The organism is Actinomadura kijaniata NBRC 14229, from assembly GCF_001552175.1.
Lineage (GTDB): Bacteria > Actinomycetota > Actinomycetes > Streptosporangiales > Streptosporangiaceae > Spirillospora > Spirillospora kijaniata.
In genome coordinates this window covers 1-110,078 of record NZ_BCQR01000005.1, presented here as the reverse complement: position 1 = coordinate 110,078, position 110,078 = coordinate 1, and the positions used below count along the sequence as shown (strand labels likewise).

The window sequence follows — 110,078 nt, the reverse complement described above, 5'->3', positions numbered from 1 at the left end:
TGGAGCACCGAGATAGCAGACCAAATCAGTCAACAATATAGAAAATTGGCCTCGGAAACGGTTAGCGGCCGGTAAGGCGGTCGCGAGTACGGTTTTGAGCCGTCGCCCCCGCCCCGAAGCAGCCGGCCGGGGAAGCCACCGGCTGAGCATCGGCAACCGAGGTAACCATGCGCCTGTCCGCACATGACCATGCCCAGATCAGGGCGCTGCTGGGAAAGGCCCGGCACGAGATCCTCCTCCTCGCTCCCTCCTGGGCGCCCGCGCTCCACAGCGCCTGCGCCCTTCCTCCCCTCACCGCTCCCCGGACCCGCGTCGTCGTCTCCCGCTCCTTCCTGGCGCAGGCCCCCTCCCTCACGGGCCGGCACGTCCAGGTGCGGCTGGGCGGCGCGACCCCCCTTCTGCTGGTGGTGGACCGCAGGAGCGCGCTGAGCCGGCACGCCGACGACCGCTCCGTCCACGCCCCGGTGCACCGGCACACCGAGGTCGAACGCCTCGTCCACGTCTTCGAGCACCACTGGAAGCGGGCCTCCCCGGTCGTCCCCGCCGGTGAGGCCCCCCTCACCGACCTGCAACGGAGCATCATCCGGAGCCTGGCCATGGGGATGACCGACAAGGCCACCGCCGGGGCGTTGCAGATCTCGACCCGCACCGTCCAGCGCCAGGTCAGCCAGCTGATGCAGCAGTGGGGCATCCAGAGCCGCCTGGAGCTGGGCGTCCACCTGGCCGCCACCGGCCTGGTCCCGACGCGGGGCCCGGCGCCGGAGGCCCGGACCGGGAGCACCCTGGTGGCCTCCCTGTCCGGCGCGTGAGGCCGCGGTCATGAGCCTTCGGCACGCGCTCCTGGGACTGATCGCCGAGCTGGACGGCGCCAGCGGCTACGACCTGCTCAAGATGTTCGAGATCTCGCTCGACGGCGCCTGGTCCGCCACCCAGAGCCAGCTGTACGGCGAGCTGGGCAGGCTCACCGCCGGGGGACTGATCGAGGTGACCGGCGAGGGCCCGCGCGGCCGCAGGGAGTACGGCATCACCCGCGCGGGCCGCGCGGAGCTGGAGCACTGGATCACCGAGGTGGAGCCCCGGACCAACCACCGCGACGACACGCTCCTGCGGGTCTTCCTGCTCGGCCGGGTCGACGGGCACCGGGCGCTGGCGTTCGTGGAACGCCGGCGGCGGGCCCTCGACGACCAGGTCGCCGACCTCGACCGGATCGAGGAGTCCATCTCCTGGAGCGACGAGGACGACCTGTCCTTCCACGGCCGCCTGGCGATGGAATGGGGCAAACGCCTGTTGCGGGCCCGCCGCGACTGGTGGGAGTGGGCCCGGGAGGAGATGGCGGACCGCGACGAGAGGGAGGGACGCGGTTGACGACGGGACGGGGGCGCCGGCCGGTCCCGCCCGGCCGGCGCCCCCCTCGGGTCAGTGCCCCAGGCTGCCCCCGCCGTCAACGGTGATCACCTGGCCGGTGACCGCCGCCGCGGACGCGGAGGCCAGCCACACCGCGGCACCCGCGACCTCCTCCAGGGTGGCCGTGCGGCCGAGCGGCACCTCGGCGAGGATGCGCTCCCTGTAGCCGTCGCTGAGGCCGCTGGTCATGTCGGTGTCCAGCAGCCCGGGCGCGACCACGTTCGCGGTGACGCCCCGGGGGGCCAGCTCGCGGGCCAGCGACCGGGCGAGCCCGATGAGCCCGGCCTTGCTGGCGGCGTAGTTGGCCTGGCCGGCCACGCCCTTCAGCCCGGTGACCGACGAAATGAAGATCATCCGGCCGCGGCGCATCCTGATCATGTCGGTCACGGCGGCCCTGGCCACCCGGTACGCCCCGGTCAGGTTGGTGTCGATGACCTCGGCGAACATCTCCTCCCGCATCCGCAGCAGCAGGGCGTCCCGCGTGATCCCCGCGTTGGACACCAGGACCTCCACCGGTCCCTGCTCCTGCCTGACCTCCTGGAAGGCGCGCGCGATCTGGTCGGGGTCGGTGACGTCGCACTTGACCCCGAGCAGCCCGGGGGGAGCGCCGCCGCCCCGGTGGGTCACCGCGACGGCGTCGCCCTCGGCGGCGAACGCCCGGGCGATGGCCAGACCGAGACCGCGGTTGCCCCCGGTCACCAGCACCGAACGGGTCATGACACGCCTCCCACGGGGTTGGCCTTCACCAGGGCGGCGGTGGCGTCGCCGTCGCCGTGCGCGGCGATGGGGCCGTTCCACCACAGTCGCGCGGTGGGCGCGAACACGTACGGGGTGAGCCGGTGCCGCACGCGCTGGCCCGGGTCGTACAGGACGTCCCAGTCGGGATCGAGGCCGTCGCGGTAGAGCGCCGCGACGACGTCGAGGACCTCGCCGCCGCCCGCGCGGCCGGGAAGGAGCCGGGTTCCCTCGGTCCGCTCGCCGACGATCTCGACGACGCGGGCCGGTACGGCCTCCAGCGCCGTCCGCAGGGCCTCGTCGAACCCGCTCCCGTCGTCCACGAGGTGCAGCCGCGTCACCGGCGGGCGCGACCCGGCACCGTCGGCCTCCCCGGCGGTCGCCTCGACCGACGCTCCCGGGCCGTCCGGCGCGGCGACGGCCCGGGCGGCCTCCTCCAGCTTGCGGTCACCGGCCAGCACGGCGGCGGCGTGCGCGCCGACGCCCTCACCCACGATCCACGCGGGGGTGACGCCCGCGTCCAGGAGCATCCGCCCGAGCGCGTAGGCGACCGCGAACACGACCGGGCCCCTCGCGGCGGGTTCCGCGCCGGACCGCGACATCTCGACCACCGACCAGCCCAGCTCCGTCCGGAGCGCCGCGTCCGCGGCGGCGAGCGCGTGCCGGTAGGCCGCGTGCCGCTCGTACAACTCCAGCGACATCCCCGGACGCCAGGCGGACTCCCCGGCGATCGTCCAGCCGACCGCCGGCGCGGTCCCGGCCTCCCCGGACAGCGCCGCGAGACGGTCGTCGTCCGCGGCCGCGGCGCGCAGCCCCGCCACCGCCTCCTCGCGGTCCCGGGCCGGCAGCGCGAACCGGACGGGCCCCGACGCCTTGACCTTGTTGGAGGTCCAGGCCACCGCGGCGAACCGGTCGGCGGGCGCGGCGGCGACGTCGTCGGCCAGCCGCCGCACCGCCCCGCGCAGGCTCTCCCGGTCGCGCGCGGACACCGTCAAAAGGCCCCCGCCGGGGCGTCCGGCGTAGGGGCGGCGCGCCTCGGGGGGCGCGGTGGCCAGCACGATGTGGGCGTTGGTGCCGCCCAGCCCGAAGCCGCTGACCCCGGCCAGCACCTCGCCCTCGGACGGCAGCGGCATCGGCTCCTTGACGAGCTGGAGCCCGTTCTGCGCCAACCGCAGCCGCGGGTTCTCGGAGGCGGCGTGCGGGCTCGGCGGGATGACCCGGTGGTGCAGGGCCAGCGTCGTCTTGATCAGCCCCGCGAGGCCCGCCGCGCCCTCGGCGTGCCCGATGTTGCCCTTGATGGACCCGATCGCGCACGGGCGCTCCCGGGGGACGCCGTGCACCTGTCCCAGGGCGCGGACCTCGATGCGGTCGCCGAGCATGGTCCCGGTGCCGTGCGCCTCGACGTAGGAGATGTCCTGCGGCCGGACCCCCGCGCGCTCGTAGGCCTCCACCATCGCGGCCCGCTGCGCGTGCGGGTTCGGCGCGGTCACCGTGGTGCTCCGGCCGCCGTGGTTGACCGCCGCGCCGCGGATGACCGCGTAGACCGGCAGCCCGTCGGCGAGCGCGTCCTCCAGCCGCCGCAGCACCATCACCCCCACGCCCTCGGCGCGCCCGAAGCCGTTGGCCTCGGAGCTGAACGGCCGGCACCGCCCGTCGGGGGAGGACAGCTTGGCCTGGGTGAGGAAGACGCCGAACACGGGCGTGACGAACAGGTTGACCGCGCCGACCAGCGCCTGGTCGCAGGTCCCGGCGCGGAGCGCGGCGCACGCCTGCTCGGTCGCGACCAGGGAGGAGGAGCAGGCGGTGTCGATGGCCATGCACGGGCCGCGCAGGTCGAGATGGAAGGAGATGCGGTTGGCCGCCATCGCGTAGCCGTTGCCCGACCCCACATGGGGATTGATCCGCTGGAAGTCGGTCATGAGCAGGTTCAGCCACTCGGCGGCCATGATCCCGACGTAGACGCCGGTCCGGCTTCCGGCCAGCGAACGCGGATCCAGGGTGGCGTCCTCCACGGCCCGCCAGGCGGCCTGGAGCAGCAGCCGCATCTGGGGGTCGCTGACCTCCAGCTCGGCCTCGGAGAAGTCGAAGAACTCGTGGTCGAAGACGTCGGGGTCGTCGATGAAGCCCGCGCTGCGGGTGTTGACCTTGGCGCGGCCCCCCTCCGGGTCGTAGTAGTCGTCGGCGTGCCACCGGCCCCTGGGGACCTCGGACACGCCCTCCTCGCCGTTGATCAGCAGGTTCCACAGGCCGGGCACGTCGGGTGCCTTGGGGAACCGGCAGTCGAGGCCGACGATGGCGATGTCTGTCATGTACCGGTCTCCTTGTTGTCTCCTTGCCGGCGGGTCCGCAGCAGGCAGCAGCCGACATGCCCGTCGGGTTCGACCGCCGTGACGAGCGCCAGGCGCCCGTCGCCGTCCCCGGTCCCGGCGGCGTCCGCGACGATCGCCGCGGCGACCTGGAAGGCCGCCGCGGCGCCGTGGGTGTCCCCGATGAGTTCGGCGGGGCGCACGACGCGCGCCTTCCCGAGCCCGGGCAGACGCGCGTCCTCCCGGCCGGCGGGCACCAGCAGGCCCACGTCGGAGGGGGCGGCCCCGGCGGCGCGCAGCGCCCTGCCGACGGCGGCCCCCAGCACGTCGAACGCCTCGCCCGGGTCGGCGAACACGCCGGTCTCCAGGGCGAGCACCTCCGCCAGCACGGCGCGCCCGTGCTCCCGCGCGCGTTCCCCCGGCTCGACCAGGAACGCGCAGCAGCCCTCCGCGGGAACGCCCCGGGCGCCGGCCGCCTCGGCGATCGCCACGCGGCGTTCGTTCAGGTCCTCGTAGGCGCCGCACACCACCGCGTCGCTCCGGCCGGCGGCGAGCAGCCGCCGCGCGTACCGGAGGGCGGCCAGGCCGGTGAGGCGGCCGGCGGTCACGGTCGCGTTCGGTCCCCGCAGGTCGAACTCGATCGCCGCCTGCGCGCTGGCGTAGTTCATGACGCACGCCGGGACGAGCGCGGGGTTCACGTTGTCGGGCCGGGGCCGGGTCAGGGAGTCCCGGGTGAGGGTCATCGACTGGTCGATGCCCGCCGCCGCGCTGCCCAGGACCAGCCCGCGGCGCGCGGGAGGACACCGGTCGGCCGCGCCCCCGTCGAGCAGTGTCCCGATCGTGGCCAGCGCCATCGCCGAGGGGCGGTCGGCCAGCCGGACCGCCCGGCCCGTCGCCGGGGGTTCGGCGACGTGGAAGTCCCCGACCGGCCCGCCGGGCACCGCCGTGCCGGTGCGGACCGCCTCGCGGAACGGGCCGACCCCGACCCCCGCGGGGGACATCAGGGACACCGCCGAGATCACCGTGTCCATCACGGCCTCCTTCCGACCGGAGCCGTCGCGTCCGCGCCGAGGTGCGCGGGGTGGCGCAGCACGACCACCGCGTTGTTGCCGCCGACGCCCAGGGAATTGATCACCGCGGTCCGCACGCGCGCCGGGCGCGCCGTGCCCGGCACGCAGTCGACCGGGCACTCGGGGTCGGGCGTGACGAAGTTGACGGTCGGCGGGATGAACCCGTGCGTCATGCCGAGCACCGCCGCGATGCAGGAGTGCGCCCCCGCGGCCCCCTGCGTGTGGCCGACCATCGACTTGAGCGCGGTGACCGGCGGCGGCGCGGCGCCGAAGACCTCGCGCACCATCGCCGACTCCATCGCGTCGTTGATGCGCGTCCCGCTGCCGTGCGCGAAGACCACGTCGACCTCGGACGGCTCCACGCGGGCGTCCCGCAGGGCGGCGGTCACGCATTCGGTGACGCGCTCGCGTTCGGGCCGGGTGGGGTGCGTCGCGTCGCAGTTGAGGGCGAACCCGGCGACCTCCGCCAGGATCGGCGCGCCGCGCCGCCGCGCGTGCCCCAGGGTCTCCAGCACCAGCATCCCGGCGCCCTCACCGAACATGAACCCGTCGCGGTCCAGGTCGAACGGGCGGCACCGCTCCCGGGCCCAGGCGCGCAACCGGTAGAAACCGGCGAACGCCATGCGGCTCACCGAGTCGGCGCCCCCGCAGAGGGCATAGTCGGCCTCACCGGCGCGCAACGCGTCCAGCCCGTAGCCGACCGCGTAGTTGCCCGCGGCGCAGACGGTCGGGATCGTGACCGCCTCCACGTTCGTCAGCCCCAGCTCCGCCGCGACCGCCACCGGCAGGCGGCCGGGATGCACCCGCCGCGCCAGCTCGGCCGGCAGGCCGCTCCCGCCGTCCCGCCCGGCGGCCACCTCGGCCGCGGCGAGCGCGTCCACGTCCAGCGACTCCCCGCAGGTGGTGCCGACCGCGACGACGCCGCGCTCGTCCCGCACCGAGGCGGGGTCGAGACCGGCGTCCCGCATCGCCATCCGCGCGGCGACCGCCGCCTGGGCGCCGACCTTGCCGAACCGGCCGGGCTCCAGCCTCCGCAGATGCGCCTGCGGGTCGAAGCCGGGGACCTCGTGGGCGTTGGCGTACCGGAAGCCGGTGGTGTCCCACCCGCTGATCGGCGAGACGCCGCACCGGCCCGCCCGCAACGCCTCCAGGAACTCGTCGCGGCCGATCCCGATGCTGGAGATGACACCGAAACCGGTGACGACGACGCGGAGATCGGGATCGGAGCGGTCTCGGAGTGCGGCTTCGGTCCCCATGCAGCTCACCTCGGCGCGGTCTCGGCGGCCGTCGACGGCGGATCACCGGCGGCGGGCCCCCAGTGTGCGGAGCCCGCGCCCGCGACCCCAAGATCCGTCGGTGCGCCCCATCGCGCTGTCCCGATGGGCCTGCCCGCATCGGCAGGGCGGACGAGCGGGCCCGACCGGCGACCGAGGGCGCAGGAAAGAAGGACCAAATGGGCGTTCACCCGCCCGGAGAGCCGAGCCTAGGGTGCGGCGACCGGTGCCCTTCGTGATGGATCCAGGTGATGACTTTGAGACCGACCGCGCGGATATTCGCCGACCCCCGGGTGGAGGCCCGCCACCGCCCCGACGGCACGGTGCTGCTGTCCTCGACGGTACCCCTGGAGCCTCACGACACCGACCTGGTGGGCTCCCTGCGCCGCTGGGCGGCCGAGCGCCCCGAGGCGGTGCTGGCCGCCGAACGCCGGCTGGGGTACTGGGACCGGCTCACCTACGCGCAGGCACTGCCGCGCGCGGAGTCGCTGGGCGAGGCGCTGCTGCGGCGCGGCCTGGACCGGGACCGCCCGCTGGTGGTGCTGTCGGGCAACTCGCTGCGGCACCTCCAGCTCATCCTCGCCGGGTACGTCGCCGGTATACCGGTGATCTCGCTCAGCCCCGCCTACTCCAAGAGCCATGGCCACCGGCGCCTGCGGCGGGTCGTCGAGATGGCCGCGCCCGGCGCGGTGTACGCCGAGGACGGCCGCGAGTACGCCGCGGCGCTGGAGGCCGTCGCCGACCTGGCCCCGGCCGCGGTCGTCGGGCGGGGCGGCGGCGGGGAGCCGTTCGGCGACCTGCTGCGCACCGGACCCGGCGAACGTCTCGGCGCGGCCCGCGCGGCGGTCGGCCCCGACACCGTCGCCAGGATCTTCTTCACCAGCGGCTCCACCGGCGATCCCAAGGCGGTCCCCAACACGCACCGGATGCTCTGCGCGGTGCAGCAGATGATGCGGCAGGTCTGGCCGTTCCTGTCCGAGACCCCGCTCAGCCTGGTCGACTGGCTGCCGTGGAACCACACCTTCGGCGGCAACCACAACCTGCACATGGTGCTGACCAACGGCGGCACCCTGCACATCGACGACGGCGGCCCCACCCCCGCGCTGTTCCCGCGCAGCCTGCGCAACCTCGCCGAGGTCTCGCCCAACGTGTACTTCAACGTGCCCGCGGGCTTCGCGCTGCTGGCCGACGAGCTGGAACGCGACTCGGTGCTGGCCAAGAAGTTCTTCGTCCGGCTGCGGCTGCTGTTCAGCGCGGGCGCCCCGCTGCCGGAGACGCTGCGCACGCGCATGCTCCGGCTGGCCGAGCGGTTCGCCGACGACCGGGTCCGCTTCACCTCCTCCTGGGGACTCACCGAGACGGCCTCGGCGATCACCTCCGCGCACCTGGACACCGAGGAGCCCGGCGCGATCGGCGTTCCGCTGCCGGGGATCCGGCTCAAGCTCGCCCCGGTCGGCGGACGCTGGGAGATGCGGGCCGCGGGCCCCACGGTGATGCCCGGCTACCTGGGCGACCCCGCCCTCACCGCCGCCGTGTTCGACGAGGAGGGCTTCTACCGCACCGGTGACGCCGGGCGGCCGGTCGACGAGGAGGACCCCTGCCGGGGTCTGGTGTTCGAGGGCCGCATCGCCGAGGACTTCAAGCTGGCCACCGGGACCTGGGTGCGCGTGGGCACGCTGCGCGCGTCGCTGCTGGCGGCCCTGGGCACGCTCTCCGAAGCGGTCATCACCGGATCGGGCCGCGCCTGCGCCGGGGCGCTGGTCTGGCCCCGCCGCACCGCCGACCCCGCGTCACTGCGGCGCGACCTCGCCCGGGCGCTCGCCCGGTTCAACGCCGGGCAGCGGTCCTCGCGCCGCGTCGAACGGCTGCTGCTCATGACCGAACCGCCCGACCCCACGGCGGGCGAGGTCACCGACAAGGGCTCGGTCAGCCAGCTCCAGGTGCTCCGGAACCGCGCCGAGCTGGTGGACCTGCTCCACCGCGACCCGCCCCCGCCCGAGGTGATCCTGCCCGCCGACGAGAAAGGCGCCCGCTGATGGAGACCACCCGCCACACCGTCGCGTTCTCCGCCCCGCACACCGCCCGCAGCGGCCCCCTGAGCTGGGCGCAGCTGGAGGTGTGGCCCGAGGCGCTGCTCAGCCAGCAGGGCCTGGCGACGTACGTCAACATCGTGGGCGGCGGACCGCTCCCGCCCGGCCTCAAGGCCCAGGACGTGGTGGAGGCGCTGGGACGGCTGATGGAGCGGCACGAACCGTTGCGGACCCGATTCCGGACCCGGCCGGACGGGCACCCCGAGCAGGTGGTCGTGCCGGAGGGCGAGATCGAGATCGAGGTCGTCGACCTCCCCGCGGACGAGGACCCCTTCGAGGCCGTGCACGCCTGGCTGCCCGCAATGGAGGACACCCCCTACGACCTGGCCGCGGGGCTGCCCTTCCGCGCGCGGATCGGAGCGGTGGAGGGAGAGCCCCTGCTCGTCATGTTCGGCACGACCCACCTCTCGGCGGACTTCCTCGGCACCCGCGTGCTGTACGGGGAGCTGGTCAGCCTGCTGGAAGGGCGCGAGCTCGCGGGCGCGCCGCCGCTCCACCCGATCGACCTGGCCGAGTCCGAGCGGGCGGAGGCGGGACGGCGCGTGCTGAACCGCTCGCTGGACCACTGGCGCGCCGAACTGTCCGCCGCCCCACCCGCCATGTTCCCGGCCCCCACCGGCCCCGGGCAGGCGGAACGGTACTGGCGCGGCGGCATCAACTCGCAGGTGGCGGCGCGGGCGCTGCGCGAGGCCGCCGCACGCTGCGGCATCGGCACCTCCTACGTGCTGCTGGCCGCGATGACCGCGCTCGTCGGCCGCCACACCGGAAAGGACCGGTGCTCGCTGCGGGCGGTGGTGGGCAACCGGGGCCGGCCGGAGACCCGGCACAGCATCGCCAACCTGAGCATGGAGGCGCCCCTGGTGGTCGACCTGTGCGCCGACACCCTCCAGCAGGTGGCGCGGACCGCGCGGACGGCCTTCCTGCGCGCGCAGCGGCACGGCCGCTGCGACCCGGAGGCCGCGGCGCGGCTGCTCACGGAGCACGGCGTCGAACTGGACGTCGTCTTCAACGACATGTGGACCCCGGCGCGAGGCGCCGCGGGAACCGGGACGCCGACCGGCCCTCCGGCCGACACCTCCTTCCGCTGGGAGGAGAGGACCGACCGGGCCACCGTCGCCTTCTTCCTGGAGGCGTTCGAGGTCATAGGCGACCCCGAGGCGATGCGGCTCAGCCTGCTCGCCGACACCCGCCACCTGCCGCCCGAGCGGATCCGCGCGTTCCTGTACGCGATCGAACGGCTGCTCGTCGTGTTCGCCGAACGCGACGTCCGCCTGGACGAGATCGACCCCGTCTCATGAGCCGTTCCGCGACGAGCCTGTCGCCCTCCCAGTTGGACGTGCTGGAAGCCGAGTCGATCCACATCATCCGTGAGGTGGCGGCCGAGTTCGAGCGCCCGGTCCTGCTGTTCTCCGGTGGCAAGGACAGCATCGTGATGCTGCACCTGGCCAAGAAAGCGTTCTGGCCCGCCCCGGTCCCGTTTCCGGTGATGCATGTGGACACCGGGCACAACTTCCCCGAGGTGATCGAGTACCGGGATCGGCGCGTCGCTGAGACCGGGGTGCGGTTGGTGGTGGCCTCGGTGCAGGCCTCCATCGACGCCGGGCGGGTGGTGGAGGAGAGCGGGCGGCGCGCCTCGCGCAATCGCCTGCAGACCACCACCCTGCTGGACGCCATCGAACAGCACCGTTTTGATGCGGCCTTTGGTGGGGCGCGCCGGGATGAGGAGAAGGCCCGCGCCAAGGAGCGGGTGGTGTCCTTCCGTGATGAGTTCGGGCAGTGGGATCCCAAGAACCAGCGCCCCGAGCTGTGGAATCTGTACAACACCCGGATCCGCCAGGGCGAGCATGTGCGGGTGTTCCCGCTGTCGAACTGGACCGAGCTGGACATCTGGGACTACATCCGCCGTGAGCGGCTGGAGCTGCCCTCGATCTACTTCGCCCACACCCGGCGGGTGTTTGAGCGCGATGGGATGCTGCTGGACGCCCAAACCGGGTTTGCCAACCGCGGCGAGGATGAGCCGGAGTTTGCGGCCAGCGTCCGGTATCGCACCGTCGGGGACGCCTCGTGCACGGGGGCGGTGAAGTCGACGGCGGCGACGCTGGATGAGGTGATCGAGGAGATCGCGGCCACCCGGGTGACCGAGCGTGGGCAGACCCGGGCCGATGACCGGGCCAGCGAGGCCGCCATGGAGGACCGCAAGAAGGAGGGCTACTTCTAATGGCCTCGACCACCCCCGGTATCACGGGCACGGGCAAGAGCATGGACATCCTGCGGTTCGCCACCGCCGGTTCGGTGGATGACGGCAAGTCCACCCTGATCGGGCGGCTGCTGTTCGACTCCAAGTCGATCTTTGAGGATCAGCTGGAGTCGGTGGAGCGCACCAGCGCTGATCGGGGTGAGGAGTACACCAACCTGGCGTTGCTGACCGATGGGTTGCGGGCCGAGCGCGAGCAGGGCATCACCATCGATGTGGCCTACCGCTACTTCGCCACCCCGCGGCGCAAGTTCATCATCGCCGACACCCCCGGCCACATCCAGTACACCCGCAACATGGTCACCGGCGCCTCCACCGCCGACCTGGCCATCATCCTGGTCGACGCCCGCAAGGGCATCCTGGAACAGTCCCGCCGCCACGCCTTCCTGACCACCTTGCTGAAGGTGCCGCACCTGGTGGTGGCGGTCAACAAGATGGACCTGGTCGACTACGACCAGCAGGTCTATGAGCGGATCGTCGACGAGTTCGCGACGTTCGCAGCCCGGTTGCACGCCAGGGATCTCACTTTCATCCCGCTGTCGGCGCTGCACGGCGACAACGTGGTGGAGCGCAGCGGCAACATGCCCTGGTACGAGGGCTCCTCGCTGCTGCACCACCTGGAGCATGTGCACATCGCCTCGGACCGCAATCTGATCGATGTGCGGTTTCCGGTGCAGTACGTCATCCGCCCGCACAAGTCCACCGATCCTGAGCTGCACGACTACCGGGGTTATGCCGGGCAGGTCGCCGGTGGGGTGCTCAAGCCCGGTGATGAGGTGGTGCACCTGCCGTCCGGTCTGACCACCACCATCACCCACATCGACGGCCCCAACGGGCCCGTCCAGGAGGCGTATGCGCCGATGTCGGTGACGTTGCGGCTGGCCGATGACATCGACATCTCGCGGGGGGACATGATCGCCCGGCCGGGCAACCGGCCCGAGGTCGCCCAGGACCTGGAGGCGATGGTGTGCTGGATGACCCCGGACCGGCAGCTGTCGCCGCGGATGAAGTTGCTGGTCAAGCACACCACCCGCACCGCCCGCGCGATGGTCAAGGACCTGCACTACCGGCTGGATGTCAACACCCTGCACCGCGATGAATCGGCCACCGGGCTGGGGTTGAACGAGATCGGCCGGATCTCGTTGCGGGTGACCCAGCCGCTGTTCGTCGACGACTACGGCCGCAACCGGCTGACCGGCGGGTTCATCCTCATCGACGAGGCCACCCACAACACCGTCGCCGCCGGAATGATCACCGGCGCCCGGTAGGGCGGAGTACGGCGCTAGGCGTCGAAGTCCACGGTGACCGGCTCGCCGACGGCCTCGGACTGGCAGGTCAGCACGAAGCCCTCGTCCACCTCGGCCGGGTCCAGCGCGTAGTTGCGGCGCATCTTGACCCGCCCCTGGGTGACCTTGGCGCGGCAGGTGCCGCACACGCCGCCCTTGCAGGCGAACGGCAGGTCGGGGCGGACGCGCTGGGCCCCGTCCAGCACGGTCGCGCCCGCCGGGAGGTCCACGGCGGTGGTGCGGCCGTCCAGGACCACGGTGACGGGGGTGCTGGGGCCGGTCGGTCCGGCGGCGGGGCGCTCCCGCACCGGGGGCGGGACGTCCTCGACGTAGAACAGCTCGCGGTGGACGCGGTCGCGCGGCACGTCCATCCCGGCCAGCACGTCCATCGCGTCGGTGACCATGCCGTGCGGGCCGCACAGCCACCAGTGGTCGACCTCGTCGACCGGGACCAGCAGCGGCAGCAGGGTGCGGAGCTTGGCCGCGTCGAGGCGGCCGGTGAGGATCTCGGGCTCGCGGACCTCGCGGGACAGGACGTGCACCAGGTGGAGGCGGTCGGGGTGGGCGTCCTTCAGGTCGGCCAGCTCGTCGGCGAACATGACCGTGTCGCTGGTGCGGTTGCCGTACAGCAGCGTGACGTGGGTGCCGGGGACGGCGAGGGCCGAGGCGGCGACCGACAGGACCGGGGTGATCCCGGACCCGGCGGCGATCATGACGTGGTGGGAGCCGGGCTCCAGGTCGGCGGTGAACGAGCCGCCCGGCGGCAGCACCTCGATCTCGTCGCCCGGCCGCACCTCGCGGACCAGCCAGGAGGAGAACAGCCCGTCGGGCACCTCGCGCACGCCGACGCGCGGCGCGCCGCCCGCCGCGGAGCAGATCGAGTAGGAGCGGCGCTCGTCGCGGCCGTCCACCAGGCGGCGCAGGGTGAGGGACTGGCCGGGCCGGAAGGCGTACCGGTCGGCCAGGTCGCCGGGGATCTCGAAGGTGAGGGCGACGGCGTCGTCGCACAGGCGCTCGACGGCGGCCACGCGCAGCGCGTGCGGGGTGCGGTTCGGCACGGCCAACGTCAGATCTCCTTGAAGTGGTCGAAGGGTTCGCGGCAGGAGCGGCAGCGGCGCAGCGCTTTGCAGGCGGTCGCGCCGAACTCCGACACCTCCTCGGTGTCGGTGGAGCCGCAGCGCGGGCACGCCGCGCGGCGGGTCGGGCCGAGGGTGAGCGGGATCGGGCCGCGCGGGCGGCGCGGCGCGGGGCCGGGCGGCGCGATGCCCGCGGCGGCGAGCTTGCGGCGGCCCGACTCGGTGATGTGGTCGCTGCTCCACGGCGGGCTCAGCGTCACCCGCACCTCGACGTCGCGGTACCCGGCGCCGGTGAGGCGGTGCACGAGGTCGTCGCGCATCGTGTCCATCGCGGGGCAGCCGCTGTAGGTGGGCGTGATCGACACCACGACCCGGTCGCCGTCCTCGGTCACCTCGCGCAGCACGCCGAGCTCGGCGAGGGTGAGCTGCGGCAGCTCCGGGTCGGTGACGGTCTCGGCGATCTCGCGGGCGCGCGTCGCGGTGGTCACCATGTCGCCTCCGGGAGGGCGCGGGCCACGCTCTGCAGTTCCTCCAGCAGCGGGTGGAGGGCCCCGGTGTGCTCGCCGCGCGGGACGGCCCTCCCGGCGTCCGGGGGCGCCGGCAGCGTCGCCTGTCCGAGCACCTCGGCGATCACCTGGTCGAACTCGGCGCGCACGGTGGCGGGGTCCACGGCGAACGGGGCTGACTCGACGGGGTCGGTGGCGAACAGGTCCGCCGTGTACGGCCACACCTCGTCCAGCGCGCGCCGCATCCGCCGGTGGGACTCCTCGGTGCCGTCGCCGAGCCGGACCGCCCAGCGGGCGGCGTAGTCGCGGTGGTAGGTCAGCTCCTTGACGGACTTGGCGGCGATGGCGGCCAGCACCGTGTCGGAGGACAGCCGCAGCCGGTCCATGACGGCCAGCCGCCAGGTGGAGAACGCCAGCAGCCGCACCACCAGGTGCGCGAAGTCCCCGCCCGGGATCTCGGCGAGCCGGACGTTGCGGAACTCGGCGGCGTCCCGGTGGAAGGCCAGCTCGTCCTCGTCGCGGCCGGTGCGGGCCAGCAGCAGCCGGGCCTGGCCGAGCAGGTCCAGCGCGATGTTGGCGATGGCGACCTCGTCCTCCAGCTCGGGGGCGCGGGTGATCCACTCCTGGAGCCGGTGGGACATGATCAGCGCGTCGTCGCCGAGCATCAGGCAGTACCCGGCCAGCGCGTCGTCGGCCGGGGTCATCTCGACCCCGGCCAGGGGGTCGCTGAAGCCGGTGCCGAACGCCCAGCGGGCGTCGCCGTCGCCGGTCAGGGCCGCGTAAACGTTGTCGAAGCTCATCGGAAGGGCCCGTCAGATGTGGGGGACGTCGTCGGGGATGGAGTAGAAGGTCGGGTGCCGGTACACCTTGTCGGCGCTGGGGTCGAAGAAGGCGTCCTTCTCGTCGGGGCTGGAGGCGGTGATGTCGGCGGACCGCACCACCCAGATGCTGACGCCCTCGTTGCGGCGGGTGTACAGGTCGCGGGCGTTGTGCAGCGCGGTCTCGGCGTCGGGGGCGTGCAACGATCCGACGTGGACGTGGTTCAGGCCGCGCTTGCCGCGGACGAACACCTCGTACAGCGGCCAGCTCATCGGGCTGCCTCCTTCTCGCGGGCGTGCTTGCGGGCGTGGGCGAGGGCGGCCTCGCGGACCCAGGCGCCGTCCTCGTGGGCGCGGCGGCGGCGTTCGAGGCGCTCGGCGTTACAGGGGCCGTCGCCGGAGATGACGCGCTTCAGCTCGTCCCAGTCGGGCTCGCCGAAGTCGTAGTGGCCGCGTTCGGGGTTCCAGCGCAGCTCGGGGTCGGGCAGGGTGACGCCGAGCTTCTCGGCCTGCGGGACGGTCATGTCGACGAACTTCTGCCGCAGCTCGTCGTTGGTGTGCCGCTTGATCTTCCACGCCATGGACTGGGCGGTGTTGGGCGAGTTCGCGTCGGGCGGGCCGAACATCATCAGCGACGGCCACCACCAGCGGTCCACCGCGTCCTGCACCATCTCCCGCTGGGCGTCGGTGCCGCGCATCATCGTCATCAGCAGCTCGTAGCCCTGCCGCTGGTGGAAGGACTCCTCCTTGCAGATGCGGATCATCGCGCGGGCGTAGGGGCCGAAGGAGCTGCGGCACAGCGGCACCTGGTTGCAGATGGCCGCGCCGTCCACCAGCCAGCCGATCACGCCGACGTCGGCGTAGCCCAGCGTCGGGTAGTTGAAGATCGAGGAATACTTCTGGCGGCCGGTGATGAGGCGTTCGGTCAGGTCGGCGCGGTCCACGCCGAGGGTCTCGGCGGCGGCGTACAGGTACAGGCCGTGCCCGGCCTCGTCCTGCACCTTGGCCAGCAGGATCGCCTTGCGGCGCAGCGACGGCGCGCGGGTGATCCAGTAGCCCTCCGGCTGCATCCCGATGATCTCGGAGTGGGCGTGCTGCGCGATCTGCCGGACCATCGTCTTGCGGTAGCCCTCGGGCATCTCGTCGCGGGGCTCGACCCGCTGGTCGGCCGCGATGATCTCGTCGAAGCTGCTCACTTGTCCGTCCGTTCCTTCGCGACGAGGGTCAGCACGTCGTACTTGGCCACCGAGGCGCCGTCCTGGTTGGCGACGTCAGCGTCCCAGCGCACCTCGCCGTAGTCGGCGTTCTCGCGCGGGGTGATCTGCTTGGCGGTCAGGGTGACGGTGAGGCTGTCGCCGACCTTGACGGGGGTGAGGAAGCGCAGGTTCTCCAGGCCGTAGTTGGCGAGGACGGGGCCGGGCTCGGGCGCGACGAACAGGCCCGCGGCGAACGACACCACCAGGTAGCCGTGCGCGACGATCCCACCGAACAGCGGGTTGGCGGCGGCGGCCTCCTCGTCGGTATGGGCGTAGAAGGTGTCGCCGGTGAACTCGGCGAAGTGCGCGACGTCCTCGGCGGTGACGGCGCGGGGCCCGGCGGTGACCGAGTCGCCGACGCGCAGCTCGGCCAGGCTCTTGCGGAACGGGTGGACGCCCTCGGAGCGCCTGGCGCCCGCCGTCCACCGGCCGGTGACCGCGGTGAGGACGTCCGGGGACCCCTGCACGGCGGTGCGCTGCATGTGGTGCAGGATCGCGCGGACGCCGCCGAGCTCCTCGCCGCCGCCCGCGCGGCCGGGGCCGCCGTGGGTGAGGGCGGGCATGGGCGAGCCGTGGCCGGTGGACTCCTTGGCGCAGGACCGGTCGAGGACGAGCACGCGGCCGTGCCAGTGGGCCGCGCCGAGCACGATCTCGCGGGCGAACGCGGGGTCCTCGGTCACCACCGAGGCGACCAGGCTGCCCCGGCCGCGCCCGGCGTAGTCGATGACCTGCTCGGTGGTGTCGTACGGCAGCAGGGTGCTGACCGGCCCGAACGCCTCCACCTCGTGCGGCTCGGGGCGCTCGGGGTCGCCGAGCAGCAGCAGCGGGGACAGGAACGCGCCGTCCTGCGCCCGGTCCCCGGCGATCTCGACGCGGTCGGGGTCGCCGAACACGATCTCGCCGCCGAGGGCCTTGAGCTGGCGACGGACCTCCTCCCTCTGCTGGAGGCTGACCAGCGCGCCCATCCGCACGCCCTCCACCGACGGGTCGCCGATGACGATCTTGCCGAGGCGTTCGCGGGCCGCCGCCACGACCTCGTCCAGGCGGTCGCGGGGCACGAACGCGCGGCGGATCGCGGTGCACTTCTGCCCGGCCTTGACGGTCATCTCGGTGACGAGCTGCTTGACGAACAGGTCGAGGTCGCCGTCCGGGCCGAGGACGGAGGCGTTGAGGGAGTCGGCCTCGGCGTTGAACCGCACGGCGCGCTCCACGATCGCCGGGTGGACGCGCAGCCGCCGCGCGGTCGTGGCCGAGCCGGTGAACGCCACGACGTCCTGCTCGGTGACGTGGTCGAGCAGGTCGCCGGGCTCGGCGCAGGCGAGCTGGAGCGCCCCCTCGGGCAGCAGCCCCGACTCCAGGATCAGCTCGACGAGGCGGGCGGTGAGGTAGGCGGTCTGCGGGGCGGGCTTGACCAGGGAGGGCATCCCGGCGACGAACGCCGGGGCGAACTTCTCCAGCGGCCCCCAGACGGGGAAGTTGAACGCGTTGATCTGCACGGCGACGCCCCGCAGCGGCGTGCAGACGTGCCGCCCCACGAACGTGCCGCCCCGGCTGAGCCCCTCGACGTCGCCGTCCACGTAGACGGTGTCGTTGGGCATCTCGCGGCGGCCCTTGCCGGAGTAGGCGAACAGCGTGCCGATGCCGCCGTCCACGTCGATCCGGGAGTCGGCGAGGGTGGCGCCGGTGCGGGCCGACAGCGCGTACAGCTCCTCGCGGTGCTCGTTCAGGTACGACCCGAGGGCCTTGAGCAGCGCGGCGCGCTGGTGGAACGTCAGCTCGCGCAGCGCCGCGCCGGACCGGCGGCCGTACTCCAGCGCGGCGGCGTAGTCGAGGCCCCCGGTGGAGAACCGGGCGACCTCCTCGCCGGTGACGGCGTCGTGCAGCGGCGCCCCCTCGTCGGTGGGCGTGCGCCAGGACCCCGAGACGTAACTGCGCAGCACCGCCATTGGCCCGTCCTCCCAGAATTACTGACCGTACGTTCGGTAAGTAATTCTAGACCGGGACGCCCGCCGGGAACAGCCCCGATCACTTGATCCTTCCCCCTACCCTTCCAGTAGCCCCTCCCCGACCTGCCTTCACTGCGAACAGTGACGGAACTCTTGCTTTCCGGAGCCACCGGGTTCTCGTCCCAGGCCCCGTGACACGGCCGTTCAGCCGCCCCTCCCGGCCCCGGCTACACTCCGGCGTCCATGAACCAGGCACACGAGATGTTCGACGCCGACCTCGCCTCGCGGGCGCTCGGCATCGAGCTGCGCTCCGCCGAGGGCGGGCGGGCCGAGGCGGCCATGCGGGTCACCGAGGCCATGGTCAACGGCCACGGCATCGCGCACGGCGGCTACGTGTTCCTGCTGGCCGACACCGCGTTCGCGCTGGCCTGCAACAGCCACGGGCCGGTCACCGTCGCGGCCGGGGCCGACATCACGTTCGTGCGCCCGGTCCGGCTCGGCGACCTCCTCGTGGCGGTCGCCGAGGAGCGCACGCGCTACGGGCGCAGCGGGATCTACGACGTGACCGTGCGCCGGGACGGCGAGGTGGTCGCGGAGTTCCGGGGACGCAGCCGGGAGTTCCCTCCGCGACCGGAAGCCTAGTCACCGGAACCCGGAGCCCGCCCCGGCCATCTCAGTGGGGTGATGACCGGTCAGCCTCCGCCGGAGCGGCCCGCCGCCCGCACCTTCGACGTCGACCTGCGCGGGATCGTGGACCTGCTCAGCCGCCACCTGTACAGCAGCCCCCGCGTCTACGTGCGCGAACTGCTCCAGAACGCCGTGGACGCCACCACCGCGCGCGGCGGGCCGCCCGGCCCGGTCCGCATCGAGGCGGGGGGCGGGCGGCTGCGGATCGAGGACGCGGGCGTCGGGCTCACCGAGCCCCAGGTGCACGAGTTCCTCGCCACCATCGGCAACTCCGCCAAGCGCGACGCGCTGGGGTTCGCGCGCCACGACTTCCTCGGCCAGTTCGGGATCGGGCTGCTGTCGTGCTTCCTGGTCGCCGACGAGATCGAGGTCGTGACGCGCAGCGCCGCGCAGGACGCGCCCGCCGTCGTGTGGCGCGGGCACGCCGACGGGCACTACACCGTCGCGCCGGGCGTCCGGGACGAGCCCGGCACCACCGTCACGCTGCGCGCCCGCCGGGACTTCGAGCACTGGCTGGAGCCGTCCACGGTGCGGGAGCTGGTGCGGCACTACGGCGCGCTGCTCCCCTACGACGTCCGGGTGAACGGCGAGCGGCTCACCGACGGGGTCCCGCCCTGGGAGGCCGGGCGGGAGGCGATGCTCGGGTACGGGACGCGCCTTCTGGGGGCGGTCCCGCTCGACGCGATCGACCTGTCGGTGCCCGAGGCGGGGCTGCGCGGCGTGGCGTACGTCCTGCCGCACGAGACCAACCCGAGCGAACCGGCGACCCACCGCGTCTACCTCAAGCGGATGCTGCTGGGCGACCGCGTCGACGGGATCCTGCCGGAGTGGGCGTTCTTCGTCCGCTGCGTCCTCGACACCGACGAGCTGCGGCCCACCGCCAGCCGGGAGCAGCTCTACCACGACGAGCTGCTGGTGGTCGCGCGGGAGGCGCTGGGCGAGCGGCTGCGGTCCTGGCTGGTGCGGATGGCCGCGACCGAGCCCGAGCGGCTGGGCGCGTTCCTCGGCGTGCACCACCGCGGGGTGATGGCGCTGGCCGTCCACGACGACGAGATGCTGCGCGTGGTGGACGAGTGGATCCCCTTCGACACCGGCGAGGGGGCGGTCACGCTCGCCGAGTTCCGGGCGCGGCACCGCGCGATCCGCTACACCGCGCGGACCGAGGAGTTCCGGCAGCTGGCGGGGATCGCCGCCGCGCAGGGCGTCGCCCTGGTGAACGGCGGCTACACCTACCACGCCGAGATCCTGCACCGGCTGCCGCGCCTGGACCCGGGCCTGGACGTGCGGGCGCTCGACCCGGCCGAGCTCGCCACCCGGTTCGACCGGGTCGGCCCGGCCGTGGAGTTCGCCGCCCGCGACCTGCTCGCCATCGCCCGGCGGACCCTCGCCGACCGGGGCTGCGCGCCGGTGCTGCGCGCCTTCTCCCCGGTCGCGCTCCCGGCGCTGTACCTGGAGGGCGAGCCTCCGCGCCGCGCCGCCGCGGCGGAGGCGGCCGAGGGCGTGTGGGCGGAGTTCACCGACGCGCCGCCCGCCGCCGAGACCGAGGCGGGGCCCGAACCCGGTCCGCTGCTGGTGCTCAACCACCGCAACCCGATGGTCGCCCGCCTGACCAGCACCGCCGACGCCCGGGTCGTGGAGCTCGCGGTCGAGGCGCTGTACGGGTACGCGCTGCTGACGGGGAACCGCGCGCTGCGCCCCGGCGACGTCGCGGGCGTGAACCGCGCCTTCCTCGGCCTGGTCGAGCACGCCATCCGCGCCGAGAGCTGAGGACTGGGGGCACGATGATCGTCAACGGGGATGACCTGCGGCGCCGCCTGGACGCGGCGTGGCGCCTGGATCCGGAGGAGTCCGGGGGCGGCCCGGAGCCGTTCATGGCCGAGATGCGGGCGCTGCTGGCGGACGCCGAGGCGCTCGGCGAACCGGAGAGCCTGTTCCGGGTCCTGCTCGGCTACACCTACTCGCTGGGGTTCCGGGGCTGGAAGGACAGCTCCCGCGAGGTGACCGGCGAGTGGCTCGGTCTCCTGCGGCGGTGCCTGCTGATGTGGCACGCCGAACCGCACCGCTACGACGAGGACTACGTCACGGCGATGTGGACGCAGTTCTACCGGCTCCTCGACGTGTTCATCCGGATCTTCCCCGAGCCCGCCGACCGCGTCCGGCGGCTGATCGACGAGCTGGAGCGGTACTGCCCGCCCACCCGGCCCGGGTCCCGCTACGCGCTCGAGGACGCGCGGCTCCACCTCGCGGCGCGCCGGGGGGACGTCGCCGAGGTGGAGCGGCGGTGGACCCGGCTGAGGACGCGGGAGGCGCCCCGCGAGCACCTGTTCCCCGACGGCCTGGCCTCGATCGACGCCACCATGTGGGCCCGGCTCGGCCACCCCGACCGCGCCGTCGCGGCGCTGGCCCCGGTGCTGGCCGGGCTGATCCCCTCCCGCGACGGCGAGGAGCACGAGGACGTCCTCCTGATGCCGTACCTGCTCACCGGCCGGGTGGGGGAGGCGGTGGCGGTGCACCAGCGCACCTACACGCGCTCCGGGATGAAGCTCGGGGAGGTCGCCGCGCACCTGGAGTTCTGCGCCCGCACCGGCAACGAGGAACGCGGGCTGGACGTCCTGCACCGCAACTTCGCCCGCATCGGCTACCACTGCGACTCCGTCGACGGCATGTGGACGGCGGCCGCGGCGGCGCTGCTGTGCCGCCGCGTGGTCGCCGCGGGGCTCGACCGGGAGTGGGTCTGGGAGTGCGGCTGCGCCGACCCCGGGTGCGAGACGCTGCCGATCTACACCTACGCCAAGCTGGGCCAGGACCTGCGCTGGCACGCCACCCGGTTCGCCGAGCACATGGACGGGCTGAACGGCACCCCGCACCTCGGCGAGCGGATCGACGCGCTGCTGCACGCCGAACCGGTCGTCGACCGGCTGGAGCTGCCGCCCGCCGCCGCGCCCGCCCGGCACCGCGCCGACCCGCCGCGCTCCCCGCACCTGGACGCCACCGACGACGCGGGCCTGCTGCGGGCCCTGGACCTGGCGCGCGCCGCGGACTCCGGCACCTCCCGGATCGTCCTGACCCAGCGGGTGCTGCAGAACGCGCTGGTGGGCGGCGCGACGCGGGCGCTGGTGGAGGCCCGGTTCGCGCTGCTGGACGACCTGCTGCCCGACGGCTGGGAGCTCTGGAGCACGGACCTGTTCTCCTGCCTGGTCGAGCTGTTCCGCCTGCACGAGGCCCGGCCGACGCTGCTCGGCGCGGACCGGGTCGCGGCGATGTGGCGGGCCGTCCCGGTCGCGCTGGACCGGGCCCTGGCGCTGCCCGGCACGCACCTGCGGCAGGTCCGGGCGTTCCTGGACACGGCCGAGCGGCACCAGCGTCCCGGCACCGACGACGCGCGGCACGTCCGGTGGTTCCGGACCGGGGCCTGGGCGCGGGCGGGCGACCCGGAGGCGGCCCGCGCCGCCTGGGAGCGCTTCCTGGCCCTGCCCCCGGCCGAGCGCCGCACCACGTCCGGGGACGTCCTGCGCGCCGCCCAGTGGTGGCTGGACCTGGGCCGCGACCGGTGGGCGCTGGAGACGGCGGAGACGCTCCCGGCCGGGGGCGACCGGAGCCGCCTGCTGCTCGCCCTGCTGCGCGCCGGTCGCGCGGACGAGGCCCACGAGCTGCACGAACGCACCTACCGGACGGTGACGGGGGCGCCCGAGGTGGCGGCGCACCTGCAGTTCTGCGCGCGCACCGGGAGGCTGGAGCACGGGCGGCAGATCATCGGGCGGGTCCTCGGCCTGTACCACGTGGCCGACGACGAGGAGTTCGCGTTCGACCGGCTGCGGGCGTACGCCGGGGCGGTCCTGGTGGGCGAACGCCTGGCGGCGGCGGGCCTGGACGAGCCCTGGACCTGGCCCGCCGACGACTGCTGCCCGTCCGAGGACGGCTGGAGCCACGCCCGGCTGGCCGCCGCGTGCCGCAGGCACCTGGCCCTCTACGCGCGCCGCTGGGAGGAGCTGGTCGGCACCGACTTCCACACCCGCGCGGTCACCGCGCTGGCCGACGGCCGCTGACCGGCCGGGCGGTCAGACGCGCAGGCCCTCGAAGGCCGTCTTGCGCACCAGCGCGGCCAGGTCGCCGACGTCCATCCCGCCGCCCGGCCGGTACCACTCGGTCAGCGAGTTGACCATGCCGAACAGCAGCCGCGCCCCGACCGCCGGGTCGATGTCGGGGCGCAGGTCGCCCTCCGCCACCGCGCGCTCCATCAGCTCGGCCACCAGGTGGTCGAACGCCCGGCGCCGCTCCACCGCCCGCCGCTCCACGTCGGTGTTGCCGCGCACCCGCAGCAGCAGGGTCACGAACGGCAGCCGCTCGGCCAGCACGTGGACGCTGCGCTCGGTGAGGAACTCCAGGCGCTCGATCGCCCGGCCGTCCCGGGCCCGCGCCTGCTCGGCCGCCTCGAACAGGCCGTCCAGCGCGCGGTCGGTCGCCATCCGCAGCAGCTCCTCCTTGCTGGCGACATGGTGGTAGATCGCCGACTTGGTGATCCCGAGGCTGCGGGCCAGCGCCTCCATGCCGGTGGCCTCGTAGCCGCGCTCGTTGAACAGCCGGACGGCCGCCGCCAGAACGGATTCGAGATCGTGGCCGGGCCGCCCCCGCTTGGCGGGCGGCCGGGCCGAGACGCTGGAAGACACGGGATCGAGTATCGCAGCCGGAACGTTCCGGTCAGCCCAGCAGCAGGTCGTCGGCGGACTCCTCGAAGATCACCAGGGTGCGGGTGCTGCGCACGCCGGGGATCGAGTGGAACTCGTGCAGGACCAGGGCGCGCAGCTCGGCGGCGTCCCGGACGCGGACCAGCGCGAGCACGTCGAAGTCGCCGCCCAGCAGCGCGAAGTGCCGCACGGCGGGCAGGCCGCGCAGCCGGTCGCACACGGTGCGCCAGGAGTTCTGCTCGATCTTGAGGGTGACGTACACCGAGGTGCCGAACCCGGCCTTGACCGGGTCGAGCCGGACGGTGAAGCCGCGCACCACGCCGTCCTCCAGGAGCCGGTCCAGGCGGCTGTAGGCGTTGGCGCGGGAGATGTGCAGGCGTTCGGCCAGGGCCCGGACCGACACGCGGGCGTCCCGGGACAGCTCCTCGACGATCCGCTGGTCGATCTCGTCCAGCGCCGGTGCCGAAGGTCTGCGTTCCGGGCGGCGCGGGCCGCCCGGAGTGGACGTTCGTTCATCGGAATCCATCGGATCGCTCCAAATGTCTTGTCTTTCCGGTCCGCTCTGGACGGTTGGCCCTGGTCGGAGCACTGTATCGGGCAAATGGCCACGAACGGGAGAAACGCCGTGACGACGAGGTCCGGTATCGATCTGCTGCCCACGTCCCGACCGCTCCAGCTCCTCGACAAGCGCGGCCGCCGCGCCCCGAAGACGCGCGGCGGCGGGCTGGCGATGCCCGACGACGAGACGCTGCTGGCCGCGTACCGCGCGCTGGTGGTGGGACGCCGGTTCGACCGGCAGGCCACCAACCTGGTCAAGCAGGGACGGCTCGCCGTCTACCCGTCCTCGCACGGGCAGGAGGCCAGCGAGGTGGGCGCGGTGCTGGCGCTGCGCCCCACCGACTGGCTGTTCCCCACCTACCGCGACAGCGTCGCGCTGGTCACGCGGGGCATCGACCCGGTGGAGGTGCTGACGCTGCTGCGCGGCGACTGGCACAGCGGCTACGACCCGGTCGCCCACCGCACCGCGCCGCAGTGCACGCCGCTGGCGACGCAGGCCCCGCACGCGGTCGGGTTCGCGCACGCGGCGCGCCTCAAGGGCGAGGACACGGTGGCGCTGGCGTTCCTGGGCGACGGCGCGACCAGCGAGGGCGACTTCCACGAGGCCCTGAACTTCGCGGCCGTCTTCCGGGCCCCGGTGGTGTTCTTCGTGCAGAACAACCAGTACGCGATCTCGGTGCCGCTGGCGCGGCAGACCGCCGCCCCGTCGCTGGCGCACAAGGCCGTCGGGTACGGGATGCCGGGCGTCGGCGTGGACGGCAACGACGTCGCCGCCGTGATCGCGGCCGTCGCGCAGGCCGCCGACCGCGCCCGGTCCGGCGGCGGCCCCACCCTGATCGAGGCGCACACCTACCGGATGGACGCGCACACCAACGCCGACGACGCCACCCGGTATCGCACCGACGAGGAGGTCGCCGCCTGGCGCGACCGCGACCCCGTCGACCGGATCACCGCCCACCTGCGCGGCGCCGGGCTGCTGGACGACGCCCGCGTCGGCGCCGTCGCCGCCGAGGCCGAACGCGTCGCCGCCGACCTGCGCGAGCGCCTGCCCGAGCAGACCCCGCCGGACCCGGCCGAGCTGTTCGCGCACGTGTACTCCTCCCCCACCCCCCAGCTGCGCGAGCAGGCCGACCTGCTGCGCGCCGAACTCGCCGAGGAGGTCTGACCCATGGCCCCCGTCTCGATGGCCCAGGCGATCAACGCGGCGCTCGCCGACGCGCTGGCCGACGACGACCGCGTGGTGGTGTTCGGCGAGGACGTCGGCGCGCTCGGCGGCGTGTTCCGCGTCACCGACGGGCTGACCGCCAAGTTCGGCGAGGACCGCTGCTTCGACACCCCGCTGGCCGAGTCCGGCATCGTGGGGATGGCGGTCGGCATGGCGATGAACGGCATGCGGCCGGTGGTGGAGATGCAGTTCGACGCGTTCGCCTACCCGGCGTTCGAGCAGATCGCCAGCCATGTCGCCAAGATGCGCAACCGCACCCGGGGCGCGCTGCCGCTGCCCATGGTGATCCGCGTCCCCTACGCGGGCGGGATCGGCGGCGTGGAGCACCACTGCGACTCCTCCGAGGGCTACTACGCCCACACGCCGGGCCTGACGGTGGTCACGCCCGCGACCGTCGCCGACGCCTACGGCCTGCTGCGCGAGGCGATCGCCTCGCCCGACCCGGTCGTGTTCATGGAGCCGAAGAAGCTGTACTGGGCCAAGGAGGAGGTGACGCTGCCCGCGCGGACCGCGCCGTTCGGGCGGGCCGAGGTGCGCCGGACCGGCACGGACGCGACGCTGGTCGCCTACGGCCCGGCGGTGCCGGTGGCGATGGAGGCCGCCGCCGAGGCCGTCGCCGAGGGCTGGGACCTGGAGGTCGTGGACCTGCGGACCATCGTGCCGTTCGACGACGACACGGTCATGGCCAGCGTCGCCAGGACCGGGCGGGCGGTCGTGGTGGCCGAGGCGCAGGGGTTCGCCGGCGTCGCCTCCGAGATCGCCGCGCGGATCTCCGAACGCTGCTTCCACGTGCTGGAGGCCCCGGTGCGCCGGGTCACCGGGTTCGACGTGCCCTACCCGCCGCCCAAGCTCGAACACCACCACCTGCCCGGCGTCGAACGGGTGCTGGACACGGTGGCGACCCTGCAGTGGGAGGACCGATGACCGCGCGCGAGTTCACGCTGCCCGACCTCGGCGAGGGCCTCACCGACGCCGAGATCGTGCGGTGGATGGTCAAGGTCGGCGACCCGGTGGAGATCGACCAGCCGGTCGTCGAGGTCGAGACCGCCAAGGCCGTGATGGAGGTCCCGGTGCCGTTCGCCGGGGTCGTCACCGGGCTGAACGCCGCCGAGGGCGACACCGTCGCGGTCGGCTCGGTCCTCCTCGTGGTCGGCGACGAGGCCGCTCCCGAGCCCGCCTCCGAGCCCGTCCCCGAGGCCAGGGCCGCCCCCGGGCCCGAGGCCGCCCGGTACATCGAGGAGGAGCTCGCGGGCTCCGGCAACGTCCTGGTCGGCTACGGCACCGCGCGCACCAGGGAGCGCCGCCGACGGCGGCGCGGCCGCCCCGTGCCGGTCGCCCCGCCGACCGACCGGCCCCGCACGATGTCCCCGGTCGTGCGGAAGCTGGCCCGCGACAACGGCGTCGACCTCACCCGGCTCACCGGCACCGGGCCGGACGGCCTGATCACCCGCGCGGACGTGGAGAAGGCGATCGAACGCCCCGCCCCGCCGCCCGCCCCGGAGCCCGCGCCCGCCCCGCGGGCCACCGCGCGGCCCGCGCCGGAGATGCTGCCGGAGCTGGAGCGGATCCCGCTGCGCGGCGCCCGCAAGGCCGCCGCCGAGGCGTTCGCCCGCAGCCGCCGGGAGATCCCCGAGGCCACGACCTGGGTCGACGTGGACGCCACCGCGCTGCTGGAGCTCCGCCGGGAGATCAACGCGAGCGGGCGGCACGCGCCGGTGAGCCTGCTGGCGCTGTTCGCGCGGTTCGTGACGGCCGGGCTGGCGCGGCATCCCGAGCTCAACAGCCGCGTCGACACCGAGGCCGGCGAGATCGTCCGGTTCGACGGCGTCAACCTCGCCATCGCCGTCCAGGCCGGGCAGGGCCTGGTCGCCCCGGTGGTCCGCGAGGCGCACCGGCTGAGCGCGCGCGGCCTCCAGGCGGAGATCACCCGGCTCACCGACGCGGCCCGCGCCGGTTCCCTGACCGTCCCCGACCTGACCGCGGGCACCTTCACGCTCAACAACTACGGGGGCTTCGGCGTGGACGGCTCCGCCCCGATCATCAACCACCCGCAGGCGGCGATGCTGGGCGTCGGCCGCATCATCGACCGGCCGTGGGTGGTGGACGGGGAACTGACCGTCCGGAAGGTGGGGCAGCTGTCGCTGGCGTTCGACCACCGCGTCTGCGACGGCGCGCCCGCCGCGGCGTTCCTGCGGTTCGTGGCCGACTGCGTCGAGAACCCCCACGACGCGTTCGCCGATCTGTGAGAGGACGTATCACCCGGTGAAACCGCGGGTGCCGCGCTCGCGCCGCACGGTCCGCATGCCGCCCGCGCGGCGCGACATCCGCATGGCCGCCCTCCGTCATCACGAGAAGACGGATCGCATCGTCGCCGAGAAACGCCCCGCCTGATCCGCACGCACACGGGGGCACCGTTCCTTGCCTTGACGCCGGGGGCAACGTTTAGCGTCTGTGTCATGCGCATCGGCGAGCTGGCGGAGCGGGCGGGGGTCAGCCCCCGCACCCTCCGGTACTACGAGGCGCGCGGGCTGCTGCCCGCGCGCCGCGCGGTCAACGGTTACCGCGTGTACGGCGAGGACGACCTGCGGCTGGTGGAGCAGATCCGCGCGCTGCAGGACTTCGGGTTCGAGCTGGAGGACACCCGGCCGTTCGTGGAGTGCCTGCGGGCGGGCCACCCGGCCGGGGACTCCTGCCCGGACTCCGTGCAGGTCTACCGCGCCAAGCTCGCCGAGCTCGACGCGCTGATGGAACGGCTCGGGCGGGTGCGCGCCGAGGTGGCCGCGCAGCTGCTGCGGGCCGAGGCCGAGCTGTCGCCGCCGGAGCCGCGGTGCGAGACGAGGGGATGACCATGACACGGACGACGGGTGCGACCGGCACGGTGCCGGAGATCACCGACGCCGACTTCGCCGCCGAGGTGCTGGGGGCCGACCGGCCGGTGCTGGTGGAGTTCACCGCCGAGTGGTGCCCGCCGTGCAGGCAGCTTGCGCCGGTGCTGGCCGAGCTCGCCGACGAGGAGCGCGACCGCCTCAAGGTCGTCGCGATCGACGTGGACGCCAACCCCGTCACCACCGCCGCCTACGGGGTGCTGGCGATGCCGACGCTGATGGTGTTCCGGGACGGCGAGCCGGTGGTGTCGGTGGTGGGCGCGCGGTCCAAGCGGCGGCTGCTCCGGGACGTGGAGCCCGCGCTGTCCTGACCGCCCGGCCCCCTCGGGATCAGAGCAGGACCACCTCGAGGGTGCGGGGGCCGTGGACGCCCTCGACCCGGTCCAGCTCGATGTCGCTGGTGGCCGACGGGCCGCTGATCCAGGTCAGCGGCCGGGCCGGGTCCAGCCGTTCCAGAGCCTCGGGGACGGTGCGCACGATCTGGTCGCGGCGCACCACGCACAGGTGCCGGTCGGGCACCAGGGTGAGGGCGCGGCGGCCCTGGCCGGCCGAGCCGTCCAGCACGATCGTGCCGGTCTCGGCGATCGCGACGGCGCAGCCGGTGAGGACGCCGTCGAGGGCGTCCAGGTCGGCCGGGGACAGCGGCGGCTCGTCGCGGACCGGGGTGATCCCCGCCAGCCACTCCCCCGGCACGCCGGGCGGGACCGCGATCCGGCCGCCGAACGCCGCGACCGCCTCGGCGACCGGGACGTCCCGGCGCACGACCGCGCGGTAGTCCACCAGCCGGTCGACCAGCAGTTCCACCAGGTCCGGGCCGGAGCGGGCGCGGTCGTAGCCGCGCGGGACCGGGACGTCCCCGGGGCGTTCGCCCGCCGGGACGTCGGCGAGGGCGGCGCGGACGCGGGCCAGGACGGCGTCGCGGGCGTTCACCAAATCCTCCTGAAAATGTCCCGGTCTTCAGGCCGGGGAGAAATCCGGACCCCGCAAGGAATGGCCTGGCGAAGCCGGGACAGTCCAGAGCGCGAATCGCGCCTACACATCTGCATCTGCTTACCGATCATGCCGGGATTCGATAAAATCGGAACATGCGCACGGCGTACAAGGTGCGGGTTTACCCCACCCCGCAGCAGGCGGCGGTGCTGAACCGCACGTTCGGCTGCGTGCGCCTGGTGTGGAACACAGTGCTGACATGGCGGCATGCCCGCTACCACACCGAAGGCAAACGCACCTCCTACGCCGCAACCGACCGTTATCTGACCGAACTGAAACGCGACGGCAGCCACGACTTCCTGTACGAGGTGTCCTCGGTCCCGTTGCAGCAGGCCCTGCGGCACCAATACACCGCGTTCGTGAACTTCTTCGCCGGACGCGCCCGCTACCCCCGCTACAAGACCCGGCACGGCCGCCAGTCGGCGACCTACACCCGCTCGGCGTTCCGATGGAAGGGCGGGCGGCTGCACCTGGCGAAGACCGAGGGCCCGCTTGCGTTCGCGTGGTCCTGGCCCGGCATTGACCCGGCCACCCTGAACCCGACCACGGTGACGATCTCCCGAGACCCCGATGGCCGCTGGTATGCCTCTCTGGCGGTGGAGACCACCGCCGACCCCGAGCCGCCGCCCACCACCGGCGCGGCGGTCGGCGTCGATGTGGGCGTGAGCGATTTCGCGGTCCTGTCCACCGGCGAGAAGATCGCAAATCCGCGTCACCTGGAGCGCAAGGCCCGCAATCTGGCCCGCTACCAGCGGCGCATGGCCCGCAAACAGCGCGGCTCCCACAACCGGGCCAAGGCCAAGGCCAAGGTCGCCCGCGCACACCGCAAGGTCCGCGACGCCCGCCGGGATTTCCTGCACCGCACCAGCACGCGGCTGGTCCGCGACCACGACGTGATCGTGATCGAAGACCTCAACGTCTGCGGGATGGTCCGCAACCGGTCCCTGGCCAAGGCGATCTCCGACTGCGGGTGGGGCGAGTTCCGCCGCCTGCTGGAGTACAAGACCGCCAGGCACGGCCGCCACCTGATCGTGATCGACCGCTGGTACCCCTCCAGCAAGACATGCTCGGCGTGCGGGCACCTGCTCGCCGAGCTGTCCTTGAGGACCAGGCACTGGACGTGCCCCGCCTGCCGCGCCCGGCACGACCGGGACATCAACGCGGCGAAGAACATTCTGGCCGCTGGTCGAGCGGTGTCTGCCTGTGGAGCTGATGTAAGTCCGCAAGGGTCCTCCCTTCGGCGGTCGGCGGTGAAGCAGGAAGCCCAGCCCGTGAGGGCGGGAATCCCCCGCCTTTAGACGGGGGAGGAAGTCAACGGTTCTCCTTCCACCACTGCCGGAACGACTCGGTCGGCGGCGCGGGGATGTCGCGGGTGTCGGTCCAGGCGGCCAGCGGGCCGGGCAGGCGGCGGGGGGTGAGGCGGCGGAACCGGCCCGCCGCGCGCTGCGCGGTGGCCAGCAGGGCGGGCGACTCCAGCACGCGGCGCGCGGCGGCCATCGCCAGCCGCTCCCCCCGGTGCCGTCCGGTGGCGGCGACCTTGGCGCGCAGGTCCAGCAGCACCTCGGGGATGTTGATCGCGACCGGGCAGACGTCGTAGCAGGCCCCGCACAGGGTGGAGGCGTAGGGCAGCGACTCGTCCAGCTCGGAGGAGAACCCGCGCAGCTGCGGGGTGAGGATCGCCCCGATCGGGCCGGGGTAGACCGAGCCGTAGGCGTGGCCTCCGGCGCGTTCGTAGACGGGGCAGACGTTGAGGCAGGCCGAGCAGCGGATGCAGCGTAGTGCCTGGCGGCCCACCTGGTCGGCGAGGACGTCGGTGCGGCCGTTGTCGAGCAGGACCAGGTGGAAGTCCTGGCCCTCGGTCGCGCCGGTCCACATCGAGGTGTAGGGGTTCATGCGCTCACCGGTGGAGGAGCGCGGCAGCAGCTGCATGAACACCTCCAGGTCCCGCCATGTCGGCACGATCTTCTCGATGCCGACCACGGAGATCAGGGTCTCGGGGAGGGTCAGGCACATGCGGCCGTTGCCCTCCGACTCCAGGACCACCAGCGTCCCGGTCTCGGCGACGGCGAAGTTGGCCCCGGAGACGCCGACCCTGGCGCGCAGGAAGCGTTCGCGCAGGTGGAGCCGGGCGGCCTCGGCCAGGGCGCGCGGGTCGTCGGTGAGGTCGGCGGGCGCGGGACGGCCCCAGTCGGCCATGGTCCGCAGGAAGATCTCGCGGATCTCGGCGCGGTTGCGGTGGATGGCGGGGACCAGGATGTGGGAGGGGCGGTCGTCGCCGAGCTGGACGATCAGTTCGGCCAGGTCGGTCTCGTAGGCGGTGATCCCGGCCTCGGCCAGCGCCTCGTTCAGGCCGATCTCCTGGGTGGCCATCGACTTGACCTTGACGACCTCGCTCTCGCCGGTCGCCTCCACCAGCCCGGTGACGATCCGGTTGGCCTCGGCGGCGTCGCGCGCCCAGTGCACGGTGCCGCCCGCCCGCGTCACCGACTCCTCCAACTGCTCCAGATAGGAGTCCAGGTGCCGCAGGACGCGGGTCTTGACGGCGGCTCCGGCGGCGCGCAGCGCGTCCCAGTCGGGCTGCTCCCCGACCACGGCGGCGCGCTTGTCCCGGATGGTGCGGGTGGCCTTGTGCAGGTTGTGCCGGAGCTGGGCGTTGCCGACCTCCCGCGCCGAGGCGGCGGGGAAGGCGGGCATCCCGACGAACGTTCCGCTCATGCGGGTTCCTCCTCGGTGGCGGCGAGGATCTGCGCCAGGTGCATCGTGCGGACGCCCGCGCGTTGCCGCCGCAGCGTGCCGCCGATGTGCATCAGGCACGAGTTGTCGGCCGCGCACAGCACCTCGGCGCCGGTGTCCAGGACGTTGCGCATCTTGTCGGTGCCCATCGCGGCCGACACCGCCGGGTTCTTCAGCGCGAACGTGCCGCCGAAGCCGCAGCACTCCTCCGCGCCGCCCAGCGGCAGCAGCGTCAGGCCCCGCACCGCCGACAGCAGCTCGTAGGGCCGGTCGCCCAGCCGCAGCGACCGCAGCGAGTGGCAGGTGGGGTGGTAGGTGACGGTGTGGGGGAAGTAGGCGCCGACGTCGGTGACGCCCAGGACGTCGACCAGGAACTCCGACAGTTCGTACACCCCGGCGGGCGGCTCGACGCCGAGTGTGGGGTACCACTCGCGGATCATCGCCGCGCATGACCCGGACGGCACCACGACCGCCTCGTAGCCGTCGAAGGTGTCGGCGAAGCGCCGTGCCAGGGGCGCGGCGTCGGCGCGGTAGCCGGTGTTGAAGTGCATCTGCCCACAGCAGGTCTGGGCCTCGGGGAACTCCACCCGGCAGCCGAGCCGTTCCAGCAGCCGCGCGGTCGCCCGGCCGGTGCCGGGGAACAGCGTGTCGTTGACGCAGGTGATGAAGAGTGCGACGCGCATCCGGTGGTCAGCTCTCCAGTCCGTAAACGCGGCGGGCCGTGCCCTCCGCGACCGCGGCCCGTTCGCCGTCGGTCAGCTCCGCCATCGCCTCCCCGGCCAGGTCCGCGACCTCCCGGTAGGAGGCCGCCAGCGTGCACACGGGCCAGTCCGAGCCGTACATGACCCGGTCCGGGCCGAACGTCTCCAGCACGTGCCGGGCGTAGATCATGATATCGGCGGGGTCACCGCCGGGCGCCGCCTCGGTGACCAGACCGGAGAGCTTGACCGTGACGTTGGGGAGCGCGGCCATCCGGCGGAGCCAGGACGCCCACGGCTCCCGGCCGCCGCCCGCGATGTCGGGCTTGCCGGCGTGGTCGAGGACGAAGGCGACCTCCGGCAGCGCGCGGGCGGCCGCGAGCGCCGCGCCGGCCTGCGGCGGGCGGACCAGCAGGTCGTAGACCAGGCCCGCCGCGCCGACGGCGCGCAGGCCCCGGCGCACGTCGGGGCGGCCCAGCCAGTCGGGGTCGGGCTCGTCCTGGACCAGGTGCCGGATGCCGACCAGCGGTCCGGCGGCCAGGTCGGCGAGGGTGTCGGCGACGTCGGGCGCGGTCAGGTCGCACCAGCCGACGACCCCGGCGACCGGGCCCGGCCCGCGCGCGACGTCGAGCAGCTCGCGGGTCTCGGCGACGTCGTGGAGCGCCTGGACGACGATCGAGGCGGTGACGCCGCAGGTCCCGGAGACCCGGGCGTAGCGGTCGGCGTCGAAGCGGCCCCGCAGCGGGTCGGCCCAGGGGCCGTCCATCCACGGGTGGGCACGCCGGGAGGTGTCCCACAGGTGGTGGTGCGCGTCGAGCACGGGGTCCTCCTCAGGTCGGCAGGGGCGCGGCCGGGGCGAGCAGGCCCGCCTCGCGCAGGTCGGTCCACAGCCCGGCGGGCAGGTCGCGGGCGAACAGGGCGGCGTTGTCCTCGGCCTCGGCCACCGTACGGCAGCCGGTCAGGACGCTGGCGACCGCGCGGTGCCCGAGCGGGAACCGCAGCGCGGCGGCGCGCAGCGGGACGCCGTGCGCGGCGCACACCTCCGCCAGCCGGGCGGCGCGGTCGCGCAGCGCGGGGGGCGCGGGGGCGTAGTCGTAGGTGGTGCCCCCGGCCAGCAGGCCGGAGTTGTAGACGCCGCCGACGACGACGGCGGTGCCGCGTTCGGCGCAGGCGGACAGCAGGTCCGCCAGCGCCGACTGGTCGAGCAGCGTGTAGCGGCCCGCGCACAGCACCACGTCCAGGTCCAGCCGCCGCACGAACCGGGTGAGCATCGCGGTCCGGTTCATGCCCGCGCCGATCGCGCCGACCACGCCCTGGTCGCGCAGTTCCGCCAGCGCCGGGTAGGCCCCGGCGTAGACCTCGTCCTCGTGGTCGTCGGGGTCGTGCAGGTAGACGATGTCGACGCGGTCGAGGCCGAGGCGTTCCAGCGACCCGGCCAGGGACCGGCGGACGCCGTCGGCGCTGAAGTCCCACACGCGTTTCAGCGGGGGCTCGGCGGCGAACCCGGCGTCGTCGGGCTCCTCCCCCGGCCGCCGGGGCCGCAGCAACCGCCCGACCTTGGTGGAGATCGTGAACGAGTCGCGCGGCACCCCGGCGAGGGCCGCGCCGAGGATGCGTTCGGAGGTGCCCGCGCCGTAGTGCGGGGCGGTGTCCAGGTAGCGCATCCCGAGGTCGAGGGCGCGGCGCACGGCCCGCTCGCCCTGCCCGGCGGCGACCGGCGCGTACAGGCCGCCGATCGCCGCGCCGCCGAACGACAGGGCCGTCACCTCGGTACGGCCCGCGGTACGGCCCACGGGGCGCCGCTCGTCCGGTCTCATTCCTGGGCCTGCCCGGAGGTGACGCGGGAGATGACCAGGGCGACCAGGATGATCGCGCCGTAGATCGCCTGTTTCCAGAACGAGGCGACCTGGGCGAGGGTGAGCAGGTTGTCGACCACGCCGAGCAGCAGCACGCCGGTGACCGCGCCGGTCATGGTGCCGCGCCCGCCGTTCATGGAGATCCCGCCGATGACGGCGGCGGCCATCACCGTGAAGATCATGTTCTGGCCCTGGTTGGCGTTGATCGCGCCGACGTAGCCGGTGAGGCACAGGCCGGCCGCGGCGGCGAGCACGCCCGCGATCGTGTAGACCGCCCAGGTGACGCGTTCGACGCGGATCCCGGCGGCGCGGGCCGCCTCGGGGTTGCCGCCGATCGCGTACAGCGCGCGGCCGAGCCGGTGGTAGCGCAGCGTGAAACCGGCGACGCCGAAGCACACCACGGCCAGCCACACCGACATCGGCAGCCTCAGGAACGTGGTGGTGGCGATCGCGAAGAACGCGTCGGGCATGTCGAACAGCGTCTTGCCCTCGGTCGCGCCGGTCAGCAGGCCGCGCAGCACGATCAGCATGGCCAGCGACACGATGAACGCGTTGAGCCGCAGCCGCACCGACAGCCAGCCGTTGAACGCGCCGATCGCCCCGCCCACCACGAAGATCGCCAGGATGCCGAGCCAGGCGGGCCAGCCGGTGCCGAACCCGGCCGCGGCCGCCGGGATCACCAGCAGCGCGCCGAGGCCGGGGGCGATGCCGACGACCGACTCCAGCGACAGGTCGATCTTCCCGGTGATGAGGATCAGCGACTCGGCCAGCACCACCAGCGCCAGCGCGGCGGACGCGCCGAGGATGCTGATGATGTTGCGTTCGGTCAGGAAGCTGTCGTTGACGACCGCGCCCAGCACCACCAGCGCCGCCAGCGCGGGCAGCAGCGCGAACTCGCGCATCCGGCCGAGCGCCGGGCGCAGCCGCGCGGGCGCGGCGGCGCGCGGCGTCGCCATGGTCTGCGTCATCGGGAGACCCCCTCGATCGAGGCGACCAGTTCCTGGTCGCTCCAGCCGGCCGGGTGCTCGGCGGCGACCCGGCCGTGGAAGAAGACCAGGACCCGGTCGCAGGGCCGCAGGTCGTCCAGTTCGTCGGAGACGACCAGCACCGAGGTGCCGTCGTCGCGGATGCGGTCGATCACCGCCAGCAGCGCCTGCTTGGACTTCACGTCCACCCCGGCGGTCGGGTTGATCAGGACCAGCACGCGCGGGCCGGTGGCCAGCGCGCGGGCCATGACGACCTTCTGCTGGTTGCCGCCGGACAGGCCGCTGACCGGCTGGTCGGGCCCGGCGGTCTTGATGTCCAGGTCGGCGATGGCGGCGGTCGCGGCGGCCCGCAGCCGCCCCGGCGCGACGACCCCGGCGGGGCCGAGCCGCCCGGCGACGGTCATGGTGGCGTTCTCCCCCACCGACAGGCCGGGGACCAGGCCCTGGTGGTGGCGGTCGCGGGGGACGAACCCGATCCCGGCCGCCATCGCCCGGCGCACGTCGCCGAAGCGCAGCGGCGCGCCGTCCACGGTGGCGGTCCCGGCGGCGGGGCGGCGCAGCCCGACCAGCGTCTCGGCCAGCTCGACCTTGCCCGAGGCGCTGGACCCGGCCAGGCCGACGACCTCGCCGCGGCGCACCGTCAGGTCCACGTCGGCGAAGCCGTCGCCGGTCAGTCCCGCCACCGCGAGCCGGGCGGCGGTGCCGGCGGGTCGGCGGCGTCCGGTGCCGTGCCCGAGGTCGGCGGCCTCCCCGGTCATCGCCTCCACCAGCGCGGCACGCGGCAGGTCGGCGACCGGCTCGGTGGCGATCCAGCGCGCGTCGCGGAAGACGGTGACGGTCTGGCAGACCTCGTAGACCTCCTGGAGGTGGTGGGAGATGAACAGGAACGTTACCCCCGCCTCCTGGAGTTCCCGCATCCGGGTGAACAGCCGCTCGATCTCGGCGTTGTCGAGCTGGGCGGTGGGCTCGTCCAGGACGATGAACCGAGCCCCGAACGACAGCGCCCGCGCGATCTCCACGAACTGCCGGTCCTGGACGCTGAGCGTGCCCGCGTCGGCGGCCGGGTCGACGTGGACGCCCCAGGTCCCCAGCAGGTCGGCGGCCTCGCGGCGCATCCGCCGCCAGCCGATGACGCCGCGGCGGACCGGCTGCCGGTTGAGGAACAGGTTCTCGGCGACGGTCAGCCCGGGGATGATCGTGGACTTCTGGTAGACGCAGGCGACGCGGGCGCGCCAGCCGTCCCGGTCGCCGGGCGCGGGGGCGGGCGCGCCGTCGAAGCGGATCTCGCCCGCGTCGGGCGCCAGGATGCCGGTGAGGATGTTGACGAGGGTGGACTTGCCCGCGCCGTTGCGGCCGACCAGGGCGTGGGACTCGCCGGGCAGCACGGCCAGCCGGGCATCGGCGAGCGCGACGGTGGAGCCGAAACGCTTGGTCACCCCGGCCGCCTCGGCCAGCGGCGGGCGTCCTTCGGCGGAGGCGTTCATCACCGGCTCACCGTGTTGCCCCACAGCGACCTGTCGTTGACGTTCTCCTTGGTGACCAGCGGCGCGGGGAGCTGGTCCTCCAGGATTCCGCTGGGCAGCCGGACGATCTCGCTGCCGTGGTCGGTCCTTCCGGGCTGGAACGTCTTCCCGGCCATCGCCTGCTTGATGTAGTACATGCCCCACCGGGCGTAGGCGTCGGCGGGCTGGGAGACGGTCGCGTCGATCTCGCCCTTGCGGATCGCCGCGAACTCCTGCGGGATGCCGTCGTTGGACACGATCGCGATGTGCTTGGGGTCGCCCGCCGGGAACAGCAGGTTCTTGCTGCGCAGCGCCTGGAGGGTGGGCGCGAGGTAGACGCCGCCGGCCTGCATGTAGACGCCCTTGAGGTCGGGGTTGGCGTTGAGGAGGCTGTCCAGGCCGGAGGCGGCCTTCTCGGCCTTCCACTCGGCGGGGATCTCCAGCACCTTGATGTCGGGGTACCTGGACCTCATGCAGTCGCGGAACGCCTGGGAGCGGTCGCGGCCGTTGACCGAGGCCAGGTCGCCCTGGATCTGCACGACCTTGCCCTTCTTGAGCCTGTCGCCCAGGAACGCGCACGCCTTCTCGCCGTAGGCGCGGTTGTTGGCGCGCACCACCATCGCGACCTTGCCCTTCTCGGGGGCGACGTCCACGGCGACGACCGGGACGCCCTTGCGCTCGGCCTGGTTGAGCCCGGCGACGATGGCGGCGCTGTCCAGCGGCGCGACGACGAGGCCGCGCACGTTCTGGTTGAGCAGGTTGTTGATGTCGGTGATCTGCTGGGTGGGGTCGGAGTTGGAGTTGACCGTCGGCAGGGCGTCCACGCCCTGCTCCCTGGCCATGGTGGGGACGTAGTTGTTGTAGGCCTGCCAGAACGGCGAGGTCAGCAGGGGCAGGCCGACGCCGACCTTTCCTCCCTGGCCGCCGCCCCCGGCGGCCGGTCCCGCGCCGGTGTCCTTGGTGCTGCCGCAGCCGGTGAGCAGTGCCGCCGACAGGGTGAGGGCCGCCGCGGCGGCGAGTGTGGTGCGCTTCATGGGGTTCTCCTGCGTGTGGGGTGGTTGACGGGCTCCCCCGAGCGGTGCGCCGCGGCGCGGGTCAGGTGCGGGGCCGCGTCCGCAGCCCGGCCATGCCGCCGTCCACGGCCAGCCAGGTGCCGGTGGTGGCCCCGGCGCGCGGGCCCGCCAGGTGCGCGATCGCCTCGGCGACCTCCTCGGGGCGCACCAGGCGTCCGGTGGGCTGGCGGGCGGCGAGCGCGGCGCGTTCGGCGTCCGGGTCGGGCGCGGCGTCCAGCAGGCGGCCGACCCACGGGGTGTCGACGGTGCCGGGGTTGACGCAGTTGACGCGGATGCCGTCGGCCAGGTGGTCGGCGGCCATCGCCAGCGTCAGCGACAGCACCGCGCCCTTGGAGGCGCCGTAGAGGGCGCGCCGCGGCAGCCCGGCGGTCGCGGCGATCGAGCAGGTGTTGACGATCGCGGCGTGGGCGGAGCGGCGCAGGTGCGGCAGGGCGGCGCGGGTGACGCGGACGATGCCGAGGACGTTGACGTCCAGCACGCGGTGCCACTGGTCGTCGGGGTTGTCCTCGACGGTGCCCTGCGCGCCGATCCCGGCGTTGTTGACCAGGACGTCCAGGCCGCCCAGCCGCTCGGCGGCCTCGGCGACGGCGGCGCGGACGGCCGGGTCGTCGGTGACGTCGGCGGTGACGCCCAGCAGCGGCGCGGGGACCGCCGCGCCGTCCAGGTCGAGGCAGGCGACGGCGGCGCCGCGGGCGGCCATCAGCTCGGCGGTGGCCAGGCCGATGCCGGAGGCTCCCCCGGTGACCAGCGCGCGCAGTCCCCGGAACTCGTCGCTCATGCGTTCCTCCAGACGCTTCCGGACGGGTAGGTGTGGTCGGCCAGCGACCCGGGCAGCATCCGCGCCGACATGCCGGGCGCGAGGGGCGCGCGGTAGTGGCCGTTCTCGATGCGGACCGGGTCGGCGAAGTGCTCGTGCAGGTGGTCGACGTACTCGATGACGCGGTCCTCGACGGTGCCGCTGACGGCCAGGTAGTCGAACATCGACAGGTGCTGCACGACCTCGCACAGGCCGACGCCGCCGGCGTGCGGGCAGACCGGGACGCCGAACCGGGCGGCCAGCAGCAGGATCGCGATGTTCTCGGTGACCCCGGCGACGCGGCAGGCGTCCAGTTGCAGCACGTCGACCGCCCCGGCCTGGAGGAACTGCTTGACCATGACCCGGTTGCAGACGTGCTCGCCGGTCGCGACCCGCACCGGCGCGACGCCGCGCCGGATGGCGGCGTGGCCGAGCACGTCGTCGGGGCTGGTGGGCTCCTCGATCCAGTACGGGTCGTAGGGGGCCAGGGCGCGGACCCACGCGATCGCCTCGGCGACGTCCCAGCGCTGGTTGGCGTCCACGGCGATCCGCACGTCCGGTCCGGCGACCTCGCGGGCCAGCGCCAGCCGGCGCACGTCCGCGGCGAGGTCCGCGCCGACCTTCAGCTTGATCTGGGTGAAGCCGTCGGCGACGGCCTCGGCGGTGAGGCGGGCGAGCTTGTCGTCGGAGTAGCCGAGCCAGCCGGGGGTGGTGGTGTAGGCGGGGTAGCCGGCGGCGAGCAGGCGGGCCTCGCGTCCGGCGCGGCCGGGGGCGGCGGCGCGCAGCAGGTCGGCGGCCTCGTCGCGGGTGAGGGCGTCCGACAGGTAGCGCCAGTCGGCCAGGTCGGCGATCTGGTCGGGGGTCAGGTCGGCCAGCAGCTTCCACACCGGCTTGCCCGCGGCCCGGGCCGCCAGGTCGAACGCCGCGTTGATGATCGCGGCGGCGGCCATGTGGACCGCGCCCTTCTCCGGGCCGAGCCAGCGCAGCTGGGAGTCGTGCAGCAGCCGCCGGGCGAACGTCCCGAGGTCGCCGGGGTCCAGGTCGGCGCCGACCAGCAGCGGCGCGTGCGCCTCGATCGCGGCGACGCAGACCTCGTTGCCGCGCCCGATGGTGAAGCAGAACCCGTGGCCCTCGGCGCCCTCGTCGGTCTCCAGCGTGACGTAGGCGGCCGAGTAGTCGGGGTCGGGGTTCATGGCGTCGGAGCCGTCCAGGTTCCGCGAGGTGGGGAACCGGACGTCGGTGACGCGCAGACCGGTGATCTTCACTCGGCGTCCTCGCAGACCTGGCGCTGGCGGCCCAGCCCGTCGATCTCCAGCTCGACGACGCTGCCCGCGCGCAGGTAGGGCGCGTCCGGGCGGCCGAGCGCGACCCCGGCGGGGGTGCCGGTATTGATGACGTCGCCGGGCTCCAGCACCATGAACCGGCTGACGTACCAGATCACGTGCGCCACCGAGAAGATCATGTCCTTGGTGGTGCCGTTCTGGCGGAGCTCGCCGTCCACCCACAGCCGCAGGCCGAGGTCCTGCGGGTCGCCGACCTCGTCGGCGGTGACCAGCCACGGGCCGAGCGGGTTGAACGTCTCGCACGACTTGCCCTTGTCCCAGGTGCCGCCGCGGTCGAGCTGGAACTCGCGTTCGGACACGTCGTTGCTGATGGCGTAGCCCGCGACCAGGTCGCGGGCCTGCTCGGGGGAGTCCAGGTAGCGGGCGGTGCCGCCGAGCACGACGGCCAGCTCCACCTCGTAGTCGGTGCGGGTGCTGCCGCGCGGGACGCGGACGGTGTCGTGCGGTCCGACCACCGTGTTGGGGGCCTTCATGAACAGGACCGGCTCGCCCGGTTCGGCGGCGCCGGTCTCGGCGGCGTGGTCGCGGTAGTTGAGGCCGACGCAGACGATCTTGCCGGGGCGGGCGACCGGGGCGCCGACGCGCGTCCCGTCGGGGACGGCGAGCTCGGGCAGCGTGCCCGCGGCGAGGGCGCGGGCGGCGCGGGCCGGGCCGCCGGTGGCCAGGAACCGGCCGTCGATGTCGTCGGTCAGGCCGGACAGGTCGTGGTGGACGCCGTCGTCGCTCAGCAGGACGGGGCGCTCGCCCCCGGCCGGGCCGACGCGGAGCAGCTTCACGGTGCGGATCCCCCTTCGGGGTGGGGTGTGTCGCCCGCCACACGAGTCATCAGACCATTAACGGGCGAAAGGTCAAGAGTTGCGGATCGGTGCAGCTTCGGATGAAGATTGGTAGGACCATTTGATACTCGCGCCCGCCGAACGGTGTCAATACCCCCGCATCCCCGTCCGCTCCGCCACCCGCTCCCCCGCCCCGGCCCCGCAGGAGGTCCGATGACCGAACCCCTCGTCCGCACCACGGTCACCCAGCGCGCCATCGACCAGCTCAAGCAGAAGATCGCCAGCGGTGAGCTGCGTCCCGGCCAGCGGCTGCCCACCGAACGCGACCTGGCCGCCGGGCTGGGGCTGTCGCGCAGCTCGATGCGCGAGGCGATCCGCGCGCTCACCACCCTCGGCGTGCTGGAGTCCCGGCACGGCGCGGGCGTCTACGTGACGAGCCTGGAGCCCGGCGACCTGCTGGAGACGTTCGGGTTCCTCACCGAGATGTCGCGCGGCTCGTCGCTGGTGGACCTGCTCCAGATCCGCCGCATCCTGGAGCCCGCCGCCGCGGCGATGGCCGCCGCCCGGCGCACCGACGCCGACCTGGCCGCGATCGAGGCGCACCTGGCCGCCATGGAGCGGGCCGCGGAGGTGGAGGAGTTCGTCACCGCCGACCTGGCGTTCCACCGCGCCGTGGTGGCGGCGGCCGGGAACCCGGCGCTGTCGGCGGTGGTGGAGGGCCTGTCCACGCCCACCTTCCGGGCCCGCGTCTGGCGCGGGCGGCGCGACGCCGGGGCGATCCCGCGGATGCACGAGGAGCACCGCCGCATCTTCGGCGCGCTGGCCGCCCGCGACCCCGAGGCGGCGCGGGCCGCCGCGGGCGTGCACATCGGCGAGGTGGAGGGCTGGCTGCGCGCCAACCTCGACGTCGCCCCCTGATCCCCCACGCCCACCCCGACGCGAAGGAGCCAACGCCATGCGCATCGCGCTGCACACCCGTCTCAAGCCCGGTCGCGAGGAGGAGTACGAGGCCGCCCACCGGGAGGTCCCGGCGGAGCTGGTCGCGGCGATCCGCGCCGCCGGGGCCCGCGACTGGACGATCTGGCGCAGCGGCCCGGACCTGTTCCACGTCCTGGACTGCGACGACTACGCCGCCCTGCTCGCCGCCCTGGCCGACCTGCCGGTCAACGTCGCCTGGCAGGCCCGCATGGCCGGGATGCAGGAGGTGGCGCACGACTACTCCGCCGCCGGGGCCGCCCGGGGACTGCCGGTGGTGTGGCGGCTGAACCCCTAAGCTCGGGCGCGTGGCGACACCTGTCCGGACCTCGGTGACCGAGGAGACCATCGAACGCATCAAGGCGATGATCGTCGGGGGCGAGTTCGTCCCCGGCGAGCGCCTGCCCACCGAACGGGAGCTGGCCGAGCGGCTGGGCGTGTCGCGCAGCTCGCTGCGCGAGGCGATCCGGGCGCTCACCCTGGTCGGGGTGCTGGAGGCCCGGCAGGGCGCGGGCACCTACGTGACCAGCCTGGCCCCGCACCTGCTGCTGGACGCGGTGTCGATGCTGGTGGAGCTGGCCCCCGGCGCGACCGTGCTGGAGCTGCTGGCGGTGCGGCGCGTGCTGGAGTCGGCCGCCGCCGCGCAGGCCGCGGCGCACATCGGCCCGGCCGAGCTGGAGGAGCTGGCCGGGTGCCTGGCGGCGATGCGGCGCGACCCGCAGCGCGGCGACGGCGACCTCGACGAGGTCATCCGGGCGGACCTGCGCTTCCACGAGGTCATGGCGCGCGCGTCGGGCAACGCGGTGCTGGCGGCGTTCTGCGCCGCGCTCGGCAGCCGCACCCTGCGCGCCCGGGTGCACCGGGGGCGCGGGGAGGAGGGCGTGTTCGCGCGGAGCCTGGCCGAGCACCAGGCGATCTACGAGGCGCTGCGCGACCGCGACCCGGGGCGCGCGGCGGCCGTGACGGCCTCGCACATCGCGTCGGTGGAGGCGTTCGTCCGGAACGCCTCCGGGAACGCCGCCTCCGGTTCCTAGGACCTCAGTCGAGGGAGTAGAGGTCGTAGACGACCGCGTCGGCCAGGCGGGCGGCGTAGGCCACGAACAGGCTCCGGTTCAGCCACGCGTAGGCGGGGGCGGACGCCTCCAGGTGGACGTGGACGCGGAAGTAGTACTCGCCGGGATCGACGGGCTCGCCCGCCGCGACGCGGTCCAGCGTCGCGGGCGGGCCGTGCCGGATCCCCCGGGTGGCCAGGTAGATCAGCGCGCCGTCGGGGGTGCGGGCGGTGTAGCGGGTGTCGATCACGGTGGTGCCGTCGTCCTGGACGAGCTGCCAGTCCGCGCCGCCGGGCAGGATCTCGGCGGTCAGGCGGCCGCCCTCGACGGCGCCGCCGGTGATCGGGACGATGCGGCGCAGCCCCGCCGGGGTCGGCCCGAGGGTGTGGACCGGGCCGACCTCGACGCGGACCCGCGCCTCCCGGGTGAGGCCGGGCGCGGGGAGACGCACGGCGGGGTCAGCCCGCGTAGTGCCGGTAGACCGCCTGGGCGACGCAGGCGGGCTTGTCCCCCCGGTCGGTCTCCACGGTGAAGTCGAGCGTCATCTCCACTCCGTCGCCCTTCACCTCGGCGACGTCGGCGACCACCCCGTGCAGGCGGATCTTCGCGCCGACCGGGACCGGCGCGGGGAAGCGCACCTTGTTCAGGCCGTAGTTGACGCTCATCGCCACCCCGCCGATCTCCAGCAGCTCGCCGAACAGCGGGATCAGCAGCGACAGGGTCAGGTAGCCGTGCGCGATGGTGCCGCCGAACGGGCCGCCCGCCGCCCGCTCGGGGTCGGTGTGGATCCACTGGTGGTCGTCGGTGGCGTCGGCGAAGGTGTCCACCCGGTCCTGGGTGACCTCCTTCCAGTCGGTGCGGCCGAGGTCGGCGCCCTTCAGCGCGAGGAGCTCGGGCAGGCCGTTGGCCTTGGTGGTCATGGGATCTCCTTCTCGGGGTCGCCGTAGCGGGCGCGCAGGGTCTTCTTGAGGATCTTGCCGGTGGGGTTGCGGGGCAGTTCGGACACCAGGACGACCGACCGGGGCACCTTGTACTTGGCGAGGCGGTCCCGCAGGAAGCCGAGCAGCCCCTCCTCGTCCGGGTGGGCGCCGGGGGCCGGGACGACCAGGGCGCGGCCGACCTCGCCCCAGCGCTGGTCGGGCACGCCGATGACGGCGCACTCGGCCACGTCCGGGTGGTCCAGCAGGACGGTCTCCACCTCGGCGGGGTAGATGTTCTCCCCACCCGAGATGATCATGTCCTTGACGCGGTCGACGATGGTCACGTAGCCGTCGGCGTCGACGGTCGCGACGTCGCCGGAGCGGAACCAGCCGCCGGTCACGGCGCGGGCGGTGTCCTCGGGGCGGCCCCAGTAGCCGCGCATCACGTTCGGGCCCGCGACCAGGACCTCGCCCTTGTCGCCCGGGTCGGCGTCGCGGTCGGCGGCGTCGACGACGCGCACGTCGGTGAAGAAGTGCGGCACCCCGGCCGTTCCCGCCTTGCGGACGCTGTCCTCCCTGGTCAGGTACAGCACGCCGGGGGACGCCTCGGTCATGCCGTAGCCCTGGCTGAAGGCCAGGCCCCGCTGCTGGTAGACGCGGATGGTGGCGGGCGGGACCGGCGCGCCGCCGCAGTTGAGCTGGCGCAGGCTGGACAGGTCCGCCGTCGGCCACGCCGGGCACGCGGCCATCGCGTCGTACATCACCGGGACGCCGAACATGTACGTCACCCGGTGCGCCTCGATCGCCGCCAGGACCCCGGCGGGGTCGAAGGCGGGCATCAGCACCACCGCGCCGCCCTTCAGCAGCGTCGGCAGGCAGAGCATGTTCAGCCCGGCGGTGTGGAACAGCGGCGCGACGACCAGCGCCACCTCGTCGGCGGCCAGGTCGATGTCGACCAGGACGTTGACGGCGTTCCAGGTGATGTTGCCGTGGGTGAGCATCGCGCCCTTGGCCCGGCCGGTGGTCCCCGACGTGTACATGATCATGCAGGGGTCGTCGAGGGACACCGCCTCGTCGATCGGGTCGGCGGCGGCGCCCGCCAGCAGGTCCTCGTAGCCGAGGGCGTCCGGGCCGGGGCCCGCCAGGGCGACGCGGTGGCGCACCGGGGCGGTCGTCCGGGCGGCCGTGTCGGCCTGCTCGGGCGCGTAGACCAGCACGCCGGTGCCCGAGTCGGCCAGGCAGTGGGTCAGCTCCGGGGCCGCCAGGCGCGTGTTCAGCGGGACGAACACCGCGCCGAGCATGCCCGCGGCGAACAGCGTCTCCAGGAACGCCGGATGGTTGGGGCCGAGGTAGGCGACCCGGTCGCCGCGCCGGACGCCCAGGTCGCGCAGCGCGTGCGCGACCTGGGTGGCCCGCTCGTGCAGCCCGGCGTAGGTGAGGCGGGTGCCGCCGTGGACGACGGCGGTCTTGCCGGGGGTCTTGCGGGCGCGCCGGGCGGTCCAGGAGCCGATTCCCTCGTTGCGCATGGCGTCACCCCTCCTTGGCGAGGCCGAGCAGGCGCGCGGCGTTCCACTTGAGGATCTTCGGGCGGACCTCGGGCTTGATCTCCAGCTTCGCGAAGTCGGCCAGCCAGCGGTCGGGGGTGATGACCGGGTAGTCGGAGCCGAACAGCACCTTGTCCTGGATGAGGGAGTTGGCGTAGCGCACCAGCTGGGGCGGGAAGTACTTCGGCGACCAGCCCGACAGGTCGATGTGGACGTTCGGCTTGTGGTGGGCGACGGCGAGGGCCTCGTCCTGCCAGGGGAACGACGGGTGCGCCAGGATGATCCGCAGCTCGGGGAAGTCGGCGGCGACGCCGTCGACCAGCATCGGGTTGGAGTAGCCGAGCCGGATGCCGCCGCCACCGGGCACGCCCGCGCCGATGCCGGTCTGGCCGGTGTGGAACAGGGCGGGGACGCCGAGCTCCTCGATGGCCTCGTACAGCGGGTAGGCCATGCGGTCGTCGGGCGAGAAGCCCTGGAGGCTGGGATGGAACTTGAAGCCCCGCACGCCGTGCTCCTCCACCAGGCGGCGCGCGGCGCTCACGGCGGCCCGGCCGCGCCAGGGGTCGAGGCTGGCGAACGGGATGAGGACGTCGGCGTGGCGGGCGCACGCCTCGGCGACCTCCTCGTTGGCGATCGGGGGGTGGCCGGTGGCGTGCTCGGCGTCCACGGTGAACACCACGGCGGCCATCTTCCGCTCGCGGTAGTGGGCCGCCATCTCGTCGATGGTGGGCTGCCGGTGGTCGTGGGCGCCGAAGTACTTGGCGGACGCCTCCATCAGGCGCGGCGGCAGCGAGGCGTGGCCGTCGGCGGAGATCTCGGCGTGGGTGTGGACGTCGATCGCGACCAGCTCGTCGACGTCGATGGCGGGGGTCGCGGCCGGGGTCATCGCGGGGTCCCGCTCGCGTCGGGGGCCTGCGGGGCGGGGATGCCGTAGGTCTGCGGCTCCCGGCCGACGCCCGTCGCCCAGGTCGCGGCGATCGCGTCGGCGTCCCAGCCGCCGTCGCGGTAGGCGACCGCCACCTCCTGCGGGTGCGACCACAGCGACAGCTTGTCGCCGCCGATGCCGATGGCCTGGCCGGTGATCCCGGCGGCGGCGTCGGAGGCGAGGAACACCGGCAGGGCCGCCACGTCCTCGGGCGTGCCGAACCCCTCGGCGGCGCGCAGCCAGGCCGGGAACGGCTCGCCGCGCTCCTCCCACGCCTGGATGTGGGGCGCGAACGCGGGGATCGTCTTGGTCATCCCGGTCGCCGCGACGGGGACGACCGCGTTGACGGTGATGTTCGCGCGGGCGCACTCCATCGCCCAGGTCCGGACCATGCCGACGATCGCGGCCTTGGCCGCCGAGTAGTTGGTCTGCCCGAAGTTGCCGCGCTGCCCGGCGGGCGAGCCGACCACGATGATCCGGCCGCCGTCGCCCTGCTCGCGCATCCGCGCCACGGCGGCGCGCACGCAGGTGAAGGTGCCGCGCAGGTGCACGTTCACCACGGCGTCGAAGTCGTCGTCCGACATCTTCCACAGCACCCGGTCGCGGAGGATCCCGGCGTTGGTGACCAGGACGTCCAGCCGGCCGAACTCCTCGACCGCGCGGGCCGTCAGCGCCTCGGCGACCTCGGTCGGGCCGACCGCGCCGGGTTCGGCGACGGCCCGGCCACCGGCCGCGGCGATCTCCTCGGCGACCCGCTTGGCCGCCGCGTCGTCGGCGTCGTTCACCACGACCGCCGCGCCCGCCCCGGCCAGCGCCAGGGCGTAGGCGCGGCCGAGACCGTTGCCGGCTCCGGTGACGACGACCACCTTGTCCTGCAGATCCACGGGGATCCTTCCGTCGTTCGAGATGACTCGGGTGAGGGGAATGCTCAATGTCCGAACGCGACCACGCCCGTGTTCTCGCGCGATGGGAGCGGATCGCTGGTCACGAAAGTAGGCAGTTCTGTGACTACCGTCAAGATGCTGCCCAATGTTCGGTTGGCTACGCTGGGGGCGTGATCCAGGACCCGCCCTCCCCCGACACCGACCTCGGAGCGCTGCGCCCCCAGGCGCTGCTGCTCACCTTCTTCGGCGGCTACATCCTCGGCCGCCGCGTCCACGTGGCCACCGCGAGCGTGCTCGACGTGCTGGGCCGGGTGGGCGTCTCCGAGGACGCCACGCGCTCCACGCTGAGCCGCATGGCGCGGGGCGGCCTGCTGCACCGGGTGCGCCGGGGGCGCAGCGTCTACCTCGGCCTCACCCCCCGGTCCCGGGAGGTCCTGCACGACGGGGAGTTCCGGGTCTGGCGGATGGGCGCGGTCAACACCCACTGGGACGGCACCTGGACGCTGCTCGGCTTCTCCCTGCCCGACTCCTGGCAGCGGCAGCGGCACGTGCTGCGGTCGCGGCTGCTGTGGGCGGGGTTCGGGGCGTTGCAGGGCGGGCTGTGGATCGCCCCGTCCCCCGTCGAGGTCGAGCCGCTGCTCGACGGGCTGGAGGCCGCCGCGCACGTGAAGGTGTTCCAGGCGCGCGCACTGCCGCCCACCGACGTGGACGAGCTGGTGCGCGACGCCTGGGACCTGGCGGCGGTGGCCGCGCGGTACGAACGGTTCCTCGACCGCTGGGACGGCTCGGCGCCGCCCGACGGGCCCGCCGACAGCCTCGCGCGGCAACTGCTGTTGCAGGCCGAGTGGCTCCAGGTCGTCCGGCGGGATCCGCGACTCCCCCGCGAGCACCTGCCCGCCGACTGGCCCGCCGAACGTGCCCAGCGGGTGTTCCGCTCGGTGTACGCCGAGCTGGACCCGGCCGCCAGGGCGATCACGGCCGAGCTCCTCGACACCATCCCGGACGAGGAGCCCGAGCCGGTGGTCTAGCGGGCCGGTGGTCTAGCGGGCCCGGCGGAGCCGGTCGGGCCGCCACCGGCCGACGCGCAGGCGGGAGGGGCCCAGCTCGACCGCCCGGACGGCCGGCGCGCCGGGCGTGCTCGTCCACGGGTCGGCCCCGGCGGGGGCCTCGGGGACGTAGTCGGGGAAGTCGCTGCTCATCACGTCGAGCGCGAGGCGGTGCCCGGCGCGCAGCCGGTAGGCGACGCTCTGCAGGTCCACGATGACGTCCTCCCCCGCCATCGGCACGTCCAGCCGGACCTGCCCCCGCGCGACGAGGAACGCGCCGCCGTCGGGGGCCACGTCCAGCAGGCGCGCGTGGACGTGCGCCCCGGCGTCGGCCCGCAGGCGCAGCCGCAGCGTCACGGCCCCGACCAGGTCGGTGTCCCCGGCGACGGCGGGCCCGGTGAACCGCAGCACGTCCGGGCGGTCCCCGACGGCGCGCAGGTCCGACCGGTCGAACAGGGCCGCGAACGGGTTGGCGCCCGGCGAGGGGACCAGGTCGGCGGGGTCGTGCACCCACTCCAGCACCCCCCGCTCCGGGGGCTCGGCGGTCAGCGCCGGGACGGGGCCGCCCGACAGGTGGTACTCCAGGTCGGACGACTCGCGGGGCGGCCACGCGTCGCTCTCGCGCCATCCGCCGTGGCAGACCTCGTAGCGGACGCGGGGCAGCGCCGCCAGGTCGCCGGAACGGTCCAGGACCGCGTCGAAGAACTCGATCGCGGGGTCGAGGTAGCGGGGCAGCATGCGTTCCAGCGCCGCCGGGTCGGTGGTGTGGTCGTCGTGCGGGGCGATGGGCGCGTCGGCCAGCCGGTGGTTCTCGTGGTCGATGGCCTCCAGCCGCAGCCGCAGGTGCGGGGCCCAGCCCGGGTCGTCCGCCAGGGCGCGCACGTCCTGCCAGGACCAGACCGCGCAGTTGTCGAACCATCCGATCGTGTAGAGGACCGGGATCGGCGGGCTCTCCGGCAGGGCCTTCAGCGGCGGCGGGAGGAACGGCGTCCGCCCGTCGAACTCGCGGTCGAAGTTCTCCGAGCGCCCGCCCAGCCGCGCGAAGAACTCCTCGAACGTCTCCCGCAGCGGGCGGCGCCCCCAGTCCAGCGGCCACTCGTAGTGGTCGGCGTCCACGTAGTGGGAGGCGAAGTAGACCTTGCGGGCCGTCTGCTCGACGTCCCGCGTGCCGTCGCCGTGCTCCAGGACCGTCGACAGCTGCGAACCGGTGAGGCGCGGCGCGATCGCCCGCAGCGCGGGGTGCCCGCTGATCGCCGCGGCGATGGTCGTGTAGCCGAAGTAGGAGTCGCCCCACATCACGACGGCGCCGTCGCACCAGGGCCGCTCGGTGATCCACTGGACGGTGTCGTGGCCGTCGTCGACCTCGTGGACGGCGAACTCGGTCTCCCCCTCGGAGCGGAACTTGCCCCGCACGTCCTGCACCGCGACGTGGTAGCCGCGCGCCCGGAAGTAGCGGGCGATCCGCGGCATGAAGCAGTAGGCGCCGTCCTTGTCGTACGGGAGGCGGACCAGCACGACGGGGCCCGGCTCCGGCGGGTCGGCGAGGTACAGGTCGGTCGCCAGCCGGACCCCGTCCCGCATGGGGACCATGACCTGGACGGCGTCGTCGGGCACGGGGGCGGGTCCGGTGCGCGTGATGGTCAGCACGTGGTTTCTCCCTTGGGGGCGGGGGTGGCTTGTCTGTCGGCGAGGTCGAGGGCGCGGCGGTCCCGGGCCACCCGGTCCCGGGCCACCCGGTCCAGGTCCCAGTCCGGGGAGGGGATCGAGTCCAGGAGCAGGCGGGTGTAGGGATGCCGGGGTGTGCGCAGGACGTGTTCGGTCGCGCCGCGCTCGACGACGCGGCCGTGCCGCATCACCAGGACCTCGTCGGTGATGTGGCGGACCACGCCGAGGTCGTGGCTGACGAAGACGTAGGCGATGCCGGTCCCGGCGCGCAGCTCCTCCAGCAGGGTGAGGATCTGGGCCTGGATCGACACGTCGAGCGCGGCGACGGCCTCGTCCAGCACCAGCACGCGCGGGCGGACCGCGAGCGCGCGGGCGATGGCGGCGCGCTGCCGCTGGCCGCCCGACAGGTCGCGGGGCGGCGACTGCCCCGCGCGGCGGCTCAGGCCCACCTGGTCCAGCAGCTCCGCGGCGCGGGCCCGGTGCTGCTTCCGGGAGCCGGGCGCGTGCAGCCGCAGGGGTTCGGCGACCGACTCGGCGATGGTCTGGCGCGGGTCGAAGGAACCGTAGGGGTCCTGGAAGATCATCTGGAGGAGGCGGGCGCGGCGGAGCCGGTCCCGGCGGGAGCGGCCCGTCACGGTCTCGCCCGCCAGGGTCACGGTCCCGGAGGTCGGCTCCTCCAGCCCGGCGAGGACGCGGGCCGTGGTCGTCTTGCCCGACCCCGACTCGCCGACGATCCCCAGCGACGCGCCGGGCATCAGCGTGAAGCCCACGTCGTCGACGGCGGTGAAGGTCCCGAACCTCTTCACCAGCGACGCGACCTCCAGTACGGGTCCGGGCACGGGCTCGGGCACGGGCTCGGGCTCGGTCACGGCGTCACCTCCTGCGGGCGCAGGCACGCGACGAGGGACGTCCCGTGCGGGCGGATGTCGGGGACCTTCCGGGCGCAGGCGTCGTCGGCCAGCGGGCAGCGGTCGCGGAACGAGCAGCCGGACGGGGCCTCCGCCAGCGACCGGGGGCGTCCCCGGATGGCCCTGATCTCGGCGCGCTCGCCGCGCGCCGACGGGCTCGCCTCCAGCAGCGCCCGGGTGTAGGGGTGGGCGGGCGCGCGGAACAGGCCGGCGCTCGGGGCCTCCTCGACGACGCGCCCGGCGTACATGACGTAGACGCGGTCACAGACGGCGGCGGCGAGGTCCAGGTCGTGGGTGACGAACAGCATCCCGGTGCCCCGGTCCCGCTGGAGCCGTTTCAGCAGGGCGACGACCTCGGCCTGGGTGGTGACGTCGAGGGCGGTGGTGGGTTCGTCGGCCAGCAGCAGGTCCGGTTCCGCCGCCAGCGCGCCCGCGATCACGACGCGTTGCAGCATGCCGCCGGAGAACTCGTGCGGGTGCCGCCGCACCGCGCGCCCGGGGTCGCGGATGCCGACCTGGTCGAGCAGGTCCAGGGCGCGGGCGGCGGCCTCGCGCGCGGGCACGCCCGAGGCGCGCAGGCCCTCGGTGAGGTAGTCGCCGACGCGGCGCACCGGGTTGATCGACGCCCGGGGGTCCTGGAAGACCATCGCGGCCCGGGTGCGGCGCAGGTCGCGCAGCGCGCCGCGCCCGGCGGCCAGCACGTCCACGCCCGCGGCCGTGACGTGGCCGGTGACGCGCGCGCCGCGCGGGAACATGCCGAGCGCGGCCCGCGAGGTCAGCGACTTGCCCGAGCCGGACTCGCCGACCAGCCCGACGGTCTCGGCGCGGCCGACGCGGACGGTGACGTCGGCCAGCAGGGGAACGTCACCGACCGACAGGCGCAGTCCCGCGATGTCGAGGACGTTCATCTCGTCTCCCCCTGTCGTCGGGCGATGGAGCCGCTGAGGTGCTCGCCGAGCACGTTGACGCTGACGACGGTCAGCAGGACCGCGATCCCGGGGATCAGTCCGCTCCACGGCTGCCCCTGGAGGATGGCGCTCTGGGCCTGGCTGATCATTGAGCCCCAGTCGGCCTCCGGCGGGCGCACCCCGAGCCCCAGGTAGGACAGGGACGCCAGGTCGACCAGCGCGTAGCCGAACGACAGCGTGCCCTGGGCGAGGATGACCGGCGCGACGTTGGGCAGCAGGTGGCGCAGCGTCACCCACCACTCGCCGAAGCCCATGACGCGGTAGCTCTCCATGTAGGGCCGCGCGCCCTCCTGGAGCGCCATGCTGCGCACGACGCGGCCGAGGAACGGCGTGTAGGCGACGGCCAGGGCGCAGACGGGCGCGGCGAGGCCGGGCCCGAACACCGCCACCACCAGCATCGCCAGCAGCAGGCTGGGGAAGGCGAACACGATGTCCATGGCGCGGGTGAGCACCGCGTCGACCCACCCTCCGGCGCGGGCGGCCAGCAGCCCGACGGCCGTTCCGAGCACGCCCGACAGCAGCACCACCCCCAGCGGCGCGAGCAGGGAGAGCCGGGCGCCGTGCATCAGGCGCGACAGCACGTCCCGGCCGGTGGAGTCGGTGCCGAGCCAGTGCCCCTCGGTGCCGGGCGGGGCGAGGGAGTTCAGCAGGTCGGTGGCCTCGGGCGAGTGCGGGGCCAGTACGGGGGCCAGCACCGCCGTCAGCACCACCAGCGACAGGAACGCGGCCGCGAGCACCAGGCCGAGGGGGCGGCGCGGTCGGCGGCGGGCGGCGCCGCGGGCGCGCAGCGCGGGGATCGTCAGCGTCATCGGCGCGGCCCCCCGGCGGTGACGCGCGGGTCGATCAGCGGCAGCACCAGGTCCACCAGCGTGTTGACGACGACGAACAGGGCGATCCCGATCAGGGCGATGCCCTGCACGACCGGGAAGTCCCGCCGCGACACCGAGGTGACCAGCAGCGAGCCGACGCCGTCCAGGCCGAACGCGGTCTCCACGACGGCGGTGCCGACGAACAGGCTCGCCACCAGCACGCCGACGACCGTCAGCAGCGGGGCCAGCGCGTTGCGCACCACATGCCGGCGGATCACCGCCGCCGTGCCGACGCCCCGGCTGCGGGCCGCCACCACGTGCTCGCGCCCCAGCTGCTCGGCGAACGCCGCGTTCCCGACCCGCGCCAGGACGCCGAACGCGGCGATCGCCATGGCGACGGCGGGCAGCGTCAGGTGCCACAGCCGGTCGGCCGGGCCGGTGCCCGCGCCGGTGGCGGGGAACCAGCCGAGGCCGATCGAGAAGAGCGCCAGCAGCGCGATCGACGCCACGAACGTGGGGGTGGCGGTCGCGGCGGCGGCCAGGACGGACGCGATCCGGTCGGCCACGCCGCCCCGGACCGCCGACACCAGCGCCACGGCCGTGCCGAGCGCGGCCGCCAGCGTCGCCGAGTACAGGATGAGCAGGCCGGACACGCCCAGCCGGCCGGTGATCAGCGACATGACGCTGGTCTGGTAGTTCAGCGAGGTGCCGAGGTCCAGCCGCAGCACGCCGCCGATCCACGACAGGTAGCCCTGGAGGAACCCCCGGTCGAGGCCGTGGCGGTGGCGCAGCGCCTCGATCTGCTCGGGGGTGAGGCGGCGGCCCGCCGACAGCGCCACCACGGGGTCGCCGGGGACGAGCCGCAGCGCGCCGTAGACGACGACCGTGGCGACCAGCACGGTGAGGGCCGCGCCCAGCGCGCGCCGCGCCGCCCAGACGGAGAGGGTGCGCGCCTTCATCACTTGCCGCCGAGGGAGGCGGCCCACGGGGTGTACAGGTAGTTCTGGCGCGGCACGACGCCCGCCAGCCGCGGCCCGTAGTAGACGTTCACGTACTGCGTGGCGATCGGGATGGTGACCAGGTCCCGGGCCAGGATCGACTGCGCCCTCACCACGAGGCGGGCGCGGGCGGCGGGGTCCTCGGTGCCGATCGCGGTGGCGATGACGGTGTCGTACTCCTTGTTGCGGTATCCGGCGAAGTTGTAGAAGTTGCCGGTCGTGAAGAACTGGTAGTACGACAGCGGCTCGGGGGAGTCCAGGTAGCCGGTCGACAGGAGCAGGTCGATGCCCTCACGGCCCTTCGGCGAGCCGAACACGGCGGCGAACCGCTCGCCGGTCATCGGCTTCAGCTCGACGCGCATGCCGATCTTGGCGGCGGCGTCGGCGATCGCGGTGGCGGTGCGGGTCTCCTCCTCGATCGCCGTGGTGTACGCCAGGACGATCTTCTCCTTGGCCCTGGCCGACCGGCCGACGAGGTCCTTGGCCCTGGCCAGGTCCTGGGTCGGCTCGGGCAGCCTGTCGTACTCGCCCTGGTAGACGTCCCGGGCGTAGCCCCACGCCGCCGGCGGGACGAGCGCGCGCAGCGGCTGGGCGGTGCCCCGGTAGACCGAGCGGATGACGCCCTTGTAGTCGATGACCGCCTGGATCGCCTGCCGGGTGGCGGGGTCCGACAGGGCGCCCCCGGAGTCGACGACCGCCAGGAACGTGGGGGCGAGGCTGCGGCCGAACAGCAGGTTGCCCCTGCCTGCGAGCTGGGCGTGGGCGGCGCGCGGGACGTTGAACTGGCCGTCCACGTCGCCGCTGTTCAGCGCCGCCGACTGGGCGGCCGGATCGGCGATGAAGGTGAACCTCAGGCTCTTCACCCTCGGCCTGGCGGCGGTGTTCCACCAGGTGCCGTTGCGGGTCACGGTGATCTCGCGGCCCTGGGTCCAGCCCGCGACCCGGTACGGGCCGGTGCACATGACGCCGCCCTTCGCCGTTCCGAAGCCCTTGCCCGCCTTCTCGGCGAACGCCTTCTGCACGACGGTGAAGGCGGGCAGGGCGAAGAAGTTCGGGACCAGCGCGTCCGGCTTCTTCAGCCGGATCGTGACCCTGTCGTCGCCGGTGGGCTCGATCCCGCGCAGGTTGGCGGCCCAGCCGATCCACGGCGAGCCCAGCGCGGGGTCGAGGATCCGCCGGACGCTGTAGACGACGTCCTCGGGGGTGACCGGCCTGCCGTCCCAGAACGTCGCGCCCCTGCGCAGGTGGATCACGTAGGTGAGCGGGTCGGGGTGGTCGACGGAGGTGGCCAGCGCGGGCTTGCGCTGGTAGTCGGGGCCGAAGGTGAACAGGCCCTCGCACAGGTTGGCGACGACCGTGCTGACGGACTCCAGGGCGGACTGGGCGGGGTCCAGGGTGGTGGGCTCGCCGCTGGCGAGGTTCCAGGTGACGGTGTCGACGTCCCTGGCCGGGGCCGGGACGGCGGTGGTGATCGTGGGGGCGTTCGGCTGCCCGGCGGCCGGGCCGCCCCCGCCGCTACAGGCGGTCAGGACGGTGGATCCGAGCAGGGCCGCGGCGAGCGCGGCCGTACGTGGACGACGGGTCATGGAAGGTCCTTCGCGGTGCTGGGATGCGGGGACGGTGCCGGGGCGCGGGCCGGGCGGTGCGGGTGCCGGGCCCGGCCGCGGCCGGTCCCGCCGGTCCGCGGTCGGCGGCGGGAGTGGGGGCGGGTCACCTCGTCGCGGCCGCGCGGTGGAGGTGGGCGGGCCCCGGGGTCCGGGTCGTGCCGCTAGCGTCGTGGGTCACCGATTGATTGTCAATAGTGCAAAACAAAATGGCCGAGAGGTGAACATCGGCCGGTGGCGGCCGGTGTGCGCGGCCCCGCCGGGAGGGTGGCGCGGGGTCGGCGGCCCTGTTTTCTCGATGGCCTCGCAGGGACGGGTTGTGGCGGTGTCGGGTGCGGCGGCATCCTCGAAGCTCCTCCGGGTCGCGCCGCTAGGCTGGAGGCGGCATTGATTGTCTACTTCGCTGAACAATTGGGGTGAGGGAACGGGTGGGCAGACCGAGCCTGGTCGAGGAGCGGCGGGCACAGATCCTCCGGGCGGCGGCCCGGTCGGTCGCCCGGTACGGGCTGGCCGGGAGCACGCAGGAGCGGATCGCCGGCATGGCCGGGATGAGCCGTTCGCACGTCCGGCACTACGTCGGCAACCGCGACGACCTCATCGACGCCCTGTGGGACCACGTCATCACGCCGTACTTCGCGACGATGCGGGAGGCCATGGCGGGCCGGGAGCCGCGGGAGCGGCTGCGCGCGCTGGTGGACTACCTGTTCGGGCCCCAGATGGAGCACAACGAGGACGATCTGGTCATCGAGGCGCTCATCACCGGGGCGATGCACGACGTGCGGCTGCGCGGCCGGATCTTCGACAGCTACAGCCGCCTGGAGCGGGAGGTCGCCACGGCGATCCGCGAGGCGGTCCCCGGATGCGACCCGGCGGAAAGCCTGCGGTCGGCCTACTCGCTGCTCTGCCTGGCGTTCGGCAACTCCACGCTGGCGGCGCTGCCGTTCCCCGCCTCGCGGCGGGCCGGGGTGAAGGAGCAGGCGATGCGGATGCTCACCTCCCTCGGGGAAGGTCCTTCGGCGGACGGGGCGTCAGGGTAGGGAGGCGGCGTGCACCGCCGGGCGGCGGGCGGCCCACGGGAGGTGCTCCTCCAGGTCCGCCGCGACCTGGAGCAGCAGGTCCTCGCGGCCCTCGGCGGCCACGAGCTGGACGCCGACCGGCAGGCCGGTCGAGCCCTGCCCGAGGGGGAGGCTGATCGCGGGCTGCCCGCCGAGGTTGAACGGCGCGGTGAACGGCCCGTACTCGAAGATCGACGCCAGCCACGACCTGGCGGTGTGGCCGGGCCGGTCGTAGTCGAGCGTGCCGTGCGGCGCGGGCGGCCGGGCGAGGGTGGGCGTCACCAGCAGGTCCACGCCGGTGAAGTGGTCGCGCAGCCCCGCGGCCACCCGGTCGGCCGCCTGGAACCCGCGGGCGGCGCGGTAGGCGTTGAGGGTGCGGGCCTCCTCCAGGATCGCGAGCGTCACCTGTTCGAGGCGGTCGTGGCCGACCTTCTCGTCCTCGCCGAAGCCGCCCGCGAGGCCGAGGGTGGTGAGCACGGCGTACGCCTCCAGGACCGCCTCGGGGTCGACGGCGGGCGGCGGCGCCCCGACGTCGTGGCCGAGCCCGTCCAGGATCCCGGCGACCCGGTCGACGACGGCCGCGACCTCCGGGTCCACGGGGGCGCCGTTCCACGGCGCCGTGGTGACGGCGACGCGCAGCCGGGGCGCGTCCCGCGCCGGCAGCTCCCGGTAGGGGACGGGCCCGGCCGCGACGCGGTGCTTGTCGTGGCGGCCCGCGCCCTGCACCGCGTCCAGCGTGTGCGCGACGTCCCGCAGCGTCCGGGCCAGCACGAAGTCGATCGCCAGCCCGAACATCGCCTCCGACGGGCCGGGGCCCACGGGGGTGCGCCCGCGCGTCGGCTTGAGGCCGACGACCCCGCAGCACGCGGCCGGGATCCGGATCGACCCGGCGCCGTCGTTGCCGTGCGCGACCGGGACCGCGCCCGCCGCCACCAGCGCCGCCGCGCCGCCGCTGGAGCCGCCGACGCCGCGCGCGGGGTCCCAGGGGTTGTTGGTGGTGCCGTAGCGCACCGACTCGGTGGCGAAGCTGATCGCCATCTCCGGGACGGTCGTCACGCCGAGCGCGGCGAAGCCCGCCGCCCGGAACCGCTCGGTGATCTCGGCGTCGTGGTCGGCGACCGCGTCGGCGAAGTAGCGGGAGCCGACCGAGAACCGCACGCCCTTCGCGACCGGGTGGCTGTCCTTGAGCAGGAACGGCACCCCGGCGAACGGCCCGCGCGCGTCGTGGGCCAGCGGGGCGTCGAACAGCGGCTGGGACAGGGCGTTCAGGTGGGGGTCGACCCGTTCCACGGCCCGCCGGGCGAGCCCGGCGACCTCGTCCGGGGTGACCGCGCCCTCCCGCAGCAGGCCCGCCAGGGCCACGCCGTCGCGGGACGCGTACTCGTCAAGGTCCATTCATGACACCTCATTTCTTTCCGGGCGCGGCGGTCAGCATGCCGACCAGCCGCTCGACGAGGGGGAGCATCCGTTCGCCGTCCCACCGCTCGGGGTCCTCCAGGCTGGCGACGTAGAAGCCGCGCAGGACCAGCAGCAGGACGTCGGCGGTGAAGTCGGCGTCGGCGGCACCGGCGTCGCGGGCGGCCGACGCCATCTCCGCCCGGCCCTGCCGGGCGTCGTCCCGCAGGACTCCGAGCGCCGCCGACCCCGGCCCGGAACGGCCGAGGATCTCCAGGAACAGGCGGCGCAGCACCAGGTCGTTGCCGGTGGTCGTGCACGCCCAGCGCACGACGGCCAGCAGGCGTTCGGGGTCGCCGGTCCCGCCGACGGCCTGGTCCACCTCCTCGTTCCAGGCCCGGATCGCGTGCTCGACGGCGTTGCGCAGCAGGTCCTCACGGGTGGGCAGGTAGTTGGTGACGAGGGTGGTGGACCCGCCGATCCGCTTGGCGACCGCCCGGATGCTCACCCCGTCCATGCCCCGCGCCGCGACGATGTCCAGGGTGGCCTCGGCGATGGCCGCCAGGCGCTCGTTGACGTCGATTTCCACTGGCATGGCGGCAGGCTAACGGGAGCCGACCGGATATACAACACCGTTGTACATCAGCGTTACATGACGTACTCTCCCGGCATCGCGGCCCGCACGGCCCGCGCCCCTCCCCCATGAGCGCCTAGGAGCAGGCATGGAACTGTGGCAACTCCCCGCGACCCGGCTCGCCGAGGGCATCCGTACCCGGGAGTTCTCCGCCGTCGAGGTCGCGGAATCCTGCCTGGGCAGGATCGCCGAGGTCAACCCCGTCCTGAACGCGCTGGTCGACGTCCGTCCCGAGGAGGTCCTGGCCGACGCGCGCCGCGCCGACGCGGCGGTCGCCGCCGGCGCCGAGCCCGGCCCGCTGCACGGCGTCCCGGTCTCCACCAAGATCAACACGCCGCAGCGGGACCGGCTGATGAGCCACGGCCTGGCGGCGCTGGCCGGGGCGACGGCGAAGGAGGACGACGCCAGTGTGGCCGCGCTGCGCCGCGCGGGCGCGGTCCTGGTCGGCCGCAGTAACTCCCCGGCGTTCTCGGTGCGCTGGTTCTCCACCAACGACGCCCACGGCCGGACCCTCAACCCGTGGAGCGCCGCCCACACCCCGGGCGGCTCCAGCGGCGGCGCGGCCAGCTCCGTCGCCGCCGGGATGACCCCGGTGGCGCAGGGCAACGACATCGGCGGCTCGATCCGCTACCCCGCCGGATGCTGCGGCGTGGTCGGCGTCCGGCCCACCGTCGGGCTGGTCTCCAACTGGATGTCCCCCGCCGACAGCGGCGTCGAGGGGCCGCTGACGTTCCAGGCGTGGTCGGTGCAGGGCCCGATCGCCGGGAACGTCGCCGACGCGCGCACGGCGCTGCGCGCCATGGCGGGCCCGGACCTGCGCGACCCGTTCGGCGTCCCCGCGCTGCCCGGTCCGGCGGCGGCGACGGGTCCGGTCCGCGTGTCCCTCGTCCGCGACGTGGGCCTCGCCAAGCCGCACCCCGCCGTCGGCGACGCGCTCGACACCGCGGCCCGGTGGCTGGCCGACGCCGGGTACGAGGTCGAGGAGATCGAGCTGCCGCTGCTGGCCGAGGCGTCCCGGCTGTGGTCGCTGCTGCTGTTCGAGGACATGCGCCCGATGCTGCCCGGCATGCGGGAGATGGGCGACGAGGGCCTGCGCGTCCACCTGGGGTACGCCTACGAGTACGCCGCGGAGCTGTGGGGCGAGCGGCCGTCCCTGGAGACCTACATCCAGGGCTGGGCCCGCCGCGCCACGCTGATCACGCGGCTCCAGGAGACGCTGGGCCGGGACCGGATCCTGCTGACCCCGGTCTCGGCCGAACCGCCCTTCGAGCAGGACGCCGACATCCTGGACCCGGCACGCGGCCGGGGCCTGGTCGCCGCGCAGTGGCCGATGACCTGCCTGCCGGTCCTCGGCTTCCCGGGCGTCGCGGTGCCGGTGGGGGTGACCGACGGGCTGCCGGTCGGCGTCCAGCTGGTCGGCGGGCGGTTCATGGAGGACCTGCTCCTGGACGCGGCCCAGGCGATCGAGGACCGGGCGCCCCGCCTCGCCCCGCCCGTGTCCCCCTGACCGGGGCTCAGCCGAGCCAGAGTTCGCGTTCGGGGCGCAGCGGGTCGGGCCGCACCTGCGGCTCGGCGTCCCAGACCATGGTCCGGCGGTCCTCCGCCGTGTAGCGCGGCCACCGGTCGCCGGGGTCCAGGTCGCGGACGAACGCCACCCACGCGGCGTGCATCGCGTCGGCCAGGCCCTGGGGCGGGGCCTCGCCCGCCACGGCGGTGACGCCCTCGGCGTCCAGCAGGTCGAACGCGAACGGCAGGTCCAGGCAGTGCCCGGCCCGCCCGCCGCCCACCGGCACGCCCGGCGGCGCGGTCCAGCCGAACTCGTAGAACCAGGTCGGCAGCGACCGTCCGGCGCGGGCCTCGGCGATGGCCAGCGCCGGGACGCGGAACAGCACGTCGGTGACCGACCCGCCGACGATCCGCCCCGGGGAGTCCCCCCGGTGCAGCGCGAGGTAGCCGTCGACCACCCCGGCCGGGACGCCCGTGTGCCGCAGCGCCGAGGGCAGCGCCTCGGCCGGGAGGTCGGCGGCGGCCAGCTCCAGGAACGACGTGAACTCGTCGCGGGTGAAGCCCAGCATCAGCGGCACGTCGGCGGCGGTGCCGTCCGCGAACGCCTCGGGCACCGGCGCCGGGACCAGCTCGCCGTCGGCGAACGGGGCCAGGCGCAGCGCGACCGACGGGGGCTCGCCGGGACCGGGCCCGGTGAGCTTGTCCATGAGGTCCAGCAGCTCGTCGTCGCTCCGGTCGCGCAGCTCGGCGACGGTGGCGGGGACGCCGGTGCGCTCGGTGAAGCGCGCGGCGACGGCCAGGCCGTCGGCGCGGGCCTGCGGGGCCATGACGGCGCCGGACACCGAGATCGCGGCGCGGAACAGGCCGTGCGCGGACGGGGTGGCCATCAGCGTCTGCACCGCGCCGCCCCCGGCGGACTGCCCGGCGACGGTGACCTTGGCCGGGTCGCCGCCGAAGCCCGCGACGTTGTCCCGGACCCACTCCAGGGCGGCGATCCAGTCGAGCACGCCGCGGTTGTCGGGGGCGCCCTCCACGTGCAGGAACCCCTCGACGCCCAGCCGGTAGCCGACGGAGACCAGCACGACGCCGTCGCGGTTGAACGCCCGGCCGTCGTACCAGGGGCTCGCCGAGCAGCCCGCCATGAAGCCGCCGCCGTGGATCCACACCAGCACCGGCAGCCCGGCGTCCGGGGACGGGTCGGGGGTGAAGACGTTGAGGTTGAGGGTCTCCGCGCCGGGGATCGTCGGCTCGGGGATGACGGTGACCTCGGCGAGGGCGCGGCGCTGGGCGGTGGGGCCGTAGGCGAGGGCCGCGCGGACGCCCTCCCACGGCTCGACCGGGACGGGCGCGGCGAAGCGCAGGTCGCCGACGGGCGCCTCGGCGTAGGGGATCCCGAGGAAGCGGACCGAGCCGCCCCGGCGTTCCCCGAGGACCCGGCCCCGCGTGGTGGCGACGGTCACCTGATCGGTCATGACGGCGGCTCCTTCACGGTTCGCGCTCCCTGGAACGCCCCTACCCCAAGTCGCCAGATAATAGCCTGAACTAGGTTGATACGTATAAACGAGTGTTCGTCCGATGACCGCGTTCCCGGGCGCCGGGCTTCGGACGTGGGGAGATGTCGTGCCGGACGGGCCCGTTTTCCGTTCCCCTCCCTCCGACGTGGGTATGAGGCGCGCGGAATCGGTGCAGATCCTCGGAGTGGGAGGTCCCGCGTGTCATACCTGACGGAGTTCGCGCCCGGAGCCGGGCGGCTGCGACCCCGGGCGTTCTTCGCCTCCGACGCCCCCGCGCTGGGGCTCGACGGGGTGTGGCGGTTCCGGCTGGCGGGGTCGGCCGCCGAGGTGACACCGGGGTTCGAGACCGACGACTTCGACGACCGGGGGTGGGGCGAGCTGCCCGTTCCGGCGCACTGGCAGATGCACGGCCACGGCGCGCCCGCCTACACCAACGTCCGCTACCCGTTCCCGCTGGATCCGCCGCACGTGCCGGACGAGAACCCGACGGGCGAGTACCGCCGGGAGTTCACGCTCCCGAACGGCTGGCCCGAGGGCCCGGCGGTGCTGCGGTTCGAGGGCGTGGACTCCTGCTTCGCCGTCTGGCTGAACGGCCGGCGGCTGGGCTGGTCCACCGGCAGCAGGCTCCCGGCGGAGTTCGAGGTCGGCGGGGTGCTGCGGCCGGGCCGCAACGTGCTGGCCGTGCGCGTCCACCAGTGGTCGCCCGGCAGCTACCTGGAGGACCAGGACATGTGGTGGCTGTCGGGGATCTTCCGTTCGGTGACGCTGCTCGCCCGCCCCGCGGACGGGATCGCCGACTTCTTCGTCCACGCCGGTTACGACCACCGCACCGGCGCGGGCACGCTGCGGGTGGAGACCGGGGACGGGGTGCGGCTCACCGTTCCCGAACTCGGGCTGGCCGACGTCCCCGCCGACGAGGAGCACGTCCTGCCGCGCGTCGAGCCGTGGTCCGCCGAGACGCCCCGCCTGTACGAGGGCGTGCTGTCCGCCGAGGGCGAGCGGGTCCCGGTGCGGATCGGGTTCCGGACGGTGACCGTGGAGGACGGCGTGCTGAAGGTGAACGGCCGCCGCGTCCTGTTCCGGGGCGTCAACCGGCACGAGTGGCATCCCGACCACGGCCGCGCCGTCCCGCCCGAGACCATGCGGCGGGACCTGCTGCTGATGAAGCGGCACAACGTCAACGCCGTCCGCACCAGCCACTACCCGCCGCACCCGGCGTTCCTGGACCTGTGCGACGAGCTCGGCCTGTGGGTGGTCGACGAGTGCGACCTGGAGACCCACGGGTTCCAGCGCCTCGGCTGGCGGGGCAACCCCTCCGACGACCCGCGCTGGCGGGACGCCTTCCTGGACCGGATGCGCCGCATGGTGGAACGCGACAAGAACCACCCGTCGGTCGTGATGTGGTCGCTCGGCAACGAGGCGGGCACCGGCGGCAACCTCGCCGCCATGGCCGCGTGGACCCGCGAGCGCGACCCCGGCCGTCCCGTCCACTACGAGGGCGACCGCGCCTGCTCCTATGTCGACGTCTACTCACGGATGTACGCCTCGCACGAGGAGGTGGACCTGATCGGCCGCCGCGCCGACGAGGACGACGGCGCGGGCGACGGCACCGACGACGGCGGCGCGCGCCGCCGGACGCTGCCGTTCGTGCTGTGCGAGTACGCGCACGCGATGGGCACCGGGCCGGGTGGGCTCACCGAGTACCAGCGGCTGTTCGAGGCCCACGAACGCTGCCAGGGCGGCTTCGTGTGGGAGTGGATCGACCACGGGATCCGGCGGACCGGACCCGACGGCGCCGAGTGGTTCGCCTACGGCGGCGACTTCGGCGAGCCGCTGCACGACGGCAACTTCGTGGCCGACGGCCTGCTGTTCCCCGACCGCGTCCCCTCCCCGGGCCTGGCGGAGTACAAGAAGGTCGTCGAGCCGGTGCGGATCGGGGTCGCGGACGGCCGCATAGAGATCGTCAACGGCCACGACTTCGCCGGCACCGGGCATCTGGAGTTCCGGTGGAGCGTCGAGGAGGAGGGCGTCGCGGTCGCCGGGGGACGGCTGGACGTCCCCGTCCTCGCCCCGGGTGAACGAGTCGAGGTCGCGCCGCCCGAGGTCCCCGCCGGGAAGGCGGAGACGTGGCTGACCGTCCGCGCCGTCCTCGCGGCGGACCTGCCGTGGGCCGACGCGGGACACGAGGTCGCCTGGGGCCAGGGCCTCCTGTCCCCCGCTCCCCCGCCGCCCGCGCGCCGCCCCGGCCCCGTGACCGGGAAGGACGGCCTGCTGCGCGTCGGCCCGGCGGTCTTCGAGGAACGCACCGGGCGCCTCCTGCGCCTGGGCGGGCTGCCGGTCGACGCCCCGCGCCTGGACCTGTGGCGCGCCCCGACCGACAACGACCACGGCCTGCACGGGCGCGGCACCCCCGACGAGGCGCTCTGGCGGCGGCTCGGCCTGCACCGGCTCCGGCACCGGCTGGTCGACGTGGCCGTCGAGGACGACGCCCTGCGGGTGCGCACCCGCGTCGCGCCCGCCGCGACGGACCTGGCCGTCCTCGCCGACTTCCGCTGGTGGGGCGACGGCGACGGCCTCGTCCTGGAGGTCCGCGCCGAACCGGTCGGCGACTGGGACTGCCCCCTTCCCCGGCTGGGCGTCCGCACCGCCGTCCCCGCCGCCCTGTCCCACGTCGAGTGGTACGGGGGCGGTCCCGGGGAGGCGTACCCGGACATGTGCCGGGCGGCCCGGGTGGGGCGGTTCGCCGCGACGGTGGACGAGCTGCAGACGCCCTACGTCCGCCCGCAGGAGAACGGCAACCGCACCGGCGTCCGCTGGGCCCGGTTCACCGCGCCCGACGGCACCGGGCTGCGGATCGACGGCGCGCCCGCGTTCGAGCTGACGGCCCGCCGCTGGACGACCGAGGACCTCGACGCCGCCCGCCACACCCACGAGCTGCGCCCCCGCGACCGCGTGTACCTGCACCTGGACGCCGCCCACCACGGGCTGGGCTCGGCGTCCTGCGGCCCCGGCGTGCTCCCGGAGCACCGGCTGACCGCCGGGCCCCGCTCCCTCACCCTGACCTTCACGCCTTACCGGAGCGCCCCGTGACCGGCAACGCCATCGACCGCCTCATGGGCTCGCCGCACTGGCGCGGCTCCCCGCCGCGCGTCGCGCCCGGCGGCCCCGCCGAGCTGGGCCGGGTCAACCGGATGCTCGACCGGGCCGCCGGGTGGGCCATGGGCACCGACGGGATGCGCCTGGTCCAGGTGATCGGGCGGGACCGGGCGCTGCTGCGCGCCTACCTGCGCTTCGCCGGCCGGCTCGTCGTGCGGGGGCGGCTGCCGCGCGCCGACGCCGAGCTGGTGACGTTGCGGACCGCGTGGAACTGCGCCGCCCGCTACGAGTTCCTCCACCACGCCTACCTGTCGCGGCTCGGCGGGCTGTCCGCGGCGACGCTGGAGCGCGTCGCCGCGGGCCCGTCGGCCCCGGGATGGAACGAACGCCAGGCCGCGCTGCTCACCGCCGCCGACGAGCTGCACGCCGACCGCACCGTCTCCGACCCCACCTGGGACCGGCTGACGGCGTTCCTCGACGACCGGCAGCTGGTCGGGCTCTGCCTGCTCGTCGGGCACTACGAGATGCTGGCGATGCTGTTCAACAGCGCCGGGGTGGACCCCGAGCCGGGCGCGTGGCGGCGCGGCCCGCTGCGCTGGCTGCGGCACGACGACGACAGCGACGCGCGTTTCCCGCGCCGCTCGGCGCACGTGAGCAGGCGCCTGATGGGCCCCGTCATGGCGGCGCGGGCGCCGCTGCCGCCGCCCCTCGCGGTGATCGTGCACCGGGGCCGCACGACCGGCCGCGAGTACCGCACGCCGGTCACCGCCCTGGTCCACGGCGACCGGCTCGTGGTCCCCCTCGGCCACGGCACGCGCGCCGACTGGGTCCGCAACCTGCTGCACGAGGGCCGGGGCGGCGTCGAACGCGCGGGGCGCCGCCACCGGATCACCGCGCCCCGCGTCACCGACATGGCCACCGACGGCCATCTGGTCCCCGGCCCGCTGCGGCCGCTGCTGCGGCCGTTCACGCTGCTGGTCGCCGACCTGGAACCCGCTGAGGAACCCCGCTAGCCGGTCCCGTCACCGGTCCTGGGGACGGTCGCGGGCCTGGTCCGCCACGGTGGAGCCGGACTGGCGGGCCTGGTCGGCCACCTGGTGGCCCTGCTCGCGGGTGTGCTGCGCAGTGGTCTGCGCCGCCTCGGCCGCGGTCTGCCTGACCTGGTCGGCGGCCGTCGACGCCGACTCCCTGGCCTGGCCCGCCACGTTCTGGGCCGACTCCCGGACCGACTCCTTGACCGGTTCGGGGATCCCGTCGGTGCGCTCCCCGACCTCGCGGGCCGCTCGCCGTTCGGCGTCGCTGGTCGGCAGCAGCGACGCCGCCAGCAGCCCGGCGCCGAAGGCGATCAGCCCGGCGGCCAGGGGATTGCCCTCGGTCTGCCGCATCGCCTGCCGCGGGGCCTCGCGCACGGCCTCCGCCGACTGGGCGGCGACGTCCCGGGCGGTGCCGGCCGCCTGCTCCGCGGCGCCCCTGGTGGTCTCGACGGCGCTGCCCGCCGCGTCGGCGGCGGTGTCCCTGGCCGACGAGGCGGCCTGGCCGACCGCGTGCCCGGTCCGGGCGGGCGTGCCCATGATCTGCTCCTTCACTCCCCGCAGGCCGTGGCGGACCCGCGTGGTGCGGCGCCGGACGATCCGGCGGGGACTGGTGTGGTCGGCCAGCCGGTCGACGTCGCTGGCCAGCTCGGCGCGGGTGCGCTCGATCTCGCTTCTTATCTCGTCGGGTGACGTGCCCACTGCGCGTCCTCCTTCAGCGTCTCGATGGTCTGTTCGGGCTTGGGCGACACCTCGCGCATCCGGGACCGGCCCAGGACGTACAGCACCGCCGCGACCACCGCCCAGACGACGGTGACCAGCAGCGCCGCCCAGCCGGTGTCCATCACGTTGGCCAGGCCGTAGACGAGCGCGAGCGAGCCGAACAGCAGCACCATGTAGGCGGCGAACCCGGCCCCGCCCAGCATTCCGGCGGCCTTGCCGGTCTTGACCGCCTCGGTGCGCATCTCGACCTTGGCCAGCTCGATCTCCTGGCGGAACAGCTTCTGCAGGTCCGCCGTCACCGCTCCCAGCAGCTGCCCGAGCGAGGGCTCCTCCTGCCGCGGCGCGCCGGTGGCCGGTGTCGGCTGGCCGGGTGGCGGCCCGGCGGGGTACGGATCGGTCATCTCACCTCACCTCGCCGTACGGAGGCTCGCGCCCGGTGTCGGCCTCGGGCGTGGAGGGCGTGGGCCGCGTGGGGTAGCCGGACGGCGGGGGCGTCGCGCCCGGCTGCCCGGGACCGGGAGCCGGCGTCCCGAACGTGGAGGGCGGCGGCGCCGCGGTGGGCGGCGGAGCGGGCGGAGGCGTGGGCGGCACCGGCGGTGGTGGCACCGGCGGCGTGGGCGGCACCTGCTGTGGCGCCTGGGGAGCCCGCTGCGGCATCGGGGCGGCGGAAGGCTCCCAGCCCGCGGCGTCGGCCGCGGAGCGGCCCCCGGCGTCACCGGCGCCGCCGGCCCGGGGACCCCCGGTCGCCTGGGCCCTGGCGGCCTTGGCCATCCGGCCCACGGCGAACCCGGCCAGGGCCGCCCCCGCCAGGAACAGTCCCGGGCGGCGGCGGGCGAAGTTCTGGAGCTCGTCGACCACCCCGCCGACCCCGTGGTCGTCCAGGTAGTCGGCGGCCTGGCGGCCGCCGTCGGCGATCTGGTGGACCACCTGGCGGGCCGGGGAGTCGGGCTTGGCGTCGGACGCCATGTCGGCCAGGTCGTCGGACCACTGCCGCAGGACCTGGGAGGCGCGCCGGGTCTGGGTGGACATCTCCTCGCCGACCCGGCCGCGCACGTCCTGGACCACCTGGCGGGCCTGGTCCCGGCCCTCGGCGGCCACCGTCCTGGCCTGGTCGACGGCGGTCTCGGTCACCTGCCGGGCCGCCTGACCGGCCTGGCCGGCGGTGGCCGCCGCCTCGCGCCGGGCCGTCTCACCGGTCGACGCGTCGGCCGGTGAGACGGCCGACTGGTCGGTGGGAACGCCGGGCCGGGGCGGCGAATGCGGGTACTCGCTCACCGTGCCTCCTCCGAAGCTGGTTGTCGTGGCCCGCTTCGCCTACCCCCTCCCAACGGACAAAACATTCTTTTCAGAAATACAAGGGACGCTCACCGTAATGAATTCGCCATCGAAACCCTTTTTCCATGATCGGGTCGATCACGGACCACGGTTCAGCGCCGAAAAAGTGGATCTTTCTGGCCGAGGCGTCCCGCGCCGGCGCGGAGGGCGACGACGCGGGGCACGTCCTTCGCGCGGTGCACGGTCCGCCGCAGCATCGGCGTCCAGCCCACCTCGTCGGACAGGTCGGGGTCGTGGGCCTCGTTGTGGGCGGCCCGCAGGTCGACCGGCGCGCCGTTGACGAGGTTGCCGACGGTACGGATCGCGGTGCCCTTCCAGTTCTTGACGATCTGGCCGGGGCCGATCCCGGTGGGCAGGGTGAACGCGTTGTGCTCGGCGACGATCGCCGACCGCACCCCCGCGCCCAGGCTGTAGGAGTAGCCGTCGGCCGTGGTCTGGACGTAGTGGTTGTTGTAGACGTCGACCTGCCCGTACCGCACGCGCGGCACCCGCTGGCCGAGGTTGACGAACGCGTTGTGGTGGAAGGTGACCCTCAGGTGGCCCGCGTCGGTGGTCCGGGAGTCGCTGTTGCCGACCAGCGAGGTCTTGTCGTGGTCGTGGAAGCGGTTCCAGGAGGCGGTGACGTGGTCGCTGGCGTCGATGACGTCGAACAGCCCGTCGTGGACCTGGTAGGGCTCGCCGAAGTAGCGGGGCTGGGCCGAGTCGGGGTTGCCGCGGTCGTTGAGGGTGGTGTGGTCGAGCCACACGTGCGTGGCGCGGGCCAGGGTGACCAGGTCGTACTCGGAGTTCCAGGCCCCGTTGGCGCCGTCGGTGGGATCCCAGGCGGGGAAGCAGTCGTGGGCGTCGCTCAGCTCCAGGTTGCGGATGATGACGTTGTCGACGTTCTTCAGCATCAGGTTGGCCCCGGTGATCCTCGCCCTGCCGAGGCCGATGAGGGTGGTGTTGGAGCCGACGGGGATCCGCACGCGGGCCGCCTGGCGGGCCTGGGAGGCGGCGCGGGCCTCCTCCAGCGGCCCGGCCGGGTCCCGGCGTCCCCAGGTGGCCGGGTCGTAGGCCTTGAGGTAGGCGTCCAGGGTGTAGCCGTCGGTCGCGTAGTCGTCGCAGGTGAGGCGCCTGCCCTGGTCGTCGGTGTTGGCGTCGAGTGAGCCCCGCACGTAGACGATCTTGGGGGTGTTCCCGGCGACCGCGCGGGCCAGCTCGTTCCGGTTCCGGACGACGAAGACGTTCTGCCGGGTGGCGGCCGCGCCGCCGGTGGTGCCGCCCTCGGCGGCGGCCCAGCCGTCCCCGGCGGGCAGGGTCTGGCGGCCCGGCGGAACGCGGTGGGGCGCGGCCGAGGCGGAGGGGGCGGACAGGGCGAGGGGGGCGGTCAGCGCCCCGGCGGCGCAGACCGCCGACAGGGCGAGGGAGAGTCCGGTGCGCATGGCGCTCCTCGGGGTGGGGGCCGTCGCCGGATCACAGCAGGTCGGCGACGGGCACGGGCATGCCGGTGGTGAAGGACCGGTTCGCGGCCAGTCCGGTGAGCAGGGCGTTGACGCCGTCGCGGGGGGTGGCCAGGGTCTCCCGGCCGGGGGCGTCCGGGTCGAACAGGGCGGCCAGCAGGCGCCGGTCGCCGCCGCCGTGGCCGCCGGACTCGACCGCGACCTCGACGTCGCGGGGCGGCTCCCACAGCGGCCGGACCCGGAGCCGGTGGGACGCGGCGTCCAGGTGCGCGTGCGCGCCGCCGGGCTCGGCCCACTCGCTCTCGGTGACGTCGAGTTCGAGGCGGCCGCCGGTGCCGTTGAACGCGACGCGGTAGCCCTCCCACGGCGCGTAGGCGGTCAGGTGGTAGGTCATCGTCGCGCCGGTGTCGTAGGTGACGACCAGCGCCATGTCGTCCTCGATCGAGATGTCGTCGGCGAAGACGTTGCGGTCGCGGACGTAGCCGTCGTCGGGTTCGGCGTCCAGGTAGAGGGCGCGCAGTTCGGGGTCGTCGTCCAGGTGGAGGGCGAACGGGTCGCCGGCGGCCTCGGGGCTGCCGTGGGCGCGGGCGTAGTCGCGGCGCAGGCCGTGGCGGACGCCGTTGCGCTCGCCGTAGAACGCCAGCCTGCCCGCGCCGTAGACGGTGACCGGGGCGGCGTCGAGCCACCAGTTCACCAGGTCGAAGTGGTGGCCGGACTTGTGCACCGCCAGGCCGCCGCTGCTGGCGCGGTCGCGGTGCCAGCGGCGGAAGTAGTCGGCGCCGTGCCGCACGTCCAGCAGCCATTCGAAGTGCACCGACAGCACCCGGCCGATCGCGCCCGCCGCGAGCAGGTCGCGCACCGCCCGGTGCAGCGGGTTGAAGCGGTAGTTGAACGCCACCGCCAGGTCGCCGCCGGTGCGGTCGGCCGCGTCGAGCACGCGGCGCGCCTGCCCGGCCGTGGTCACCATGGGTTTCTCGGTGACGACCCGGCGGCCCGCCTCCAGCCCGGTGAGGATGTGGCGGGCGTGCAGCGCGTCCACGGTGCACACCACGAGGGTGTCGACGCGTTCGGCGTCGAGCATCCGCGCCACGTCGTCGGGGTGCCAGAACGTCGCCGGCGGCCTGCCGTGCTCCTCGGTGAGGATGCGGTTGTGCAGTCTCGCCCGGGTGGGGTTGACGTCGCTGAGGGCCACGACCCGGGTGTGGTCGCGTTCGGCGAGGGCCCGGGTGTACATCCGGGCGCGGGCTCCGGTGCCCACGATCGCCACCCGCTGGGGGTCGGACACGGGTTCTGCTCCTTGACGGGGGTGAGGGGGCGGCGGGCCCGTTGCGGCACCGGGCCCGCCGCGGTCCGGAGGGTCAGTTGCCCCGGCGCTGCTTGTACTTGGCCTGGGCCTCGTTGAGCTTGGCGGCGAGCTGGTCCAGGAAGTCCTTGGCCGACATCTGGCCGAGCAGCACCTTCTGGTACAGCGGCTCGCTCTCGGCCTTGGTGATGGCGTTGAACTCCGGCAGGTGGTACGGCATCTGGACGATCTTGGTCTGGGGGTCGTTGAGGACCTTGACCGCCGTCTCCAGCGTCGCGTTGCCCTTCACCCACCCGGCGGTGGCCGACTCGGTGTTGGCCGGGATCTGGCCGACCTTGGAGTTCCACAGGTCGTTCATCTCCTTGCCGGAGACGAACTCGGCGAACTTCCAGGCGGCGTCCTTGTTCCTGCTCTTCTTGAAGATCGACAGACCGCCGACCGGGTTGGACAGCAGCACGTGCGTGCCGTCGGGCGAGGGGGGCACGGGGGTTCCGGCGAACTTGCCCGCCAGCGCCTTCTGGTGGTCGATGTAGGAGCCCAGGTTGTGCTGCATCATGCCGATGCTGCCGCCGTCGAACTGGGCGTTCATCTTCAGGTAGTCGTTGTTGACGTCGGCGCTCGGGGTGTTCTTCTTGTACAGCGCGACGGTCTTCTCGACGGCGGCGACGTTGCGGGGGTCGTTCACCGTCGTCCGGCCCGAGGCGTCCCAGAAGGTGGGGATGCCGGACTGGGCGTAGGCGAACTCCAGCGCCTGCGCGATCGACCCGGCGCCGCCGCGGATGGTGAACCCGAACCGGTTGTCGCCGGCGTCGGTCAGCTTCTCGGCGGCGGTGTAGAAGTCGTTCCAGGTGGTCGGGGGCTTGAGGTCCTTCTCCTTGAACCAGTCGGACCGGTACCACACGATGCCGGTGTTGGTGGTCTGGGGCAGCTCGTACAGTTTGCCGTCGGGTCCGGCGGCCTTCACCAGCTCCAGCAGCTTCGGCGACAGCTTCCCGTTGAGGGAGCTGCCCGCCAGCCGGTCGTCCAGCGGGTCCAGGGCCTGCTGACCGGCCACGTTGGCCAGCAGCGAGGTGGACATCAGGCCCACGTCGGGGGTCCCGCCGGAGGCGATCGCGGTGTCGTACTTCTGCTGCGCCTGCGCGATCGGGAACGAGACGTACTTGACCTTGATGTCGGGGTTGCGGTTCTGGAACTCCCGGATGATCTGCTGCCAGACGGGGGTGCCGGAGGCGCTGGCGTTGCCGTCCCAGAAGGTGATCTCGCCCTTGCCGCCGGACGAGCCGCCGGAGCCGCCGCCGCACCCGGCCAGGGCGAGACAGGCGGCGACGGCGACCGCCGAGGCTGCCGTGAGCCGGGACCGGAGTCCGGGCAGGGGGCCGCGTCGAGACATCGTCGTTGTTCCCTTCCTGAATGACGCGGTCGGTGCCGCGTCGGCCTGTGGTTGCCCCCGATTTCGGTGTTCTCGGTCCCTCAGCCGCCGCCCGCGGGGCGGCGCGCGGAACGCGCGGTCACGGCAGGTGCTCCTCTCCCGCCACCCGGAACGCCCCGAAGTCGGCGCGGCCCGCGGGGCGCGCGTCCCCGGGCGCGGCGGCGAAGATCCCCAGGGACGCGCCGACCCAGCGTCCGGGGGTGGCGGTGAACGTCCCGCCCAGCAGCCGCCATCCGTCGCCGGTGTCGGCCAGGAACGCCACCCGCGCGCCCTCGGTGACCCGCGCCATCAGGCGGACCTCCGTGCCCGGCGGCACGGGGACCGGGGGCGCGGCGTCGCGTTCGCGGTCGTCCTCCCGGGACGCGACGCGGTGCACCAGGACCGGTCCGCCGCCGGTCTGCTCCAGGCCGATCCAGGCGTAGGAGTCGCCGAGCACCGTCAGGCCGGCGCGGGCCCCGGGGACGCCGCCGGCCAGCGTCACGCCGGTGGTCGCGGTGAACGCGGGGGCGGGCAGGCGCTGGGCGAGCACGTTGGGCAGGCGGCGCAGGTCGTCCACGGCGGCGTCCGGGCGGCAGGCCAGCCGCAGCCGCCCCGGTGCGGGCAGCTCCCACCACGCCGGGTCGGGCCGGGCCTGCCAGGACCACTGCGGGCCGGGCGCGGTCCCGGTGAAGTCGTCGCCCGTCGCGGGGGCGGCGGGCGGGCCGTCCGCGCCGGTCGCCGGTTTGCGGTGGGAGGGCACGGGGGTGCCGTCGGCTCCCAGGACGGGCCAGCCGTCGTCCCGCCGCCAGCGCATCGGCTGGAGGTGGACGACGCGGCCGTGGGCGCCGCGGTCCTGGAAGTGCAGGAACCAGTGCTCCCCGCCGGGGGTGTCCACCCACGCGCCCTGGTGCGGGCCGTTGACGTCGCTGTCGCCCTGGGCCAGCACGATCCGGTGCTCGTAGGGGCCGAACGGGTCGCGGGCGCGGAACGCCGACTGCCAGCCGTGCGCCACTCCCCCGGCGGGCGCGAAGATCCAGTACCACCCGTCGCGCCGGTACAGCTTGGGGCCCTCCAGGGTGCGGCAGCCGGGGATGGCGTCGCCGTCCACCACGACGGTCCCCTCGTCGAGCAGGCGGTCGCCGTCCGGGCTCATCCGGTGCAGGGTGAGCCGGTTGTTGAAGCCCGCGCGGCTCCTGGCCCAGGCGTGCACCAGGTAGGCGCGGCCGTCGTCGTCCCACAGCGGGCACGGGTCGATCAGGCCGCGTCCCGCCTTGAGCGGGCGCGGGCGGCTCCACGGCCCGGCGGGGTCGGCGGCGGTGACGACGTACAGGCCGTGGTCGGGGTCCGGGTAGAAGATCCAGAACAGCCCGGCGTGGTGGCGCAGGGCGGGGGCCCACACGCCGCAGCCGTGCCGGGGCGCGGTGTAGGCGCCGGCCGGTTCGGGCTCGGGCAGCGCGTGCCCGACGATCGTCCAGTTGACGAGGTCGCGGGAGTGCAGGACCGGCAGGCCGGGCACCCGGTGGAAGCTGGAGGCGGTCAGGTAGTAGTCGTCGCCGACGCGGATCGCGTCGGGGTCGGACCAGTCGGCGTGCAGCACCGGGTTGCGGTAGGTGCCGTCGCCGAGGTCCGCGCGCCACGGGAGGGCGGCCGTCGGGCTCGCGGTTCCGCTCACAGCTCCTCCAGGAGGGGATCGACGTCGTCGGCGGCGAGGGTCCCGTCGGCGACGAGCGTGACGACGCGGCGTTCCGCCGTGGCGCCGTTGCCGAGCGTCAGCGGCTCCTCCCAGGCGAGCGCGGAGCCGACGCCGGGGTACTCGGCGGCGCGGACGAACCAGGGGTCGTGGCGGGTGGCGTCGTCGCCGCCGGCGAACGCCAGCGTCCACGGCCTGCCGTCGGCGGCGGTCCCGGTCATGGCGAGCCAGCGGGCGACCGCGCCGTGGGCCTTCTCCTCGCCCTCGGCGTCGGGGGTGAACACGCGCAGGTCGGCGGCGGTTCCGGGGGCGCGCCAGAAGAAGCCGCCGTACCCGGCGCCGGGGCGGCCGTTGGTGGCGCTGCTGCCGACGCGCAGCGGGCCGCCGGACACGTTGGTCAGCCGGAACGTCAGGTCCAGCGCCCAGTGGTCCCCGGCGGGGCGGGCGGTCACGTCGCGCTGTTCGCGCAGCACCACCGCGCCGTGCCGGTCGATCCAGGCCAGGGACTCGCCGAACGCGTCGGTGGCGCGGCGCGTCCAGCTCAGGTGCCGCTGGACGCCGTGGTTGTCGCGCCAGACCGGTCCCCGGCCGCGCACGTAGCTGCGACCGCCCCAGAAGTTGCGGCCGCCGACGTCGGCGATCGCCACGCACGCGCCCAGGTGGTGGGGGTGGTCGGCGGGCATGACCTCGGTGACCTCGACGCCGCCGAGGGTGCGCACCGGATGCAGGTAGGGGCGCGGCGACAGCCCCTCCGCCAGGTACGCGCGCGTCACGTACCGGGCGACCCGCCGCCCCGCGACGGTCAGTTCAACCGACTCGCTCATGGCGCCACCCGGTCTGGACTGAGGAGTGTGAAGATCGGGAGCTTACGAGCGATCGGGTAAGCGACGAGAGAGGACCTGGCGTTCCAGCGCCAGGACCCGCCGCGCGGAGGCGCGGTGATGAGCGGGCTCATGGGTGGTCCTTCCTCGCCCAGGGGATGTCCAGTTCGGAGAACAGGGCGAGGCGTTCGGCGCTGGCGGCGACGTGCTCGACCGCGCCGGGCAGGATCCGGCGGGTCACCCCGCCCGCGACGGTCACGTGCTGCTGCTCGGCGGTGATCGGGCGCGGGTCGGGGGCGGTGCGCACCGCCTCCAGCACCCGCATGAACGCGGCCGTGCGGTGCAGCGGCACCAGCGGCTCGGCCTCGCCGTCCAGGTGGTCGACCAGGTTCGACAGCAGGTCGGTGCGGGTGCAGGTGAACGTGTCGGTGGTCCCGTCCCGCTCCAGCTCGACCCGGTCGAGGGTGTAGGTGAGGGTGATGCGGCCCCGGTCGCCGTGGATCAGCAGGTAGGGCTCGTTGCGGCCCGGCGCGCACAGGGTGACCGCGACGGTGACGACCGTTCCGCGCGCGGTGCGCAGCCGCAGGCATCCGGTGTCGTCGGCCTCGATCGGGTGGGCGCGGTACAGCTCCACCTCGATCGCGTCGACGTCGCCCGCGCCCTCGCTGCCGTCGACGGCCAGCGCGGTGGCCAGGGCGTGCGCGAACGGGTTGGTGAGCGCCCCGTCGGCGACCGCGACGCCGCCGACGCTGCGCCGCCCGGCCCAGGGCGCGCGGGCGTAGTAGGAGGAGTCGCGGTGCCAGGCCCCGGCCGCGCCGATGCCGCGCACCCGGCCGATCGCGCCCTCGGCGACCAGCTTCCTGATCACCGGGATGGCGCCGGACCCCAGGCTCTGGAAGCCCACCTGGCAGGCGCGCCCGGACTCGGTCACCCCGGCGAGCGTCCGCTCGAAGTCGGCGTAGGTCGCGGCGGGCGGCTTCTCCAGCAGCACGTGCGCGCCGTGGGCGACGGCGGTGAGGGTGAGGTCGGCGTGGGTGGGGATCGGCGTGGCCACGATGGCGACGCGCGCCCCGGTCCGGCCCAGCAGGCGGTCCAGGTCGGCGGACTGCTCGGGAACGCCCAGCCCCTCCAGGTCGACCGCGTCGACGGGGGTCAGGTCGCAGATCCCGGCCAGCCGCACCCGCCCGGCGGCGGTGAGCGCGCGCAGGTTGTCCAGGTGCCAGCGGCCGTGGCCGTGCGCGCCGACCAGCACCACCTCGACCGGGCTCATCGGCGCGCCCCCGGGTCGTGCCGGGTGGCCGCGAGGACGGCCTCGTCGAAACGCAGGCCGAGGCCCGGGTGGTCGCCCGGGTGCGCCAGGCCCTTCTCGATCCGCACCGGGGGCGGGCCGGCGAGCAGGCCGAGGGCGGCGAACGAGGCGTCCTCGACGTCCTCGACCATCGCCGGGAGCGGCAGGCAGCACGCCAGCTGCCCGGACAGGTCGGGCAGCAGGTGCGGGTGGACCGGGACGCCGAACGCGCGGGCCAGCTCGGCGATCCGCAGGAACGGGGTGATCCCGCCGGCCCGCACCACGTTGGGTTGCAGCACGTCGCAGGCCCCGGCGGTGAGCAGGTCGCGGAACTGCCGGACGGTGTGGGTGTTCTCGCCCAGCGCGACCGGCACGCCCGCCGCCGCCCGCAGCCGCGCGTAGCCCTGCACGTCGTCGGCGGGCAGCGGCTCCTCCAGCCACGCGGGGTCGTAGGGGCGCAGCGCCTCGGCGGCCCGCAGGGCGCGGTACAGGTCCCAGCGCTGGTTGGCGTCCAGCATCAGCCGCACGCCGGGCCCGACCGCGTCCCGCACGGCCGCGACCCGTGCCACGTCCTCGGCCAGGTCGGGCAGCCCCACCTTGATCTTCACGGCGGTCAGGCCCGCGTCGGCCCAGCGCCGCGCCTGGGCGACCAGCTCCTCCAGGGTGTAGTGGCGGTTGACGCCGCTGCCGTAGACGGGGGCGGTGGCGCGGCGGCGGCCGAGCGCGGCGGTCAGGCCGTCGGCGGCGGCCAGGTCCCACAGCGCCAGGTCGACGGCGGCCAGCGCCATCGTCGTCAGGCCGCCGTACCCGGCCTCGTGCAGCCGCCACGACAGCGCGTCGAAGGCGACGGCCGGGTGCGCGGGCAGGCCGAGCGCGGCCTCGCGCACGTCGGTCTCCAGCAGGGCGCGCACCGCCGCGCCGCCGACGTTGGGCGCCCAGGAGAAGCCGGTTCCGGTGCGGCCGTCCCCGGTGGTCAGCCGGGTGACGACCAGCTCGACGAAGGTCCGGCCGGGCTCCCAGGGCCGGGTCATCGGGACCCGGTGCAGGGTGCTGGCGAGGTCGGCGATGACCGTCATCGGGCGGTCCCGGCGATCGACAGGCCGGTGCCGAGGAGGCGTTCCAGCTCGGCGAGGTGGTCGGCGGCCGGCTCCACCAGCGGCGCGCGGACCGGGCCGACGTCGAGGCCGCGCAGCCGGACGGCGGCCTTGACCAGCGACACCGCGTAGCCGGGGACGCTGCTGCGCAGCTCCACCAGCGGGGCGTAGAAGTCGGCCAGCAGCCGCCCGGTCAGCTCGGTGTCGCCCTTGTCGAGGGCGGCGCGGAACGCGACGGCGACCTCGGGCGCGAAGCAGAACACCGCCGAGGAGTACAGGTCCACGCCGATGCCCCGGTAGGCGGGCTGGGTCAGCTCGGCGGTGGGCAGGCCGTTGAAGAACGTGAAGTCCGGGCCGATCGCGCGGCGGACCGCCAGCACCACGCGGGCCATCCGGTCGATGTCGCCGACACCGTCCTTCAGGCCGGTCACGCCGGGGATCCGGGCGAGCTCGACGGCGGCGCCCGGGTCGAGCACCACCCCGCCGCGCTGGTAGAGGATGACCGGGATGCCAGCGGCCCCGGCGACGGCGGCGACGTAGGCGCGCAGCCCCTCGCCCGGGCCCTGCGCCAGGTAGGGCGGCATGAGCAGCAGCCCGTCGGCCCCGGCGTCGGCGGCCTGCCGCGCCTGCTCCAGGGCCGCGCCGAGCGGGCCGCCCGCCCCGGCGACCACCGGGACGGCCCCGGCGACGGCCGTCACGGCGGTGCGGACCGCCAGGTCGTGTTCGGCGGCCGACAGGCTGGGGAACTCCCCGGTGCCGCAGGCCACGAACACCCCGCCGGGCCCGTGCGCCAGGCCCGCGCGGACGTGCTCGGCCAGCGCCCCGGCGTCGACGCCGCCGCCGGCGCCGAACGGCGTCACCGGGAAGAACAGGACTCCGCTGAGCTGCATCAGATCTCCATCGCGAGTTCGGTGCGCCAGCTGCGCTTGGGCTGCCAGCCGAGCAGCCGTTCGGCCTTGGCGCCGGAGAAGGCGGGGGCGGTGCCGGTCAGGGCCGCGGCGTGCGGCGCGGTCGCGGGCACGACGCGGGGCAGCAGGTCGGCCAGGGGCTCGCGGGCCAGCGCGTCGCCCGCGCCCGCGAAGAACACCTCGCCGTTGGGCAGCTCCGGCAGCGCGTCCAGCAGCACGCGCACCAGGTCGGCGGCGTCGCGGGCGTCCACGTAGTTGAACAGCGACACCCCGCCGAGCTCGGGCCGGTCCAGGCGTTCGGCGATGCCGTGGCCGCTCTGGGTCGGCGCGCCCCGCCACTCCTCGGGGGCCACCACGAAGCAGGGCCGCACCGCCGCCAGCCGGGTCCGGTCCCCCGCCGCGGCCGCGAACATCCGCATCGTCTGCTCGGCAGCTAGCTTGGACAGGCTGTAGGCGTTCCAGGGCTCGGCCGGATGGTCCTCGTCGATCGGCAGGTAGGACGGGGACCAGCCGTGCGGCGCGCCGTAGCCGATGACGGTGGGACTGCTGGCGACCACGACGCGTTCCACGCCGGTGTGGACGGCGGCCTCGCAGACGTTGAACGCCAGCTGGGTGTTGACCCGGTAGGTGAGCGCGTCGGTGCGGCTGAACGGGGTCGCGATCGCCGCCAGGTGGACCACCGCGCGCGGCCGGAACCGGGTCAGCGCCCCGTACGCCTCGCCGAGGTCGGTCAGGTCGGCCGGCAGCGCCGTCGCGCACGCCTCGGGGGTGCCGGGCGCGGGGTCGATCCCGACCACCTCGTGCCCGGCGGCGGCCAGGTCGGCGACCACGCTGCGGCCGAACCGGCCCGCGCTGCCGGTGACCAGCACCCGGCTGCCGGGCTCCAGGGCGCTCATCCCTTCACCGCCCCGGCGCTGAGGCCCTTGACCAGGTACCGCTGGATGAGCGCGAAGATGATGATGACCGGGACGGCCGCGACGACGCCGCCCGCCGCCAGCGAGCCGAGGTCGCTGCCGGACTCGCCGATGGTGTAGCTGAGCCCGACCGGCACCGTGTACTTCTCCTGGTCGCTGAGGAACATCAGCGCGAACAGGAAGTGGTTCCAGCTGTGGATGAACGCGAACGACCCCACCGCGATCAGCCCGGGCCGCAGCAGCGGCAGCACCGTGACCAGGAACCCCCGGAACCGCGAGCAGCCGTCCACCCAGGCGGCCTCCTCCAGCTCCCGCGGCACGTTCCTGATGAACCCGCTGAGCAGGATCAGCGACAGTGGCAGCTGGAACACCGTCTCGGCGACGATGACGCTCCAGAGGCTGTTGACCAGGCCCACCGTCTTGAAGATCTCGAACAGCGGGACCAGCATCAGCGCGCCGGGGATGAACTGCGTGCACAGCATCGCCAGCAGGAACGCCTTCTTGCCGCGGAAGTCGTAGCGGGCCAGGCCGTAGCCGCCGGCGAGCGCCACCACGGTCGTGGCGACCATCGACACCAGCCCGACCTTGAGGCTGTTGGCGAAGTAGACGCCGAACCCGGACTCGTTCCAGACCCGGAGCAGGTGGTCCAGGGTCAGCGGCCAGGGCAGCAGGCCGGTGGTGCCGCTGGGCCGGAACGCGTACAGCAGCATCCAGTAGAACGGCACCAGCGTGAACGCCAGGTACAGCCCGAGCGGGACCCAGATCTCCCAGGGGCGGGCCCCGTCGCGCCCGCGCCGCCGGGGCGCGGCCCTGCGCACCGGTTCCTTCGCGGCCGGGGCGTCCCGGCCGACGGTGGGCGTCCCGGTGTCGGCGGGGCCGCCGGTCGCCGTCGTGGTCGTCGACCGGGTCATGTCCGGTCACCTCCGAACTTGCTGAGGCGCAGGTAGAGGATCGAGCAGAAGAGCAGGATGAAGAACGCCGCCGCCGTCAGCGCCGAGCCGTAGCCGAACTCGTGCGCCACCGTCGCCTTGTGCGCCACGTACAGCGGCAGCGTGGTGGTCTGGTTGGCGGGGCCGCCGTTGGTGAGGGTGTAGAGGAGGTCGACGTTGTTGAACTCCCACACCGCGCGCAGCAGCGTGGACAGGATGATGGCGTCCTTCAGGTGCGGGAGCGTGATGTGCCAGAAGCGGCGCAGCCGGGACGCGCCGTCCACGGCGGACGCCTCGTACAGGTCCCTGGGGATGCTCTGCAGGTCGGCCAGCAGCAGGATCGCGAAGAACGGCACGCCGCGCCACAGCTCGGTCAGCACCGCCGCCGGGAACACCGCGCCCGGGTCGGCCAGCGGCGACGAGCCGTGCTGCCCCAGCCCGAGGTCGGCCAGGTACCTGGTGAACCCGGTGGTCGGGTTGTAGAGCAGCACCCAGATGCTGGTGGTGAGCACGCCGGACACCGCCCAGGGCGAGAACACCAGCGCCCGCGACAGGGCCCGGCCGACGAACGACTCGTTCACCAGCAGCGCCAGCCCCAGGCCGAGCAACAGCTGGAAGCCGACGGTGGCCGCGACCCACTTGGCGCTGAACCCGAGGCTCTGCCAGAACAGGGCGTCGCCGAACATCTGGCGGAAGTTGTCCAGGCCGGCGAAGCCGTTGTCCCACGGCTTGGTGACGTTGTAGTGCTGGAGGCTGTAGTAGAAGACGCTGGCCATCGGGTACACCAGGAACCCGATCATCAGCAGCACCGCGGGCGCTATCAGCGCGTATGGCGTGCGGGGCCCGCGCGTGGACCGGCGGCGGCCGCGCCCGGCCACGCCCTCGGTCACGCTCAGGTCGGCGGTTGCCACGAGCGCCTCCTTCGTGCGAGTTCGGCGACCGAGCCGGGAAAGCGCTTACTCAACGGCGCCTCGGGACCGGCCCGACCTTCGGGGACGGGGGAACGACGGGGAACGGGGGTGGAAAGGGCACGTCCGGACGGCGACGGGGGGTGTGGGCCCCGTCACACCGCAACCGGTTGCAGGAAACATTGGCGTCATCCGGGCGAAACGTCAAGGCCCAGTTTGCGACAATGAGTTCCGGCCTTTGCTTCGGTTGCAACCGGTTGCATAATGGCCACGCCCCGACGAGAGGACTCCCCTTGGCCGTAACGATCCGTGACGTGGCGCGGGCCTGCGGTGTGCACGTCTCCACGGTGTCGCGCACCTTCTCGGCGCCCCACCTGGTCAACCCGGAGACCCGCACCCGCGTGCTGGCGGAGGCCGAACGGCTCGGCTACCGGCCCAACCGGGCCGCCCGCGCGCTCACCACCGGCCGCACCCACAACATCGGGCTCATCGTCGCCGACATCGCCAACCCGTTCTTCCCCCCGCTCATCAAGGCCGCCCAGGCGCACGCCCGGCTGCGCGACTACCACGTGTTCGTCGCCGACACCGACGAGGACCCCCGGGTGGAGGAGGAGCTGATCCAGACCTTCTCCAAGCAGGTGGACGGGGTGCTGCTGTGCAGCCCCCGGCTGTCGAACCGGGCGATCGACCGGCTGCGCCGGGACGTGCCGTTCGTGGTGGTGAACCGGCCGGTCAGGGGGCTGCCCGCGGTGCTGATGGACGTCGCCGACGGGGCCCGGCAGGCGGTCGGGCACCTGACCTCGCTCGGCCACCGCGAGCTGGCGCTGCTGACGGGCCCGTCCGGCTCCTGGAACAGCGGCCTCATCCAGGACGCGGCCGAGCGGGCCGCGGCGGAGGCGGGCGCGCGGCTGACCGCGCTCGGCCCCAACGCGCCCACCGAGCAGGGCGGGCTGCTGGCCGCGCCGGAGGTGCTGGCGGCCGGCGCCACCGGCGTGCTCGCCTACAACGACCTGATGGCGATCGGCCTGCTGGAGGGCCTGGAGGAACGCGGCGTCGCGGTCCCCGGCGACGTCAGCGTGGTCGGCTTCGACGACATCATGCAGGGACGGCTGGCCCGGCCGAAGCTGACCACGGTGGCGATGCCGACGGTCGCGGCGGGCCGCACCGCCGTCGACATGCTGCTGCAGCAGGTCGGCGCCGAGGAGGCGGGACCCTCCGTGACGAGCCTGCAGACGACACTGGTCGTCCGCGAGTCCACCGCCGCGCCCGCGCGGCTTCCCCGGTGAGGACCCCTGATGAGCGAGAAGTTCGGAACCCTGCCCGACGGCACCGCCGTGCACCGCCACACGCTGGAGAGCGGTTCGGGGCTGCGCGCCCGGATCCTCACCTACGGCTGCGTCGTCCAGACGCTGGAGGTCCCCGGCCGCGACGGCGGGCGCGCCAACGTGGTGCTCGGCTGCTCCACCCTGGAGGACTACCTGACCAGGAGCCGCTACTTCGGCGCGGTCGTCGGCCGGTACGGCAACCGCATCGCGGGCGGGCGGTTCCGGCTCGACGGCCGCGAGCACCGGCTGCCGGTCAACAACGGCCCCAACAGCCTGCACGGCGGCGAACGCGGCTTCGACAAGCGCGTCTGGGAGGTGACCGGTTCCGGCCCGGACCGCGTCACCCTCGCCCGCGTCAGCCCCGACGGCGAGGAGGGCTATCCGGGGACGCTGCGCGCCGAGGTGACCTACACCCTCACCGACGACGCGCTGCGGATCGACTACCGGGCGACCGCCGACGCGCCGACCGTCGTGAACCTCACCAACCACTCCTACTTCAACCTGGCCGGGGAGGACTCCGGCGACGTGTACGGCCACGTGCTGACCGTCGAGGCCGACCGGTACCTGCCGGTGGACGGGCACCAGATCCCCACCGGGAAGATCGCGCCGGTGGAGGGGACCCCGTTCGACTTCCGCGCGCCGCGCGCCATCGGGGAGCGCCTCCGCGACCCGCATCCGCAGCTGCTCGTCGGCAGCGGCTACGACCACACCCTCGTGCTGCGCGACGCGCCCGCCGACGCGCCGCTCCCGGCGGCTCGCGTGGAGGAGCCGGGGTCGGGCCGGGTGATGGAGGTGCTCACCACCGAGCCCGGCGTGCAGTTCTACTCGGGCAACTTCCTCACCGGCTCGGTGGTCGGGACCGGCGGGCGCGCCTACCGGCAGGGCGCGGGGTTCTGCCTGGAGACCCAGCACTTCCCCGACTCCCCCAACCAGCCCGCGTTCCCGTCGACGGTGCTGCGCCCCGGCGGGACGCGCGTCTCCACGACGGTGTTCCGCTTCTCCTGGTGACGTCGTCGGTGCCACGGCCGCCCTCCTCGTCCCGGCCGCTGGTCGCCGGGGAGGGCCCGGAAGGTCGCCGCGCGGCGGGGACTTCCTCTGGAAAGCGCTTACCACGGTAGGGTGTCGGCACAGCGCCGTCCGACCGTCGCACCAGGGGGACCGAGTGATCACGCTTGAGGACGTGGCCCGCCGCGCGGGGGTCTCCCTCGCCACCGCCTCACGCGTGCTGAACGGCAGCAACCGCCGGGTCGGCGCCGCGCTGCGCCAGCGGGTCGAGCGGGCCGCCGCCGAGCTCGGCTACGAGCCCGACGTGACCGCGCAGACCCTGGCCCGCGGGTCCAGCAACGTGGTCGGGCTGGTGGTGCACGCGCTCACCGACCCCTACTTCGCCGCCCTGGCCGAGGGTGCGATGCGGGCCGCCGACCGGCACGGCTGCACCGTGATGATCGGCGCGACGCACCGCGACCCCGAGCGGGAGATCTCCCTGGTGTCCACGCTGCGCGCGCAGCGGGTCCGGGCGGTGGTGCTGGCCGGGTCCCGCACCGCCGACCCGGCCGTCACCGAACGCCTCGCCACCGAGATCGAGCGGTACCGCACGGCCGGCGGGCGGGTCGCCTGCGTCGGGCAGGACCGGCTCGGCGTGGACACGGTCGCGCCCGCCAACCGCGAGGGCGCGGCGGCGCTGGCCCGCGCGCTGGCGGAGCTGGGGCACCGGCGGTTCGCGGTGCTGGCCGGTCCGGAGCGCCTGCTGACCGCCGCCGACCGCACCGAGGGGTTCGCCGCGGCCCTGGCCGACCTCGGCCTGCCCGCGCCGCGCGTGGTCCCCGGCGGGTTCGACCGCGACGGCGGGCACGCGGCGGCGGGCGCGCTGGTCGACGCCGGGCTGGACGACGTCACCTGCGTCTTCGCGGTCAACGACGTGATGGCGGTCGGGGCGCTGGCGGCGCTGCGGGAGCGGGGCGTGGACGTTCCGGGGACGCTGTCGGTCGCCGGGTTCGACGACATCGAGACGCTGCGCGACCAGGTGCCCGCCCTGACGACGGTCCGGCTGCCGCTCACCGCGATGGGCGAGCGGGCGCTGGACCTGGCGCTGGAGGAGCGGGAGCGGCCGAGCGTCGAGAGCGTCGCGGGCGAGGTCGTGCTGCGCGCCAGCACGCGGCGGGTCTGACCCCGCCCGCGTCGGGAGGGGGCGGTCAGCCGAGGGCGGGCCGCACCAGGGAGTCGAAGCGCGCCCGGACGGTCGCCAGCACCTCGTCGGGGTCGGCGGCCCACACGTCGGCGTTGAAGATCTCGACCTCGACGTCGCCGGTGTAGCCCGCGTCCCGCACGGCCTCGGTCAGCGGCCCGAACCCGATGACGCCGTCGCCCATGATCCCCCTTCCCAGCAGCGCGTCGGCGGGCAGCGGGTGGATCTGGTCGCACACCTGGTAGCCGGCGATCCGGTCGCCCGCCCGCGCGATCTGCGCGGGCGCCTCGGGGTCCCACCAGACGTGGAAGGTGTCCACGACGACCCCCACGCGTTCGGCGGGGTACGGCTCGGCCAGGTCGAGGGCCTGCTTGAGGGTGGACAGCACCGCGCGGTCGGCGCAGTACATCGGGTGCAGCGGCTCCAGCGCGAGCCGGACGTCGCGTTCGGCCGCGTAGGGGACCAGGGCGGCCAGGGCCTCGTCGACCCGGCGGCGCGCCCCGGCGAGGTCGCGGGAGGCGCGCGGGCCCGGCGGCTGACCCGGCGTGACGCCGGGCAGCCCGCCGACGACCATGACCAGGCACGCCGCGCCGAGCTCGGCGGCCTCGTCGATGGCCTCGCGGTTGTCGCGCGGCCAGGTGTCGCCGGTGAGGAACCCGCCCCGGCACAGGGAGGACACGCGCAGGCCCGCGTCCCGCACGAGCTTGGCGGTGGCGGCCAGGCCGTGCTCGGCGACCTTCTCCCGCCACAGCCCGATCGCGGGGAGGCCGTGCCGGGCGCAGCCGTCCACGGCCTCGGCGACCGACCAGCGCCGGGTCGTCCACTGGTTGAGCGACAGCCTGGTCATCGGTCCACTCCGTAGGTCGCGAGGAGGGCGCGCATGCGGGCGACGGCGCGGCCCGGGTCGGCGAGCAGCCCCGCCGCGTCCGCCAGCCGGAAGACCTCGGCCAGGTGGACGACCGAACGGGCGCCGTGCGCGCCGTTGACCATGGCGAAGGCGTCCTGGTGGCCGTTCAGCCAGGCCAGGAACACGATGCCGGTCTTGTAGTGGTAGGTCGGCGCCTCGAAGATCTTCCGCGCCAGCGGCACGGTCGGCTCGAACGCCGCCCGGTAGGCGTCCGCGTCACCCACGTCGAGCGCGTGCAGCGCGGTCGCGGCGGCCGGGGCGATCGCGTCGAAGATCCCCAGCAGCGCGTCGCTGCCACCGGCGATCAGGTCCGGGTAGTGGAAGTCGTCCCCGGTGTAGAGGCGGACGCCGTCCGGCAGGCGCTCGCGCAGCCACACCTCGCGGTCGGCGTCCAGCAGCGACACCTTCACGCCGTCGACGTGCGCGGCGTGCTCGCCGACCAGTGCCAGGAAGTGCCCGCACGCCTCGTCCAGATCGGCCGAGCCCCAGTATCCCGCCAGGTTCGGGTCGAACATCTCCCCCAGCCAGTGCAGGATCACCGGCCGGTCGACCTGGCGCAGCAGCGTGCCGTAGACCTCCCGGTAGTCCTCGGGGCCGCGGGCGACGCGGGCGAGCTGGCGGCTGGCCATGAGGATGATCCCGGCCCCCGCCGCGCGGACCGTCTCGATCTGCTCCTCGTAGGCGGCGACGACCGCCTTGAGGGAGTCGGCGTCCGGGACGTGGTCGGTGCCCGCGCCGCAGGCGACCAGCTCGGCCGGGTCGCCGACGGCGGCGGCCTCGGCGGCGGAGCGCCGGACCAGCTCGGCGGTCGCGGCCCAGTCCAGGCCCATGTTGCGCTGGGCGGTGTCCATGGCGTCGGCCACCCGCAGCCCGTGGGACCACAGGTGGTGGCGGAACCGCAGGGTGGCGTCCCAGTCCACCGTGGCGGGGCGGCCGGGGCCGTTGTCGGCGCGGGGGTCGGCCACCACGTGGGCGGCGGCGTACGCGACGCGGCTCGCGGGCGGCGCGGCGGGACGCGGCCAGTCCACCGGGTCGCCGACGGCGTGCTCGGTCAGGCCGCCCCCGGCGGTGGGCAGCCAGAGCGTGCGCCCGGGTCCGCCCGGCACGGTCCGCGCGCGGAGCCGGCGGTGCTCGCGACCGATCATCACGCCTCCCCGCCGAAGTCGATCGGGGTCAGCTCGACCCGGCGGCCCTCGGTGGACGACAGCAGGCCCGCCTGGGCGAGCTGCACGCCGCGCGCCCCGGCGGCGAAGTCGTAGGGGAACGGCTCGTCGGCCGCCACGTGCCGCACGAACATCTCCCACTGCGTCTTGAACCCGTTGTCGAACTCGGCGTTGTCGGGCACCTCCTGCCACTGCTCCCGGAACGGCTCGGTCGCCGGCAGGTCCGGGTTCCACACCGGCTTGGGCGTGGTGGAGCGGTGCTGGACGCGGCACCGCCGCAGGCCCGCCACCGCGCTGCCCTCGGTGCCGTCCACCTGGAACTCCACCAGCTCGTCCCGGAACACCCGCGTGGTCCAGGAGGAGTTGATCTGCGCCACGACCCCGCCCGCCAGCTCGAAGATGCCGTAGGCGGCGTCGTCGGCGGTCGCGTCGTAGCGGCCGCCCGCCTCGTCCCAGCGCTCGGGGACGTGCGTGACCGCCCGCGCGGTGACGGCCTCGACCCGGCCGAACAGGTTCTCCAGCACGTAGTGCCAGTGCGGGAACATGTCCAGCACGATCCCGCCGCCGTCCTCGGCCCGGTAGTTCCAGCTCGGCCGCTGGGCGGCCTGCCAGTCCCCCTCGAACACCCAGTAGCCGAACTCCCCGCGCACCGACAGCACCCGTCCGAAGAACCCGCCGTCGACCAGCCGCTTGAGCTTCAGCAGCCCCGGCAGGAACAGCTTGTCCTGCACCACGCCGTTCTTCACCCCGGCGGCCCGCGCGGTCTTGGCCAGCGTGATGGCGTCCTCGAGGGTCTCGGCGGTGGGCTTCTCGGCGTACACATGCTTGCCCGCCTCGATGGCGCGCGTCACGGCCCCGACGCGGGCGGAGGTCACCTGGGCGTCGAAGTAGACCTGGTTGGCCGGGTCGGCCAGCGCCGCGTCCAGGTCCGTGGTCCAGTCGGGGATGTCGTGGCGTCCGGCCAGGTCGCGCAGCTTGGCCTCGCTGCGGCCGACGAGCACCGGCTTCAGCAGGACCCGCTCGCCGGTGGGCAGGGCGACGCCGCCGGCGGAGTTGATCGCCAGGACGGAGCGGACGAGGTGCTGGCGGTAGCCCATGCGGCCGGTCACGCCGTTCATCACCACGCCGAGGGTGCGGGTTGTCATCGGGTCCCTCCCGGGATCATCGTTCGAACAGGCGGCGGGAAAGCGCTTTCCGTACGGTGAGACTAAGCGACGGGGCGCACGCCCCACAAGTGGCCGGGCGCGTGCGCCGCCGTCGGCGCGGGTGCGGTTACAGGGGCCGGGGCCTGCGGTTCAGTCCGCCGCAGTCGATCTCGCTGACGACGGCGGGCCCGCCGCCCACGGTCGCCCGCGCCTCCAGCCGGACGTGGCGGGCCGTCACGGGCCGGCGGAGGCGGACCAGCTTGTAGGCGTGGTCGGCGGCCCACCGGCCTTCGGCGACGGGCCGGAAGCGCCTGCCGTCGACGCTGGTCAGCACCCGGTATCCGGTGATGTTGCCGGTGGTGACGAACTCCTCGAACGAGCCGGGCGTCCGGGTGTCCTGGCGCGGGAGGTAGCCCACGGCGTCGATGCCGGTGAACACCCGGCCCAGGTCGAGGGTGGCCGCCTGGGGCAGGGGCGTGCCGGACGTCCAGAGGGTCTGGTCGGCCTGGCCGTTCCAGCCGTAGTCGCTGTGCCCGTCCACGGCGGCCGGGGCGTCGGAGGCGACCGGGGTGAGCGGATGGCGCAGCACGTCGGGCTGGGCGGGCAGCGGGGGGCGGGTCCGGTCGGGCCGCCACGCGCGGCCGACCTCCCGCAGCCTGGTCACGACCTCGTCGTCCAGCAGGCCGCGCGGGTTGGGCGGGCAGTTGAGGATGAAGGTGCAGTAGCGCTGTTCCAGCGGCGTGAGGTGGCCGTCCACGATCTGCTCGGTGCTGAGCAGGGTCGCGGGCGTGGAGGGGTGCCAGAACCACCCCGCCGGGGAGACGGTCTGCCCCTGCGAGGCCGCGAGGGTGTTGCCGGGCGGGCAGAACACGCCGCCCTTGGTCTCCTCGATGAACAGCAGGTCCGAGTGCCACGGCACGGTCAGCCCGTTGAGGTCGAGCACCAGGCAGTCGGGTTGCAGGGCGGCGATGTGCGCGCGGATCTCGCCGAACGGCACGCTCTGGTGCCCGAACGCCCAGTGCCACGCCCAGCCGTCGAGGATCAGCAGGGGGACCGGCCCGTACCCGGTGAGCAGCTCGGTGAGCTGTGCCTTGACGAACTCGATCCGGTCGCGGGTGATCGGCGGCCGGTCGTCGAAACCCTTGGGGCCCACGCCGTTGGTGCGGTCCCAGATCGAGAAGTACAGGCAGGGGGTGACGCCGCGGGCGCGGAAGGCGCGCATGTACTCGCGGACGATGTCGCGCTTCACCGGGCTGTCGGCCACGGTGTAGGGGGTGTGCCGGGACGGCCAGAGGCAGAACCCGTCGTGGTGCTTGGCGGTCAGGACGGCGAACCGCATCCCGGCGGCGCGGGCGGCGTCGGCCCACTGGCCGCAGTCCAGGTCGGTGGGGGCGAACGAGGCGGGGTCGCGGTCGGGCTCCACCCATTCGGCGTCATGGAACGTCCCCATGTTGAAGTGCAGGAACATGCCGAAGCGCCAGTCGACGAAGCGCTTTTGCAGGGCGTGGCGGTTGCCGGGGGCGAGGGCGGGGGGCGGGGCGGCGGCGTGGGCGGACGGCGGGGGCAGCGCCGCCGCCCCGGCCGCCAGCGCGGAGGCCGCCAGGAATCCGCGTCGGTACATCGGGGCTCCTTCGCGTCGAGAGCGTGTCGAAGCGCTTCGATGCCGTGATCGTAGATCTCGTGTGAGCCACGACACAAGGGCCCCGCCGGGGCGGCGGCCGGTCAGTGCGCGACCGGCTGCCGCCCGGCGTCCGCCCCGACCTCGTCGCCGGACCGGGGCGCGGACCGGTCCGGTGCCAGGGCCTGGTCGAGGTCGGCGATCAGGTCCGCGGGGTCCTCCAGCCCGATCGACAGCCGGACCAGGCCCTCGCCCGGCTTCGCCTCGGCGGTGACGGGCCGGTGGGTGAGGGCGCGCGGGTGCTGGATCAGCGAGTCCACGCCGCCGAGCGAGACCGCGTGGGTGAACAGGCGGACGGCGGAGGTGACGTTCCGGGCCGCCGCGTAGCCTCCGCGCAGCTCGACCGCGAGCATCGCGCCCGGGCCGCGCATCTGGCGGCCCAGCAGCCCGCGCGGGTCCCCGGCCAGTTCCGGGTAGTGGACCGCCGTGACCTGCGGGTGCGCGGCCAGCCACGCGGCGACGCGCCGCGCGTTGTCCTGCTGGGCGCGGACGCGGACCGGCAGCGTGGCCAGGCCCCGGTGCAGCAGGTAACCGCCCAGCGGGTGCAGGAGCGCCCCGGTGACCGCGCGGACCCGCCGCAGCGCGGCCGCGTGCTCGGCGGAGCAGGCGACGACGCCCCCGATGACGTCGCCGTGCCCGCCGAGGTACTTGGTCGCGCTGTGCAGCGCGAACGCCGCGCCGTGGTCGAGCGGGTTCTGCAGGACCGGGGTGGCGAAGGTGTTGTCGACCAGCACCGGAACCGGCCCGGCGGCGGTGACGGCGGCGCGGATGTCGACCAGGTCGAGCGTCGGGTTCGCCGGGGTCTCCAGGATCACCAGGGCGGTGTCGGGCCGTACCGCGCCCGCGATCTCCTCGGGCCGGCAGAACGTCGTCTCGGTGCCGAGCAGCCCGGAGGCGAGCAGGTGGTCGGTGCCGCCGTACAGGGGCCGTACCGCCACGACGTGGCGGCGGCCGGTCTCGTGGACCCGCGCGAGCGCCACGGCGGTGAACGCGGCCATCCCGGACGAGAACGCCACGGCGGCATCGGCGTGCTCCAGCGCGGCCAGGGCCTCCTCGAAGCGCGCGACCGTCGGGTTCCACAGCCGCGCGTACACCGCGCCGCCCTCGGCCAGCGGCGTCCCGCCCGACGCCATGGCCTCGTAGGACAGCCCGCCCGCCTCGACGTCGGGCAGCGGGTTGGTCGACGACAGGTCGAGGGGCGGCGCGTGGACGCCGAGGTCCGCCAGGTCCTCGCGACCGGCGTGAACGGCCAGCGAGTCCGGCCGAAGAAACCGTGAAGCCATGCCCCCAGACTGGGCGGAACGCCAATCAACTGCAATGCTTGTCGCAGAAGTGATGGCTTACCCCCCATATCTTCGTGGATCCACCAACCGGAGGGCCCCGTGGCAGCGCCGCCGCCGAAGAAACCGCAAGCCCCGCCGGGGACCCTGGACGAGACCGACCTGAGGATCCTCGCCGCGCTCGTCGAGGACGGCCGCCTGACCAACGCCGCGCTCGCCGCCCGCGCCGGGGTCGCCGAGTCCACCTGCGCCTACCGGGTGCGGGCGCTGCGGCGGTCGGGGGTGATCCGGTCGGTCAACGCGCGGCTGGACTCGGCCGCCCTGGGCCGCCCCCTCCAGGCGATCATCAAGGTGCGGCTCGGCAGCCACAGCCGCGACCTGGTCCGCGCCCTCTACGACGACCTGGTGACGATCCCCGGCACGCTGTCGGTGCTGCACGTGGCGGGCGACGACGACTTCCTGCTGCACGTCGCCGTCCCCAACGCCGAGGGCCTGCGCGACCTCATCCTGGAGCACGTCACCGTGCACGCGGTGGTCCGCCAGACCCAGACCCAGCTGGTCTTCGAGACCCGCGACGGCCGGGGGGTGCTGCCGTGACGGGGACCGGGCCGGTGCTGGCGCGGGCGCTGCGGGTCCTCGGGGCGTTCGACGCGCGGCATCCGGCGCTGACGCTGAGCGAGCTGGCCCGGCGGGCGGACCTGCCGGTGTCGACCGTCCACCGGATGGCCCGCGACCTGCTGGACTGGGGCGCGCTGGAACGCGGCGACGACGGCCGCTACCGGGTCGGGCTGCGGCTGTGGGAGATCGGCTGCCTGGCGCCGCGCGGGCAGGGGCTGCGTGAGCGGGCGCTGCCGTTCCTGGAGGACCTGTCCCAGGTGACCCGCGAGAACGTGCAGCTCGCCGTGCGCGAGGGCACCGAGCTGGTCTTCATCGAGCGCATCGCCGGATCGGGGGCCGTGCCGGTGCTGACCAGGGTGGGCGGGCGGTTCGCGCTCACCGCCACCGGCGTCGGGCTGGCGCTGCTCGCGCACGCCCCGCCGGAGGTCCAGGAGCGGGTGCTCGCCGGGCCGCTGCCGCGCTTCACCGAGCTCACCGTCACCGACCCCGACCAGGTGCGGCGCATGCTGGCGCACGTCCGCACGCGCGGCTACGCGGTCAGCGACCGGCAGGTCACCATGGACGCCCTGTCGGTCGCCGCCCCCGTCCACGGGGAGGGCGGCGCGGTGGTCGCGGCGGTGTCGCTGGTGGTGCGGCACGGCACCACCACGGCCCAGGCCCTGGCGCCCCTGGTGTGCACCAGCGCCCGCGCCATCTCCCGGGCGGTGACCACCTCCTACGGGTGACCGCGTCTCGCGGGCGAGCGGGCCGTTCCCGTTTTCCGGCATCCGGAAAGGGCGCGGACCGGGCGGAGTGAGCTGGTTCACGATGGCCTGCACCGGCCGGTCGTCGCAGCCCCCCTTCCCGCCCCGAGGAGACGAGAATGACCGCGTTCGTGCGCAACCAGTGGTACGTCGCCGCCTACGCCCGCGAGGTCGGACGCGAGCCGCTCGGCCGCACCCTCCTGGACGAGCCGATCCTGCTGTACCGCACCGAGGACGGCCGCCCCGTCGCGCTGTCGGACCGCTGCGTGCACCGCCGCTACCCGCTGTCGCAGGCCCCGAGCCGGCTGGTCGGCGACCGGATCCAGTGCGGGTACCACGGCTTCACCTACGGCACCGACGGCGCGTGCACCTACGTTCCCGGGCAGCAGCGCATCCCCCGCACCGCGCGGCTCACCGCCTATCCCGTGGTCGAGCAGGACTCGTTCGTGTGGGTGTGGATCGGCGACGGGGAACCCGGCGACCTGCTGCCGCCGCGCGCCCCGTGGCTGGACTCCCCGGAGTACACCGTCGTGTCGGGCATGGAGCCGATCGACTGCGACTACGGCCTGCTGGTGGACAACCTGCTGGACCTGTCGCACGAGACGTACCTGCACGGCGGCTACATCGGCACCCCCGAGGTCGCCGAGACGCCGATCACCACCACGGTGGACGAGGAGGCGGGCGTGGTGTACGTCAGCCGCCACATGGACGACGCCGAGTGCCCGCCGTTCTACGCCAACTCCACCGGCATCCAGGGCCGCATCACCCGCTGGCAGGACATCGAGTACCACGCGCCCTGCCTGTACCTGCTGCACTCGCGGGTCGCGCCGGTCGGCTCCCCTCCCCCGAACGCCGACGGCACCGACCCGCAGGCCTTCCACGTCGAGGTCGTGTACGCCATCACCCCCTCGACCGGGAAGCACACCTACGACTTCTGGGCGGTGGCGCGGGACTTCGCGCTCGACGACCAGGAGGTCACCGAGTTCCTGCACAAGAACAACCACACCGTGGTGATGCAGGACGTGGACGCGTTGAACGTGCTGCAGAAGGCCCTGGACACCGAGAAGCCCGGCTACCAGGAGCTCAGCATCAACATCGACACCGGCGGCCTGGCCGCCCGCCGCCTCCTCGCCCGGATGGCCCAGTGAAGGCGGGCACGGTGAAGGCGGGCACGGTGGACCCGGACACCGCGCTGCACCGCGTCCACTGGATGCCGGGCACCGACCGGCTGCTGGCGGTGTGCCACTGCGGCGCCGAGCGCGCCTTCGAGGACCCGGTCCCGCTGTGGGACTGGCTCCTCGGCCACCCCGAGGACCACGACCGCCCGGCGGAGGGAGCCCCGTGACCACGTTGAGCCCGCCGGGCACGGAGGTCGACCTCGACCTGACCCTGGCCGGACGCGACCGCGTCGCCGACGGCGTCGTCCTGCTCACCCTGGCCCGCCCGGACGGCGGCGACCTGCCCGCCTGGGAGCCCGGCGCGCACGTCGACCTGGTGCTGGGTCCCGACCTGGTCCGCCAGTACTCGCTGTGCTCGGACCCGGCCGACCGTTCGCGCTGGCAGGTCGCGGTGCTGCGGGAGCCGGACGGGCGCGGCGGCTCGGCCCACGTCCACGACCGGCTGACGGCGGGGTCGCCGCTCCGGGTCCGGGGGCCGCGCAACCACTTCGCGCTGGAACCCGCCGCGCGCTACCTGTTCATCGCGGGCGGCATCGGGATCACCCCGCTGCTGCCGATGGCGGCCGAGGCCGAGCGGCGCGGCGCGGACTGGCGCCTGGTGTACGGCGGGCGCAGCCGCGCGACCATGGCGTTCCGCGAGCGGCTGGTGGCCGACCACGGCGGACGCGTCACCCTCCACCCGCAGGACGAGTCCGGCCTGCTGGACCTGGACGCGCTCCTGGGCACGCCCCGCGCCGACACCCTCGTCTACTGCTGCGGCCCCGAGGGGCTGCTGGAGGCCGTCGAGGAACGCTGCGCCGCCTGGCCGCCCGGGGCGCTGCGGGTCGAGCGGTTCTCGCCCAGGCAGGTCGGCGAACCCGTGCTGGACGGGGCGTTCGAGGTGGAACTGGCCCGGTCGGGAACGACCGTGACCGTCCCGCCGGGCAGGTCCGTCCTGGAGGCCGTGGAGGAGGCGGGCACGCCGGTGCTGTCGTCCTGCCGCGAGGGCACCTGCGGCACGTGCGAGACCCCCGTCCTGGAGGGGACGGTGGACCACCGCGACTCCCTGCTCACCCCGGAGGAACGCGCCGCCCACGACACCATGATGATCTGCGTGTCCCGCGCGGCCTGCCCGAGGCTCGTCCTCGACCTGTGACCGGCCGCCGATCCAGGCCACGGCGATGGCCGGGATCGGCGGTCCCATGGACAGCGCCCCGTCACGCGGCGACCATCCGGACATGGAGCGCGCGCGTTTCACCGCCTTCACCCTCGTGGGGGCCCTGCTGGTCACGGCGTCGGGCTGCCCGCCGGAGCGGTCCCGCCGCCCCGCCGACCCGTGCGAGCCCGGGGTCTCCAGGGGAAGCGACGGGGAGACCATCGGGGTCACCGAGTGCGGCGAGGTCTTCCACCCCTCGCTCCGGGACCTCTCGGCGAAGATCAAGAGCGAGAACGCGTTCGCCAGGGCCGCGCCCTCCTCCCCCACGCGCGAGGCCTACGTCACCATCGCGCTGATGGTGCCGATGTCCTACCGCTGGGGGCACCAGGAGGCCGAACGCCGCCAGGTCCTCCAGGAGGTCCAGGGGGCGTACGCGGCCCAGGCCCTGGCGAACCGGGAGGCGCGGGCGCACCCCGGGTCCGGCCGCCTGCGTGTGCGGCTCGTGCTGGCCAACCCGGGCAGCGGGTCGCAGCACTGGAAGGACGTGGTGCCGCGGCTGAGGGAACGGACCGCTTCCGAGAACCTGCGCATGGTGTTCGGGTTCAACGTCAGCCACACCGGGAACCTCGAAGCCATCGGGGCGTTGAACCGGCTCGGAATCCCGGTGGTCGGCGGACCCATCACCGCCGAGAGCCTGGAGATGTCACCGGGGCTCCCCCGGCTGGCCAAGGTGGTGCCGTCGAACATCGACCAGGCACGGGCGCTGGTCGCCCACCTCAGGGCCGATCCGAAGCGCGCGTTCCTGGTCGAGGACGTCTCCGACAAGGACCTGTACGCGCAGTCCCTGCGCCGCGCGTTCCGCCTGGTCACCAGGGGCACTCCCTACGCGCCCGAGCAGTTCCTCCCCGAACACGCCACCTCGAACGACTACTCGCGGATGGTCAACAACCTCTGCGACTCCAAGGCCGACACGGTCTTCTTCACGGGCCGCCCGCCCGCGCTCGCGTCGTTCGTGTCCGCGCTCGGCGGCCGGGGCTGCGAGGAACGCCGGTTCCGGCTGGTCACCGTGTCGGGCGCCTCGACCCTGGCGCTCGACCCCCACATGGACTGGGCGGCCTTCGCACGCGGCAAGGGCCTGGAGGTCGTGTATGCGACGGTGACCCACCAGGACGCCTGGACCACGTCCGGAGCCCCGAAGACCGGCGGTTCCAGGGACGACTTCGAGAAACTGCGGAGGTTCCTGTCCGAGGAGAGGGGGATCGGCTCGGTCGACCTCCGCACCGGCCGCACCATCACGATGTACGACAGCGCCCTGCTGTCGATCGAGAGCATCCAGAACCGCGTCACGAAGCCCGGCGAGGTCCCGAGCCTGGAGTCCATTCCGGAGGCGTGGCGGCGGCTGCACGGACCCCAGCGCGTGCGCGGCGCGAGCGGCTGGATCTGCCTGACGGGCAGGGCGACGCCCTACAACAAGGCGGTGGCGATCGTGCGGCTGGACGACCGGGCCAGGAGCGTGAGGTTCATCCGGCTCGCCTGGCCGGAGGGACGCCCGCTGGACCGGGCGTGCCGGGAGCCCGCCCGGCCCTGACGCCCGCCGGAACGCGCTCACCCGAACCGCGTGCAGGAGTCCACCACCGCCTCGTCCCGGATGCGCTGCTGGTCGCCGTCGGCGATCCCCGACAGGAAGGCGCACCTGAGGTCGGCCCCGGCCAGCCGCGCCCCCGTGAGCTGCGCCCCGGTCAGCACCGCCCCGTGGAGGTCCGCCTTGGACAGGTCGGCGTCGCGGAGGTCGGCCCTCGCCAGGCGCGCCTCACGCAACCGCCCCCGCGACAGGTCGGCGCGGTTCAGGTTCGCCCCCTCCAGGGCCGCCCCCTGGAGGTGGACGCCCGGCACCCGGAGCCCGTGCAGGTCCAGGCGGGTTCCCGGCGCGGAGGTCATGTCCGGCCGTCCCAGCACGCTCAGGGCCGCCTGCACGTCGGTGCCGGGCTCGCCCGGGGGCTTCGTGCCCGGCCGGGGGTCGTGCTCACGGGCGAACGCGGCCAGCACCGCGACGATGGTGGGCCGGTCCCGGGGCGAGTCGCGGGCGATGCGGTCCAGCGCGTGCACGGCCCCGAACCGCACGTCGACCGTCGGGGAGCCGAGCTGCTCGACGGCCCTGCTGTACCGCTCGGTGATCTGCCCCTCCCGGGAGGTGCGGATCTCCTCGAAGGCGGCGTCGACGGTCCGGGTGGCCTCCCGGAGGCTGCCCGCCGTGACGACGAGGCCGAGGACCAGGATGACCAGGGTGACGACCGGGTATCCGGCGGCCCGCCGTTGCAGGTGGAGCTCCAGGCGGCGGTCGGCGGACAGCTCGTCCGGACGCGCCGTGGACAGGTCGGTCAGCCGCTCGATGTGCCTGCGCCGTCGCCACCACTTCACGTGCGGTTCCCCGTCGTCCGGTGCGGTGAGGATAAGCGGACGCGCCCGCCGCGGCAAGGGCGCGCGGACGTCCGGACCGGGGCGTCCCGCGCTGTCCCCCGAACAGGCCGTAGAGTGATCGGATGTCGGATACATCACAGCGTCGACTGCCTCGGGGACGGCACGCGCTGCCGCCCGACCAGGTGGAGCGCATCCAGCGGGACCGGTTGTGCGCCGCGATGGCCGGGGTGATGGCGGAGAAGGGGTACGCGCGCACGTCGGTGGAGGACGTGCTGCGCCGGGCCGGGGTGTCGCGGCAGACCTTCTACCGGATCTTCGACTCGAAGCTCGACTGCTTCATGGCCGCCTTCGACCGGGCCGGGGAACTGCTGCTGGAACGCCTGCTGGCGACGGCCGAGCCGGACTCGCCCGGCGCGCCGGGCGAGCCGGTGGAGCGGTTCGCGGTCGTCTACACCGCCTATCTCGACGCGCTGGCCGCCGAGTGGCCCTACACACGGCTGTTCCTGGTCGAGGTGTTCGCGGCCGGGCCCGAGGCGATGGCGCGCCGGACCGGCGTGCAGGACACCATCGCCGCGGGGCTGGCCGACATCCTGGGCGTGACGGGCGAGGCGGGCCGCCGCACCTGCCAGATGATCGTCGCGGCGACGAGCGCGCTGGTGACCGCGCGCGCCGTCGACAACGACCCCGAGGGCCTGCGCGCGCTCGGCCCGCCGATGATCGCCCACGTCCGGCGGCTGTGGGAGGCGGGCATGTTCACCGAGGCGGGACCGGCCGCCTGACCGGCCCTGGACGGGTTGATCAGGGTTCGTTAGCTTTCGCCCCATGGACCTCACGACCGCGCGCAGGATCCTCGCCGCGGCGGGCGGGCTGGCGTTCGGCGCCGCCCTGCTGGCCGCCCCCGCCCACGCCGCGCCCTCCCCGGCCGCGCCCTCCCGCACCGCGCCCTCCCACACCGCGCCCCGGCTCGGCTGGGAGCTGAAGCCGACCGGGGTGGAGGCGCGGTTCCGCGGGCTGGCCGCCGTCGACCGGAACGTCGCCTGGGCGGCGGGCAGCGGCGGGAACGTGCTGCGGACCGTCGACGGCGGCCGGACCTGGCGGAAGGTCGCGCCGCCCGATGCCGCCGGGCTGGAGTTCCGGGACGTGGAGGCGTTCGACGCCGACCGCGCCGTGGTGCTGGCCATCGGCGAGGGCGACGCCTCGCGCGTCTACCGGACGGTGGACGGCGGGAGGACCTGGGCGCTGGGCTTCCGCAACGACGACCCCCGGGCGTTCTACGACTGCATGACGTTCTTCGACCGGCGCAACGGGCTCGCGATGAGCGACCCGGTGGACGGCAGGTTCCGCATCCTGGCCACCTCCGACGGGGGCGCGAGCTGGAGGGTCCTGCCCTCCGCGGGGATGCCGCCGGCGCTGGAGGGCGAGGCCGGATTCGCGGCCAGCGGGCAGTGCCTGGTCTCCCACGGGTCGCGGAACGTGTGGATGGCGACCGGCGGCGGGAAGGCGTCGCGGGTGTTCCACTCGCGGGACCGGGGCCGCACCTGGACCGTCGCCGAGACGCCGCTGCCGAGCAGCGCCTCCTCGGGCGTGTTCGCGGTGGCGTTCCGCGACGCGCGGCACGGCATCGCGGTCGGCGGCGACTACCGGCCCGGGCGACCCTCCCCCACCGCCGCCGCCGTCACCAGCGACGGCGGCCGGACATGGCGGGCCGCGTCCCGGCCGCCCGCCGAGTACCGCTCCGGGCTGACCTGGCCCGCCTACTCCGGCCCGGCCGCGCTGACGGTGGGGCCGACCGGCAGCGACCACACCCTCGACGGTGGCCGCACGTGGCGGCGGTTCGACACCGGGAGCTTCGACACCGTCGACTGCGCCCGCGACGGCTCCTGCTGGGCCTCCGGCGAGAAGGGCAGGATCGCCCGGCTCGGCCGGTGACCGCTTGGCAGGTTTCGCTGGTGTCGATCCGGGACCGCTCGGGGACGACCTTCTCGATCAAGCTCCCGAGGAGGTCCCCCGATGCGGTCCCCCCAGCGTTCCATCCTCGTCTGCGCCGGACTCGCCGCCCTCGCGGCCGGGCTGTCCGGCGCGCGGCTGGCCAGCGCCGAACCGCGCCGTGCCCCCGCAGCCCCCGCAGCCCCCGCAGCCGCCCCCGCCGCGGCACCGGCCCCCGGCGGCGGGTCGGTCGTGCGCGACGTCGTGCTGGCCGTCCACGGCGGAGCCGGGTCGCTGCCGCGCGGCAGCCTCACCCCCGAGCAGGAGAAGGCCTACCGCGACGCGCTCACCCGCGCCGCGCGGACCGGCCACGACCTGATCAGGCAGGGGCGGCCGGTGCTGGACGCGGTGGAGAAGGCCGTCAACGTCCTGGAGGACGACCCCAACTTCAACGCGGGCAAGGGCGCGGTCTTCAACACCGACGCCGAACACGAGCTGGACGCGTCCATCATGAACGGCAAGGACCTCAGGGCCGGGGCGGTCGCCGGGGTCCGCAACACCAGGAACCCCATCTCCCTGGCGCGCCTGGTCATGGAGAAGTCCCCGCACGTCATGATGGCGGGCAAGGGGGCCGACCAGTTCGCGCTGCGCAACGGCCTCCCCTACACCACCCAGGACTACTTCTGGACCCAGAAGCGCTGGGACCAGCTCATGGCCGCCAAGGGCCGCGCCCAGGCGAAGGGCGGGGCGGGGAACGGGCACACCGAGGTCGGCGGCACGGTCGGCGCGGTCGGCCTCGACCGCTCCCGCAACGTCGCCGCCGCCACCTCCACCGGCGGGCTGACCAACAAGCAGGTCGGCCGGGTCGGCGACTCCCCGATCATCGGCGCGGGCACCTACGCCAACAACCGCACCGTCGCGGTGTCGTGCACCGGGACCGGCGAGGTGTTCATCCGCGGCACCGCCGCCCACGACATCTCCGCGCTGATGGAGTACGGGAACCAGCCCGTCCAGGCCGCCGCCGCCCGGGTCGTCACCGAGAAGATCCCCGCGCTCGGCGCCACCGGGGCCGCCATCGCCCTGGACGGCCGGGGAAACCTGGCCGTCCCGCACAGCACCAAGGGGGTGATCAACGCCTACGTCACCCGCGACGGCAGGATCGTCACCCGGCTCTACGATGACGAGACCCCCGTCCGGTAGCCCCTGCCCGGTAAGCCCCGGGCCTCCGCTAACGTCGAGGTCATGCGGCTTCATGTGGGATGCGCGATGTGGACGCTCAAGCCGTGGCAGGGCCGGTTCCTGCCGCATCCGCTGCCGCCGGAGGAGCGGCTGCGGGCCTACGCGTCCTGGTGCGACGCGGTGGAGGGCAACACGACCTTCTACGCGACGCCCTCGCGCGCGACGGTGGAGTCGTGGGCGGCGCAGACCGCCCCCGGCTTCCGTTTCCTGCCGAAGCTGCCCAAGACCATCACGCACGAGCGCAGGTTCCACGGGATCGACGAGCCGCTGCGGGAGTTCCTGGCGGCGATCGAGCCCCTGGGGCCGCGCGCCGAGTTCCTGTGGGTGCAGCTGCCCGGCGCGTTCGGGCCGAACGACCTGGGCGCGCTGGCGGCGTTCCTGCGCCACCTGCCGCGCACCCACCGGTACGCGGTCGAGGTCCGGCACCGCGCGTTCTTCGAGGACGCGCGGGCCGCCCGGATGCTGGAGCAGGTCCTGAACGGCTTCGGCGCCGAGTGGGTGCCGTTCGACACCGTCACCCTGTTCCAGAGCCCGCCGACCAGCGACGCCGAGCGCGAGGCCTGGACGAGGAAGCCGCGCGTGCCGCGCCGCTCGGCCGCGCTCACCGACCGGCCGTTCGTGCGGTACCTGGGCCGCGACGACGTGGACCGCACCGTCGAGGGCTGGGCGTTCTGGGTCGACACGGTCGTCGGATGGCTGCGCGAGGGGCGTTCCCCGACGGTGTTCGTCCACACGCCCGACAACGCCGAGGCCCTGCCCCTCGCCCGCCGCTTCCACGAGCAGGTGCGGGCGCGGGTGCCCGAGCTGGCGCCGCTGCCCGAGCCGGTCCCGGCGGAGCCGCCCACCCTCTTCTGACCGCGGCCGCTTCCGCTCCGGGGCCTTTCCGGGGGCCTTCGCGCGGTATGCGAGAGTTGCGGGCATGGCAGAGCTGACCGAGGAGGAACGGGCGGTCGTCGCGACCGTGCGGGAGTTCGTCGACCGCGAGGTCCGGCCGGTCGCGCGGGAGCTGGAGCACGCCGACGCCTATCCCGAGGAGCTCATCGAGCGGATGAAGGACCTCGGCGTGTTCGGGCTGGCGATCCCCGAGTCCCACGGCGGGACGGCGGTGTCGATGCCCTGCTATGTGCGGGTCACCGAGGAGCTGGCGCGCGGGTGGATGAGCCTGGCCGGGGCGATGGGCGGGCACACGGTGGTCGCCAGGCTGATCCTGGCGTTCGGCACCGAGGAGCAGAAGCGGCGCCACCTGCCCGAGATGGCCACCGGGCGGATCCGCGCCACCATGGCGCTGACCGAGCCCGGCGGCGGCTCCGACCTCCAGGCGATCACCACGACCGCCCGCCGCGACGGCGACGGGTACGTGGTCAACGGCACCAAGACCTGGATCACCAACTCGCGCCGCTCCCGGCTCATCGCGCTGCTGTGCAAGACCGACCCCGCGGCCGAGCCCGCCCACGCGGGCATCAGCATCCTGCTGGTCGAGCACGGCCCCGGCCTGACCGTCTCCCGCGACCTGCCCAAGCTCGGCTACAAGGGCGTCGAGAGCTGCGAGCTGGCGTTCCACGACCACCGCGCCCCGGTCTCGGCGCTGCTGGGCGAGGCGGAGGGGCGCGGGTTCGCGCAGATGATGAAGGGGCTGGAGACCGGGCGGCTCCAGGTCGCCGCCCGCGCCCTGGGCGTCGGGCGGGCCGCGTTCGAGGACGCCCTCGCCTACGCGCAGCAGCGCGAGAGCTTCGGCCGGCCGATCTGGCGGCACCAGTCGATCGGCAACTACCTCGCCGACATGGCCACCAAGCTCACCGCCGCCCGCCAGCTCGTGCTGCACGCCGCCGAGCGCTTCGACTCCGGCGACCGCTGCGACCTGGAGGCGGGCATGGCCAAGCTGTTCGCCTCCGAGACCGCCATGGAGATCGCGCTGAACGCCGTGCGCGTCCACGGCGGCTACGGCTACTCCACCGAGTTCGACGTCGAGCGCTACTTCCGCGACGCCCCGCTGATGATCGTCGGCGAGGGCACCAACGAGATCCAGCGCGACGTCATCGTCCGGCAGCTGGTGCGCCGGGGCGGACTCCAGCCATGATCGATCCGAACGCGGCGGGACGGAGGCGCACGATGCGGAACATGGACCGGTGGCTCGGCGACGGCGGCATGCCCCTGCTGGGGGCGCTCGGCGCGGAGTTCGTGAGGTACGGGACCGACGACGACGGCACGGTCTGCGCCGAGGCGGTGTGGCGGCCCGCCGCGATCGCCTGCAACCCGGCCGGGGTCGTGCAGGGCGGGGTGCACACCGTCCTGCTGGACGCCGCCATGAACTTCGCGATCAACGCGGGGCTCGGCGGCCGGGACCGGTCCCGCGCCATGCTGGAGATCAAGACCGAGACGATGCGGCCCGGCCGGGCCGGGGACGAGCTGCGGGTGCGCGGCGAGGTCGTGCGGATGGCGCGGCAGGTCGCCTACGCCGAGGCGCGCGTCGTCCGGACCGACGGCACGCTGCTCAGCCGCGCGACCGGGACGTTCCTGCTGCACCGGGAGGAATAAGGACGATTATCATCCGGCCCATGGAGATCCTCGTCCGCGCCTACGACCACCCCGACGCGACGAAGCTGGTCGCCGAGGTGCAGCAGGAGTACGTCGCGCGGTACGGCGGCCCGGACGGGACCCCGACCGGACCGGCCGAGTTCGCGCCGCCGCGCGGGCTGTTCCTGGTCGGCTACCTGGACGGCGCGCCGGTCGCGTGCGGCGGGTGGCGCGTCCACGACGGCGGCGAGCCGGGGTTCCGGGACGGCGACGCCGAGCTCAAGCGCATGTACGTGGTGCCGGAAGCGCGGGGCCGGGGCCTGGCGCGGCGGATGCTGGCCGAGCTGGAGCGCACCGCGCGCGGGGCGGGGCGGCGGCGCCTGGTCCTGGAGACCGGCACCATGCAGCCCGAGGCGATCGCCCTCTACGAGTCGGCGGGCTACGCGGAGGTCCCGCCGTTCGGCTTCTACGCCTGCGCCCCCGGGAGCCGCTACTTCGGGCGGGAACTCCCCTCTTAGATCTTCGGACCGGGGATGGCATCGTGGAGGGGACCGCTCCCCGCCGAGACTGCGAGGTGTGCAGTGACCGATCCGCTCCGGCACGTCATCGACGCGCGCGCCCACGACCCCGGCGCCATCGCGGCCGCCGCCGCCCGGCGCGCCCGCGCGGTGTCCCCTCTTGGCGACCACGGCAGAGCACTGATCATCGCGGCCGACCATCCGGCGCGCGCCGCGCTCGGCGCGGGCGGCGACCCCCTCGCCATGGCCGACCGGGGCGAGCTGCTGCGGCGGCTGGGCACGGCGCTGGAACGCCCCGGCGTCACCGGCGCGCTCGGCACCGCCGACGTCCTGGAGGACCTGCTGCTGCTCGGAGCGCTGGAGGGCAAGTCGGTCTTCGGGTCGATGAACCGGGGCGGGCTGGCGGGGGCGGTGTTCGAGGCCGACGACCGGTTCACCGGGTACGACGCGCGGGGCGTCGCGGGGATGCGGTTCGACGGGGGCAAGCTGCTGCTGCGGATCGCGCCGGACGACGAGAACACCGCCTTCACCCTCGCGGGCGCGGCGCAGGCGGTCAACGAGCTGGCCGAGCTGGGGCTGCTGGCGCTGGTCGAGCCGTTCTGGGCGTCCTGGCAGGACGGGCGGCTGCGCAACGACCTGTCGCCGGAGGCGGTGATCCGGTCGGTGACGGTCGCGTCGGGGCTGGGCCGCACCTCGGCCTACACGTGGCTGAAGCTGCCGGTGGTGCCGGACATGGAACGGGTGCTGGCCGCCACGACGCTGCCGGTGCTGCTGCTGGGCGGCGAGGTCACCGACGCCGACGCCGCGTTCTCCTCCTGGGAGAAGGCCCTGGCCCACCCCAACGTGCGCGGGCTGGTGGTGGGCCGTTCGCTGCTGTACCCGGCCGACGGCGACGTGGCGGCCGCCGTCGACCGGGCGGTGAGCCTGCTGTGACCGCCGCCGCACCCGGCGGGCTCAGTGGTCCTTGCGTTTCAGGGCCTTGAGACTCTCCATCTCGTCCTCGTCGAAGCCCCGGGTGTCGCGGGGCTCGACGTAGGGCTCCTGCTCCTCGGGCACTCCCCCGGCGATGGCGCGGCCGCGTTCCAGCTCGGCGTTCACCTCGGCGCCCAGCAGGATCGCCAGGTTGGTGATCCACAGCCAGACCAGGAAGATGATGATCCCGGCGAGGCTGCCGTAGGTCTTGTTGTAGGAGCTGAAGTTGGCGACGTAGAAGGCGAAGCCCGCCGAGGCCACCGCCCACAGCAGCAGCGCCAGCACGCCGCCGGGGGTGACCCATCTGAAGCCCTGCTTGGCGTTGGGCGAGGCCCAGTACAGCAGCGAGATCAGGAAGCTGGCCACCAGCACCAGCACCGGCCACTTGGCGATGCTCCACGCCGTGACGGCGGCCGATCCCAGGCCGAGCAGGTCGCCGACCTGGCGCGCGATCGGCCCGGACACCACCACGGCGACCGCGGAGGCGGCCAGCAGCACCAGCGTGACGAGGGTGACGGCGACCCGGATCGGCGTCGTCTTCCAGATGGGCCGCCCCTCGGGGACGTCGTAGATGGCGTTGGAGGCGCGCATGAACGCCGCCACGTAGCCCGACGCCGCCCAGATCGCGCCGAGCAGACCGAGCACCGCGACCAGGCCCGCCCCGCCCTGGCCGCGTTGCAGCTCGGTGAGCGCGTTGGCGAGGACCTGCTTGACCGAGCCGGGCGCGATCTGCCCGACGTTGGTGATCAGGTCCTGGGACAGCCCCTTGCCGCCGAGCCCGACCAGCGAGATCACCACCAGCATCGCCGGGAAGATCGACAGGACGCTGTAGTAGGTGAGGGCGGCGGCCCAGTCGGGCAGGGCGTCGTCCTGGAACTCGCCGAAGGAGCGTTTCACCGCCGCCCACCAGGACACCGGCGACAGGTCGGTCGGCGAGTCGGGGGTCGCCTTCTTCCGGAATCGGGGCATCGGGGTCTCCTGGTGCGGTCAGTCGTCGCCGGGCCAGCGCCCGGTGCTCTTCCGGACGGCCTGGGCGCCCGCGCGCTGCACGGCCGCCTTCACCAGGCCGAAGATCGCGCCCTGTACCGCGGCGGCGATCAGGACCTGCCTCCAGGAGTAGTTGGCGTCGTCGGCGTCGGGCGCGTCGTCCTGGCCCGCGGCGCGTTTCCAGACCTGCTTGAACAGCGTCCCGGCGAGCAGTCCGCCGAGCACGCTGAACAGGATCGACAGCGGCTTGTAGAGCAGTTTCACCGGTCGCTTCCTCTCCTGCGACGAGGTTTCGCGTGCCGGTGCCGTTCCCCGTGGGGCCGTCCTAAACGTGGCGGCCGGGAGCGTTCGGCCTTTGATCAGGCTGGATGCCCGAGGCCGGGCTCGGGGGCGGCGGCCAGGGCCGTGCGGACGCTGCCGCGGAACGCCCGCTCGGCGCGTTCGGCGTCGGCGGCGAGCCGGTCGATCTCGGCGCGGGCCAGGTCGTCGCGGACGGTCGCGGCCAGCAGCTCCCGGTAGCGGGCGTTCTGCTCGGGGATCCCGCGCAGCACCCGCCACTCGTGGAAGGCGTCGTCGGCGGCCCGGACCCGGCGCGCGTAGTCCTCCAGGGCCTCGACGCGCGCGGTGACGGAGCGGACCGACAGGTCCAGGGCGCGCCGCTGCGGCTCCAGCAGGGCGCGGACCTCGGGGCCGAGCCGCGCGGGCTGCTGGCGGCGGCGTTCGCGCCGCAGCCGGGTGTGCTCGGCGAGCGCCTCGGCGATCGCCCACTCCTCGCGCGGCAGCGCCACGGCGTTGTCGACCGCGTCCAGCAGCCCGGCGCGGTGCGACTCCGAGCCCAGCACCGCGTCCACGGCGCGCTGGGCGCGTGCCAGCAGCCGCGCGGCGGGCCGGTCGAAGTCGCCGGGCAGCAGGTAGCGGCCGTGGTGCTCGCGGGCGGCCCGCGCGGCGGCCGGTTCGCGCAGGTAGCGGACCGCGCCGGCGGCCCACCCGGTGAAGCTCGCGGCGGCCAGCGCCCCGGCGGCCTCCTCCTGCCCGAGCAGCAGCAGCGCGATCTGCACGGCGGGCGTGACGGTCATCGCCGCCAGCGGCAGCTGCCCCCACCGCAGGAACCCGCCCATCAGGTCGTCGTCGTCGAGCGAGGCCAGGAAGAACAGCCGGAACCAGCCGCCGGGGAACACCCCGTAGAAGAACGCGAACAGCGGGATCCACACGACCCGCGCGGCGATCGTCCACGGGCCCGGACGCGGGGGCGGCGGCGCGGGGCGGCCGGCGGCGACCAGGCGTTCGGGCGAGGCGGCCAGCAGGGCGCGCTCGCCGCCGGGAATGGTGGGGTCGAAGACGGGTCGGGGCCGCCGGTCGTCGGTCATTGGCTCTCCCACCGCTGAGAAAAACCGTTAACCCTGGGGACTCTTCGTGCCTATCACGGGAGATGGGCACACTCCAGTTCACAGCGGGATTTCAGCCGGCGGTCCGGCGGGATAGGAAGGATCTTGATGGGGAAGGGAATGCGGTGATGAACGCCGTGCTCGGCCTGCTGGCCGTCCTGCTGCTGACCGCCGCCACCGGTTACTTCGTGGCGCAGGAGTTCGCGTTCGTCACCGCCGACCGGATCGCGCTGGAGCAGCGCGCCCGCTCCGGCGACCGGGGCGCGGCCCGCGCGGTGCGGGTGATGGAGCGGCTGTCGTTCATGCTGTCGGGCGCGCAGCTCGGCATCACCGTGACCGCGCTGGTGGTCGGGTTCATCGCCAAGCCCGCGCTGGCCGATCTGATCGCGCCGCCGCTGCGGGCCCTCGGGACGCCGCGCGCGATGGTCGACGGCGCCGCGCTGACCGCCGGGTTCGTGCTGGCCACGGTGATCCAGATGGTGCTGGGCGAGCTGTTCCCCAAGAACCTGGCGCTGGCGCGGGCCGAGCCGATGGCGCGGGCGCTGGCCTCCTCCACCCTCCTGTACCTGAAGCTGGCCTCGCCGCTGATCCGGCTGTTCGACGCCTCCGCCAACCGGCTGCTGCGGGCGGTCGGGATCGAGCCGGTGGAGGAGCTGCACCACGGCGCGACGCTGGAGGAGCTCGGCCACATCATCGGCGAGTCCGGCGAGGAGCTGACCGAGGGCCACGCCGACCTGCTGGAGCGGGCGCTGTCGTTCTCCGAGCGGATCGCCGGGGAGGTGATGGTGCCGCGGGTGGACGTGGTGACGGTGTCGGCCGACGCGCCGCTGCGCGTCCTCAGCGAGATCATCACCGCGCACGGGCACACCCGCTACCCGGTGGTCGGCGACCGCATCGACGACGTGCTGGGCGTGGTCGGGCTGGACGACCTGGTCCGGCTCACCCCCGACGAGATCGACGCCACCCCGGTGCGGGCGGTCGCCCGCCCGCCGCTGCTGCTGCCGTCGTCGCTGCCGCTGCCCGACGTGGTCGACCGGCTCCAGGCCGCCGACGTGCCGCTGGGCTGCGTGGTGGACGAGTACGGCGGCTTCGCCGGGCTGGTCACCTGGGAGGACGTGGCCGAGGAGCTGGTCGGGGAGATCGCCGACGAGAACGACGCGGGCGAGGACCTGGCGATCCGGCGCGGCGAGTGGTGGACCACCGACGCGGGGCTGCGGACCGACGAGGTCGCCCACGAGACCGGCATCGCGCTGCCCGAGGGCGACTACGAGACCGTCGCCGGGCTGCTGCTGCAACGTCTCGGCCGCGTCGCCGAGCCCGGCGACGTGGTCACCGTCGACCTGCCGCCGACCCGGATGGGCGAGCCGCCGCGCCGGGCGGTGGTGGAGGTGCTGACGGTGCACCGGCACGTCCCGGAGCTGATCCGGCTGCGCGCCATCGGTCTGGAGGAGGCCCCGTGAGGAGGACACGGTGAACCTGTCGGTGGGGGCGCCGCTGACCCTGTTGCTGCTGGCGGGCAACGGTTTCTTCGTCGCCGCCGAGTTCGCGCTGGTGGCGGCCAAGCGGCCGCGGCTGGAGAAGGCCGCCGCGCGGGGGTCGCGGGGCGCGGCGTCGGCGGTCGCGGGGATCCGCGAGCTGTCGCTGATGCTGGCGGGCGCGCAGCTCGGCATCACCATGTGCTCGCTGGGGCTGGGCCTGGTGTCGGAGCCGGTGTTCGCCGGGACGCTGACGCCGCTGTTCCACTCGCTGGGGCTGCCGGAGGCCGCCGCGCACGCGGTGGCGTTCGTGCTGGCGCTGGCGCTGGTGACGTTCCTGCACATGGTGATCGGCGAGATGGCGCCGAAGTCGTGGGCCATCGCCCATCCCGAGCGCTCGGCCACCGGGCTCGCGCCGCCGTTCCGCGCGTTCACCACGGTGGTGCGGCCCGCCCTCGCCGCGCTGAACGCCGTCACCAACCTGCTGCTGCGCGCGATCGGGGTGGAGCCCCGCGACGCGATCGACGTGTCGCGCACCCCCGAGCAGCTGCGCGCGCTGGCCGTCGAGTCCCGGCGGCTCGGCCTCATCGAGGAGAGCGACCTGACCCTGCTGACCGCCGCGCTGGAGGCCCCCCGCGCGCCGCTGGCGGACCTGGTGATCCCGCCCGAGCGGGTCGTGTCGGTGCCCGCCACCGCCACGCCGCAGCAGGTCGTGGACACCGCCGCCCGCACCGGACGGCTGCGCATCATGCTGAGCGGCCCGGACGGCGAGGGCGGGGGGCGCGGCGGACCGGCCCGCATGGTGCACGTCCGCGACGCCTACCTGGCCCGGGCGCGGGGCCGCCGCACCCCGGCGGGCGGGCTGGCGCACCCGGTGCCCGCCGTGCCGGTCGACACGCCGGTGGCCGAGGCGGTGGCGCAGCTGCGCGCCGCGCACAGCCATCTGGGTCTGGTGCTGGGTTCCGACGGGCGGCCCGTCGGGATCATCAGCCTGGACGACCTGCTGGCCACCCTGGTCGTCACCCGCTGACCCCCTCCAGCGTGTCAACTGCGGTTGACATGTCGGGCGTGTCAACCTAGATTGACACCATGAACGACGGAGTGAGGCTCGCCCAGGAGGCGGGCAGCCGGGACCCCGCCGTCGGCCTGCGGGCCGTGCGCGCCCTGCGCGAGCTGGCCGAGCGCCTGGAGGCGCTCCAGGTGGCCAGCGCCCGCGAGCAGGGCTGGTCCTGGCAGGAGATCGCGGCCTGCCTCGGCGTGAGCCGGCAGGCCGTCCACAAGAAGCACGGCGGGGGACGCCGGATCCTCTCAAGGGAGAAGTGAGATGTTCGAACGTTTCTCCAGGCACGCCCGGCTCGCGGTCGTCACCGCGCAGGAGGTCGCCCGGGAGCTGGGCGACGGCGAGATCGGCACCGAGCACGTCCTGCTCGGCCTGCTGGAGGTGGACGGCTCGGCCGCCGCGACCCTGCGCGCCCACGGCCTCGACCCGGAGGGCCTGCGCGCCCGCCTCGACCGCGCCCGCCGGTCGGAGGACCCCCTGGACGCCGAGGCGCTGCGGCTGCTCGGCATCGACCTGGAGGCGGTGCGCGCGGCGGCCGAGTGGAACTTCGGCGAGGGCGCCCTCGACGCTCCGGCCGGCCGGTTCCGCAAGTCCCGCAAGGGCCACATCCCCTTTACCAAACAGGCCAAGAAATCTCTCGAACTGGCGCTGCGGCACGCCATCAGGCTCAAGCAGAACCACATCAGCAGCGGCCACGTCCTGCTGGGCGTGCTGCACGACCCCGAGTTCACCTCGGTGCGGGTGCTGCGCGCGGCGGGCGCGGACATCGACGCGCTGCGCGCCGACGTCACCCGCCGGATCACCGAGGCGGCCTGACCGGCGCATGCCCGGCCCATGACCGGGTAGGGGCGGCTGACCAGGGCAATCGCCCCGACCTCGGACAAGGAGTCGCGTCATGCGCGTCGTCGTCACCGGTGCCACCGGCAACGTGGGCACCAGCACCGTCCGGGCGCTGGCCGCCGACCCCGGGATCGACTCGGTCCTGGGGCTGTCCCGGCGACCCGCCGAGCTGAAGATCGACAAGACCGGGTGGGCCGAGGCCGACGTCGCCCGGCACGACCTGGCCGCGCACTTCCGGGGCGCCGACGTCGTCGTCCACCTGGCCTGGCTGTTCCAGCCCACCCACCGGCCGCGGGTGACCTGGGACAACAACGTCATCGGCAGCGCCCGCGTGTTCCGCGCCGTCGCCGAGGCCGGGGTCCCGGCGCTGGTGTACGCCTCGTCGGTGGGGGCCTACTCCCCCGTCCCGTCCCTGGCCGAGAAGGAGCGCCCCCGCGACGAGTCCTGGCCGACCCACGGCTGGCCCGAGGCCGCCTACGGCCGGGAGAAGGCGTACGTGGAACGCCTGCTGGACTCCTTCCAGGCCGACCACCCCGACGTGCGGGTGGTGCGGCTGCGGCCCGGGTTCGTCTTCAAGCGGGAGGCGGCGTCCGAGCAGCGGCGGCTGTTCGCCGGGCCGCTGCTGCCGGGACGGCTGGTGCGGCCGGGGATGGTCCCGGTCGTGCCCGACATCCCGGGGCTGGCGTTCCAGGCCCTGCACACCGAGGACATGGCGCAGGCTTACCGGCTGGCGGTGACGCGGGACGTGCGAGGGCCGTTCAACATCGCCGCCGAGCCGGTCATCGACGCCGCCGTGCTCGCCGAGGTGCTGCGGGCGCGGCGGGTGCCGGTCCCGGCCCTCGGGGCGCGGGCGGCGGTCGCCGCCGCGTGGCGGCTGAACCTGGTGCCCGCCTCCCCGCACCTGGTCGACATGGTGCTGCGCCTGCCGATCATGGACGTCACGCGCGCCCGCGAGGAGCTGGGCTGGAGCCCCGAGCACACCGGCGTCGACGCGCTGCGCGCGCTGCTGGAGGGGCTGCGCGAGGGCGCCGGCATGGACACCCCGCCGCTGGCGCGGGAGACCGGCGGGCCGATGCGGCTGCGGGAGATGCTCACCGGCGTGGGACGCCGTCCCTGAACCCCGCGAGCGCGGCCGCGCAGAAGCGGCGGCGCACCGGGTCGCCGGGGAACCGCCGGGCGCACTCGGCCCTGGCCCAGGCCGGAACGGCCGCGGGCCGCGCGGCGCGGCGCGGTTTCCGGACGGGCCGCCGCCCCGGCTCCGCCGCCTTCCCGGCCCTCTCCGGC

106 protein-coding genes are annotated in these 110,078 nt (G+C 74.4%); 45 read left to right on the top strand and 61 right to left on the bottom strand.

The window, feature by feature from the left end; genetic code table 11:
• Positions 1–167 precede the first annotated feature (167 nt).
• Complete coding sequence (locus AKI01S_RS02295) at positions 168–809, top strand: helix-turn-helix transcriptional regulator (protein WP_067811737.1); 642 nt, start codon at positions 168–170, stop codon at positions 807–809.
• Positions 810–819: 10 nt separating this feature from the next.
• On the top strand, positions 820–1,365 hold the full coding sequence (locus tag AKI01S_RS02290) for a PadR family transcriptional regulator (RefSeq protein ID WP_067811735.1): 546 nt from the start codon (positions 820–822) through the stop codon (positions 1,363–1,365).
• A gap of 51 nt (positions 1,366–1,416) precedes the next feature.
• On the opposite strand, the gene fabG is transcribed toward AKI01S_RS02290, so the two are convergent.
• Genes fabG through AKI01S_RS02270 form a run of 4 tightly spaced genes read right to left on the bottom strand, consistent with a single transcriptional unit; the run spans position 1,417 to position 6,771 of the window.
• The gene (gene fabG / locus AKI01S_RS02285) at positions 1,417–2,121 is read right to left on the bottom strand and encodes a 3-oxoacyl-ACP reductase FabG (RefSeq protein ID WP_067811733.1); all 705 of its coding nucleotides are present in this window, start codon (positions 2,119–2,121) and stop codon (positions 1,417–1,419) included.
• Entirely contained in the window at positions 2,118–4,448 is a 2,331-nt protein-coding gene (locus tag AKI01S_RS02280; RefSeq protein WP_067811731.1) for a type I polyketide synthase, read from the bottom strand. Before AKI01S_RS02280 ends, fabG begins: the two co-directional genes overlap by 4 nt.
• Complete coding sequence (locus AKI01S_RS02275) at positions 4,445–5,476, bottom strand: beta-ketoacyl synthase N-terminal-like domain-containing protein (RefSeq protein WP_083998765.1); 1,032 nt, start codon at positions 5,474–5,476, stop codon at positions 4,445–4,447. Before AKI01S_RS02275 ends, AKI01S_RS02280 begins: the two co-directional genes overlap by 4 nt.
• Positions 5,476–6,771, bottom strand: a complete 1,296-nt coding sequence (locus AKI01S_RS02270; protein WP_067811729.1) for a beta-ketoacyl-[acyl-carrier-protein] synthase family protein — start codon at positions 6,769–6,771, stop codon at positions 5,476–5,478. The genes AKI01S_RS02275 and AKI01S_RS02270 overlap by 1 nt, the downstream gene beginning before the upstream one ends.
• A 269-nt stretch (positions 6,772–7,040) precedes the next feature.
• On the opposite strand from AKI01S_RS02270, the gene AKI01S_RS02265 reads away from it, so the two are divergent.
• The 4 genes from AKI01S_RS02265 to AKI01S_RS02250 are packed head-to-tail and all read left to right on the top strand — an operon-like array spanning position 7,041 to position 12,401.
• Positions 7,041–8,825 (top strand): AMP-binding protein, encoded by a 1,785-nt coding sequence (locus AKI01S_RS02265; protein WP_067811727.1) that lies wholly within the window; start codon positions 7,041–7,043, stop codon positions 8,823–8,825.
• The gene (locus tag AKI01S_RS02260; protein WP_067811725.1) at positions 8,825–10,177 is read left to right on the top strand and encodes a condensation domain-containing protein; all 1,353 of its coding nucleotides are present in this window, start codon (positions 8,825–8,827) and stop codon (positions 10,175–10,177) included. Before AKI01S_RS02265 ends, AKI01S_RS02260 begins: the two co-directional genes overlap by 1 nt.
• Positions 10,174–11,097, top strand: a complete 924-nt coding sequence (gene cysD, locus AKI01S_RS02255; RefSeq protein WP_067811723.1) for a sulfate adenylyltransferase subunit CysD — start codon at positions 10,174–10,176, stop codon at positions 11,095–11,097. The genes AKI01S_RS02260 and cysD overlap by 4 nt, the downstream gene beginning before the upstream one ends.
• The gene (locus AKI01S_RS02250) at positions 11,097–12,401 is read left to right on the top strand and encodes a sulfate adenylyltransferase subunit 1 (protein WP_067811722.1); all 1,305 of its coding nucleotides are present in this window, start codon (positions 11,097–11,099) and stop codon (positions 12,399–12,401) included. The genes cysD and AKI01S_RS02250 overlap by 1 nt, the downstream gene beginning before the upstream one ends.
• Before the next feature lie 14 nt (positions 12,402–12,415).
• Here the strand turns inward: AKI01S_RS02250 and paaE are convergent, their stop codons facing one another.
• Genes paaE through paaZ form a run of 6 tightly spaced genes read right to left on the bottom strand, consistent with a single transcriptional unit; the run spans position 12,416 to position 18,021 of the window.
• Positions 12,416–13,489, bottom strand: a complete 1,074-nt coding sequence (paaE, locus tag AKI01S_RS02245; protein WP_067811765.1) for a 1,2-phenylacetyl-CoA epoxidase subunit PaaE — start codon at positions 13,487–13,489, stop codon at positions 12,416–12,418.
• On the bottom strand, positions 13,486–13,986 hold the full coding sequence (paaD, locus tag AKI01S_RS02240) for a 1,2-phenylacetyl-CoA epoxidase subunit PaaD (RefSeq protein ID WP_067811720.1): 501 nt from the start codon (positions 13,984–13,986) through the stop codon (positions 13,486–13,488). Before paaD ends, paaE begins: the two co-directional genes overlap by 4 nt.
• Positions 13,980–14,801: a 1,2-phenylacetyl-CoA epoxidase subunit PaaC gene (paaC, locus tag AKI01S_RS02235; protein WP_067811718.1), complete on the bottom strand. Its 822-nt coding sequence runs from the start codon at positions 14,799–14,801 to the stop codon at positions 13,980–13,982. Before paaC ends, paaD begins: the two co-directional genes overlap by 7 nt.
• A gap of 12 nt (positions 14,802–14,813) precedes the next feature.
• Entirely contained in the window at positions 14,814–15,092 is a 279-nt protein-coding gene (gene paaB / locus AKI01S_RS02230) for a 1,2-phenylacetyl-CoA epoxidase subunit PaaB (protein ID WP_067811717.1), read from the bottom strand.
• The gene (gene paaA / locus AKI01S_RS02225; RefSeq protein ID WP_067811715.1) at positions 15,089–16,015 is read right to left on the bottom strand and encodes a 1,2-phenylacetyl-CoA epoxidase subunit PaaA; all 927 of its coding nucleotides are present in this window, start codon (positions 16,013–16,015) and stop codon (positions 15,089–15,091) included. The genes paaB and paaA overlap by 4 nt, the downstream gene beginning before the upstream one ends.
• Positions 16,012–18,021, bottom strand: a complete 2,010-nt coding sequence (gene paaZ / locus AKI01S_RS02220) for a phenylacetic acid degradation bifunctional protein PaaZ (RefSeq protein ID WP_067811713.1) — start codon at positions 18,019–18,021, stop codon at positions 16,012–16,014. The genes paaA and paaZ overlap by 4 nt, the downstream gene beginning before the upstream one ends.
• A gap of 243 nt (positions 18,022–18,264) precedes the next feature.
• Between paaZ and paaI the strand changes: the two genes are divergently transcribed.
• Genes paaI through AKI01S_RS02205 form a run of 3 tightly spaced genes read left to right on the top strand, consistent with a single transcriptional unit; the run spans position 18,265 to position 22,754 of the window.
• Positions 18,265–18,663, top strand: coding sequence for a hydroxyphenylacetyl-CoA thioesterase PaaI (paaI, locus tag AKI01S_RS02215; RefSeq protein WP_067811711.1), 399 nt, complete (start codon positions 18,265–18,267; stop codon positions 18,661–18,663).
• A gap of 42 nt (positions 18,664–18,705) precedes the next feature.
• On the top strand, positions 18,706–20,475 hold the full coding sequence (locus AKI01S_RS02210; RefSeq protein ID WP_067811710.1) for an HSP90 family protein: 1,770 nt from the start codon (positions 18,706–18,708) through the stop codon (positions 20,473–20,475).
• A 14-nt stretch (positions 20,476–20,489) separates the two neighbouring features.
• Entirely contained in the window at positions 20,490–22,754 is a 2,265-nt protein-coding gene (locus AKI01S_RS02205) for a hypothetical protein (protein WP_067811708.1), read from the top strand.
• A gap of 12 nt (positions 22,755–22,766) precedes the next feature.
• Here AKI01S_RS02205 and AKI01S_RS02200 read toward each other — a convergent pair whose 3' ends face one another.
• Both AKI01S_RS02200 and AKI01S_RS02195 read right to left on the bottom strand, forming a co-directional pair.
• Positions 22,767–23,375 (bottom strand): TetR-type transcription factor C-terminal domain-containing protein, encoded by a 609-nt coding sequence (locus AKI01S_RS02200; RefSeq protein WP_067811707.1) that lies wholly within the window; start codon positions 23,373–23,375, stop codon positions 22,767–22,769.
• Between the two features lie 31 nt (positions 23,376–23,406).
• Complete coding sequence (locus tag AKI01S_RS02195) at positions 23,407–23,919, bottom strand: Lrp/AsnC family transcriptional regulator (protein WP_083998763.1); 513 nt, start codon at positions 23,917–23,919, stop codon at positions 23,407–23,409.
• A gap of 99 nt (positions 23,920–24,018) precedes the next feature.
• Here AKI01S_RS02195 and pdhA point away from each other — a divergent pair, with 99 nt between their 5' ends.
• The 5 genes from pdhA (at position 24,019) to AKI01S_RS02170 (ending at position 28,372) form a co-directional block, all read left to right on the top strand.
• Entirely contained in the window at positions 24,019–25,116 is a 1,098-nt protein-coding gene (gene pdhA, locus AKI01S_RS02190) for a pyruvate dehydrogenase (acetyl-transferring) E1 component subunit alpha (RefSeq protein WP_245681445.1), read from the top strand.
• Positions 25,117–25,119: 3 nt separating this feature from the next.
• Complete coding sequence (locus tag AKI01S_RS02185) at positions 25,120–26,100, top strand: alpha-ketoacid dehydrogenase subunit beta (RefSeq protein WP_067811704.1); 981 nt, start codon at positions 25,120–25,122, stop codon at positions 26,098–26,100.
• Positions 26,097–27,422 (top strand): dihydrolipoamide acetyltransferase family protein, encoded by a 1,326-nt coding sequence (locus AKI01S_RS02180; RefSeq protein WP_067811702.1) that lies wholly within the window; start codon positions 26,097–26,099, stop codon positions 27,420–27,422. The genes AKI01S_RS02185 and AKI01S_RS02180 overlap by 4 nt, the downstream gene beginning before the upstream one ends.
• Positions 27,423–27,632: 210 nt before the next feature.
• Positions 27,633–28,022 carry a MerR family transcriptional regulator gene (locus tag AKI01S_RS02175; RefSeq protein WP_067811700.1) on the top strand — a complete coding sequence of 130 codons (390 nt, stop codon included), beginning with the start codon at positions 27,633–27,635 and terminating at the stop codon, positions 28,020–28,022.
• A gap of 2 nt (positions 28,023–28,024) precedes the next feature.
• Positions 28,025–28,372, top strand: a complete 348-nt coding sequence (locus AKI01S_RS02170; protein WP_083998761.1) for a thioredoxin family protein — start codon at positions 28,025–28,027, stop codon at positions 28,370–28,372.
• Between the two features lie 19 nt (positions 28,373–28,391).
• Here the strand turns inward: AKI01S_RS02170 and AKI01S_RS02165 are convergent, their stop codons facing one another.
• On the bottom strand, positions 28,392–28,994 hold the full coding sequence (locus AKI01S_RS02165) for a LutC/YkgG family protein (protein ID WP_218009526.1): 603 nt from the start codon (positions 28,992–28,994) through the stop codon (positions 28,392–28,394).
• A 152-nt stretch (positions 28,995–29,146) separates the two neighbouring features.
• On the opposite strand from AKI01S_RS02165, the gene AKI01S_RS02160 reads away from it, so the two are divergent.
• Entirely contained in the window at positions 29,147–30,349 is a 1,203-nt protein-coding gene (locus AKI01S_RS02160) for an RNA-guided endonuclease InsQ/TnpB family protein (protein WP_067811697.1), read from the top strand.
• A 13-nt stretch (positions 30,350–30,362) separates the two neighbouring features.
• On the opposite strand, the gene AKI01S_RS02155 is transcribed toward AKI01S_RS02160, so the two are convergent.
• From AKI01S_RS02155 to AKI01S_RS02110, 10 genes are all read right to left on the bottom strand, one after another.
• Positions 30,363–31,766 carry a lactate utilization protein B gene (locus AKI01S_RS02155; RefSeq protein WP_067811695.1) on the bottom strand — a complete coding sequence of 468 codons (1,404 nt, stop codon included), beginning with the start codon at positions 31,764–31,766 and terminating at the stop codon, positions 30,363–30,365.
• On the bottom strand, positions 31,763–32,467 hold the full coding sequence (locus tag AKI01S_RS02150) for a (Fe-S)-binding protein (protein WP_067811693.1): 705 nt from the start codon (positions 32,465–32,467) through the stop codon (positions 31,763–31,765). The genes AKI01S_RS02155 and AKI01S_RS02150 overlap by 4 nt, the downstream gene beginning before the upstream one ends.
• Before the next feature lie 7 nt (positions 32,468–32,474).
• Positions 32,475–33,302 (bottom strand): amidohydrolase family protein, encoded by an 828-nt coding sequence (locus AKI01S_RS02145; protein WP_083998759.1) that lies wholly within the window; start codon positions 33,300–33,302, stop codon positions 32,475–32,477.
• Positions 33,303–33,312: 10 nt separating this feature from the next.
• Positions 33,313–34,275, bottom strand: coding sequence for an aldo/keto reductase (locus tag AKI01S_RS02140; RefSeq protein ID WP_245681444.1), 963 nt, complete (start codon positions 34,273–34,275; stop codon positions 33,313–33,315).
• Between the two features lie 20 nt (positions 34,276–34,295).
• Positions 34,296–35,306: an ABC transporter permease gene (locus AKI01S_RS02135; protein WP_067811690.1), complete on the bottom strand. Its 1,011-nt coding sequence runs from the start codon at positions 35,304–35,306 to the stop codon at positions 34,296–34,298.
• Positions 35,303–36,808 carry a sugar ABC transporter ATP-binding protein gene (locus tag AKI01S_RS02130; RefSeq protein WP_067811688.1) on the bottom strand — a complete coding sequence of 502 codons (1,506 nt, stop codon included), beginning with the start codon at positions 36,806–36,808 and terminating at the stop codon, positions 35,303–35,305. The genes AKI01S_RS02135 and AKI01S_RS02130 overlap by 4 nt, the downstream gene beginning before the upstream one ends.
• Complete coding sequence (locus AKI01S_RS02125; RefSeq protein ID WP_067811686.1) at positions 36,808–37,860, bottom strand: sugar ABC transporter substrate-binding protein; 1,053 nt, start codon at positions 37,858–37,860, stop codon at positions 36,808–36,810. The genes AKI01S_RS02130 and AKI01S_RS02125 overlap by 1 nt, the downstream gene beginning before the upstream one ends.
• A 61-nt stretch (positions 37,861–37,921) precedes the next feature.
• On the bottom strand, positions 37,922–38,677 hold the full coding sequence (locus AKI01S_RS02120; protein WP_067811685.1) for an SDR family NAD(P)-dependent oxidoreductase: 756 nt from the start codon (positions 38,675–38,677) through the stop codon (positions 37,922–37,924).
• A complete protein-coding gene (locus AKI01S_RS02115; RefSeq protein ID WP_067811683.1) occupies positions 38,674–39,960 on the bottom strand; it encodes an enolase C-terminal domain-like protein in 1,287 nt (428 codons plus the stop codon). The genes AKI01S_RS02120 and AKI01S_RS02115 overlap by 4 nt, the downstream gene beginning before the upstream one ends.
• Positions 39,957–40,814 (bottom strand): fumarylacetoacetate hydrolase family protein, encoded by an 858-nt coding sequence (locus AKI01S_RS02110; protein WP_067811682.1) that lies wholly within the window; start codon positions 40,812–40,814, stop codon positions 39,957–39,959. The genes AKI01S_RS02115 and AKI01S_RS02110 overlap by 4 nt, the downstream gene beginning before the upstream one ends.
• Before the next feature lie 213 nt (positions 40,815–41,027).
• Between AKI01S_RS02110 and AKI01S_RS02105 the strand changes: the two genes are divergently transcribed.
• Genes AKI01S_RS02105 through AKI01S_RS02095 form a run of 3 tightly spaced genes read left to right on the top strand, consistent with a single transcriptional unit; the run spans position 41,028 to position 42,823 of the window.
• Positions 41,028–41,732 carry a FadR/GntR family transcriptional regulator gene (locus AKI01S_RS02105; protein WP_067811680.1) on the top strand — a complete coding sequence of 235 codons (705 nt, stop codon included), beginning with the start codon at positions 41,028–41,030 and terminating at the stop codon, positions 41,730–41,732.
• Between the two features lie 37 nt (positions 41,733–41,769).
• Positions 41,770–42,087, top strand: a complete 318-nt coding sequence (locus AKI01S_RS02100) for an L-rhamnose mutarotase (protein ID WP_067811678.1) — start codon at positions 41,770–41,772, stop codon at positions 42,085–42,087.
• Between the two features lie 10 nt (positions 42,088–42,097).
• Positions 42,098–42,823: a FadR/GntR family transcriptional regulator gene (locus tag AKI01S_RS02095; protein ID WP_067811677.1), complete on the top strand. Its 726-nt coding sequence runs from the start codon at positions 42,098–42,100 to the stop codon at positions 42,821–42,823.
• 4 nt (positions 42,824–42,827) lie between these two features.
• Here AKI01S_RS02095 and AKI01S_RS02090 read toward each other — a convergent pair whose 3' ends face one another.
• Genes AKI01S_RS02090 through AKI01S_RS02070 form a run of 5 tightly spaced genes read right to left on the bottom strand, consistent with a single transcriptional unit; the run spans position 42,828 to position 47,114 of the window.
• The gene (locus AKI01S_RS02090) at positions 42,828–43,292 is read right to left on the bottom strand and encodes a DUF3237 domain-containing protein (protein WP_067811675.1); all 465 of its coding nucleotides are present in this window, start codon (positions 43,290–43,292) and stop codon (positions 42,828–42,830) included.
• Positions 43,293–43,299: 7 nt separating this feature from the next.
• Positions 43,300–43,761: a MaoC family dehydratase gene (locus tag AKI01S_RS02085; RefSeq protein WP_067811673.1), complete on the bottom strand. Its 462-nt coding sequence runs from the start codon at positions 43,759–43,761 to the stop codon at positions 43,300–43,302.
• Positions 43,758–45,287 carry an acyl-CoA synthetase gene (locus AKI01S_RS02080; RefSeq protein WP_067811671.1) on the bottom strand — a complete coding sequence of 510 codons (1,530 nt, stop codon included), beginning with the start codon at positions 45,285–45,287 and terminating at the stop codon, positions 43,758–43,760. The genes AKI01S_RS02085 and AKI01S_RS02080 overlap by 4 nt, the downstream gene beginning before the upstream one ends.
• A 4-nt stretch (positions 45,288–45,291) precedes the next feature.
• A complete protein-coding gene (locus tag AKI01S_RS02075; RefSeq protein ID WP_067811670.1) occupies positions 45,292–46,191 on the bottom strand; it encodes an amidohydrolase family protein in 900 nt (299 codons plus the stop codon).
• A complete protein-coding gene (locus AKI01S_RS02070) occupies positions 46,188–47,114 on the bottom strand; it encodes an SDR family oxidoreductase (protein ID WP_174567342.1) in 927 nt (308 codons plus the stop codon). The genes AKI01S_RS02075 and AKI01S_RS02070 overlap by 4 nt, the downstream gene beginning before the upstream one ends.
• Positions 47,115–47,284: 170 nt before the next feature.
• On the opposite strand from AKI01S_RS02070, the gene AKI01S_RS02065 reads away from it, so the two are divergent.
• The gene (locus AKI01S_RS02065) at positions 47,285–48,142 is read left to right on the top strand and encodes a PaaX family transcriptional regulator (protein WP_245681443.1); all 858 of its coding nucleotides are present in this window, start codon (positions 47,285–47,287) and stop codon (positions 48,140–48,142) included.
• A gap of 12 nt (positions 48,143–48,154) precedes the next feature.
• Here the strand turns inward: AKI01S_RS02065 and AKI01S_RS02060 are convergent, their stop codons facing one another.
• The 6 genes from AKI01S_RS02060 to AKI01S_RS02035 are packed head-to-tail and all read right to left on the bottom strand — an operon-like array spanning position 48,155 to position 55,094.
• Complete coding sequence (locus AKI01S_RS02060; RefSeq protein ID WP_083998755.1) at positions 48,155–49,807, bottom strand: CocE/NonD family hydrolase; 1,653 nt, start codon at positions 49,805–49,807, stop codon at positions 48,155–48,157.
• Positions 49,801–50,694, bottom strand: a complete 894-nt coding sequence (locus AKI01S_RS02055) for an ABC transporter ATP-binding protein (RefSeq protein ID WP_245681442.1) — start codon at positions 50,692–50,694, stop codon at positions 49,801–49,803. The genes AKI01S_RS02060 and AKI01S_RS02055 overlap by 7 nt, the downstream gene beginning before the upstream one ends.
• The gene (locus AKI01S_RS02050; protein ID WP_067811668.1) at positions 50,691–51,641 is read right to left on the bottom strand and encodes an ABC transporter ATP-binding protein; all 951 of its coding nucleotides are present in this window, start codon (positions 51,639–51,641) and stop codon (positions 50,691–50,693) included. Before AKI01S_RS02050 ends, AKI01S_RS02055 begins: the two co-directional genes overlap by 4 nt.
• Positions 51,638–52,510: an ABC transporter permease gene (locus AKI01S_RS02045; protein WP_067811666.1), complete on the bottom strand. Its 873-nt coding sequence runs from the start codon at positions 52,508–52,510 to the stop codon at positions 51,638–51,640. The genes AKI01S_RS02050 and AKI01S_RS02045 overlap by 4 nt, the downstream gene beginning before the upstream one ends.
• Entirely contained in the window at positions 52,507–53,469 is a 963-nt protein-coding gene (locus tag AKI01S_RS02040) for an ABC transporter permease (RefSeq protein WP_067811664.1), read from the bottom strand. Before AKI01S_RS02040 ends, AKI01S_RS02045 begins: the two co-directional genes overlap by 4 nt.
• Positions 53,469–55,094, bottom strand: a complete 1,626-nt coding sequence (locus AKI01S_RS02035; RefSeq protein WP_067811663.1) for an ABC transporter substrate-binding protein — start codon at positions 55,092–55,094, stop codon at positions 53,469–53,471. The genes AKI01S_RS02040 and AKI01S_RS02035 overlap by 1 nt, the downstream gene beginning before the upstream one ends.
• Positions 55,095–55,540: 446 nt before the next feature.
• Here AKI01S_RS02035 and AKI01S_RS02030 point away from each other — a divergent pair, with 446 nt between their 5' ends.
• Positions 55,541–56,149: a TetR/AcrR family transcriptional regulator gene (locus tag AKI01S_RS02030; RefSeq protein WP_067811661.1), complete on the top strand. Its 609-nt coding sequence runs from the start codon at positions 55,541–55,543 to the stop codon at positions 56,147–56,149.
• On the opposite strand, the gene AKI01S_RS02025 is transcribed toward AKI01S_RS02030, so the two are convergent.
• Positions 56,141–57,562 carry an amidase gene (locus AKI01S_RS02025; protein WP_067811659.1) on the bottom strand — a complete coding sequence of 474 codons (1,422 nt, stop codon included), beginning with the start codon at positions 57,560–57,562 and terminating at the stop codon, positions 56,141–56,143. The genes AKI01S_RS02030 and AKI01S_RS02025 overlap by 9 nt on opposite strands.
• A 10-nt stretch (positions 57,563–57,572) precedes the next feature.
• Positions 57,573–58,157 (bottom strand): TetR/AcrR family transcriptional regulator, encoded by a 585-nt coding sequence (locus AKI01S_RS02020; RefSeq protein ID WP_067811657.1) that lies wholly within the window; start codon positions 58,155–58,157, stop codon positions 57,573–57,575.
• Positions 58,158–58,284: 127 nt separating this feature from the next.
• Between AKI01S_RS02020 and AKI01S_RS02015 the strand changes: the two genes are divergently transcribed.
• On the top strand, positions 58,285–59,703 hold the full coding sequence (locus AKI01S_RS02015; protein ID WP_067811655.1) for an amidase: 1,419 nt from the start codon (positions 58,285–58,287) through the stop codon (positions 59,701–59,703).
• Between the two features lie 7 nt (positions 59,704–59,710).
• On the opposite strand, the gene AKI01S_RS02010 is transcribed toward AKI01S_RS02015, so the two are convergent.
• On the bottom strand, positions 59,711–61,174 hold the full coding sequence (locus AKI01S_RS02010; protein WP_067811654.1) for a carboxylesterase/lipase family protein: 1,464 nt from the start codon (positions 61,172–61,174) through the stop codon (positions 59,711–59,713).
• A 240-nt stretch (positions 61,175–61,414) separates the two neighbouring features.
• Between AKI01S_RS02010 and AKI01S_RS02005 the strand changes: the two genes are divergently transcribed.
• Positions 61,415–64,306 carry a glycoside hydrolase family 2 TIM barrel-domain containing protein gene (locus tag AKI01S_RS02005; RefSeq protein ID WP_067811652.1) on the top strand — a complete coding sequence of 964 codons (2,892 nt, stop codon included), beginning with the start codon at positions 61,415–61,417 and terminating at the stop codon, positions 64,304–64,306.
• Positions 64,303–65,325 carry a nitroreductase/quinone reductase family protein gene (locus AKI01S_RS02000; protein ID WP_067811651.1) on the top strand — a complete coding sequence of 341 codons (1,023 nt, stop codon included), beginning with the start codon at positions 64,303–64,305 and terminating at the stop codon, positions 65,323–65,325. Before AKI01S_RS02005 ends, AKI01S_RS02000 begins: the two co-directional genes overlap by 4 nt.
• 9 nt (positions 65,326–65,334) lie before the next feature.
• Here the strand turns inward: AKI01S_RS02000 and AKI01S_RS54145 are convergent, their stop codons facing one another.
• The 14 genes from AKI01S_RS54145 to AKI01S_RS01930 form a co-directional block, all read right to left on the bottom strand.
• A complete protein-coding gene (locus AKI01S_RS54145; RefSeq protein ID WP_067811649.1) occupies positions 65,335–66,045 on the bottom strand; it encodes a DUF3618 domain-containing protein in 711 nt (236 codons plus the stop codon).
• Positions 66,021–66,467, bottom strand: a complete 447-nt coding sequence (locus tag AKI01S_RS01990) for a phage holin family protein (protein ID WP_067811648.1) — start codon at positions 66,465–66,467, stop codon at positions 66,021–66,023. Before AKI01S_RS01990 ends, AKI01S_RS54145 begins: the two co-directional genes overlap by 25 nt.
• A gap of 1 nt (position 66,468) precedes the next feature.
• On the bottom strand, positions 66,469–67,341 hold the full coding sequence (locus AKI01S_RS54140; protein ID WP_067811646.1) for a hypothetical protein: 873 nt from the start codon (positions 67,339–67,341) through the stop codon (positions 66,469–66,471).
• Positions 67,342–67,493: 152 nt separating this feature from the next.
• A complete protein-coding gene (locus AKI01S_RS01980) occupies positions 67,494–68,822 on the bottom strand; it encodes a pectate lyase family protein (RefSeq protein WP_067811644.1) in 1,329 nt (442 codons plus the stop codon).
• Positions 68,823–68,853: 31 nt separating this feature from the next.
• On the bottom strand, positions 68,854–70,125 hold the full coding sequence (locus AKI01S_RS01975; RefSeq protein WP_218009525.1) for a Gfo/Idh/MocA family oxidoreductase: 1,272 nt from the start codon (positions 70,123–70,125) through the stop codon (positions 68,854–68,856).
• A gap of 73 nt (positions 70,126–70,198) precedes the next feature.
• Complete coding sequence (locus AKI01S_RS01970) at positions 70,199–71,533, bottom strand: ABC transporter substrate-binding protein (protein ID WP_067811643.1); 1,335 nt, start codon at positions 71,531–71,533, stop codon at positions 70,199–70,201.
• 118 nt (positions 71,534–71,651) lie between these two features.
• On the bottom strand, positions 71,652–73,223 hold the full coding sequence (locus tag AKI01S_RS01965) for a glycoside hydrolase family 43 protein (RefSeq protein ID WP_067811641.1): 1,572 nt from the start codon (positions 73,221–73,223) through the stop codon (positions 71,652–71,654).
• A complete protein-coding gene (locus AKI01S_RS01960) occupies positions 73,220–74,065 on the bottom strand; it encodes a DUF6807 domain-containing protein (RefSeq protein ID WP_067811640.1) in 846 nt (281 codons plus the stop codon). The genes AKI01S_RS01965 and AKI01S_RS01960 overlap by 4 nt, the downstream gene beginning before the upstream one ends.
• A gap of 127 nt (positions 74,066–74,192) precedes the next feature.
• Positions 74,193–75,332 carry a Gfo/Idh/MocA family protein gene (locus tag AKI01S_RS01955; RefSeq protein WP_067811638.1) on the bottom strand — a complete coding sequence of 380 codons (1,140 nt, stop codon included), beginning with the start codon at positions 75,330–75,332 and terminating at the stop codon, positions 74,193–74,195.
• On the bottom strand, positions 75,329–76,426 hold the full coding sequence (locus AKI01S_RS01950; RefSeq protein ID WP_067811636.1) for a mandelate racemase/muconate lactonizing enzyme family protein: 1,098 nt from the start codon (positions 76,424–76,426) through the stop codon (positions 75,329–75,331). Before AKI01S_RS01950 ends, AKI01S_RS01955 begins: the two co-directional genes overlap by 4 nt.
• Positions 76,423–77,334 (bottom strand): 5-dehydro-4-deoxyglucarate dehydratase, encoded by a 912-nt coding sequence (locus AKI01S_RS01945; protein WP_067811635.1) that lies wholly within the window; start codon positions 77,332–77,334, stop codon positions 76,423–76,425. Before AKI01S_RS01945 ends, AKI01S_RS01950 begins: the two co-directional genes overlap by 4 nt.
• Complete coding sequence (locus AKI01S_RS01940) at positions 77,334–78,248, bottom strand: NAD-dependent epimerase/dehydratase family protein (RefSeq protein ID WP_067811633.1); 915 nt, start codon at positions 78,246–78,248, stop codon at positions 77,334–77,336. Before AKI01S_RS01940 ends, AKI01S_RS01945 begins: the two co-directional genes overlap by 1 nt.
• On the bottom strand, positions 78,245–79,177 hold the full coding sequence (locus AKI01S_RS01935) for a carbohydrate ABC transporter permease (RefSeq protein WP_067811631.1): 933 nt from the start codon (positions 79,175–79,177) through the stop codon (positions 78,245–78,247). Before AKI01S_RS01935 ends, AKI01S_RS01940 begins: the two co-directional genes overlap by 4 nt.
• Complete coding sequence (locus AKI01S_RS01930; protein ID WP_245681441.1) at positions 79,174–80,106, bottom strand: carbohydrate ABC transporter permease; 933 nt, start codon at positions 80,104–80,106, stop codon at positions 79,174–79,176. Before AKI01S_RS01930 ends, AKI01S_RS01935 begins: the two co-directional genes overlap by 4 nt.
• A 290-nt stretch (positions 80,107–80,396) precedes the next feature.
• Here AKI01S_RS01930 and AKI01S_RS01925 point away from each other — a divergent pair, with 290 nt between their 5' ends.
• The 3 genes from AKI01S_RS01925 to AKI01S_RS01915 all read left to right on the top strand — a co-directional run bounded on the left by AKI01S_RS01925 (position 80,397) and on the right by AKI01S_RS01915 (position 83,595).
• Positions 80,397–81,389 carry a LacI family DNA-binding transcriptional regulator gene (locus AKI01S_RS01925; protein WP_067811630.1) on the top strand — a complete coding sequence of 331 codons (993 nt, stop codon included), beginning with the start codon at positions 80,397–80,399 and terminating at the stop codon, positions 81,387–81,389.
• Positions 81,390–81,398: 9 nt separating this feature from the next.
• The gene (locus tag AKI01S_RS01920; protein WP_067811625.1) at positions 81,399–82,436 is read left to right on the top strand and encodes an aldose epimerase family protein; all 1,038 of its coding nucleotides are present in this window, start codon (positions 81,399–81,401) and stop codon (positions 82,434–82,436) included.
• Between the two features lie 154 nt (positions 82,437–82,590).
• Complete coding sequence (locus AKI01S_RS01915) at positions 82,591–83,595, top strand: LacI family DNA-binding transcriptional regulator (protein ID WP_067811623.1); 1,005 nt, start codon at positions 82,591–82,593, stop codon at positions 83,593–83,595.
• 25 nt (positions 83,596–83,620) lie between these two features.
• On the opposite strand, the gene AKI01S_RS01910 is transcribed toward AKI01S_RS01915, so the two are convergent.
• The 5 genes from AKI01S_RS01910 to AKI01S_RS01890 form a co-directional block, all read right to left on the bottom strand.
• A complete protein-coding gene (locus AKI01S_RS01910) occupies positions 83,621–84,460 on the bottom strand; it encodes a sugar phosphate isomerase/epimerase family protein (protein ID WP_067811622.1) in 840 nt (279 codons plus the stop codon).
• Positions 84,457–85,665, bottom strand: coding sequence for a dihydrodipicolinate synthase family protein (locus tag AKI01S_RS01905; protein WP_067811620.1), 1,209 nt, complete (start codon positions 85,663–85,665; stop codon positions 84,457–84,459). The genes AKI01S_RS01910 and AKI01S_RS01905 overlap by 4 nt, the downstream gene beginning before the upstream one ends.
• Entirely contained in the window at positions 85,665–86,828 is a 1,164-nt protein-coding gene (locus AKI01S_RS01900) for a Gfo/Idh/MocA family protein (RefSeq protein ID WP_067811619.1), read from the bottom strand. Before AKI01S_RS01900 ends, AKI01S_RS01905 begins: the two co-directional genes overlap by 1 nt.
• 127 nt (positions 86,829–86,955) lie before the next feature.
• Entirely contained in the window at positions 86,956–88,449 is a 1,494-nt protein-coding gene (locus AKI01S_RS01895; protein WP_067811617.1) for an alpha-L-fucosidase, read from the bottom strand.
• A gap of 101 nt (positions 88,450–88,550) precedes the next feature.
• Entirely contained in the window at positions 88,551–89,789 is a 1,239-nt protein-coding gene (locus AKI01S_RS01890) for a trans-sulfuration enzyme family protein (protein WP_067811615.1), read from the bottom strand.
• A gap of 99 nt (positions 89,790–89,888) precedes the next feature.
• Between AKI01S_RS01890 and AKI01S_RS01885 the strand changes: the two genes are divergently transcribed.
• The 6 genes from AKI01S_RS01885 to AKI01S_RS01860 all read left to right on the top strand — a co-directional run bounded on the left by AKI01S_RS01885 (position 89,889) and on the right by AKI01S_RS01860 (position 95,048).
• The gene (locus AKI01S_RS01885; protein ID WP_067811614.1) at positions 89,889–90,383 is read left to right on the top strand and encodes an Lrp/AsnC family transcriptional regulator; all 495 of its coding nucleotides are present in this window, start codon (positions 89,889–89,891) and stop codon (positions 90,381–90,383) included.
• Positions 90,380–91,129, top strand: a complete 750-nt coding sequence (locus tag AKI01S_RS01880) for an IclR family transcriptional regulator (protein WP_218009524.1) — start codon at positions 90,380–90,382, stop codon at positions 91,127–91,129. The genes AKI01S_RS01885 and AKI01S_RS01880 overlap by 4 nt, the downstream gene beginning before the upstream one ends.
• A 137-nt stretch (positions 91,130–91,266) precedes the next feature.
• Positions 91,267–92,295, top strand: a complete 1,029-nt coding sequence (locus tag AKI01S_RS01875) for an aromatic ring-hydroxylating dioxygenase subunit alpha (protein ID WP_067811612.1) — start codon at positions 91,267–91,269, stop codon at positions 92,293–92,295.
• Between the two features lie 11 nt (positions 92,296–92,306).
• Complete coding sequence (locus AKI01S_RS01870) at positions 92,307–92,492, top strand: hypothetical protein (protein WP_157419595.1); 186 nt, start codon at positions 92,307–92,309, stop codon at positions 92,490–92,492.
• Positions 92,489–93,460, top strand: a complete 972-nt coding sequence (locus tag AKI01S_RS01865; protein ID WP_245681440.1) for a PDR/VanB family oxidoreductase — start codon at positions 92,489–92,491, stop codon at positions 93,458–93,460. The genes AKI01S_RS01870 and AKI01S_RS01865 overlap by 4 nt, the downstream gene beginning before the upstream one ends.
• Positions 93,461–93,542: 82 nt before the next feature.
• On the top strand, positions 93,543–95,048 hold the full coding sequence (locus AKI01S_RS01860; protein WP_169813893.1) for an ABC transporter substrate-binding protein: 1,506 nt from the start codon (positions 93,543–93,545) through the stop codon (positions 95,046–95,048).
• 17 nt (positions 95,049–95,065) lie between these two features.
• Here the strand turns inward: AKI01S_RS01860 and AKI01S_RS53195 are convergent, their stop codons facing one another.
• Positions 95,066–95,878: a pentapeptide repeat-containing protein gene (locus tag AKI01S_RS53195; RefSeq protein WP_067811607.1), complete on the bottom strand. Its 813-nt coding sequence runs from the start codon at positions 95,876–95,878 to the stop codon at positions 95,066–95,068.
• Positions 95,879–96,000: 122 nt separating this feature from the next.
• On the opposite strand from AKI01S_RS53195, the gene AKI01S_RS01850 reads away from it, so the two are divergent.
• The 8 genes from AKI01S_RS01850 (at position 96,001) to AKI01S_RS01815 (ending at position 103,008) form a co-directional block, all read left to right on the top strand.
• Entirely contained in the window at positions 96,001–96,657 is a 657-nt protein-coding gene (locus AKI01S_RS01850; RefSeq protein WP_067811605.1) for a TetR/AcrR family transcriptional regulator, read from the top strand.
• A 43-nt stretch (positions 96,658–96,700) separates the two neighbouring features.
• Positions 96,701–97,807 (top strand): WD40/YVTN/BNR-like repeat-containing protein, encoded by a 1,107-nt coding sequence (locus AKI01S_RS01845; RefSeq protein ID WP_067811604.1) that lies wholly within the window; start codon positions 96,701–96,703, stop codon positions 97,805–97,807.
• A gap of 81 nt (positions 97,808–97,888) precedes the next feature.
• Complete coding sequence (locus AKI01S_RS01840) at positions 97,889–99,004, top strand: isoaspartyl peptidase/L-asparaginase family protein (RefSeq protein ID WP_083998751.1); 1,116 nt, start codon at positions 97,889–97,891, stop codon at positions 99,002–99,004.
• Positions 99,005–99,046: 42 nt separating this feature from the next.
• Complete coding sequence (locus AKI01S_RS01835) at positions 99,047–99,898, top strand: DUF72 domain-containing protein (protein ID WP_067811602.1); 852 nt, start codon at positions 99,047–99,049, stop codon at positions 99,896–99,898.
• A 64-nt stretch (positions 99,899–99,962) separates the two neighbouring features.
• Positions 99,963–101,120: an acyl-CoA dehydrogenase family protein gene (locus AKI01S_RS01830; protein WP_067811600.1), complete on the top strand. Its 1,158-nt coding sequence runs from the start codon at positions 99,963–99,965 to the stop codon at positions 101,118–101,120.
• Between the two features lie 32 nt (positions 101,121–101,152).
• Positions 101,153–101,578 (top strand): PaaI family thioesterase, encoded by a 426-nt coding sequence (locus AKI01S_RS01825; RefSeq protein WP_067811598.1) that lies wholly within the window; start codon positions 101,153–101,155, stop codon positions 101,576–101,578.
• A gap of 20 nt (positions 101,579–101,598) precedes the next feature.
• Positions 101,599–102,075: a GNAT family N-acetyltransferase gene (locus AKI01S_RS01820; RefSeq protein WP_067811597.1), complete on the top strand. Its 477-nt coding sequence runs from the start codon at positions 101,599–101,601 to the stop codon at positions 102,073–102,075.
• Positions 102,076–102,138: 63 nt separating this feature from the next.
• On the top strand, positions 102,139–103,008 hold the full coding sequence (locus tag AKI01S_RS01815) for a Cgl0159 family (beta/alpha)8-fold protein (protein ID WP_157419593.1): 870 nt from the start codon (positions 102,139–102,141) through the stop codon (positions 103,006–103,008).
• Positions 103,009–103,029: 21 nt separating this feature from the next.
• Here the strand turns inward: AKI01S_RS01815 and AKI01S_RS01810 are convergent, their stop codons facing one another.
• The 3 genes from AKI01S_RS01810 to AKI01S_RS01800 all read right to left on the bottom strand — a co-directional run bounded on the left by AKI01S_RS01810 (position 103,030) and on the right by AKI01S_RS01800 (position 105,401).
• On the bottom strand, positions 103,030–104,016 hold the full coding sequence (locus AKI01S_RS01810) for a YihY/virulence factor BrkB family protein (RefSeq protein ID WP_067811593.1): 987 nt from the start codon (positions 104,014–104,016) through the stop codon (positions 103,030–103,032).
• A gap of 18 nt (positions 104,017–104,034) precedes the next feature.
• A complete protein-coding gene (locus AKI01S_RS01805) occupies positions 104,035–104,298 on the bottom strand; it encodes a DUF4235 domain-containing protein (protein ID WP_067811592.1) in 264 nt (87 codons plus the stop codon).
• A 95-nt stretch (positions 104,299–104,393) separates the two neighbouring features.
• Positions 104,394–105,401 carry a hypothetical protein gene (locus AKI01S_RS01800; RefSeq protein WP_067811590.1) on the bottom strand — a complete coding sequence of 336 codons (1,008 nt, stop codon included), beginning with the start codon at positions 105,399–105,401 and terminating at the stop codon, positions 104,394–104,396.
• 146 nt (positions 105,402–105,547) lie between these two features.
• Between AKI01S_RS01800 and AKI01S_RS01795 the strand changes: the two genes are divergently transcribed.
• The 5 genes from AKI01S_RS01795 to AKI01S_RS01775 all read left to right on the top strand — a co-directional run bounded on the left by AKI01S_RS01795 (position 105,548) and on the right by AKI01S_RS01775 (position 109,911).
• A complete protein-coding gene (locus AKI01S_RS01795; protein WP_067811588.1) occupies positions 105,548–106,879 on the top strand; it encodes a hemolysin family protein in 1,332 nt (443 codons plus the stop codon).
• Positions 106,880–106,889: 10 nt separating this feature from the next.
• Complete coding sequence (locus AKI01S_RS01790; RefSeq protein WP_067811586.1) at positions 106,890–107,924, top strand: hemolysin family protein; 1,035 nt, start codon at positions 106,890–106,892, stop codon at positions 107,922–107,924.
• Positions 107,925–107,983: 59 nt separating this feature from the next.
• Positions 107,984–108,217: a helix-turn-helix domain-containing protein gene (locus AKI01S_RS01785; protein WP_067811584.1), complete on the top strand. Its 234-nt coding sequence runs from the start codon at positions 107,984–107,986 to the stop codon at positions 108,215–108,217.
• A gap of 1 nt (position 108,218) precedes the next feature.
• Positions 108,219–108,770 (top strand): Clp protease N-terminal domain-containing protein, encoded by a 552-nt coding sequence (locus tag AKI01S_RS01780; RefSeq protein ID WP_067811582.1) that lies wholly within the window; start codon positions 108,219–108,221, stop codon positions 108,768–108,770.
• A 79-nt stretch (positions 108,771–108,849) separates the two neighbouring features.
• Entirely contained in the window at positions 108,850–109,911 is a 1,062-nt protein-coding gene (locus tag AKI01S_RS01775) for an NAD-dependent epimerase/dehydratase family protein (protein ID WP_067811580.1), read from the top strand.
• On the opposite strand, the gene AKI01S_RS52675 is transcribed toward AKI01S_RS01775, so the two are convergent.
• On the bottom strand, positions 109,886–110,078 hold a 193-nt coding region (locus AKI01S_RS52675; protein WP_218009523.1), incomplete at its 5' end, for a hypothetical protein. The two genes, AKI01S_RS01775 and AKI01S_RS52675, sit on opposite strands and share 26 nt — an antisense overlap.

What these genes read in the sequence shown, in the direction of transcription:
- AKI01S_RS02295 (WP_067811737.1), top strand. Translation starts at nt 168, where the DNA reads ATGCGCCTGTCCGCACATGACCATGCCCAGATCAGGGCGCTGCTGGGA.
- AKI01S_RS02290 (WP_067811735.1), top strand. Translation starts at nt 820, where the DNA reads ATGAGCCTTCGGCACGCGCTCCTGGGACTGATCGCCGAGCTGGACGGC.
- fabG (WP_067811733.1), bottom strand. Translation starts at nt 2,121, where the DNA reads ATGACCCGTTCGGTGCTGGTGACCGGGGGCAACCGCGGTCTCGGTCTG.
- AKI01S_RS02280 (WP_067811731.1), bottom strand. Translation starts at nt 4,448, where the DNA reads ATGACAGACATCGCCATCGTCGGCCTCGACTGCCGGTTCCCCAAGGCA.
- AKI01S_RS02275 (WP_083998765.1), bottom strand. Translation starts at nt 5,476, where the DNA reads ATGGACACGGTGATCTCGGCGGTGTCCCTGATGTCCCCCGCGGGGGTC.
- AKI01S_RS02270 (WP_067811729.1), bottom strand. Translation starts at nt 6,771, where the DNA reads ATGGGGACCGAAGCCGCACTCCGAGACCGCTCCGATCCCGATCTCCGC.
- AKI01S_RS02265 (WP_067811727.1), top strand. Translation starts at nt 7,041, where the DNA reads ATGACTTTGAGACCGACCGCGCGGATATTCGCCGACCCCCGGGTGGAG.
- AKI01S_RS02260 (WP_067811725.1), top strand. Translation starts at nt 8,825, where the DNA reads ATGGAGACCACCCGCCACACCGTCGCGTTCTCCGCCCCGCACACCGCC.
- cysD (WP_067811723.1), top strand. Translation starts at nt 10,174, where the DNA reads ATGAGCCGTTCCGCGACGAGCCTGTCGCCCTCCCAGTTGGACGTGCTG.
- AKI01S_RS02250 (WP_067811722.1), top strand. Translation starts at nt 11,097, where the DNA reads ATGGCCTCGACCACCCCCGGTATCACGGGCACGGGCAAGAGCATGGAC.
- paaD (WP_067811720.1), bottom strand. Translation starts at nt 13,986, where the DNA reads ATGGTGACCACCGCGACGCGCGCCCGCGAGATCGCCGAGACCGTCACC.
- paaC (WP_067811718.1), bottom strand. Translation starts at nt 14,801, where the DNA reads ATGAGCTTCGACAACGTTTACGCGGCCCTGACCGGCGACGGCGACGCC.
- paaB (WP_067811717.1), bottom strand. Translation starts at nt 15,092, where the DNA reads ATGAGCTGGCCGCTGTACGAGGTGTTCGTCCGCGGCAAGCGCGGCCTG.
- paaZ (WP_067811713.1), bottom strand. Translation starts at nt 18,021, where the DNA reads ATGGCGGTGCTGCGCAGTTACGTCTCGGGGTCCTGGCGCACGCCCACC.
- paaI (WP_067811711.1), top strand. Translation starts at nt 18,265, where the DNA reads ATGAACCAGGCACACGAGATGTTCGACGCCGACCTCGCCTCGCGGGCG.
- AKI01S_RS02210 (WP_067811710.1), top strand. Translation starts at nt 18,706, where the DNA reads ATGACCGGTCAGCCTCCGCCGGAGCGGCCCGCCGCCCGCACCTTCGAC.
- AKI01S_RS02205 (WP_067811708.1), top strand. Translation starts at nt 20,490, where the DNA reads ATGATCGTCAACGGGGATGACCTGCGGCGCCGCCTGGACGCGGCGTGG.
- AKI01S_RS02195 (WP_083998763.1), bottom strand. Translation starts at nt 23,919, where the DNA reads ATGGATTCCGATGAACGAACGTCCACTCCGGGCGGCCCGCGCCGCCCG.
- AKI01S_RS02185 (WP_067811704.1), top strand. Translation starts at nt 25,120, where the DNA reads ATGGCCCCCGTCTCGATGGCCCAGGCGATCAACGCGGCGCTCGCCGAC.
- AKI01S_RS02180 (WP_067811702.1), top strand. Translation starts at nt 26,097, where the DNA reads ATGACCGCGCGCGAGTTCACGCTGCCCGACCTCGGCGAGGGCCTCACC.
- AKI01S_RS02175 (WP_067811700.1), top strand. Translation starts at nt 27,633, where the DNA reads ATGCGCATCGGCGAGCTGGCGGAGCGGGCGGGGGTCAGCCCCCGCACC.
- AKI01S_RS02170 (WP_083998761.1), top strand. Translation starts at nt 28,025, where the DNA reads ATGACACGGACGACGGGTGCGACCGGCACGGTGCCGGAGATCACCGAC.
- AKI01S_RS02160 (WP_067811697.1), top strand. Translation starts at nt 29,147, where the DNA reads ATGCGCACGGCGTACAAGGTGCGGGTTTACCCCACCCCGCAGCAGGCG.
- AKI01S_RS02155 (WP_067811695.1), bottom strand. Translation starts at nt 31,766, where the DNA reads ATGAGCGGAACGTTCGTCGGGATGCCCGCCTTCCCCGCCGCCTCGGCG.
- AKI01S_RS02150 (WP_067811693.1), bottom strand. Translation starts at nt 32,467, where the DNA reads ATGCGCGTCGCACTCTTCATCACCTGCGTCAACGACACGCTGTTCCCC.
- AKI01S_RS02135 (WP_067811690.1), bottom strand. Translation starts at nt 35,306, where the DNA reads ATGACGCAGACCATGGCGACGCCGCGCGCCGCCGCGCCCGCGCGGCTG.
- AKI01S_RS02130 (WP_067811688.1), bottom strand. Translation starts at nt 36,808, where the DNA reads ATGAACGCCTCCGCCGAAGGACGCCCGCCGCTGGCCGAGGCGGCCGGG.
- AKI01S_RS02125 (WP_067811686.1), bottom strand. Translation starts at nt 37,860, where the DNA reads ATGAAGCGCACCACACTCGCCGCCGCGGCGGCCCTCACCCTGTCGGCG.
- AKI01S_RS02120 (WP_067811685.1), bottom strand. Translation starts at nt 38,677, where the DNA reads ATGAGCGACGAGTTCCGGGGACTGCGCGCGCTGGTCACCGGGGGAGCC.
- AKI01S_RS02105 (WP_067811680.1), top strand. Translation starts at nt 41,028, where the DNA reads ATGACCGAACCCCTCGTCCGCACCACGGTCACCCAGCGCGCCATCGAC.
- AKI01S_RS02100 (WP_067811678.1), top strand. Translation starts at nt 41,770, where the DNA reads ATGCGCATCGCGCTGCACACCCGTCTCAAGCCCGGTCGCGAGGAGGAG.
- AKI01S_RS02085 (WP_067811673.1), bottom strand. Translation starts at nt 43,761, where the DNA reads ATGACCACCAAGGCCAACGGCCTGCCCGAGCTCCTCGCGCTGAAGGGC.
- AKI01S_RS02080 (WP_067811671.1), bottom strand. Translation starts at nt 45,287, where the DNA reads ATGCGCAACGAGGGAATCGGCTCCTGGACCGCCCGGCGCGCCCGCAAG.
- AKI01S_RS02075 (WP_067811670.1), bottom strand. Translation starts at nt 46,191, where the DNA reads ATGACCCCGGCCGCGACCCCCGCCATCGACGTCGACGAGCTGGTCGCG.
- AKI01S_RS02050 (WP_067811668.1), bottom strand. Translation starts at nt 51,641, where the DNA reads ATGAACGTCCTCGACATCGCGGGACTGCGCCTGTCGGTCGGTGACGTT.
- AKI01S_RS02045 (WP_067811666.1), bottom strand. Translation starts at nt 52,510, where the DNA reads ATGACGCTGACGATCCCCGCGCTGCGCGCCCGCGGCGCCGCCCGCCGC.
- AKI01S_RS02040 (WP_067811664.1), bottom strand. Translation starts at nt 53,469, where the DNA reads ATGAAGGCGCGCACCCTCTCCGTCTGGGCGGCGCGGCGCGCGCTGGGC.
- AKI01S_RS02035 (WP_067811663.1), bottom strand. Translation starts at nt 55,094, where the DNA reads ATGACCCGTCGTCCACGTACGGCCGCGCTCGCCGCGGCCCTGCTCGGA.
- AKI01S_RS02025 (WP_067811659.1), bottom strand. Translation starts at nt 57,562, where the DNA reads ATGGACCTTGACGAGTACGCGTCCCGCGACGGCGTGGCCCTGGCGGGC.
- AKI01S_RS02020 (WP_067811657.1), bottom strand. Translation starts at nt 58,157, where the DNA reads ATGCCAGTGGAAATCGACGTCAACGAGCGCCTGGCGGCCATCGCCGAG.
- AKI01S_RS02015 (WP_067811655.1), top strand. Translation starts at nt 58,285, where the DNA reads ATGGAACTGTGGCAACTCCCCGCGACCCGGCTCGCCGAGGGCATCCGT.
- AKI01S_RS02010 (WP_067811654.1), bottom strand. Translation starts at nt 61,174, where the DNA reads ATGACCGATCAGGTGACCGTCGCCACCACGCGGGGCCGGGTCCTCGGG.
- AKI01S_RS01990 (WP_067811648.1), bottom strand. Translation starts at nt 66,467, where the DNA reads ATGACCGATCCGTACCCCGCCGGGCCGCCACCCGGCCAGCCGACACCG.
- AKI01S_RS01980 (WP_067811644.1), bottom strand. Translation starts at nt 68,822, where the DNA reads ATGCGCACCGGACTCTCCCTCGCCCTGTCGGCGGTCTGCGCCGCCGGG.
- AKI01S_RS01970 (WP_067811643.1), bottom strand. Translation starts at nt 71,533, where the DNA reads ATGTCTCGACGCGGCCCCCTGCCCGGACTCCGGTCCCGGCTCACGGCA.
- AKI01S_RS01960 (WP_067811640.1), bottom strand. Translation starts at nt 74,065, where the DNA reads ATGAGCGAGTCGGTTGAACTGACCGTCGCGGGGCGGCGGGTCGCCCGG.
- AKI01S_RS01955 (WP_067811638.1), bottom strand. Translation starts at nt 75,332, where the DNA reads ATGAGCCCGGTCGAGGTGGTGCTGGTCGGCGCGCACGGCCACGGCCGC.
- AKI01S_RS01950 (WP_067811636.1), bottom strand. Translation starts at nt 76,426, where the DNA reads ATGACGGTCATCGCCGACCTCGCCAGCACCCTGCACCGGGTCCCGATG.
- AKI01S_RS01945 (WP_067811635.1), bottom strand. Translation starts at nt 77,334, where the DNA reads ATGCAGCTCAGCGGAGTCCTGTTCTTCCCGGTGACGCCGTTCGGCGCC.
- AKI01S_RS01940 (WP_067811633.1), bottom strand. Translation starts at nt 78,248, where the DNA reads ATGAGCGCCCTGGAGCCCGGCAGCCGGGTGCTGGTCACCGGCAGCGCG.
- AKI01S_RS01935 (WP_067811631.1), bottom strand. Translation starts at nt 79,177, where the DNA reads ATGACCCGGTCGACGACCACGACGGCGACCGGCGGCCCCGCCGACACC.
- AKI01S_RS01920 (WP_067811625.1), top strand. Translation starts at nt 81,399, where the DNA reads ATGAGCGAGAAGTTCGGAACCCTGCCCGACGGCACCGCCGTGCACCGC.
- AKI01S_RS01910 (WP_067811622.1), bottom strand. Translation starts at nt 84,460, where the DNA reads ATGACCAGGCTGTCGCTCAACCAGTGGACGACCCGGCGCTGGTCGGTC.
- AKI01S_RS01905 (WP_067811620.1), bottom strand. Translation starts at nt 85,665, where the DNA reads ATGATCGGTCGCGAGCACCGCCGGCTCCGCGCGCGGACCGTGCCGGGC.
- AKI01S_RS01900 (WP_067811619.1), bottom strand. Translation starts at nt 86,828, where the DNA reads ATGACAACCCGCACCCTCGGCGTGGTGATGAACGGCGTGACCGGCCGC.
- AKI01S_RS01895 (WP_067811617.1), bottom strand. Translation starts at nt 88,449, where the DNA reads ATGTACCGACGCGGATTCCTGGCGGCCTCCGCGCTGGCGGCCGGGGCG.
- AKI01S_RS01890 (WP_067811615.1), bottom strand. Translation starts at nt 89,789, where the DNA reads ATGGCTTCACGGTTTCTTCGGCCGGACTCGCTGGCCGTTCACGCCGGT.
- AKI01S_RS01875 (WP_067811612.1), top strand. Translation starts at nt 91,267, where the DNA reads ATGACCGCGTTCGTGCGCAACCAGTGGTACGTCGCCGCCTACGCCCGC.
- AKI01S_RS01860 (WP_169813893.1), top strand. Translation starts at nt 93,543, where the DNA reads ATGGAGCGCGCGCGTTTCACCGCCTTCACCCTCGTGGGGGCCCTGCTG.
- AKI01S_RS01850 (WP_067811605.1), top strand. Translation starts at nt 96,001, where the DNA reads ATGTCGGATACATCACAGCGTCGACTGCCTCGGGGACGGCACGCGCTG.
- AKI01S_RS01845 (WP_067811604.1), top strand. Translation starts at nt 96,701, where the DNA reads ATGGACCTCACGACCGCGCGCAGGATCCTCGCCGCGGCGGGCGGGCTG.
- AKI01S_RS01840 (WP_083998751.1), top strand. Translation starts at nt 97,889, where the DNA reads ATGCGGTCCCCCCAGCGTTCCATCCTCGTCTGCGCCGGACTCGCCGCC.
- AKI01S_RS01835 (WP_067811602.1), top strand. Translation starts at nt 99,047, where the DNA reads ATGCGGCTTCATGTGGGATGCGCGATGTGGACGCTCAAGCCGTGGCAG.
- AKI01S_RS01830 (WP_067811600.1), top strand. Translation starts at nt 99,963, where the DNA reads ATGGCAGAGCTGACCGAGGAGGAACGGGCGGTCGTCGCGACCGTGCGG.
- AKI01S_RS01825 (WP_067811598.1), top strand. Translation starts at nt 101,153, where the DNA reads ATGCGGAACATGGACCGGTGGCTCGGCGACGGCGGCATGCCCCTGCTG.
- AKI01S_RS01820 (WP_067811597.1), top strand. Translation starts at nt 101,599, where the DNA reads ATGGAGATCCTCGTCCGCGCCTACGACCACCCCGACGCGACGAAGCTG.
- AKI01S_RS01810 (WP_067811593.1), bottom strand. Translation starts at nt 104,016, where the DNA reads ATGCCCCGATTCCGGAAGAAGGCGACCCCCGACTCGCCGACCGACCTG.
- AKI01S_RS01800 (WP_067811590.1), bottom strand. Translation starts at nt 105,401, where the DNA reads ATGACCGACGACCGGCGGCCCCGACCCGTCTTCGACCCCACCATTCCC.
- AKI01S_RS01795 (WP_067811588.1), top strand. Translation starts at nt 105,548, where the DNA reads ATGAACGCCGTGCTCGGCCTGCTGGCCGTCCTGCTGCTGACCGCCGCC.
- AKI01S_RS01785 (WP_067811584.1), top strand. Translation starts at nt 107,984, where the DNA reads ATGAACGACGGAGTGAGGCTCGCCCAGGAGGCGGGCAGCCGGGACCCC.
- AKI01S_RS01780 (WP_067811582.1), top strand. Translation starts at nt 108,219, where the DNA reads ATGTTCGAACGTTTCTCCAGGCACGCCCGGCTCGCGGTCGTCACCGCG.
- AKI01S_RS01775 (WP_067811580.1), top strand. Translation starts at nt 108,850, where the DNA reads ATGCGCGTCGTCGTCACCGGTGCCACCGGCAACGTGGGCACCAGCACC.